This is a genomic window from Paraburkholderia unamae (genome assembly GCF_003096875.1).
GTDB classification, from domain to species: domain Bacteria; phylum Pseudomonadota; class Gammaproteobacteria; order Burkholderiales; family Burkholderiaceae; genus Paraburkholderia; species Paraburkholderia unamae.
Genome location: NZ_QEOB01000021.1, coordinates 1 through 115,029, shown reverse-complemented (window position 1 = coordinate 115,029; position 115,029 = coordinate 1). Strand labels below are relative to the sequence as shown.

At 66.6% G+C, this 115,029-nt stretch carries 100 protein-coding genes and 2 pseudogenes (1 of these 102 only partly in view); 35 read left to right on the top strand and 67 right to left on the bottom strand.

Features of this window, described 5'->3' with window-relative positions; translation table 11 throughout:
* Positions 1–230, top strand: partial view of an HAD family hydrolase gene (locus C7402_RS34830; protein ID WP_112174705.1) — the 3' portion only. Its footprint begins 127 nt before the window's first position; the window shows 230 of its 357 coding nt (coding positions 128–357); the start codon falls outside the window, past its left edge; its stop codon occupies positions 228–230.
* 128 nt (positions 231–358) lie between these two features.
* On the opposite strand, the gene C7402_RS34825 is transcribed toward C7402_RS34830, so the two are convergent.
* Together C7402_RS34825 and C7402_RS34820 are read right to left on the bottom strand one after the other, a co-directional pair.
* A complete protein-coding gene (locus C7402_RS34825; RefSeq protein ID WP_116613801.1) occupies positions 359–2,092 on the bottom strand; it encodes a long-chain fatty acid--CoA ligase in 1,734 nt (577 codons plus the stop codon).
* 145 nt (positions 2,093–2,237) lie between these two features.
* Positions 2,238–3,011 (bottom strand): SDR family oxidoreductase, encoded by a 774-nt coding sequence (locus C7402_RS34820; protein ID WP_116613800.1) that lies wholly within the window; start codon positions 3,009–3,011, stop codon positions 2,238–2,240.
* A 384-nt stretch (positions 3,012–3,395) separates the two neighbouring features.
* Between C7402_RS34820 and C7402_RS34815 the strand changes: the two genes are divergently transcribed.
* From C7402_RS34815 to C7402_RS34795, 5 genes and pseudogenes are all read left to right on the top strand, one after another.
* Positions 3,396–4,523, top strand: a complete 1,128-nt coding sequence (locus tag C7402_RS34815) for a porin (RefSeq protein ID WP_224040229.1) — start codon at positions 3,396–3,398, stop codon at positions 4,521–4,523.
* Positions 4,524–4,734: 211 nt separating this feature from the next.
* Positions 4,735–6,144 carry a tetratricopeptide repeat protein gene (locus C7402_RS34810; RefSeq protein ID WP_116613799.1) on the top strand — a complete coding sequence of 470 codons (1,410 nt, stop codon included), beginning with the start codon at positions 4,735–4,737 and terminating at the stop codon, positions 6,142–6,144.
* A 377-nt stretch (positions 6,145–6,521) separates the two neighbouring features.
* Positions 6,522–7,739, top strand: coding sequence for an MFS transporter (locus C7402_RS34805; protein WP_112174710.1), 1,218 nt, complete (start codon positions 6,522–6,524; stop codon positions 7,737–7,739).
* A gap of 138 nt (positions 7,740–7,877) precedes the next feature.
* A pseudogene (locus C7402_RS34800) lies at positions 7,878–8,159 on the top strand (AMP-binding enzyme); the annotation flags it as partial.
* A gap of 87 nt (positions 8,160–8,246) precedes the next feature.
* Positions 8,247–9,194, top strand: coding sequence for a DUF1571 domain-containing protein (locus tag C7402_RS34795; protein ID WP_165842062.1), 948 nt, complete (start codon positions 8,247–8,249; stop codon positions 9,192–9,194).
* Here the strand turns inward: C7402_RS34795 and C7402_RS34790 are convergent.
* The 5 genes from C7402_RS34790 to C7402_RS34770 all read right to left on the bottom strand — a co-directional run bounded on the left by C7402_RS34790 (position 9,157) and on the right by C7402_RS34770 (position 12,954).
* Complete coding sequence (locus C7402_RS34790; protein WP_133254610.1) at positions 9,157–9,504, bottom strand: hypothetical protein; 348 nt, start codon at positions 9,502–9,504, stop codon at positions 9,157–9,159. The genes C7402_RS34795 and C7402_RS34790 overlap by 38 nt on opposite strands.
* Positions 9,505–9,675: 171 nt before the next feature.
* A complete protein-coding gene (locus C7402_RS34785) occupies positions 9,676–11,277 on the bottom strand; it encodes an FAD-binding oxidoreductase (protein ID WP_116613831.1) in 1,602 nt (533 codons plus the stop codon).
* 70 nt (positions 11,278–11,347) lie between these two features.
* Entirely contained in the window at positions 11,348–12,208 is an 861-nt protein-coding gene (locus C7402_RS34780; protein ID WP_208949056.1) for an anti-sigma factor family protein, read from the bottom strand.
* Positions 12,205–12,756 (bottom strand): sigma-70 family RNA polymerase sigma factor, encoded by a 552-nt coding sequence (locus C7402_RS34775; RefSeq protein ID WP_425273818.1) that lies wholly within the window; start codon positions 12,754–12,756, stop codon positions 12,205–12,207. Before C7402_RS34775 ends, C7402_RS34780 begins: the two co-directional genes overlap by 4 nt.
* A 12-nt stretch (positions 12,757–12,768) precedes the next feature.
* Positions 12,769–12,954 carry a hypothetical protein gene (locus C7402_RS34770; protein WP_133254609.1) on the bottom strand — a complete coding sequence of 62 codons (186 nt, stop codon included), beginning with the start codon at positions 12,952–12,954 and terminating at the stop codon, positions 12,769–12,771.
* Between the two features lie 669 nt (positions 12,955–13,623).
* Here C7402_RS34770 and hfq point away from each other — a divergent pair.
* Both hfq and C7402_RS34760 read left to right on the top strand, forming a co-directional pair.
* On the top strand, positions 13,624–14,100 hold the full coding sequence (gene hfq / locus C7402_RS34765) for an RNA chaperone Hfq (RefSeq protein ID WP_116613795.1): 477 nt from the start codon (positions 13,624–13,626) through the stop codon (positions 14,098–14,100).
* Between the two features lie 194 nt (positions 14,101–14,294).
* Entirely contained in the window at positions 14,295–14,483 is a 189-nt protein-coding gene (locus C7402_RS34760; RefSeq protein ID WP_116613794.1) for a hypothetical protein, read from the top strand.
* Between the two features lie 130 nt (positions 14,484–14,613).
* Here the strand turns inward: C7402_RS34760 and C7402_RS34755 are convergent, their stop codons facing one another.
* Positions 14,614–15,348 (bottom strand): DUF2968 domain-containing protein, encoded by a 735-nt coding sequence (locus C7402_RS34755; protein WP_116613793.1) that lies wholly within the window; start codon positions 15,346–15,348, stop codon positions 14,614–14,616.
* Positions 15,349–15,688: 340 nt separating this feature from the next.
* Here C7402_RS34755 and C7402_RS34750 point away from each other — a divergent pair, with 340 nt between their 5' ends.
* A complete protein-coding gene (locus C7402_RS34750; RefSeq protein WP_224038509.1) occupies positions 15,689–16,153 on the top strand; it encodes a DUF2147 domain-containing protein in 465 nt (154 codons plus the stop codon).
* Positions 16,154–16,284: 131 nt separating this feature from the next.
* Here the strand turns inward: C7402_RS34750 and C7402_RS34745 are convergent, their stop codons facing one another.
* From C7402_RS34745 to typA, 6 genes are all read right to left on the bottom strand, one after another.
* On the bottom strand, positions 16,285–16,740 hold the full coding sequence (locus C7402_RS34745; protein WP_165842061.1) for a transposase: 456 nt from the start codon (positions 16,738–16,740) through the stop codon (positions 16,285–16,287).
* A gap of 165 nt (positions 16,741–16,905) precedes the next feature.
* A complete protein-coding gene (zapE, locus tag C7402_RS34740; RefSeq protein ID WP_112174720.1) occupies positions 16,906–18,003 on the bottom strand; it encodes a cell division protein ZapE in 1,098 nt (365 codons plus the stop codon).
* Between the two features lie 118 nt (positions 18,004–18,121).
* On the bottom strand, positions 18,122–19,552 hold the full coding sequence (gene lpdA, locus C7402_RS34735; protein WP_112174721.1) for a dihydrolipoyl dehydrogenase: 1,431 nt from the start codon (positions 19,550–19,552) through the stop codon (positions 18,122–18,124).
* Between the two features lie 113 nt (positions 19,553–19,665).
* A complete protein-coding gene (odhB, locus tag C7402_RS34730; RefSeq protein WP_116613791.1) occupies positions 19,666–20,937 on the bottom strand; it encodes a 2-oxoglutarate dehydrogenase complex dihydrolipoyllysine-residue succinyltransferase in 1,272 nt (423 codons plus the stop codon).
* Between the two features lie 106 nt (positions 20,938–21,043).
* The gene (locus tag C7402_RS34725) at positions 21,044–23,908 is read right to left on the bottom strand and encodes a 2-oxoglutarate dehydrogenase E1 component (RefSeq protein ID WP_112174723.1); all 2,865 of its coding nucleotides are present in this window, start codon (positions 23,906–23,908) and stop codon (positions 21,044–21,046) included.
* Between the two features lie 339 nt (positions 23,909–24,247).
* The gene (typA, locus tag C7402_RS34720) at positions 24,248–26,074 is read right to left on the bottom strand and encodes a translational GTPase TypA (protein ID WP_116613790.1); all 1,827 of its coding nucleotides are present in this window, start codon (positions 26,072–26,074) and stop codon (positions 24,248–24,250) included.
* Between the two features lie 525 nt (positions 26,075–26,599).
* Here typA and C7402_RS34715 point away from each other — a divergent pair.
* From C7402_RS34715 to C7402_RS34700, 4 genes are all read left to right on the top strand, one after another.
* Entirely contained in the window at positions 26,600–27,103 is a 504-nt protein-coding gene (locus C7402_RS34715) for a MarR family winged helix-turn-helix transcriptional regulator (protein ID WP_112174725.1), read from the top strand.
* A gap of 89 nt (positions 27,104–27,192) precedes the next feature.
* Positions 27,193–28,782: an efflux transporter outer membrane subunit gene (locus C7402_RS34710; RefSeq protein ID WP_116613789.1), complete on the top strand. Its 1,590-nt coding sequence runs from the start codon at positions 27,193–27,195 to the stop codon at positions 28,780–28,782.
* 63 nt (positions 28,783–28,845) lie between these two features.
* Entirely contained in the window at positions 28,846–30,114 is a 1,269-nt protein-coding gene (locus C7402_RS34705; RefSeq protein WP_116613788.1) for an EmrA/EmrK family multidrug efflux transporter periplasmic adaptor subunit, read from the top strand.
* Positions 30,115–30,293: 179 nt separating this feature from the next.
* A complete protein-coding gene (locus tag C7402_RS34700; protein WP_112174728.1) occupies positions 30,294–31,862 on the top strand; it encodes a DHA2 family efflux MFS transporter permease subunit in 1,569 nt (522 codons plus the stop codon).
* 111 nt (positions 31,863–31,973) lie between these two features.
* Here the strand turns inward: C7402_RS34700 and truB are convergent, their stop codons facing one another.
* From truB to C7402_RS34655, 9 genes are all read right to left on the bottom strand, one after another.
* Entirely contained in the window at positions 31,974–32,942 is a 969-nt protein-coding gene (gene truB, locus C7402_RS34695) for a tRNA pseudouridine(55) synthase TruB (RefSeq protein ID WP_116613787.1), read from the bottom strand.
* Positions 32,943–32,950: 8 nt separating this feature from the next.
* Entirely contained in the window at positions 32,951–33,316 is a 366-nt protein-coding gene (rbfA, locus tag C7402_RS34690; RefSeq protein ID WP_112174730.1) for a 30S ribosome-binding factor RbfA, read from the bottom strand.
* Positions 33,317–33,496: 180 nt separating this feature from the next.
* Complete coding sequence (gene infB, locus C7402_RS34685) at positions 33,497–36,454, bottom strand: translation initiation factor IF-2 (protein ID WP_112174731.1); 2,958 nt, start codon at positions 36,452–36,454, stop codon at positions 33,497–33,499.
* Between the two features lie 155 nt (positions 36,455–36,609).
* Positions 36,610–38,085, bottom strand: a complete 1,476-nt coding sequence (gene nusA / locus C7402_RS34680) for a transcription termination factor NusA (protein WP_116613786.1) — start codon at positions 38,083–38,085, stop codon at positions 36,610–36,612.
* Positions 38,082–38,540: a ribosome maturation factor RimP gene (rimP, locus tag C7402_RS34675; RefSeq protein ID WP_112174795.1), complete on the bottom strand. Its 459-nt coding sequence runs from the start codon at positions 38,538–38,540 to the stop codon at positions 38,082–38,084. Before rimP ends, nusA begins: the two co-directional genes overlap by 4 nt.
* Before the next feature lie 512 nt (positions 38,541–39,052).
* Complete coding sequence (rluB, locus tag C7402_RS34670) at positions 39,053–40,900, bottom strand: 23S rRNA pseudouridine(2605) synthase RluB (RefSeq protein ID WP_116613785.1); 1,848 nt, start codon at positions 40,898–40,900, stop codon at positions 39,053–39,055.
* Positions 40,901–40,962: 62 nt separating this feature from the next.
* Entirely contained in the window at positions 40,963–41,943 is a 981-nt protein-coding gene (gene scpB, locus C7402_RS34665; RefSeq protein WP_116613784.1) for an SMC-Scp complex subunit ScpB, read from the bottom strand.
* 382 nt (positions 41,944–42,325) lie between these two features.
* On the bottom strand, positions 42,326–43,525 hold the full coding sequence (locus C7402_RS34660; RefSeq protein WP_116613783.1) for a pyridoxal phosphate-dependent aminotransferase: 1,200 nt from the start codon (positions 43,523–43,525) through the stop codon (positions 42,326–42,328).
* A 109-nt stretch (positions 43,526–43,634) separates the two neighbouring features.
* Entirely contained in the window at positions 43,635–44,537 is a 903-nt protein-coding gene (locus tag C7402_RS34655) for a LysR family transcriptional regulator (RefSeq protein WP_116613782.1), read from the bottom strand.
* Between the two features lie 425 nt (positions 44,538–44,962).
* Here C7402_RS34655 and C7402_RS34650 point away from each other — a divergent pair.
* A pseudogene (locus tag C7402_RS34650) lies at positions 44,963–45,358 on the top strand (transposase); the annotation flags it as partial.
* 433 nt (positions 45,359–45,791) lie between these two features.
* Positions 45,792–46,079, top strand: coding sequence for a hypothetical protein (locus C7402_RS46525; RefSeq protein WP_133254608.1), 288 nt, complete (start codon positions 45,792–45,794; stop codon positions 46,077–46,079).
* A gap of 324 nt (positions 46,080–46,403) precedes the next feature.
* Here the strand turns inward: C7402_RS46525 and C7402_RS34640 are convergent, their stop codons facing one another.
* Positions 46,404–46,718: a hypothetical protein gene (locus C7402_RS34640; RefSeq protein WP_069267881.1), complete on the bottom strand. Its 315-nt coding sequence runs from the start codon at positions 46,716–46,718 to the stop codon at positions 46,404–46,406.
* 349 nt (positions 46,719–47,067) lie between these two features.
* Here C7402_RS34640 and C7402_RS34635 point away from each other — a divergent pair, with 349 nt between their 5' ends.
* The 4 genes from C7402_RS34635 (at position 47,068) to C7402_RS34620 (ending at position 50,257) form a co-directional block, all read left to right on the top strand.
* Positions 47,068–47,763 (top strand): YdcF family protein, encoded by a 696-nt coding sequence (locus C7402_RS34635; RefSeq protein ID WP_116613780.1) that lies wholly within the window; start codon positions 47,068–47,070, stop codon positions 47,761–47,763.
* Between the two features lie 159 nt (positions 47,764–47,922).
* A complete protein-coding gene (locus C7402_RS34630; protein ID WP_112174739.1) occupies positions 47,923–48,159 on the top strand; it encodes a hypothetical protein in 237 nt (78 codons plus the stop codon).
* A 281-nt stretch (positions 48,160–48,440) separates the two neighbouring features.
* Positions 48,441–48,701, top strand: a complete 261-nt coding sequence (locus tag C7402_RS34625) for a DNA-binding protein (protein ID WP_112174740.1) — start codon at positions 48,441–48,443, stop codon at positions 48,699–48,701.
* 239 nt (positions 48,702–48,940) lie between these two features.
* Complete coding sequence (locus tag C7402_RS34620) at positions 48,941–50,257, top strand: sensor domain-containing phosphodiesterase (RefSeq protein ID WP_116613779.1); 1,317 nt, start codon at positions 48,941–48,943, stop codon at positions 50,255–50,257.
* Between the two features lie 6 nt (positions 50,258–50,263).
* Here C7402_RS34620 and arfB read toward each other — a convergent pair whose 3' ends face one another.
* Positions 50,264–50,668, bottom strand: coding sequence for an alternative ribosome rescue aminoacyl-tRNA hydrolase ArfB (arfB, locus tag C7402_RS34615; protein ID WP_112174742.1), 405 nt, complete (start codon positions 50,666–50,668; stop codon positions 50,264–50,266).
* Between the two features lie 202 nt (positions 50,669–50,870).
* On the opposite strand from arfB, the gene C7402_RS34610 reads away from it, so the two are divergent.
* Positions 50,871–51,524, top strand: a complete 654-nt coding sequence (locus C7402_RS34610; protein ID WP_112174743.1) for a VC0807 family protein — start codon at positions 50,871–50,873, stop codon at positions 51,522–51,524.
* A gap of 110 nt (positions 51,525–51,634) precedes the next feature.
* Positions 51,635–54,145 (top strand): FUSC family protein, encoded by a 2,511-nt coding sequence (locus C7402_RS34605; RefSeq protein ID WP_116613778.1) that lies wholly within the window; start codon positions 51,635–51,637, stop codon positions 54,143–54,145.
* A gap of 24 nt (positions 54,146–54,169) precedes the next feature.
* On the opposite strand, the gene C7402_RS34600 is transcribed toward C7402_RS34605, so the two are convergent.
* Together C7402_RS34600 and C7402_RS34595 are read right to left on the bottom strand one after the other, a co-directional pair.
* Positions 54,170–54,382, bottom strand: a complete 213-nt coding sequence (locus C7402_RS34600) for a hypothetical protein (RefSeq protein ID WP_116613777.1) — start codon at positions 54,380–54,382, stop codon at positions 54,170–54,172.
* 139 nt (positions 54,383–54,521) lie between these two features.
* Complete coding sequence (locus tag C7402_RS34595; protein ID WP_116613776.1) at positions 54,522–54,983, bottom strand: Lrp/AsnC family transcriptional regulator; 462 nt, start codon at positions 54,981–54,983, stop codon at positions 54,522–54,524.
* A gap of 125 nt (positions 54,984–55,108) precedes the next feature.
* On the opposite strand from C7402_RS34595, the gene C7402_RS34590 reads away from it, so the two are divergent.
* A complete protein-coding gene (locus C7402_RS34590) occupies positions 55,109–55,723 on the top strand; it encodes a cysteine dioxygenase family protein (RefSeq protein ID WP_116613775.1) in 615 nt (204 codons plus the stop codon).
* 27 nt (positions 55,724–55,750) lie between these two features.
* Here C7402_RS34590 and C7402_RS34585 read toward each other — a convergent pair whose 3' ends face one another.
* The 4 genes from C7402_RS34585 to C7402_RS34570 are packed head-to-tail and all read right to left on the bottom strand — an operon-like array spanning position 55,751 to position 60,509.
* Positions 55,751–57,115 (bottom strand): MFS transporter, encoded by a 1,365-nt coding sequence (locus C7402_RS34585; protein ID WP_165842060.1) that lies wholly within the window; start codon positions 57,113–57,115, stop codon positions 55,751–55,753.
* 54 nt (positions 57,116–57,169) lie between these two features.
* Positions 57,170–58,270, bottom strand: a complete 1,101-nt coding sequence (locus tag C7402_RS34580; RefSeq protein ID WP_244315006.1) for an NAD(P)H-dependent flavin oxidoreductase — start codon at positions 58,268–58,270, stop codon at positions 57,170–57,172.
* A gap of 31 nt (positions 58,271–58,301) precedes the next feature.
* Positions 58,302–59,492, bottom strand: a complete 1,191-nt coding sequence (locus tag C7402_RS34575) for an acyl-CoA dehydrogenase family protein (RefSeq protein WP_116613774.1) — start codon at positions 59,490–59,492, stop codon at positions 58,302–58,304.
* A 42-nt stretch (positions 59,493–59,534) separates the two neighbouring features.
* Positions 59,535–60,509, bottom strand: a complete 975-nt coding sequence (locus tag C7402_RS34570; protein ID WP_116613773.1) for an IclR family transcriptional regulator — start codon at positions 60,507–60,509, stop codon at positions 59,535–59,537.
* A gap of 177 nt (positions 60,510–60,686) precedes the next feature.
* On the opposite strand from C7402_RS34570, the gene C7402_RS34565 reads away from it, so the two are divergent.
* Positions 60,687–61,910 carry a CaiB/BaiF CoA transferase family protein gene (locus C7402_RS34565; RefSeq protein ID WP_116613772.1) on the top strand — a complete coding sequence of 408 codons (1,224 nt, stop codon included), beginning with the start codon at positions 60,687–60,689 and terminating at the stop codon, positions 61,908–61,910.
* An 80-nt stretch (positions 61,911–61,990) separates the two neighbouring features.
* On the opposite strand, the gene C7402_RS34560 is transcribed toward C7402_RS34565, so the two are convergent.
* The 7 genes from C7402_RS34560 to C7402_RS34530 form a co-directional block, all read right to left on the bottom strand.
* Positions 61,991–63,232, bottom strand: a complete 1,242-nt coding sequence (locus tag C7402_RS34560; RefSeq protein ID WP_116613771.1) for an acyl-CoA dehydrogenase family protein — start codon at positions 63,230–63,232, stop codon at positions 61,991–61,993.
* A 26-nt stretch (positions 63,233–63,258) separates the two neighbouring features.
* Entirely contained in the window at positions 63,259–64,293 is a 1,035-nt protein-coding gene (locus C7402_RS34555; protein WP_165842059.1) for an acrylyl-CoA reductase family protein, read from the bottom strand.
* Between the two features lie 123 nt (positions 64,294–64,416).
* Positions 64,417–66,879, bottom strand: a complete 2,463-nt coding sequence (locus C7402_RS34550; protein WP_116613827.1) for a mechanosensitive ion channel domain-containing protein — start codon at positions 66,877–66,879, stop codon at positions 64,417–64,419.
* A 204-nt stretch (positions 66,880–67,083) separates the two neighbouring features.
* Positions 67,084–67,728 carry an NAD(P)-dependent oxidoreductase gene (locus tag C7402_RS34545; protein ID WP_112174754.1) on the bottom strand — a complete coding sequence of 215 codons (645 nt, stop codon included), beginning with the start codon at positions 67,726–67,728 and terminating at the stop codon, positions 67,084–67,086.
* 106 nt (positions 67,729–67,834) lie between these two features.
* Positions 67,835–68,290 (bottom strand): Rrf2 family transcriptional regulator, encoded by a 456-nt coding sequence (locus tag C7402_RS34540; protein ID WP_112174755.1) that lies wholly within the window; start codon positions 68,288–68,290, stop codon positions 67,835–67,837.
* A gap of 119 nt (positions 68,291–68,409) precedes the next feature.
* The gene (locus tag C7402_RS34535) at positions 68,410–68,874 is read right to left on the bottom strand and encodes a BCAL1086 family glycoprotein (RefSeq protein ID WP_112174756.1); all 465 of its coding nucleotides are present in this window, start codon (positions 68,872–68,874) and stop codon (positions 68,410–68,412) included.
* A 2-nt stretch (positions 68,875–68,876) separates the two neighbouring features.
* Positions 68,877–69,413 (bottom strand): GNAT family N-acetyltransferase, encoded by a 537-nt coding sequence (locus C7402_RS34530; protein ID WP_116613769.1) that lies wholly within the window; start codon positions 69,411–69,413, stop codon positions 68,877–68,879.
* Positions 69,414–69,471: 58 nt separating this feature from the next.
* Here C7402_RS34530 and C7402_RS34525 point away from each other — a divergent pair, with 58 nt between their 5' ends.
* A complete protein-coding gene (locus tag C7402_RS34525) occupies positions 69,472–70,053 on the top strand; it encodes a DJ-1/PfpI family protein (RefSeq protein WP_116613768.1) in 582 nt (193 codons plus the stop codon).
* Between the two features lie 149 nt (positions 70,054–70,202).
* Complete coding sequence (locus C7402_RS34520) at positions 70,203–70,532, top strand: hypothetical protein (RefSeq protein ID WP_112174759.1); 330 nt, start codon at positions 70,203–70,205, stop codon at positions 70,530–70,532.
* A 28-nt stretch (positions 70,533–70,560) separates the two neighbouring features.
* Here the strand turns inward: C7402_RS34520 and C7402_RS34515 are convergent, their stop codons facing one another.
* Complete coding sequence (locus C7402_RS34515; RefSeq protein ID WP_116613767.1) at positions 70,561–72,345, bottom strand: sensor histidine kinase; 1,785 nt, start codon at positions 72,343–72,345, stop codon at positions 70,561–70,563.
* A gap of 466 nt (positions 72,346–72,811) precedes the next feature.
* Between C7402_RS34515 and C7402_RS34510 the strand changes: the two genes are divergently transcribed.
* Complete coding sequence (locus tag C7402_RS34510) at positions 72,812–74,014, top strand: ammonium transporter (protein WP_116613766.1); 1,203 nt, start codon at positions 72,812–72,814, stop codon at positions 74,012–74,014.
* Positions 74,015–74,071: 57 nt separating this feature from the next.
* Here the strand turns inward: C7402_RS34510 and C7402_RS34505 are convergent, their stop codons facing one another.
* Together C7402_RS34505 and C7402_RS34500 are read right to left on the bottom strand one after the other, a co-directional pair.
* Positions 74,072–74,821, bottom strand: coding sequence for an SDR family oxidoreductase (locus tag C7402_RS34505; protein WP_112174762.1), 750 nt, complete (start codon positions 74,819–74,821; stop codon positions 74,072–74,074).
* A gap of 123 nt (positions 74,822–74,944) precedes the next feature.
* On the bottom strand, positions 74,945–75,862 hold the full coding sequence (locus tag C7402_RS34500; RefSeq protein WP_116613765.1) for a LysR family transcriptional regulator: 918 nt from the start codon (positions 75,860–75,862) through the stop codon (positions 74,945–74,947).
* A 585-nt stretch (positions 75,863–76,447) separates the two neighbouring features.
* On the opposite strand from C7402_RS34500, the gene C7402_RS34495 reads away from it, so the two are divergent.
* The 4 genes from C7402_RS34495 to C7402_RS34480 all read left to right on the top strand — a co-directional run bounded on the left by C7402_RS34495 (position 76,448) and on the right by C7402_RS34480 (position 85,588).
* The gene (locus C7402_RS34495; RefSeq protein ID WP_116613764.1) at positions 76,448–77,284 is read left to right on the top strand and encodes an IclR family transcriptional regulator; all 837 of its coding nucleotides are present in this window, start codon (positions 76,448–76,450) and stop codon (positions 77,282–77,284) included.
* Between the two features lie 503 nt (positions 77,285–77,787).
* Complete coding sequence (locus C7402_RS34490) at positions 77,788–79,161, top strand: MdtA/MuxA family multidrug efflux RND transporter periplasmic adaptor subunit (protein ID WP_116613763.1); 1,374 nt, start codon at positions 77,788–77,790, stop codon at positions 79,159–79,161.
* A 6-nt stretch (positions 79,162–79,167) separates the two neighbouring features.
* Positions 79,168–82,284 carry an MdtB/MuxB family multidrug efflux RND transporter permease subunit gene (locus tag C7402_RS34485; protein WP_116613762.1) on the top strand — a complete coding sequence of 1,039 codons (3,117 nt, stop codon included), beginning with the start codon at positions 79,168–79,170 and terminating at the stop codon, positions 82,282–82,284.
* A 4-nt stretch (positions 82,285–82,288) separates the two neighbouring features.
* On the top strand, positions 82,289–85,588 hold the full coding sequence (locus tag C7402_RS34480; RefSeq protein WP_116613761.1) for an efflux RND transporter permease subunit: 3,300 nt from the start codon (positions 82,289–82,291) through the stop codon (positions 85,586–85,588).
* 43 nt (positions 85,589–85,631) lie between these two features.
* Here C7402_RS34480 and C7402_RS34475 read toward each other — a convergent pair whose 3' ends face one another.
* The 7 genes from C7402_RS34475 to C7402_RS34445 all read right to left on the bottom strand — a co-directional run bounded on the left by C7402_RS34475 (position 85,632) and on the right by C7402_RS34445 (position 90,622).
* Positions 85,632–86,303 carry a nucleotidyl transferase AbiEii/AbiGii toxin family protein gene (locus tag C7402_RS34475; RefSeq protein ID WP_112174768.1) on the bottom strand — a complete coding sequence of 224 codons (672 nt, stop codon included), beginning with the start codon at positions 86,301–86,303 and terminating at the stop codon, positions 85,632–85,634.
* Entirely contained in the window at positions 86,300–86,779 is a 480-nt protein-coding gene (locus C7402_RS34470; RefSeq protein WP_116613826.1) for a helix-turn-helix transcriptional regulator, read from the bottom strand. The genes C7402_RS34475 and C7402_RS34470 overlap by 4 nt, the downstream gene beginning before the upstream one ends.
* A gap of 90 nt (positions 86,780–86,869) precedes the next feature.
* Complete coding sequence (locus C7402_RS34465) at positions 86,870–87,115, bottom strand: hypothetical protein (protein ID WP_224038639.1); 246 nt, start codon at positions 87,113–87,115, stop codon at positions 86,870–86,872.
* A gap of 40 nt (positions 87,116–87,155) precedes the next feature.
* Positions 87,156–87,698 (bottom strand): outer membrane protein assembly factor BamE domain-containing protein, encoded by a 543-nt coding sequence (gene bamE, locus C7402_RS34460; RefSeq protein WP_116613760.1) that lies wholly within the window; start codon positions 87,696–87,698, stop codon positions 87,156–87,158.
* 203 nt (positions 87,699–87,901) lie between these two features.
* A complete protein-coding gene (locus C7402_RS34455; RefSeq protein ID WP_116613759.1) occupies positions 87,902–88,369 on the bottom strand; it encodes a hypothetical protein in 468 nt (155 codons plus the stop codon).
* A gap of 243 nt (positions 88,370–88,612) precedes the next feature.
* Complete coding sequence (locus tag C7402_RS34450) at positions 88,613–89,176, bottom strand: peroxiredoxin (protein ID WP_116613758.1); 564 nt, start codon at positions 89,174–89,176, stop codon at positions 88,613–88,615.
* Between the two features lie 129 nt (positions 89,177–89,305).
* Entirely contained in the window at positions 89,306–90,622 is a 1,317-nt protein-coding gene (locus C7402_RS34445; protein WP_244315005.1) for an EAL and HDOD domain-containing protein, read from the bottom strand.
* 483 nt (positions 90,623–91,105) lie between these two features.
* Here C7402_RS34445 and C7402_RS34440 point away from each other — a divergent pair, with 483 nt between their 5' ends.
* Together C7402_RS34440 and C7402_RS34435 are read left to right on the top strand one after the other, a co-directional pair.
* Positions 91,106–93,028: a putative bifunctional diguanylate cyclase/phosphodiesterase gene (locus C7402_RS34440; RefSeq protein ID WP_116613756.1), complete on the top strand. Its 1,923-nt coding sequence runs from the start codon at positions 91,106–91,108 to the stop codon at positions 93,026–93,028.
* A 48-nt stretch (positions 93,029–93,076) separates the two neighbouring features.
* Positions 93,077–94,519 carry an HDOD domain-containing protein gene (locus C7402_RS34435; RefSeq protein ID WP_116613825.1) on the top strand — a complete coding sequence of 481 codons (1,443 nt, stop codon included), beginning with the start codon at positions 93,077–93,079 and terminating at the stop codon, positions 94,517–94,519.
* Positions 94,520–94,605: 86 nt separating this feature from the next.
* Here the strand turns inward: C7402_RS34435 and C7402_RS34430 are convergent, their stop codons facing one another.
* The 15 genes from C7402_RS34430 to C7402_RS34365 all read right to left on the bottom strand — a co-directional run bounded on the left by C7402_RS34430 (position 94,606) and on the right by C7402_RS34365 (position 109,494).
* Positions 94,606–95,988 (bottom strand): EAL and HDOD domain-containing protein, encoded by a 1,383-nt coding sequence (locus C7402_RS34430; protein WP_425273817.1) that lies wholly within the window; start codon positions 95,986–95,988, stop codon positions 94,606–94,608.
* A gap of 325 nt (positions 95,989–96,313) precedes the next feature.
* Positions 96,314–97,105 carry an ABC transporter substrate-binding protein gene (locus C7402_RS34425; RefSeq protein WP_112174774.1) on the bottom strand — a complete coding sequence of 264 codons (792 nt, stop codon included), beginning with the start codon at positions 97,103–97,105 and terminating at the stop codon, positions 96,314–96,316.
* Positions 97,106–97,353: 248 nt separating this feature from the next.
* A complete protein-coding gene (gene astE, locus C7402_RS34420) occupies positions 97,354–98,406 on the bottom strand; it encodes a succinylglutamate desuccinylase (protein ID WP_116613755.1) in 1,053 nt (350 codons plus the stop codon).
* Positions 98,390–99,730, bottom strand: coding sequence for an N-succinylarginine dihydrolase (astB, locus tag C7402_RS34415; RefSeq protein ID WP_116613754.1), 1,341 nt, complete (start codon positions 99,728–99,730; stop codon positions 98,390–98,392). The genes astE and astB overlap by 17 nt, the downstream gene beginning before the upstream one ends.
* Before the next feature lie 9 nt (positions 99,731–99,739).
* Positions 99,740–101,203, bottom strand: a complete 1,464-nt coding sequence (gene astD / locus C7402_RS34410) for a succinylglutamate-semialdehyde dehydrogenase (protein ID WP_112174777.1) — start codon at positions 101,201–101,203, stop codon at positions 99,740–99,742.
* A gap of 2 nt (positions 101,204–101,205) precedes the next feature.
* The gene (gene astA, locus C7402_RS34405; RefSeq protein WP_116613753.1) at positions 101,206–102,240 is read right to left on the bottom strand and encodes an arginine N-succinyltransferase; all 1,035 of its coding nucleotides are present in this window, start codon (positions 102,238–102,240) and stop codon (positions 101,206–101,208) included.
* A complete protein-coding gene (gene aruF / locus C7402_RS34400; RefSeq protein ID WP_112174779.1) occupies positions 102,237–103,316 on the bottom strand; it encodes an arginine/ornithine succinyltransferase subunit alpha in 1,080 nt (359 codons plus the stop codon). Before aruF ends, astA begins: the two co-directional genes overlap by 4 nt.
* Positions 103,317–103,368: 52 nt before the next feature.
* Complete coding sequence (locus tag C7402_RS34395) at positions 103,369–104,586, bottom strand: aspartate aminotransferase family protein (RefSeq protein ID WP_112174780.1); 1,218 nt, start codon at positions 104,584–104,586, stop codon at positions 103,369–103,371.
* 29 nt (positions 104,587–104,615) lie between these two features.
* On the bottom strand, positions 104,616–104,828 hold the full coding sequence (locus C7402_RS46520; protein WP_133254607.1) for a hypothetical protein: 213 nt from the start codon (positions 104,826–104,828) through the stop codon (positions 104,616–104,618).
* Positions 104,829–104,834: 6 nt separating this feature from the next.
* A complete protein-coding gene (locus C7402_RS34390) occupies positions 104,835–105,806 on the bottom strand; it encodes a GlxA family transcriptional regulator (protein WP_224038654.1) in 972 nt (323 codons plus the stop codon).
* Positions 105,807–105,967: 161 nt separating this feature from the next.
* Complete coding sequence (locus C7402_RS34385) at positions 105,968–106,759, bottom strand: ABC transporter ATP-binding protein (protein WP_372460326.1); 792 nt, start codon at positions 106,757–106,759, stop codon at positions 105,968–105,970.
* Positions 106,760–106,781: 22 nt separating this feature from the next.
* On the bottom strand, positions 106,782–107,495 hold the full coding sequence (locus C7402_RS34380) for an ABC transporter permease (protein WP_112174783.1): 714 nt from the start codon (positions 107,493–107,495) through the stop codon (positions 106,782–106,784).
* 13 nt (positions 107,496–107,508) lie between these two features.
* Positions 107,509–108,198, bottom strand: a complete 690-nt coding sequence (locus C7402_RS34375) for an ABC transporter permease (RefSeq protein WP_112174784.1) — start codon at positions 108,196–108,198, stop codon at positions 107,509–107,511.
* A 314-nt stretch (positions 108,199–108,512) separates the two neighbouring features.
* On the bottom strand, positions 108,513–109,265 hold the full coding sequence (locus C7402_RS34370; protein WP_112174785.1) for a CbtA family protein: 753 nt from the start codon (positions 109,263–109,265) through the stop codon (positions 108,513–108,515).
* A 13-nt stretch (positions 109,266–109,278) separates the two neighbouring features.
* Positions 109,279–109,494, bottom strand: a complete 216-nt coding sequence (locus tag C7402_RS34365; protein WP_116613752.1) for a CbtB domain-containing protein — start codon at positions 109,492–109,494, stop codon at positions 109,279–109,281.
* A 264-nt stretch (positions 109,495–109,758) separates the two neighbouring features.
* Here C7402_RS34365 and C7402_RS34360 point away from each other — a divergent pair, with 264 nt between their 5' ends.
* The 3 genes from C7402_RS34360 (at position 109,759) to C7402_RS34350 (ending at position 111,211) form a co-directional block, all read left to right on the top strand.
* The gene (locus C7402_RS34360) at positions 109,759–110,382 is read left to right on the top strand and encodes a histidine phosphatase family protein (protein ID WP_116613751.1); all 624 of its coding nucleotides are present in this window, start codon (positions 109,759–109,761) and stop codon (positions 110,380–110,382) included.
* A gap of 139 nt (positions 110,383–110,521) precedes the next feature.
* Positions 110,522–110,866: an AbrB/MazE/SpoVT family DNA-binding domain-containing protein gene (locus C7402_RS34355; protein ID WP_244315004.1), complete on the top strand. Its 345-nt coding sequence runs from the start codon at positions 110,522–110,524 to the stop codon at positions 110,864–110,866.
* A gap of 6 nt (positions 110,867–110,872) precedes the next feature.
* Positions 110,873–111,211 (top strand): type II toxin-antitoxin system PemK/MazF family toxin, encoded by a 339-nt coding sequence (locus tag C7402_RS34350; RefSeq protein WP_116613750.1) that lies wholly within the window; start codon positions 110,873–110,875, stop codon positions 111,209–111,211.
* Between the two features lie 19 nt (positions 111,212–111,230).
* Here the strand turns inward: C7402_RS34350 and C7402_RS34345 are convergent, their stop codons facing one another.
* The 4 genes from C7402_RS34345 to hpnK all read right to left on the bottom strand — a co-directional run bounded on the left by C7402_RS34345 (position 111,231) and on the right by hpnK (position 114,943).
* Positions 111,231–112,256, bottom strand: a complete 1,026-nt coding sequence (locus C7402_RS34345) for a patatin-like phospholipase family protein (protein WP_112174788.1) — start codon at positions 112,254–112,256, stop codon at positions 111,231–111,233.
* A gap of 25 nt (positions 112,257–112,281) precedes the next feature.
* Positions 112,282–112,863 carry an outer membrane protein assembly factor BamE gene (locus C7402_RS34340; RefSeq protein ID WP_244315003.1) on the bottom strand — a complete coding sequence of 194 codons (582 nt, stop codon included), beginning with the start codon at positions 112,861–112,863 and terminating at the stop codon, positions 112,282–112,284.
* An 83-nt stretch (positions 112,864–112,946) separates the two neighbouring features.
* Positions 112,947–114,047 carry a lysylphosphatidylglycerol synthase domain-containing protein gene (locus tag C7402_RS34335; RefSeq protein WP_116613749.1) on the bottom strand — a complete coding sequence of 367 codons (1,101 nt, stop codon included), beginning with the start codon at positions 114,045–114,047 and terminating at the stop codon, positions 112,947–112,949.
* Positions 114,044–114,943: a hopanoid biosynthesis-associated protein HpnK gene (hpnK, locus tag C7402_RS34330; RefSeq protein WP_116613748.1), complete on the bottom strand. Its 900-nt coding sequence runs from the start codon at positions 114,941–114,943 to the stop codon at positions 114,044–114,046. The genes C7402_RS34335 and hpnK overlap by 4 nt, the downstream gene beginning before the upstream one ends.
* Positions 114,944–115,029 lie beyond the last annotated feature (86 nt).

Genomic DNA, 115,029 nt, shown 5'->3' with positions numbered 1-115,029 from the left:
TCGCAGGCGAGAGCGCGCGCATCGCAGCCTATATCGAGGCGCATCATCCGCATCTGCTGAAGGCCTACAGCATGGCGTTTTTGTGCGAGGCGATTCTCGAGCGCAAGAACGCGCAGTCGCCAGGAGAGTGGCCGTTGGCGCAGCCCGCCGCGCGCGGTGCAGCGCAGGCATGGCCGGTCATGGAGCAGGATTGGCGCGAAGGTGGATTGCCCGCGCTCGCGGGCGCCTGAGTCGAATGCGCTTTATTACGCTCGACCAGGCGGCTCGACGAGGCATCAGGAAGGCTTGATGACGAAACCCGTCTGGATGCGTGCGCGCCGGCGCACCATCCAGACGGGCGGGATATCGAAGGAGTTGCTCAGGCGTTGCCGCGCGCCTCGGCCTCGTCTTCCTGGAGCTTGCGCCAGAGAATCTTGCCGCTGCCCGACTTCGGCAGCGACTCGACGAACTGCACGATGCGCGGCGCCTTGTACGCGGCCATGTTGTCGTGCGCCCAGGCCATGATGTCGTCCTCGTTCACGCTGCCCACCTGCTTCGGGTCGAGCACGACCACGGCCTTCACGGTTTCGCCGCGCCGCGCGTCCTGCGTGCCGATGATGCACACCTCATTGATCGCCGGGTGGCGGTACATGAGCGCTTCGACCTCGGCGGGCCAGACCTTGTAGCCCGATGCGTTGATCATGCGTTTGAGGCGGTCGGTCATGAAGTAGTAGCCTTCCGCGTCGCGGCGCACGAGGTCGCCCGTGCGCAAGAAGCGCTTGCCGTCACGCTCGACAAACGCCTCGCGCGTCGCCTCGGGGTTGCGCCAGTAGCCCTGCATCACCTGCGGCGCGTGCATGATCAATTCGCCCGATTCGCCTTCGGCCACCTCTTCCAGCGTGATCGGATCGACCACGCGCGAATCGACATCGAACACCGGAATGCCGAGACACTGCGCCTTCGGGCGTTGCGGCGGATTGATATGCGTGCCCGCCATGGTCTCGGACATGCCATAGCCCTCGACGAAATCGAGTCCGGTCAGGTCCTTGAGCTTTTTCACCACCGCGTCGGGCATGGTCGCGCCGCCGCCGCGCATCCATGCGAGGCTCGACAGGTCGTATTCGTGAATGCGCGGGTTCGAGATGAAGTCCACGACCATCGTCGAGATCGCCTGCCAGCCGTTGATGCGGTAATGCTCGATAGCGCGCGCCGCGGCGTCGCGGTCCCAGCGCGGCAGCAGCACCACGGTCGAGCCGTTGTAGATCGGGCTGTTCATGCCGCCCTGCATGCCGGTCACGTGAAAGAGCGGCAATACCGAAAGTTGTACGGCGTCCTGATTACTGCCGAACCAGTTGCAGCCGCCCACGGCCGTGGCCATCACGCTGCGATGCGTGTGCATGCAGCCCTTGGGCTTGCCCGTCGTGCCCGAGGTGTACGGCATCACGCAGAGGTCGTCGGCGCCCGCGCTCAACGGGCCGGGTACGCGGCGCGCGTCGAGCACGTCGGCCCAATGCGCGACGCCCGGGCCGTCCACCGACCGCGGCGCGCTCACGAATTCCGGCGGCGGCGCATACGGCTCGCACTTCAGATAGTCGCTATAGGTCGCGACGAGCAAGTGCTTCAGGCCCTCACCCTCGTCTTCGTTCACGAGCGGCGCGATGCGCGGGTAAAGATCCTGCGCGACAAAGGCCGTGGTCGCGCCGCTGTCCTCCACGTAGTGCGCCAGTTCCTCGGTGAGGTTCATTGGATTGACCGGCACGACCACGGCGTTGGCGCGCAGGATGCCGTAGTACGCAATCACCCACTGCGGGCTGTTCTGCATATAGAGCAGCACGCGGTCGCCGGCCTTCACGCCGCAATCCTGTTGCAGATAACCGGCCACGCGCTCCGCCTCGTCCTTGAACTGCGCGAACGTGACGGGCGTGTCGTAGAAGATGATGAACGGCTTGTCGGGATAGCGCGCCGCCGATACCTCGGCGTTGTAGAAGAGGTTCGTATGCGGAATGCTCAGATGCGGCGAGAGATGCGAGGGCCAATGCGGCGAGGCCGGAATCACAGACGACGATGGCGAAGCGGAACGATGAGCGGAAAGCGTCGGGGCGGACGTGGGCATGGCGGGCTCCGTCGAGCGAGTCTCGTGAGGAACGCGGCGGCCAGCCCCCCTCGGGCAACCGGCCGCGCGCACCGTGGAATCAGTGCAGACCGAATCGATGCGCACTGCCCGCCAGCGGTTCGGGCGGGCAGTGCGCGAGGCGAAATCAGACGACGCTCGCGCCGCCGTCGACGGCCAGATACTGGCCCGTGACATGGCGCGCCGCCTGGCTCGCGAGGAACACCACGGCGCCCTTCAGGTCATCGTCGTCGCCGAGGCGATGCAGCGGCGTGTGATCGATCACCGCCTGCCCCATCTTGTCGAGCAGACCGGCCGACATCTTCGAGGGAAAAAAACCGGGGCAGATCGCGTTCACGTTGATGTTGTACTTGCCCCATTCGGCGGCAAGCGCCCGCGTGAAATTGATGGCCGCCGCCTTCGAGGTGTTGTACGCGATGGCCTGCATCGCGCCGAGCGAGCCCTTCAGCCCCGCGATGGAGGCGACGTTGATGATCTTGCCGCGCTGGCGCGGGATCATGCTGCGCTTGCCCACCTCGCGCGCGAGAAAGAACGGTGCGTTCACGTTCAGGTTCATGACTTTGTGCCAGGCCTCGTCGGGATAGTCCTCGGCGGGCGCGCCCCACGTGGCGCCCGCGTTGTTCACGAGAATGTCGATCTGCCCGCGCGCCCCCAGCACCTCGCTTACGAGCGCGGCCGCGGCCTCGGGGCGTTGCAGATCGCTCACGATCGTCGTGACCTCGATGCCCGCCGACTGTAGATGGCTGGCCGCCTGCGCCAGTTCGTCGGCCTTGCGCGCGGTGATCACGACATGGCAGCCCATTTCGCCCAGCGCCTGCGCCATTTGCAGGCCGAGCCCGCGCGACCCGCCGGTGACGAGCGCGACCTGCCCGCCCAGTTCGAACAATTCCCTGACCCGCATGCTTTCGTCTCCTTGATGTCTTCCGGCCCGCCGAGGTTCCGCAGTGCGGAACTCGATGAATTGCGAATGATTCTAGCGAGGCTCTCCAGCGAGGTAAATAAGGAAAAGCACGATCGTTCATTAAATAATATTTTGTGCTTTCCGGTGTGGTTCCCGCTCGGGCGGAGCGTGTCGCGCACCACGCGCGGGGCCGACTGCTTGCGCGCACAACCTTTCCAGATCGTTGCAATCGCACGACAGTCAACGTTTTCACCCATGCGGCGAGCGTCTATCATCGGCCCCCCGCCCAACATCCACTGGCGCGGCGCACAACAAAATGCGGGCCCCGGCACCCCGGCGGTCCGACGGACTTACAACACGCAGCAGATGAAACAGGATTACACCGTGAGACACACCCAGATCGCTTCGGCCGTTGGCGGCCTCGCGCTGGCGCTGGCCTGCCAGCACAGCTTCGCTCAAAGTTCGGTCACGCTGTACGGCGTCGCGGACGTCGGCATTCGCTACCTGACGAACGCCAACGCGAACAACGACGGCAAGGTTTTCATGACCAACGGCGCCGTCACCAACAGCCGTATCGGCCTGCGCGGCACGGAAGACCTGGGCGGCGGCCTGAAGGCGATCTTCGATCTGGAAAGCGGCATCGACCTGCAAAGCGGCGGCTTCTCGGACAGCCACCGCATGTTCAACCGCAACGCGTACGTCGGGCTTGCCAGCCAGTACGGCACGCTCACGCTCGGCCGCCAGAAGTCGCCGCTGTTCGACCAGCTCGCCGACACCTACGATCCCCTCACGGTCGGCAACTACCTCGAAAACGCGTGGCTGCCCGTGGCGCTCGGCGCCGGCCTCTACGCCGACAACGCGGTCAAGTACAACGGCACGTTCGGCGGCCTGAACGTCGAGGCCATGTACTCGTTCGGCACGAACTACGCGTCGACCGGCGCGGGCGGCTTCTCGGGCAATATTCCGGGCCACCTCGGCGCGGGCAACATGTACGGCTTCACGGCGTCGTACAAGGCCGGCCCCGTCAGCATCATGGCGGGCGTGCAGCAGAACAGCGACAACTCGAACAACAAGCAGACCATCTATAACGCGAACGTCGTCTACGCGTTCAGCTCGGCCAAGGTCTATGTCGGCTACCTGCGCTCGCAGGACGACACCGGCTTCGTCGACACCCTGCTCGCGCAGCAAGGCTACTCGACCACCAACACGCCGAAGAACACCAACCGCATCGACGACGGCCCGTTCGCCGGCTTCACGTGGCAAGTGACGGGCCCGCTCGCGATCACGGGCGCGTTCTACTACGACCACATGCGCAACGCGACCACGGTCGACGGCTCGCTCGGCAGCGGCAATCGCTACGCGATCGTCGGCCTCGCCGAATACGCGCTCTCCAAGCGCACCGAAGTCTACGGCACGGTCGACTTCAACAAGGTCAACGGCGCGGCGACGGCGGAACTGCCGGGCCGCAGCAACCAGACCGGCATTTCGATCGGCCTGCGCAACATCTTCTGATAGCGACGGCACCGGCCTGTCTGCCGACCGCCTGAGCGGCGGCGCTGCGCAACACGCGCGGCGCCGCCGTTTTTCATTGCAGCTACTGTTCCGACATCGGACCCCGACAGCATCACCCTCGCAGACATCTCAGAATTGTCTGATTCCCCTGTGCGAACGCATCGATAGAATTTTTTGTGTCACTCCGAATCATTCTTCGCCGGTTCGCTCCATGTCCCAATCCCCCGAACAATGGCTCCTCGAAGCCTTCACGGCGCACGCGCGCGCGCCCGAATATGTCGATCCGCTCTCGCAAATCTGTCATGGGCTCGTGAATGCGCGCCGCGACGAGCAAATGCTGCCCTGGGCCGACAAAGGGCTCGCGCTCGACCCGCTCCACCGCAGTTTCGTGCATGCGCGCGCCCGCGCCTTGCGTCTCCAGGGCCGCCACGCCGAGGCCGCCGCCACCTGGATCGCACACCAGGCGTTGCCGTGGTCGCCGCTCTTTTGCGAGGCCCGTATCGGGCGCGACCTTTACCTGAGCGGCGAAACCGGGCGCGCCATCGAGTACCTCGAAGCGGCATTGCGCGACCACCCGGCCGATCGCTCGCGCGACGCGCAAAAAGCCCGCAAGTGGCTGGCCGAAGCGTTGCTCAGCCTGGGCGACCTGCGCGGCTTCATCCCCTGGCTCGCGCGCAATCACGGCGACAGCGGCAGCTACCGTCATGCCGAGGTGCCGATGTGGAGCGGCCAGCGCGATCTGCGCGGCGAGCGCGTGCTCGTCACGCACCAGATGGGCTACGGCGACCAGTTCCTGCTGTTCGCGAGCGTGCGCCAGTGGCTCGACGCGGGCGCCGAGATCATGCTCACCTGCGATCATGCGATTCACGACCTCGTTCAGGCCTCCTTGCCCGAATGCACCGTGCTGGGCGTGACACGCCCGCTCACGGTGGGCGCGCCCTTGCCGCACGACGCACTCGAAGGCGTCACGTCATTCGCGCCGACCTTGCAAGCCACGCTGCTTCATCTGCCGCTGCTCGCCGCCGACGACTCGCCGCGCCCGCAGCCCTACTTCGGCGCGTTCCTTCGTGCGCCTGAGGCGGCGCGCGAGCGCGCCCGCGCATGGTCGCAGGCGCTGCGCGCGCGCGAATCCGGCAAGCGGCTCGTCGGACTCTTCTGGGACTGCGTTCAACGCCACTCCAGGGAAATCGGCGCGAAGGAGCGTTGCTGGGCCGGCTTGCGCAGCGTGCCGCTCGCGCAGGTCGAACGTCTCACCACCGACACCGCCCTCACGCGCGAAGTCCATTTCGTGAGCCTGCACCATCCCGCCGCGGAGCTTGTGCATGGCACGCCGCGCGGCGCTCTGGGCCATTACGGCCCCGGCATCGCCAGCTTTGCCGACACGGCGGCCTGCATCGAACAGCTTGACGCCGTCGTGAGCGTGGATGCCGTTGCCGCGAACCTGAGCGCGATGCTGGGCAAACCGACCGCCGTGCTCGTCAATGCCACCGGCGAATGGCGTTGGGGCCATACCGGCGCCGGCACGCCATGGATGAGCGAGGCAACGGTTCTGCGTCAGGCACAAATGGGCGAGTGGCACGACGTCATCTCGCGCGCCATCGGTTGGCTGCTGCGACGCTAGCGCCCCGCCTTTTCCTGCACTATTCCGGAGTGCAAACAAGCGGGCTTTCTAGCCTGCTCGTTTGCATTCTTCCATTGGGCCCATTCAATCGCTTCAATTACCTCAACCGCTTATTCACCTTCACTTTAATTACATTTAAATTACAATTAAAACAAAAAGCTTTCGCTCATAACCTGATTCTCCAGGGATTACTAGCGGTTCCAGTCAACATGCATGCAAATGTTTAATGCCGGGCGTACACTGGCGCGAGGCCCAATGCGGGGGGGCCGATCCGCCACACAACGCAATGCCGGCATATGCATGTGATCGCAACAAGCCTTCGGCCGCGATCGACAGGAGACATGGCATTGCACCGGTTTCAAAGGAGAACAATCAACATGAGCTGGACGCGGGAACAGAAGAACGTCACGATCGCGGCGTATCTGGGATGGACGCTCGATGCATTCGATTTCTTTCTGATGGTTTTCGTTCTGAAAGACATTGCCACCGAATTCAACACCAAAATCCCGGCAGTGGCTTTTGCCATTACGTTGACGCTCGCCATGCGTCCGCTAGGCGCGCTGATATTCGGCCGACTTGCCGACAAATATGGCCGCCGTCCCACGCTGATGGTCAACATCGCGTGCTATTCGCTGCTCGAACTGCTCACCGGCTTCTCGCCCAACCTCGCCACCTTCATCGTCCTGCGCGCGCTCTTTGGCGTCGCGATGGGCGGCGAATGGGGCGTGGGCTCCGCGCTCACGATGGAAACCATTCCGCCCAAGTCGCGCGGCATCGTTTCCGGCCTGTTGCAGGCGGGTTATCCGAGCGGCTATCTGCTCGCCTCGATCGTGTTCGGCGTGCTGTATCAGTACATCGGCTGGCGCGGCATGTTCTTCATCGGCGTGCTGCCCGCGTTGCTCGTGCTCTACGTGCGTGCGCACGTGCCCGAGTCGCCGGCCTTCAAGGAAATGGAAAAGCGCGCGCGCCCGACCCTGCTCAGCACGCTCAAGCACAACTGGAAGCTCTCGCTGTACGCAATCGTGCTGATGACGGCGTTCAACTTCTTCTCGCACGGCACGCAGGACCTGTATCCGACCTTCCTGCGCGAGCAGCATCACTTCGATCCGCATACGGTCTCGATCATCACCATCGTGCTCAATATCGGCGCGATCGTGGGCGGTCTCTTCTTTGGTCAGGTTTCCGAAAAGATCGGCCGCCGCAAGGCGATCTTCATCGCCGCGCTGATCGCGCTGCCCGTGCTGCCGCTGTGGGCGTTCTCGCAAGGCCCGGTGCTGCTCGCGCTCGGCGCGTTCCTCATGCAGATTTCCGTGCAGGGCGCGTGGGGCGTGATCCCCGTGCACCTCAACGAAATCTCACCTGACGAAGTGCGCGCGACGTTCCCGGGCCTCGTCTATCAGCTCGGCAATCTGTTCGCTTCGGTGAACGCCACGCTCCAGGCATCGCTTGCCGAAACGCACAACCAGAACTACTCGATGGCGATGGCGATTGTCGCCGGCACGGTGGCCATCGTGATCGCCGTGCTGATCCCGTTCAGCCGCGAGCGTCGCGGTATCGACATGACGCAGACCGCCAAACAGGTGACAAACGTCTGAGGTGTCGAACGTGTGAGTCATAAGAGGCCGTGCCGGGTTCGCCCGCACGGCCTTTTTTTGCGCTTGTTGCCGCGTTTGCTGTACCGGGTAAGCCACCCTGGCCGGCGCGCGCGGCGCGTTGCATGATCGCAGTGCATGATGCAAGACGTGGGCGTAAAGCCCGGCGTGCGCGAAGTGGCGGCGATCGGCGTGCCCGATCCGGTGCAGGGCGAACGCGCGAAGGTGTTCGTCGTGCGGCGCGATCGCGCGCTCACGGAAGCGGCGCTGATCCAGTTCTGCCGCCAGCAGCTCACGGGCTACAAAGTGCCGCGCCTCGTGGCATTTCGCGAGTCGCTGCCGCAATCGAACATCAGCAAGATCCTGCGCCGCGCATTGCGCGACGAAGAATTGGCCGCGGCGGGGAAGAAAACGCAGGCGTGAAACGTTGATGCGTTGATGCGGTGCAGGCGGCGCGCCTCGCGCGCACCGGCCGCCCGTCAACATCGACGCATCGTGGAGGGCCCGTCGATGCAGTCTCGACCGACACCTGTTGCGCTGCGCCGCTGCGGTGCGTGGCGCTTGAGTGGACATTCGACCGGAGCTTCGATCAGGCGCTTCATCACACGCTCTCTCCTGCTTTTCGTTTTACCAAGCGTTTGCCTCGCGAGCGCGAACGGCGCAACGCCCGAGGCCGCGACGCCGCCAGCGCGCGTCGGCGCCCTCGCCCCCGACGCGCAGGTGCGCTGGCTTCAGCGCGCCGCGCGCGACGACACGCTCGAACGGCTCGGCGACGCGCAGCTCGTCGCGCTGTTCGCCTCGCTCGATGCGCGCACGCTCGAGCGCTATATCGCAGCGGGACCGAACGGCTACGCCGACTGCGAATTTACGATGCGCCACCGCGAGCGCATCGACGGACGCTGGCCCGCGCAAGCCGATCATCTGCTCGTGCGCCTCGCGCACGATCCGCTGCGCCTCTACGCGCGCTGGCTGCCCGACGGCGCGCACGCGGGCCAGGAGGTGCTCTACGACGCCACACACCGGGGCGACGCCATGTACGGACACATGGGCGGCCTGCTCGGCGCGGTGTCGATGTGGACCGCGCTCGACGGCGCGTTCGCGCGCACGCAATCGCACCATCGGCTCACCGAGCTCGGCACCGAGGCGATCGCGCGGCGCTTTCTCGAAGACTATCCGCGGCTCGCCGATGCGGGCGCGGCGCGGCCCACACGCATCACCATCGAAACGCGCGACGGCGTGCGCGTCGTCGCCTTCACGTGGGAGGTGCCGGCGGGCGCGCGCGACCTGCCCGCCAGCCGCGAGACGCTCGGCCTCGACTTGCGCCATGCATGGTTTCGCACCGTGCAGTCGTACGACAGCGAAGGCCGGCTCACCGAGGACGTCGTAATCGAACGCATCGAGCCCAAAGCGTTCGACGCGCTCACGTTCGACGCGCGCAATCCGGACTATCGCTTTTAGCCGCGCACAGCCGCCCGAAGCCGGCAAAGTCGATCAACGTCACACGCTGCGCGGCGGCGAGGCGCGCGAGCACGAACCGGTCCGAAGGACGCAGCGCGCCGACCACGACAGCGCCCGGCGGGAGCCGCCACGCGAGGCCCGCATGCCAGAGGCGGCCGATGTCGTCGTTGACGGCGAGATGGTTTGCACGGTCGACCGGATCGCTGACCGAGCCCGCGAGCGAAAGCGCGACGCAGCCCACGCGCGCCGCCTCGCGGACGAGCGAGCGGCCTTGCGCCAGCGTCGGATCGAACACCGCGATGTTCGCCATATTCGCCGTATTCCACATCCCATTTGCGTGCGGTGTGGCTGCGACAAACGCCTGCGGAAACGCGTGCGCCTGACACGCCGCGCCCAGCGCCATCGCGCCCGCGTCGCGGAGAAAAGCTCGCCGGTCCATCGCGTCCTCCCGCAGTCCTCGTGCAGTCGTCCCGCCCATCCGTCAGGTGTAACCGCGTTGCGCGCGCCACGCCGCGGGCCACACGCCTTGCTTGCCCGGCGAAAGCACGCCCTGCGGATCGAGCGCGTCTTTCACCGTCTGCGCGAGACGCAGCAGCGCGCCGTCGTTGAAGCCGTACTGCGCGGCGGCGTAATCCATGTAGACGAGATGCGAGCGGTACACACCGTAGCCGGCCGCGCCCGCATCGCTCATCAGCGCGCGCAGCAGGTCGCCCGCACGCGCGGCATCGTCGCGGCGAGTGCGCGCGAAAATCGCCGCGAACACGTGATGCAGATGGCGCCCCGCCGCCGTGAAGCCACCGTAGTAATCGAAGCCGTATTCGGCCGCGCGCGCCTTCACGAGCGCGTACTGACGCAGCGCGTCGCGGCCGTCGGCCGGACACAACGGCGAAAAGTCCACGTGAGCGCCCTCGCCCTCCCCGCCTTCTTCGCCGAGCCAGTCGAGCATGCGAAAGGCGCTCATGGCCGGAATGCCCGCGAGATTGCGGTCGCCGCCGCCTTGTGGCTCGTCGCCCTGTGCGTAACGTCGCGCCGCGAAACTGACGCCGGGCACCGCGCCGAACGCCCGCTCGACCATGACGCGCTGCACGTCGATCACCTCGGGCGCGCCATACAGCGCGTAGTGCAAGTTCCAGCGCCCTACGCCCAGATCGCGCTGCATCGCGGCAACGGCAGGCTCGGGCATCGGCCCATCGCCCCCGTACCAGCGCGCGCGCGGCGCGATGCTCGCCGCGCGCCGGATCACGCCTTCGATCACCGCGTGTTGGGCAAGCGTGCCGTCGAGCTGAAGCACACGCAGCGTATCGACGATCACGCCGAGATCGTCCTCGCGCGCGAACTGGATCTCGCCGATCACGAAGGCCTGCGGCGCGGGCATCAGCCAGAGCCCCATCTTCGTGACGACGCCGTAGTTCGATTGCATGAAAAGCGCATCGAACGAGGGACCGTAACCGGGCTTGTAAAGCTGCCAGGCGGTGCCGTTCTCGATGGCGCCCATGCCGGTGCGCACGACATCGCCGTTGGCGAGCACGACTTCCATGCCGCACTGCGCCGCCGCGTGGTCGCCATAGGACGTGGAGCCGAAGCCGCGTTCGAGCGTGTTGCCGACCACGCTGCCCCAGCCGGCCGCGGGCGGATCGACCCACAGGCGCAAGTGCTGCTCGCGCAGGTGCGCGTGCAGGTCGAAGTAGCTCACGCCGGGCTCGACGCGCGCCCACGCGAGCCGCTCGTCCACTTCGAGAATGCGGTTCATGCGTTGCAGGTCGAGCACGACCGAGCCCGCGAGACGTGGCGCGGCGCCGCCATAGGCGAAGTTGCGGCCCGTGGAGACGGTCCAGAGCGGCACGCGCGTTTCATTGGCGACGCGCAGGATTGCGCGGATCTCCTCGACGCCCGCGGGGAGGATCGCGGCCGACGGTGCGAACGCATGCGAATCGGCGAGCGGAACGAACGGGTCGAAATACGGTCCGAGCGACGCGCCACCACGGCACACGTTCGGCGCGCCGACAATGCTCTCGAACGCGGCGAGCGCACGCTCGAAGCGGGCCTCGTCGATACCGGGCGGCAAGGGGCGCGCGGCGTTCATCGGCGCGCTCCGCCAACGGAACGGATAATCGATGCGAAGCACGCGACGAGCATGACGTCCCCCTCGCCGCTCACCACTGCCCGGGCTTGCCGCCCAGCGCACCACACACGTCGAACGCGATCTCGCGCAGCTTCGGCTCGGTCTGTGGGCCCGAGAGCGCGTAGCCCGTGCGATCGGTGCTCCAGTAGAACGTGCGGCGGTTGCCGTCGCGCAGGAGCCGCACGGCATCGCGGTCCGCGCGCGAGCTGCCCACGTAGAGCGTGAGGCGCTCGCCCGCGTCGTTCTCGTACATGAATTGCGCGGCAGGCCCCCGATTGCCGGGCAGCAGACGGCCGCCCACCAATGCGTAGCCGTACTCCGCCAGCGACGGCGCGGTGAGCGGCTTGCCGAGCCGTTTCGAGAGCCACGCGATCAGATGCGCTTCGTCGGCCGCGCCCACTTCGACGGGATGGCGCTGCTCCGGCGAATAGACCGCGTAGGCCACGTCGGCGCGGCGCGCGAAGGCTTCGGGAGACTCGGACGTTTCGATGCGCGCGATCACGCCCGGCGCGAGATCCGGCGCGAGCCGGGGCGCAAGCGCCATCACGGCCGCCGTGAGCCCCGCGCCCACGCACACCCAGGCCGCCGCGACGCCCGCGCGCCACCACCACGGCGCTCGCGCCCGCAGTACCAGCACGGCGGGCGCGGCATCGTGGGCATTGGGCGCATCGGGCCCGGCGCGCTCGCCCGCGCACAAGGCCTGGAGCGCGGCCTTTTGCGCCCGATAGGCGGCGACGCGCGCCGCCGCCTGCGTGTCGGCCGCAAGGCGCGCCTCCAGCGCCGCACGGTCGCCCGGCGGCAATTCTCCGTCGACGAAAGCACCCAGCATCGAAATCGCCTCTTCCTGCGGCGTCGCGCCTTCGTGCTCGTGGCCGAGATCGTCGTCGTTCATCGCATCGTCCCCACCACCCTGAGCGACGCCGTGTGTTTTGCGCCGTCCTGCGCCGGCCCTGTATCGAGCAGCGCGCGCAGATGTTCGCGCGCCCGCGAAAGGCGCGACATCACCGTACCCGGCGGCACGCCGAGCACTGCCGACGCCTCGCCGTAACTCAACTCCTCCACGCACACGAGCAGCAGCACCTCGCGCTGCGCCGCGGGCAACACGTAGAGCGCGCGTTGCAGGTCACGCAGCACGAGGCCGTCCACCTCGCCGTGCGGCGCTTCGAGCGCGCGCCACGGCGCCGCTTCGTCGTCGACGGCGATCTCGCGGCGTCCGCGCAACTGGTCGATATAGAGATGCCGCAGGATCGTGAACAGCCATGCGCGCAAGTTGCTTTGCGGGCGAAAGGACGTCCAGCGCGAGAGAGCGCGCTCGGCGGCGTCCTGCATGAGATCGTCGGCCCAGGCGGCATCGCCGGTCAACGCGCGCGCATAGCGGCGCATGGGCGCAAGCTGCGCCACGACCTGCGCTTCGAATTCGGGCGACGGATGGCGCAACACGCCGCGCGCCGCTCAGTAGCCGCCGCCGCTTGCCGAACCGCTCGAGCCGCTTGATCCGCTCGACGACCCGCCCGAGTTCATGTCGCTGCACGCGGCAAGCCCGGCTCCCGATATCCCGGCCAGCGCCGCACACATGAGACATGCAAGAAACATGCGAAACCGCTTCATGATCGCCTCCACCGGGGTTGCGTCGGGCATGCGGCCCATTTGCCTGGGAGAGCTTGAGAAACGACGGCCGCGCGCCGCACCGGCGCGCGCTCCCGAGGCAGGGTCGATATCGTGTTAAACGTCGCTGAGGGCGTGCTTATTCCGTGCAAGCGGAGATTTCGCAGGCGCGAACGGACCGCACGGCAACGGTGCGCATTGCGTTGCGCGCCGTTACGCAACGTTGCATGCCGCCACGTGCGCCGCCGCACGGAACGCAATGCGCACGAACCGTGAAAATCATCCGACGATGATCAAGGCGCCTGGCACTCGAATCCGTTGAGCATGCTGCGTCTTCATGAACTACGCTGTCTGAATAGGCAGATGAGCAGGCAAATCAGTGGGCAAATGGGCAGGCGGATGTGCGGCGTTATGTCACGATGTCACACGCGGCACAATCGTTGATCGTCGCCGCGCGCGCCCTTGAAAATGCCGTCGCCGCGTAGCGAAACCTGTCATCGGGACGCGCCCGCTTTGCGGCGGCCAACGACAAGGGACGCAACGCTGCATTTTTCGTGAATCTGCGGCTGCGGCCGCCAGCCGGTATAGTTGTGCAGTAAGCTTACTCCCCTGCACGCGCGCTTCGCCGACACAAGGTAGAATCGCGGCGAGCAAACGTTTCCAACTGATTGCGGCATTGCGCCGCCTGGCCAAATCTAGTCCATGCCTTCCGCAGAATCGCACCCGCAAAACGACTTCATGAACGCCGCGCGAAAGGAAAGAAAGCGCGTCGAAATTTATCTGGTCAACGGCATTCGCCTGACCGGATGCATCGAGTCGTTCGATCAGTACCTGGTGATGCTGCGCACGCCCGTCGGCCTGCAAGGCATCTACAAGCGCGCCATCTCCACTATCCAGCTCGACACCGGCACCCGTCCGGGTCCGCGCCCCGGCGGCGCTCGCAGCTCGCACGGCGAGCATACGACCCGCGGCCCTCACGGCAGCCATGGCGGCCACGGTCCGCGCGAGCAAAGAGAGCCGCGTGAACCCCGTGAACCGCGCGAGAACTGGTCGGCGCCGTCCGGCGGCGACCGCCCGGCTCAAGACGGCCCGGTCGTCGTCACGCGCCGCCGCCGGCTGTATGGCGCCGTGAACAATGGCGGCAACGGCAACGGCGGCGAAGGCTCCGGCAACAGCTAAGCCTGCGCGCCCACTGGCGCGCTAACAGTCGCCACCGGCCGGGTTTCAACAGAATGGGCGCGCCTCGGCGCGCCCGCTTGCTTGCGCGCGGCGCAAGCGCTTTCGCCTCCTCCCCGCCTGCGCAAGCTCCTTGCCATCATGGTTCCGGCCTTTGCGTTATTCTGAGTGTGACGCATCTCGCTACGGAGACCACCATGAGCGCTTCCAAGCCGAAGACCCCGCAACCCTCGCAGGACGATCCGCTCGACGAGGCCCTCGAAGAAACCTTCCCGGCAAGCGACCCCGTCGCCATCGATCCGAAGCCGGCCGACTCGCAGCCCAAACCGCAATCCCCCGACAAATCCCACAAAGGGCACGACAGCCATCGTCACAGCAAGCACTGAGCACCGGACGCGCGCGTTGGCGCGCTGCGTTGCTCACGGAAATCGCCCATGAAAAAAAGGCGGTGCGTCCTGATGAACGCTCCGCCTTTTTGTTTGACTCTTTGCACCCTCGCGCCGACAGCAAGACCGATCAGCGGATCGGCAAGCCGCCTTCCACCTGCTGCTGAAGCTCGCGCACCTGGCGCTGCACCGTGCGCAGCTGCGCCTGGGCCGCCGACTTCTGGGCCTGAAGCGAATTGGCCTGATCGCGGGTCTGCTTCTGCTGGTCGGCGACGAGCGCCTGCTGCTCGCGTGCCACGGCCAGATCGGCCTGGAGCCGGTTCGCGTGGTCCTGGGTGAGCGCGATCATGCGGTCGGTGAACGCCTTCTGCGCCTCGAGGCGCGTGCGGCGGATCTCCACTTCGGCAAGTTGCGCGGTCTTCTGCGCGAAGTCGCGATAGACCCCTTCGGCGCGCGTCTCGTCGCTCGTCTTGATCACGCGCCAGAACGTCTTGTTCTGGAACAGCGTGACGTAGTACGTCATTTCCTTGCCGTAGAACAGCAGGCTCGCCCCATATGAGCCGTTGTAGGTCGTGCGCAGATCGCTGAGTTCCGAATTGCGCAGCATCTGCTGCAACTCGGCCACGTTGCCCGCCGCATTCTGCTTCGCTTCCTCGGGCGTGAGCGTGGTTGCCTGGCTCGCGGCCTGCACCTGCGCAGGTGCCGCTGCCTGCTCGTCCTGCGCCACCGGCGCGCCGCTGGTTTGCGCCACGGGCGCTGCTGTTGCTGAATTGTCAGGTGGCGTCTGTGCGCAACCCGTACCCATTCCCCCGATCAACACCAGTGCGGCCAAGGCGATGCGACGCACTCTCCACTTGTAGTCCATGTAGTAACCTGCTTTGAACAGTTCTAATTTTTACAAATCGGCACAATTATTACTCACTTTCACGGATTTCGGGATCCTCGTCGAAAATTTGGCGCTTGCGTATCTTTTCCTACAACACTTTGCGGGAATTTCCGAAGAATTGCGCCGTGTCCTTGCGTCTCCAGCCGTTTTGATCCAGCGCGGCAAGCAGGCGGCTGCGCGCACAGATGCGCCCGCTCAAACTAGAGTTCCTACTCTCAAACGCACACGGTGCTTTCCAGTATCCTGCCCTGACCCTCGGCGCACCACACGCGCCGCGCGGGCTGTATCGACATCACAAACGACATCAGTGGAGGAAGACATGAACCGATTCATGGGTCGCGCCGCGCGCCATTTCGCGCTGGCGAGCGCCCTGCTGTGCGGCGCCCTCGCCGCACATGCGCAAACGGACTCGCCGGTGGGCGTCTGGCAGACCATCGACGACCATACCGGCCAACCGAAGGCGCTCGTGCAGATCAGCGCGGACGCCAACGGCGAGCTGAGCGGCAAGGTCATCAAGGGGCTAAGCGCCAACGATCAGCCTGAGCGCCGCTGCACGGCGTGCACCGACTCGCGCAAGGATCAGTTGATCCTCGGCATGACGATCATCGACAGCATGAAGAAGACCAGCGAAGGCTGGGATGGCGGCCACATTCTCGACCCCGAGAACGGCAAGGTGTACCGCTGCAAGATGCACACCGAGGACGGCGGCCAGAAACTCGTGGTGCGCGGCTATATGGGCATTTCGCTGCTCGGCCGTTCGCAGACCTGGGTGCGTCAGCAGTGAGACCGGTGGGATCCGTGGCGTGAATGGCCCGCAAGCCGGTGCGCAAACCGGCAAGGGACCCTGAGAGACGAAGCGTGTACGGATGAATGCGAGGCGCGACGCGTCACCACGCGCCGTGCCTCGCGGCGGCATTACGCCGTATGGCGATACACCGAGCGATAGTTGAACGGATGCAACGGCGAGGCCGCCGGCGCAGTCGGCACGAACGGAGAATTGCGGGGCACGTTGCGCGCCGCCTCCTGACGACGTGCGGCCTTTTCGTCACGGGTCGCGTGGCGGCGCATGCGCGTTTCAATGGTGTCGCACAATGTCTCGCCCTCTTCGCCGAAAAGCTCGCCCATCACGCGCTTGAGCACGCCTTCGTCGTGCCAGGCCTTGAAACGCCGATGGCAGGTTTGATACGACGGGTAGCGGCGCGGCATGGCCGACCAGGTCGCCCCGCTATACATGACCCACAGTACGCCGTTGAGTACCGAGCGCGTGTTGGCGAGCGGGCGGCCGCGCAATTCGGTGCGCGGGCGCAGTTCGGGCAGGAGCAGCATCACGCGCTGCCATTCGTCGTCGGTAATATCGCGATGCGGAGTCATGGAAGGTCCTTTGTCAGAAGCTGTACTGACAAACGATATCCACTCGCCCCCGCCGTCCATATCAGACGAGTCCGAATCTTGAAAAAGGTGCGGCAACGCTTTATTGCGACAGGCGCATCGCAACGGATGCGCCCTGGCTGCCCACCTCAATTGCGTTTTTTACAGTCAGGTCAGGGCCGTATCGACGATACGACGCGGCGTTTCGAGATATTCCTTCGACTGCATTTCGACGATGCGCGACACCGTGCGCGTGAACTCGTTGGCCATCGGGCCTTCCACATAAAGCTCCTCCGGCGGCACCGCGGCCGACATCAGCAGCTTGACCTTGTGGTCGTAGAACACGTCGATGAGCCAGGTGAAGCGGCGCGCTTCGGACTGCATGCGCGGCGTCATCTGCGGCACGCCGGAGAGGATCACGGCGTGGAAGCGGCTTGCCAGTTCCAGGTAGTCGTTCTGCGAGCGCGGCCCGCCGCACAGCGTGGCGAAATCGAACCACACGACGCCATCGGCCTTGCGCAACGCCTTGAGTTCGCGCTTCTCGATGCGCAGCAACGGGCTTTCGTCGGGCACCGCGGCCAGCTCCGCGAACGAGTGACGCAGCGCCTTGTCCGCCGCCGCGCCCAGCGGTGTGTGATAGACCTCGACCTGCGCGAGCGTGCGCTGCCGGTAGTCGATGCCCGCATCGACGTTCAGCACGTCGAGCTTGCTCTTGAGCAACTCGATGGCGGGCAGCATGCGGTCGCGATGCAAGCCGTCGGGATAAAGCAGATCGGGATCGTAGTTGGACGTCATTACGAACTGCACGCCGTTCTTGAACAGACCGTCCAGCAGGCGATAGAGGATCATCGCGTCGGCGATATCCGAGACGTGGAATTCGTCGAAGCAGATCAGGCGATAGCGCTTCGCAATGCGGCGCGCGAGTTCGTCGAGCGGATCGGCCGTGCCCTTGAGCTCTTCGAGCTCACGGTGCACCTCGCGCATGAATTCGTGAAAGTGCAAACGCGTCTTGCGCTGTAGCGGCACGACGGCATAGAAGCTGTCCATGAGGAAGCTCTTGCCGCGCCCCACGCCGCCCCACATGTAGACGCCGCGCGGCAGATCCGGATGGTTGATGAGCTTCCAGAACGCATTCGAGCGGCGCGACTTGTATGCAGCCCATTCGTCGTAGCACCGTTGCAGCCGGTCGATCGCGACACGTTGCGCCGTATCGGGCTTGTATCCCCGTTTCTGCAATTCGTTTTCGTAGTATTCGGTGACGTTCATTTTCTGGGCCGCAAATGAGGAAAGGCGGGAGGGCTAAAGCCCACCCGCCTCCGTACGTGATGCAAGGTACTTCGAGGCCAGGCGGTCGTCGATAAAACGGCCGCCCTGCCTCTCGCGCTTACATGTTGAGTGCGCGCTTGTCAGTGGCGAGTGCAGCTTCGCGCATGACTTCGGACAGCGACGGGTGCGGATGGCAGATGCGGCCGATATCTTCGGCGGCGGCCTTGAATTCCATCGCCACCACGGCTTCCGCGATCAGGTCCGATGCGTTGGCCGAGATGATGTGCACGCCCAGCAGCTCGTCGGTCTTGGCGTCGGCGATCATCTTCACAAAGCCGTCGGCCTTGTTGATGCCGAGCGCACGGCCGTTCGCCATGAACGGGAACTGGCCCGTCTTGATGTCGCGGCCTTCGGCCTTGAGCTGCTGTTCCGTCTTGCCGACCCATGCGATTTCCGGTTCGGTGTAGATCACCCACGGAATGCAGTTGTAGTCGATGTGCGGCTTCTGGCCGTCGATGATTTCGGCAACCAGCACGCCTTCGTCTTCGGCCTTGTGCGCGAGCATCGGGCCACGCACCACGTCACCGATCGCGTACACGTTCGGCACCGCCGTTGCGCAATGGTCATCGATGTCGATAAAGCCGCGCTCGTTGGCCTTCAGGCCGATCGCTTCGAGACCGAGGTTGTCGGTATTCGGCACGCGGCCAACCGACACGATCAGGCGGTCGGCTTCGAGCACTTGCGCGTTGCCGTCCTTGTCCGTGTAGTTGATCGTGACGTTGTTGTCGGTGGCCTTCACTTCGCCCACCTTCACGCCGACGTGAATGTCGAGACCCTGCTTCTTGAAGAGCTTCGCAGCTTCCTTCGAGAGCGCCTGGTCAGCGGCGCCGAGGAATTCCGGCAGCGCTTCGAGCACGGTCACTTCCGCGCCCAGACGGCGCCACACCGAACCCAGTTCCAGACCGATCACGCCCGCGCCGATCACGGCCAGCTTCTTCGGCACGGTGTCGAACGAGAGTGCGCCTTCGTTGTCGGCGATGATCTTGTTGTCGACCGGCATGCCCGGCAGATGGCGCGCCTTCGAGCCCGTCGCAATGATGACGTTCTTCGCCGTCACGACTTCGGTTTCGCCTTCGCCGCTCACTTCGATCTGCACGCCGGCGTCGTTCTTGCCGGTGAACTTGCCGTGGCCCTTGAGCCACGTGATCTTGTTCTTGCGGAACAGGAACTCGATACCCTTCGTCATCTTCTCGACGATGGCTTCCTTGCGGCCGAGCATCTTCGTAACGTCGATGCTCACGTCGCCCACGCTGATGCCGTGGTCGGCCAGGTGGTGCTGGGCGTTCTCGAACTCTTCCGACGAAGCGAGCAGCGCCTTCGACGGAATGCAGCCCACGTTCAGGCAGGTGCCGCCGAGCTTCAGCGCGCCGGCCGGGTTCTTCCACTTTTCGATACACGCAACCGACTTGCCGAGCTGCGCGGCGCGGATCGCCGCGATATAGCCGCCGGGGCCGGCGCCGATCACGACGACGTCAAATTCTTTGGACATGGTCATCCTTTCGATACGTGAGCGCGGCGCGCGGACCCCGGCTTCCGGAGTCCGCGCGCGCAGCGCTCAGTGTGAGACTGGATGCGCGAGCGAGGCTCGCGCTACAACGCGTTTTACAGATCGAGCAGCAGGCGAGCCGGATCTTCCAGCGCGTCCTTCATCGCGACCAGCGACAGGACGGCTTCGCGGCCGTCGATGATGCGGTGGTCGTACGACATCGCGAGGTAGTTCATCGGACGGATGACGATCTGGCCGTTCTCCACCACGGCGCGTTCCTTGGTCGCGTGCACGCCCAGGATCGCCGACTGCGGCGGGTTGATGATCGGGGTCGACAGCATCGAGCCGAACACGCCGCCGTTCGAGATCGAGAACGTACCACCCGTCATTTCTTCGATCGAGAGCTTGCCGTCCTTGGCCTTCTGGCCGAATTCGGCGATCTTCTTCTCGATGTCGGCGAGGCTCATCTGGTCTGCGTTACGCAGGATGGGCACCACCAGACCGCGCGGCGAGCCGACAGCGATACCGATGTCGAAGTAGCCGTGGTAGACGATGTCGTTGCCGTCGATCGACGCGTTGACGAGCGGGAACTTCTTCAGCGCGTGAACCGCCGCCTTCACGAAGAACGACATGAAGCCGAGCTTCACGCCATGTTCCTTCTCGAACTTGTCCTTGTACTTGTTGCGCAGGTCCATGACCGGCGCCATGTTCACTTCGTTGAACGTCGTGAGGATGGCGTTGGTTTGCTGCGACTCGAGCAGACGCTCGGCGATACGCGCGCGCAGACGCGACATCGGCACGCGCTGCTCCGGACGGTCGTTGAGCCAGTTCGCAGCCGAAGCCGGTGCGCTGACTTGCGGCAGCGACGGCTTGGCGGCAGCAGCCGACTTCGCAGCCGGTGCGGCTGCGGGAGCGGCCTTCGGTGCGCCTGCGCCGAGCACGTCCTGCTTCGTGATGCGGCCGTCGCGGCCCGTGCCGGCGACGTCGCCGCCCGACAGACCCTTCTCCGCCATCAGCTTGGTCGCTGCGGGCGATGCCACATTGCTGCTTGCCGTCGATGCGGCGGCGGCAGCGGCCGGTGCGGCTGCGGGAGCCGCGGCAGCAGCCGGAGCGGCGGCGGCGGGAGCCGCAGCGGCGCCAGCCTTGGCTTCCGTGTCGATCTTCGCGATCAACTGCTCGCTCGTGACGGTTGCGCCGTCGCCCACCAGGATCTCGGCCATCACGCCGGCTGACGGCGCGGGCACTTCGAGCACAACCTTATCGGTTTCGATCTCGATGACGACTTCGTCCTGGGCAACAGCTTCGCCCGGCTTCTTCTTCCACTGGAGCATCGTGCCTTCCGACACCGACTCCGAAAACTGCGGGACCTTGACTTCTACGATAGCCATGTGATTTTCCTGAATACTTTATCGGGGACTTCCCCGTAAGACGAACCGGGTCGCGCACGTGAGCGCGGGAAAGCACAAGGCTTTCCCGGTTCGGTTGCTCTAGTGCTTACTTCGCGACCTGCGCGCCCTTCAGGCGGCCGAACGCACCTTCGATCAGCGCCTTCTGCTGCTCGTAGTGCTTCGCGTAGTAGCCGACGGCCGGCGAGGCGGAAGCAGGACGGCCGCTGTACGCGAGCTTCATGCCTTCCTTCATGCCTTCCTTCAGGTGGTGCTCGATGTAGAACCACGGGCCTTGATTCTGCGGCTCGTCCTGCACCCACACCACTTCGGTCGCGTTGTCGTACTTCTTCAGCTCCGCTTCGAACTGCTTGTGCGCGAACGGATAGAGCTGTTCGATACGGATGATCGCGACGTCGTTCGCCTTTGCTTCGCGGCGGTGTGCGACGAGGTCGAAGTACACGCGGCCCGAGCAGGCGACCACGCGCTTGACCTTCTTCGCGTCGATCGACTCGTCCACTTCACCGATGACCGGCTGGAACGTGCCCTTCGCGAGTTCGGACAGGTCCGACACGGCTTCCTTGTGACGCAGCAGCGACTTCGGCGTGAAGATGATGAGCGGCTTGCGGAACAGGCGGATCATCTGGCGACGCAGCACGTGGAAGATCTGAGCCGGCGTGGTCGGCTGAACGACCTGCATGTTGTGCTCGGCGCACAGTTGCAGGAAACGCTCGATACGTGCCGACGAGTGCTCCGGACCCTGACCTTCATAGCCGTGCGGCAGCAGCATCGTGAGACCCGACACGCGGCCCCACTTCACTTCGCCCGACGAGATGAACTGGTCGATCACGACCTGCGCACCGTTGACGAAGTCGCCGAACTGGCCTTCCCACGCGACGAGCGTGTTCGGCTCGGCGGTCGAGTAGCCGTATTCGAAGCCGAGCACGGCCTCTTCCGACAGCACCGAGTCGATCACCGTGAACTGCGCCTGGTTCTCGCCGATGTTTTGCAGCGGCACGTACGTGCCGTCGTCCCAACGCTCGCGGTTCTGGTCGTGCAAAACGGCGTGACGGTGCGTGAACGTGCCACGGCCCGAATCCTGGCCCGTCAGGCGAACAGCGTAGCCCGAAGCGACCAGCGACGCGAACGCGAGGTGCTCGCCCATGCCCCAGTCGAGCTTCGCTTCACCCTTGCCCATCGCGCGGCGGTCGTTGATGACGCGCTCGACCAGCGGGTGAACCTTGAAGTTCTCAGGGACCGTGGTGATGCGCTCAGCCAGACGCTTGAGTTCGGCGAGCGGCACGGCCGTGTCGGCGGCGTCGGTCCACTTGCGGTTCAGGAACGGAACCCAGTCCACCGCGTACTTGCTCTTGTAGTTCGAGAGCACGGGGTCGACCGTGTGGTGGCCTTCGTCCATCGCGGCGCGGTAGGCCTTGACGTAGTTGTCACCGTCTTCAGCCGTGATCACGCCCTGCTGCACGAGCTTCTCGGCGTACAGCGCACGGGTGCCCGGGTGCTTCGCGATCGTCTTGTACATGAGCGGCTGCGTGACCGCCGGCGTGTCCTGCTCGTTGTGGCCGAGCTTGCGGAAGCAGATGATGTCGACCACGACATCCTTGTGGAACTGCGTGCGGAAGTCGACTGCCAGCTGGATAGCCAGCACGACCGCTTCCGGATCGTCGCCGTTCACGTGCAGCACCGGCGCTTCGATCATCTTGACCACGTCGGTACAGTAGAGCGTCGAGCGCGCATCGCGCGGGTCCGACGTCGTGAAGCCGATCTGGTTGTTGATGACGATGTGCAGCGTGCCGTGCGTGCCGTAACCGCGCGTTTGCGCGAGGTTCAGCGTTTCCATCACGACGCCCTGGCCTGCGAAGGCGGCGTCGCCGTGGATCTGCACCGGCAGCACTTGCAGGCCGTTGTCGTCGCCGCGGCGATCCATACGGGCCTTCGCCGAACCTTCGACCACCGGGTTGACGATTTCGAGGTGCGACGGGTTGAACGCGAGCGACAGGTGGACCGGGCCGCCTTCGGTTGCGACGTCCGACGAGAAGCCCTTGTGGTACTTCACGTCGCCTGCCGGCAGGTCGTCGACGTGCTTGCCTTCGAATTCGGCAAACAGGTCAGCCGGCATCTTGCCGAGCGTGTTGACCAGCACGTTCAGACGGCCGCGGTGGGCCATGCCGATGACGATTTCCTGCACGCCCTTCGCGCCTGCGTGACGGACGACTTCGTCCATCGCGGCGATGAAGGACTCGCCGCCTTCGAGCGAGAAGCGCTTCTGGCCGACGTACTTGGTGTGCAGGAAGCGCTCGAGACCTTCAGCAGCCGTCAGGCGCTGGAGGATGTGCTTCTTCTTGTCGTTCGCGAAATTCGGCGTCGAGCGGATCGACTCGAGGCGTTCCTTCCACCAGCGCTTTTGTTCCGGATCGCTGATGTACATGTACTCGGCGCCGATCGTGCCGCAGTACGTGTCGCGCAGGGCCTTGACGATCTCGCGCAGCGACGCGCGCTCGAAACCGAAATACAGGTTCGTGGCGCTGAACGTCTGGTCCATATCGGCTTCAGTGAAGTCGTAGAACGCAGGTTCGAGTTCGGGGATAGGCGGGCGCTCGCGACGCTTGAGCGGATCCAGGTTCGCCCATTGCGAGCCGAGGAATCGATACGCGCCAATCAGGGACTGAACGTAGACTTGCTTGCGCGCCGTGGCGAGGTCTTCGCCGCCGCCGCGCGGAACAAAGGCGTTAGCCTTCGCGCGTTGAGCGAAGGATTCGACGATCGGCCCGTGGGCGATGTCGTTGTCGGCAGTGCCACTCGACGACGGCACGTTTTGCAGTGCGTCGAAGTATTCACGCCATGTGTCCGGAACGGACGCGGGGTTGTCAAGATATGCTTCGTATAGCTCTTCGACATACGGAGCATTGCCGCCGAACAAATAGGAGTTCAGCTGGAACTGCTTCATCGTTTCCGACATTTACGCTCACCTTTCTTCGAGTTTCTCGAGAAATAGCGGGTTACTCAACCTTCCGCGCCACGGCCTGACCGTTTAGCGGATTGCGAATCAAGTCTGCTTGGAAGGACCTAAATCATGCATCCGCGGAGTATAGCGCATATGCGCATCTCACCACAGGTTGCAATGCGACCGAACACCACGCTGGAAGCCCTTTCATATGGGCTTTTGCGGCGTTCGCAACACTCTCTTCCTGCACCGCAATGCAATCCCCGCCAGACGCAAAAAAGCCGCCCGTAAAGCGGCGGCTTTCCTGTGAGTCCGTTTGCATTGCAGTGCGGAAAAAAGCGATACGACTGCTAATTACTCGGCAGCGCCTTCGCGGCTTGCGCGACGACGCTCATGCTCTTTCAGATGACGCTTGCGCAGGCGGATCGACTGCGGCGTGACTTCCACGAGTTCGTCGTCGTCGATGAATTCGACTGCGTATTCGAGCGACATCTGGATCGGCGGAACGAGACGCACAGCTTCGTCGGTGCCCGAGGCGCGCACGTTGGTGAGCTGCTTGCCCTTGATCGGGTTCACGACGAGGTCGTTGTCGCGGCTATGGATGCCGATGATCATGCCTTCATACAGCGCGTCGCCCGGCTTCACGAACATGCGGCCGCGGTCTTGCAGCTTCCACAGCGCGTAGGCGACGGCAGCGCCGTCGTCCTGCGAGATCAGCACGCCGTTGCGGCGCTCGCCGAGCGTACCGTCCTTGACCGGACCGTAAGCGTCGAACACGTGACTCATCAGGCCCGTGCCACGCGTGAGCGTCATGAACTCGCCCTGGAAGCCGATCAGGCCACGTGCCGGGATGCGGTACTCGAGACGCGTGCGGCCACGGCCGTCCGACGCCATGTCGAGCATTTCGCCCTTACGGCGGCCCAGTTCTTCCATCACGCCGCCCTGGTGGCCGTCTTCGACGTCCACGGTCAGCATTTCGTACGGCTCCTGCTTCACGCCGTCGACTTCGTGCAGCACGACGCGCGGACGCGACACGGCCAGCTCGTAGCCTTCACGGCGCATGTTTTCGATCAGGATGGTCAAGTGCAGTTCGCCGCGGCCCGACACTTCGAACGTGGTTTCGTCGCCCGTGTCCTTCACGCGCAGCGCGACGTTGTGGTTCAGCTCCTTCGTCAGACGGTCGCGGATCTGGCGGCTCGTCACGAACTTGCCTTCCTTGCCGGCGAGCGGCGAGGAGTTCACGAGGAAGTTCATCGTGAGCGTCGGCTCGTCCACCGTGATCATCGGCAGCGCTTCGGGGTTGTCCACCGCGCAGATGGTCGCGCCGATACCGATGTCTTCGATACCGTTGATCAGCACGATGTCGCCGGCTTCAGCCGCTTCGACCTGCACGCGCTCCAGGCCGCTGAACGCCAGCACCTGGTTGATCTTGCGGTTCATGACCTGGCCTTCCGGGCCAAAGCGCAGCGCCACCGGTTGACCCGGCTTGATACGGCCACGCTTGATACGGCCCACGCCGATACGGCCAACATACGCCGAGTAGTCGAGCGAGGTGATCTGGAGCTGGAGGCCACCTTCCGGATCAGCGTCGCGAACCGGCACGTGTTCCAGCACGGCGTCGAACAGGGGACGCATGTCGCCGTCGCGCGCATCCGGCGACAGCGAAGCGTAGCCGTTCAGGCCCGAAGCGTAGACCACCGGGAAATCGAGCTGTTCTTCGGTCGCACCGAGCTTGTCGAACAGGTCGAACGTCTGGTTGATCACCCAGTCGATACGCGCGCCCGGACGGTCGATCTTGTTGACGACGACGATCGGCTTGAGGCCGAGCGCCAGCGCCTTCTTGGTCACGAAGCGCGTTTGCGGCATCGGGCCTTCGACGGCGTCGACCAGCAGCAGCACCGAGTCGACCATCGACAGCACGCGCTCCACTTCACCGCCGAAGTCGGCGTGGCCCGGGGTGTCGACGATGTTGATGTGGGTGCCTTCGTACTCGACCGCGCAGTTCTTCGAAAGAATCGTGATACCACGCTCTTTTTCGATGTCGTTCGAGTCCATCACGCGCTCGGCGACCTGCTGGTTGTCACGGAACGTGGCGGTCTGACGGAGGAGCTGGTCGACGAGCGTGGTCTTGCCGTGGTCGACGTGGGCAATGATGGCGATATTGCGAAGGGCGCGGGACATAGGAACCTGGGTACAGTTGAGTGCGCCGCGCATGCCCTGCTGGCAGGCCCGGCAAGGACACGCGGCAGCCGCTCCAATCCGCTTTTGCCCGGCTTCAGGCCTGCTTTCAGCCTGCTTCCGGCGAATCAGTTCAGCATCGCTGCGATGACGCACTTTTGGGAACCTGAAAGTATAGCACGCGCAGATGAAATGATCCTGCGCAAATCAGGGGCCACCCTGGATGGGTACGATCGACGCATGCGGCACGGCGGGTGCAAGCGACCGGGTTGCAGCCCGAATCTCCACGCTTGACGCCGCTCAGCCAGATCGGCCGACGACACACCCCGGCGCAGCCCGGTCGGCGTAATCTAAGAAAAATCTTGGTTCAGCGCGCCGCACACCGCGCATTTTCTCATGCGCTCCCGGCCCGGATTAAGCCCCTGCCCTGCAAAGGTTTCTCGGCAAAGACAGAATAAAGCTTGCCGCGTCAATTAACCGCCCCTATAATCCCTGCCTGGTCAACCATTGCAGTCGCAGCAGAATCTCATGACGGATCCGACTCCCACGCCCCCGCCCGAAGTCCGCGATTACGACCTCGGCGAGAGCGTCGGCTACCTGATTTCGCGGGTGAAATCGACGATGTCGAACATGGTCACCCAGCGCGCCGTCGCCGAACTCGGCGTGACGAGCCAGCAGGCCAGCATCCTTTTCATGGTGGCAAGCGGCAAGTGCCTGCTCGCGGCGGAACTGGCGCGCGAGTACGGGATCGACGCGAGCGCGGTCACGCGCCTCGTCGACCGGCTCGAAAAACGCGGCCTCCTCCAGCGCGTGCGCAGCTCCGAGGACCGCCGCGCGGTGCACCTCGCGCTCACGCCCGAAGGCCTCGCCATCGCGGCACGCATGCCCGCGATCTTCCGCAGCGTCACGGAGCATCTGTCCACCGGCTTCACGCCGGAGGAAGTCGGGTTCCTGAAGAGCATGTTGCGGCGGATTCTCGCGAATAGCTGCGAAGCTAACCAGAACGCGAACCCGAATCCGCCCGCGAATTGATGACGGGGCAAGCAAATTTGAAAACAAGAGACAAGAAAATAGCTGCATCGTCCAGTATCACATCACCTTCTCACGCATCGAGACGAGCAATGACTTCCCAAACCGAGTTTGCGCCAGTTCCGGCCGTGCGGGCATTGTCCGGCCGGGCGGCGGTCGCCGCCGCGGTCGCGGCGCTCGCCCTTTCGGGTTGCGCGAACTACATCGGCATCAAGAGCGACAAGACCATCGACCAGCCGCAGCAGTTCGAGACGTCGCAGAGCATTCCGGAGCAAGGCGGCCAGTGGCCGACGCTCGACTGGGCGAGCCAGTTCGGCGACCCGCAACTGCCGAAGCTGATCGACGAAGCGCTCGAAGGCAGCCCGAGCATCGCCCAGGCGCAGGCGCGCATCGCCAAGGCGTCGTCGTACATCGAAACCTCGAAGTCGGCGCTCTATCCGAAGGCCAACCTGAGCTACTCCTGGACGCGCGAGCTGTATTCGGAAAACGCGCTCTTCCCGCCCCCGTACGGCGGCAGCTGGTATAGCGAGAACAACGTGCTCGCGAGCGCCTCCTGGGATCTGGACCTTTGGGGCAAGAACCGTCAGCGCCTCGCGCAAGCCGTTTCCTCGCAGCGCGCCGCGCTCGCCGACATGCAGCAGGCGCGCGTGACGCTCGCCTCCTCGGTCGCACGCACCTATAACCAGCTCGCCCAGCTCTACGCGTTGCGCGACATCGCGGTGCACGAGATCGACAACCGCAAGACCATCGGCGCGATCACGAACGGCCGCGTGGTGGCGGGCCTCGACACCAACGTCGAGAAACAGACGGCGAACGGCAACATCGCGACGAGCCAGGCCAACCTCTCGCAGATCGACGGCCAGATCGAGTCCGTGCGCTACCAGCTGGGCGCGTTGCTCGGCAAGGGTCCGGACCGCGGCCTGCAAATCGCGCAGCCGGTGCTCAACCCGGTTGCGAACGTGGCGCTGCCCAACAACCTGCCCGCCGACCTCGTGGCGCGCCGCCCCGACATCGTCGCCGCGCGCTGGCAGGTGGAAGCCGCCATGCACGACGTGAAGGAAGCGAAGGCCGAGTTCTATCCCGACGTGAACCTCGCGGCCGGTTTCGGCTTCGATGCGTTCGGCTGGGGCAAATTCCTCAACTTCACGAGCCGCCAGATGAACATCGGGCCGGCCGTGCATCTGCCGCTCTTCGACGCCGGCGCCCTGCGCGCGCAGTTGAAGGGCCGCTATGCCGACTTCGAGCTCGACGTGGCGAACTACAACCAGACGCTCATCGGCGCGTTCCAGGATGTGGCGACGGGCGTTTCGTCGATCCGCTCGGCGGACAAACAGCTCGTCGACGCCCAGCGTGCGCTCGACGCGTCGACCAATGCCTGGCAGCTCGCCGTGATCCGCTACAAGGCGGGTCTGTCCGAGCAGCTTCAGGTGCTCAACGCCGACCAGAACCGCCTCGCGGCGGAGCAAACGGTGACGAACCTGAAGGCGCAGCGCCGCGACCAGCAGATGGCGCTCATCAAGTCGCTTGGCGGCGGCTTCGAAGCGCAAGCCGCGGACATCACGCCGCCCGCCGACGTCGGCAGCGAAGCCGGTAGCCAGGCACGCGGCCAGAGCGACGTGAACGGCGCGCCGTGGCGCGGCACACGCGCGCCGGCGCAGAGCGCGTCGACTGCGGCGAACTGAGCGCCTGGCGGCACACACATCAAAAACTGAACGAACAGCACGCAAGCATCCGGAGATCCTTCCATGAGCACCCCCCAGCAACCGGCGGCCAATCAGCAGCCGAACGCGAACAGCGGCAAGCGCAAGCGCATGATGACGCTGCTTGTCCTCGTGATCGTGATTGCAGCCATTGCCTACGGCCTCTACTACTTCCTCGTCGCACGCTTCACGGAAAGCACCGACGACGCCTACGTGAACGGCAACGTCGTGCAGATCACGCCGCAGGTCACCGGCACGGTGATCGCGCTGAAAGCGGACGACACGCAAACCGTGAATGTGGGCGACCCGCTCGTGCTGCTCGACCCGGCCGACGCGCGCGTCACGCTCGAGCAGACTGAGGCGCAACTCGCGCAAACGGTGCGTCAGGTGCGCGGCCTTTTCGCCGACGACAGCCAGTACGAAGCACAAGTCGCCCAGCGTCAGTCCGACCTCTCGCGCGCGCAGGACGACCTGCGCCGCCGCATGCAGGTCGCGCAAACGGGCGCCGTCTCGCAGGAAGAAATCTCGCACGCCCGCGACGCCGTGCGCAGCGCCGAAGCCGCGCTCGAAGCCTCACAGCAGCAACTCGCCGCGAACCGCGCGCTGACCGCGAACACGACCATCGCCAATCACCCGAACGTGGAAGCCGCCGCCGCGAAGGTGCGCGACGCCTATCTGGCGAACGCCCGCAACACGCTGCCCGCGCCGGTCACGGGCTACGTGGCCAAGCGCTCGGTGCAGGTTGGCCAGCGCGTCTCGCCGGGCAATCCGCTCATGTCGGTGGTGCCGCTGAACTCGCTGTGGATCGACGCCAACTTCAAGGAAGTGCAACTGAAGCACATGCGCATTGGCCAGCCGGTCGAGATGACGGCCGACGTGTATGGCTCGTCCGTGGTCTATCACGGCAAGGTGGTGGGCTTCTCGGCGGGTACGGGCTCGGCCTTCTCGCTGTTGCCCGCGCAGAACGCCACGGGTAACTGGATCAAGGTGGTGCAGCGCCTGCCAGTGCGTATCTCGCTCGATCCGGAAGACCTCCTGAAGCACCCGCTGCGCATCGGCCTGTCGATGCAGGTGGACGTGAACATCCGCAACGACTCGGGCACGCAGCTCGGCAACGCGCAGAACACCGTGTACGAGACCGACGTGTTCGCCAAGTACGGCGCGGAAGCCGACGCGGAAATCGCACGCATCATCGCCGAGAACGCCGGCCCGAGCGCGCACAAGGCAGCCAGCAACGCGGCGAGCGGCGCTACCGCAAACGCGCAGACGTCGCCGGCGAGCGCGCACGCCGCCAAGGCTGGCGCAAAAGGCTGATTGCGAAGCCAATTTCGCGCCAACCACGCGCCAACTTTGCGTTGAGTTAGCGTCGCGTCGGCGTGAACAGCGCTCCGCTATTGCACTGATCCCTCGCTGACTCGCGAAGGCGCGGGCTGATCATCGTCAGCCCGCGCCTTCGTCGTGCGGCGCGAGGCAAGTCAACCACCAAGGACTCCATGGCAGCAGCACAACAACCCGTAGTCCACCCACCGCTCAAGGGCGCGCAACTCGTGATCGGCACCATCGCGGTGTCGCTCGCGGTGTTCATGAACGTGCTCGACACCTCGATCGCGAACGTCTCGATCCCGTCGATCTCGGGCGACCTCGGCGTGGCGTCGGACCAGGGCACCTGGGTCATTACCTCGTTCGCGGTGGCCAACGCCATCTCGGTGCCGCTCACCGGCTGGCTCACCGAGCGCATCGGCCAGGTGCGCCTCTTCATGGCGTCGATCATCCTGTTCGTGATCTCGTCGTGGCTGTGCGGCCTCGCGCCCACGCTGCCCTTCCTGCTCGCCTCGCGCGTGCTGCAAGGCGCCGTGGCCGGCCCGATGATCCCGCTCTCGCAAACGCTGCTGCTCGCGAGCTACCCGCGCGCGAAGGCGCCCATGGCGCTCTCGATGTGGTCGATGACCACGCTCATCGCGCCGGTGGCGGGTCCGATTCTCGGCGGCTGGATCTCCGACAACATCTCGTGGCCGTGGATCTTCTACGTGAACATCCCCGTGGGCATCGCCGCGGCGCTCGCCACGTGGGCGATCTTCCGCAACCGCGATTCGGTCGTGAAGAAGGCGCCGATCGACGGCGTGGGCCTCGCGCTCCTCATCATCTGGGTCGGCTCGCTTCAGGTGATGCTCGACAAGGGCAAGGACCTCGACTGGTTCTCGTCCACCACGATCGTCGTGCTCGCGCTCACGGCCGTGGTCGCGTTTGCGTTCTTCGTGGTGTGGGAGTTGACCGCCGATCACCCCGTGGTCGATCTGTCGCTGTTCGCCCGGCGCAATTTCACGGGAGCGACGATCGCGCTCTCGGTGGGCTACGGGCTCTACTTCGGCAATCTCGTGCTGCTGCCGCTATGGCTGCAAACCACGCTCGGCTATACGGCGACCGACGCGGGCATCGTGATGGCGCCCGTGGGCGTCTTCGCGATCATGCTCTCGCCGATCACGGGCAAGATCCTGCCGCGCACCGACCCGCGCTATATCGCGACGACGGCCTTCATCGTGTTCGCACTGTGCTTCTGGATGCGCTCGCAATACACCACGGGCGTGGACACCTGGGCACTCACGCTGCCGACGCTCATTCAGGGCATCGGCATGGCGGGCCTCTTCATTCCGCTCGTGTCGATCACGCTCTCTGGCTTGCCGGGGCATCGGATTCCGGCGGCCTCGGGCCTGTCGAACTTCGTGCGGATCATGTGCGGCGGCATCGGCACCTCGATCTTCGAAACCGCGTGGGATCACCGCACGACGTTCCACCACGCGCGCCTGACCGAAGTGGCGACGCCGACCAACCCGGTGTTCAACCAGTCGATGCAGCAGTTCCAGAACGGCGTGGGGCTCGATCCATCGCAGGCGCACGGCCTGTTCGACCGGATGCTCTCGCAGCAGGCGGCGCAGCTCGGCGTGAACGACCTGTTCTGGATTTCGTCGATGATCTTCATCGTGCTGATCACGCTCATCTGGATCACGCGGCCCGAGCGGGCTGGTGGTGCCGATGCAGGCGCGGCGGCATCGGCGGCGCATTGAGGCTCGCGCATTGAAGCGACAGACACCGCCAACAAGCCAATAATAAAAAAGGCACGCCCGGTTTTCACCGGCGTGCCTTTTTTTCGCTGCGTGCGCGGCGTAGCGCTTCGCTCAGACCGCGCCGCTCACCACCAGCCGCTCGGGCGCGAGCACGCCGTTTGCGGCCTTCGCCACGCCGAGCAAGCGCCCGCCTTCGTCATACACACGCACACGTTCGGCCGCCTCGCAGACCGCACGGTCCAGCACGAGCTCGTTGAGGGGCAAACGCTGACCATGCGTGAACCGGCGTGCGGATTCCGCGTCGAGCGTCACGCTGGGAAACGTCGAGAGCAACGCATCGACGGGGCGCAGCCACGCGTCGCGCGCCGGCTCGTCGGCGGCGGTGAGCGCGTCGAGCGTCACCGCATGGTCGAGCGTGAGCGCGCCCACGCCCGTGCGCCGCAACATCACGAGATGCGCGCCGCAGCCAAGCGCCTCGCCGATATCCTCGGCGAGCGTGCGGATGTACGTGCCCTTGCTGCACGTCACGCGGAACGTCACCTCGGGAACGGCAGGCAGCGCGCAGCCGATCATCTCTAGCGCGAGGATCGTCACCTGGCGCCCTTCGCGCTCGACCGTCTGGCCCGCGCGCGCGTATTCGTAGAGCGGCTTGCCGTCGCGCTTGAGCGCCGAATACATCGGCGGCACCTGCACGATCTCGCCGACGAATTGCGCCATCGCTTCGCGCACCGCGGCTTCGTCGCACGCGACGTCGCGCGTTTCGATCGCCTCGCCTTCGGCGTCGCCGGTGGCGGTGCGAATGCCGAGGCGCATGGTCGCCTCATAGGTCTTGTCGGCTTCGAGCAGATCCTGCGAAAACTTGGTCGCTTCGCCGAAGCACAGCGGCAGCAGACCCGACGCCAGCGGATCGAGCGTGCCCGTGTGCCCCGCCTTCTTCACGCGGTAAAGACGCTTCGCGCGAATCAGCGCGTCGTTGCTGGACAGGCCAACGGGCTTGTCCAGCAGGAGCACGCCGTCCAGCAGGCGGCGCGGGATCTTCGGACGCGGCTCGCCTTGATGCTTTTTCGATGATGCCGTCATTGCCCGCGTCAGTCGTCCTTCGCGCGGGTGGCGTTCGCCTCGTCGATCAGGCGCGACATCTCGACGCCCCGCTCGATCGACTGGTCGTAATGGAAGTGCAGCGTCGGCACGGTGTGGATGTGCAGGCGCTTGAAAAGCTGGTTGTGCAGGTGCCCGGCCGCGTGGTTGAGCGCTTCCTGCGTGGCTTTCGGGTCGCCCGTGAGCGTCGTGAAATAGACCTTCGCGTGGGCGTAGTCGGGCGTGAGCTCCACGCTCTGGATCGTCACGAGACCGATGCGCGGATCCTTCACTTCGCGCATCAGCTCGGACAGATCGCGCTGGATCTGATCGGCGATCTGCACGTTGCGATTCGGAGAAGTACGTTTTTTCGGCATGATGGTTCCACCTCTTTATCTACGAGGCATACAGGCGGCGTTGCGTCCATGAAGGCGCACACGGCCGCGCAAAAAACAAAACGGGCGGGGCCGGCCAGTGCCCGCCCCGCCCGTTATCGGGAAATCCCGCGAATCGCTCCGCGAGCGGCCGGTGACGGCCTGCCCGCGGGCGCCGCCGTATTACAGCGTACGCGCGACTTCGGTGATCTCGAACACTTCGAACTGATCGCCTTCGACGATGTCGCTGAAGTTCTTGATCGACATACCGCACTCGAAGCCTTGCTTGACTTCCTTGACGTCGTCCTTGAAGCGCTTGAGCGAGTCGAGTTCGCCGGTATGGATGACCACGTTGTTGCGGATCACGCGCACCGACGACGAACGCTTGACGAAACCGTCCGTGACCATACAACCCGCGATCAGGCCGACCTTCGGCACGCGGATCACCTGGCGCACTTCCGCCATACCCGTGACCGTCTCGCGCTTCTCCGGCGCCAGCATGCCCGACATCGCCGCCTTCACCTCATCCACAGCGTCATAGATGATGTTGTAGTAGCGGATGTCGATGCCGTTCGCCTCGGCCACCTTACGCGCCTGTGCATCCGCACGCGTATTGAAGCCGATGATGACCGCCTTCGAAGCCGTTGCCAGGTTGACGTCCGACTCGCTGATCGCACCGACCGCGCTGTGCACGATCTGCACGCGCACTTCGCTGGTCGACAGTTTGACCAGCGATTGCACCAGCGCTTCCTGCGAACCCTGCACGTCGGCCTTGACGATGAGCGGCAGGTTCTGCACTTCGCCTTCGCCCATTTGCTCGAGCATGTTTTCGAGCTTCGCGGCCTGCTGCTTCGCGAGCTTGACGTCGCGGAACTTGCCTTGACGGAACATCGCGATTTCGCGCGCCTTGCGCTCGTCCGGCAGCACGATGACTTCTTCGCCCGCGCCCGGCACTTCCGACAGACCCTGGATTTCGACCGGGATCGACGGCCCCGCTTCCTTCGTGGGCTTGCCCGTTTCGTCGAGCATGGCGCGCACGCGGCCGTAGGCGCTACCGGCCAGCACGACGTCGCCACGGTTCAGCGTACCCGACTGGACGAGGATCGTTGCAACCGGCCCCTTACCCTTGTCGAGCTTCGCTTCGATGACGATGCCCTTGGCCGGCGCTTCGACCGGTGCCTTCAGTTCCAGCACTTCGGCTTGCAGCAGCACGTTTTCGAGCAGATCGTCGATGCCCGCGCCCGTTTTTGCCGACACCGGGACGAACGGCGAGTCGCCGCCGTACTCTTCCGGCACGACGCCTTCCGCGACGAGCTCCTGCTTGACGCGATCGAGGTTCGCATCCGGCTTGTCGATCTTGTTGATCGCCACGACGAGCGGCACGCCCGCAGCCTTCGCGTGCGAGATCGCTTCCTTCGTCTGCGGCATCACGCCGTCGTCGGCCGCGACCACCAGAATGACGATGTCGGTTGCCTTCGCACCGCGAGCACGCATGGCCGTGAAGGCCTCGTGACCCGGCGTGTCGAGGAACGTGATGACGCCACGCGGCGTTTCGACGTGGTAAGCGCCGATGTGCTGCGTAATGCCGCCCGCTTCGCCCGCTGCGACCTTGGCGCGGCGGATGTAGTCGAGCAGCGAGGTCTTGCCGTGGTCGACGTGACCCATGACGGTGACGACCGGCGGACGCGGCAGTTGCTCGGCGTCCGTGGCCGTGGCCTGGCCTTCGACCAGCAGCGCTTCCGGATCGTCGAGCTTCGCGGCAACCGCACGGTGGCCGAGTTCCTCGACGATGATCATCGCCGTTTCCTGGTCGAGCATCTGGTTGATGGTGACCATCTGGCCCATCTTCATCATCACCTTGATGACTTCCGACGCCTTCACGGACATCTTGTGGGCGAGGTCGGCCACGGTGATGGTTTCCGGCACGTGCACTTCACGCACGATCGGCTCGGTCGGCGCCTGGAACGTCGAAGCGTCCTGGTGACGGCCACGGCCCTTCGGGCCGCCGCGCCAGCCGCGGTCCACACCGCCCGACGAATCGCCGCGCGTCTTGATGCCGCGGCGCTTCGCTGCGTCGTCCTGCCAGCCGCCCTTGCCTGCGCCCGGCTTCTTGTTGCGGTCGCCCGCGCCCGCACCCGGCGCGCTCGTCGAGGGCGCGGCCGTCGTGGCGGGCTTCTTCGCACCGGCGCCTGCACCGCCTGCCGGACGCGCTGCCGCGCCTTCCGGACGGGCCGGCTTGTGCAGCGTGCCCTTGGCTTCGGCGGCCTTGGGCGGCTCGACCGGCTTGGGCGGCTCGGGCGCCTTCACCTGCGCCTTGCGCGGCGTGTTCATCATCTCGCGGATCGCACGCGCTTCGGCCTCGGCGGCCGCGCGGCGGCGAGCGATCTCGTCCTGTTCCTTTTGCGCCTTCTCGGCGGCTTCGCGTGCGGCGACCTCGGCCTTCTGGGCCGCTTCGCGCTGCGCGGCGCGCTCGGCGGCGGCGCGCTGCTCGTCTTGCTGATCCTGCTGTTGCTTCACTTCCTTGGCCTGCTCTTCGGCGTTGCGCTGCGCGGCCACGGCCTGGGCGGCCAGTTCGCGAGCGGCGGCTTCGGCCGCTACCTTCTTCTTCGCTGCTTCTTCCTCGGCGCGGCGGCGCTCGGCTTCGGCAGCCTCTTCGCGCGCACGGCGCTCGGACTCTTCACGCGCCAGAAGATCCTGGCGCTCCTTGAGCTCCTGAGCCTGACGCTCCAGCAACTCCGCCTCGCGGCGTGCTTCTTCCTCGCGGCGCTGCAATTCCGCCTCTTCGGCGGCCACTGCTGCGTCGGCGGCATGATTCGATGCGTCCGCCTCACCGGCGGACTCGTCGCGGCGGACGAACGTGCGCTTCTTGCGCACCTCGACCTGAATGGTGCGTGCCTTACCCGTCGAATCGGACTGCTTGATTTCCGACGTATGCCGTTTCGTCAGCGTGATCTTGCGCTTGTCTGCATCAGTCGAGCCGTGAGACTTGCGCAAGTGATCGAGCAGACGCGCCTTGTCGGTTTCCGACAAAGCGTCGCTCTCGCTCGCTTTCGTCACACCCGCCGCCTGCAGCTGCTCGAGCAGCACGCCGGCAGGCATTTTCAGTTCCGCGGCAAATTGGGCTACGTTGTTACTCGCCATTCATTCCTCTTAATGCAAGGACCGATTCCTTGCGGTTGACATCGGGTCATGCGGCCTTAGGCGCCTCGCGTCCTGCAAGGCTCCGCCGCGTTCAGTTCAGTGGGTCATGGTCGCTTCCTGCTCGTCGCGCCCTGATGCAGTTTCCCGTTACCGGGTCACTGGAACCAGTGCTCACGTGCCTTCATGATCAACGCCTTGGCGGCGTCCTCTTCCATTCCCGTCATTTCGACCAGCTCGTCCACGGCCAGCTCGGCGAGCTCGTCGCGGGTGTGAACTTCATGCTGCGCCAGTTTCGCGAGCAGGTCCGGGTCGATGCCGTCCAGACTCTTCAGGTCCAGGGCGGCGCTTTCCACCTTCTCCTCGTTCGCGATGGCTTGCGTAAGCAGCGCATCGCGCGCGCGGTTGCGCAGTTCGTGCACGGTGTCTTCGTCGAACGCCTCGATTTCCAGCATTTCGTTGAGCGGCACGTAGGCGATCTCTTCGAGGCTCGTGAAGCCTTCGTCGATCAGGATGTCGGCGACTTCTTCGTCCACGTCGAGGCGCGCCATGAACAGGTCGCGCAGCACCGTGCGCTCCTGGTTCTGCTTCTGCGCGGATTCGTCCGGCGTCATGATGTTGATCTGCCAGCCGGTCAGTTCGCTGGCCAGACGCACGTTCTGGCCGCTACGGCCGATCGCGACCGCGAGTTCGCTCTCGTCGACCACGACGTCCATCGAGTGCTTCTCTTCGTCGACGACGATCGACTGCACGGCAGCCGGCGCGAGCGCGCCGATCACGAACTGGGCGGGATCCTCCGACCATAGCACGATGTCGACGTTTTCGCCACCGAGCTCGTTGCGCACGGCCTGCACGCGCGAACCGCGAATGCCGACACAGGTGCCGATCGGGTCGATGCGCTTGTCATAAGCCACCACGCCGATCTTGGCGCGCACGCCGGGGTCGCGGGCCGCCGCCTTGATCTCCAGAAGGCCCTGTTCGATTTCGGGCACTTCCATCTCGAACAGCTTCATCAGGAACTCGGGCGCCGTGCGCGAGAGTTCGATCTGCGGGCCGCGCGCGGTGCGGTCGACCTTGCCGATCCAGGCGCGCACGCGGTCGCCCACGCGCAGGTTTTCCTTCGGAATCAACTGGTCGCGGCGCAGCAGCGCTTCCACACGGCCGGATTCGACGATGAAGTTGCCCTTGTCCATGCGCTTGACCGTGCCGGTCATGATGCTTTCGCCGCGCTCGAGGAAGTCGTTCAGGATCTGCTCGCGCTCGGCATCGCGCACCTTTTGCAGGATGACCTGCTTGGCGGCCTGCGCGCCGATACGGCCGAACTCGACCGACGGCACCGGCTGCTCGACGAAACTGTCGATCTGCGCCTCGGGGTCTTGCTCGCGTGCTTCGAACAGCAGGATTTCCTGGTCCGGCTCCTGCAAGCCCGCCTCGTCCGGCACGACGCGCCAGCGGCGGAACGTTTCGTGCTCGCCGCTTTCGCGGTCGATATGCACGCGGATATCCGCATCTTCGTCGAAGAGTTTCTTGGAGGCCGACGCAAGCGCCGCTTCAAGGGCGGCGAACACCACGTCCTTGTCGACATTCTTCTCGCGTGCCAGCGCATCCACCAGCATCAACACTTCGCGACTCATTGTTTGCGGCTCCTAAAGTCAACTTTGGGGACAAGGCGTGCTTTATCGATGTCCGCGAGCGTGAAATCAAGCATCGCGGGCCCCGCCTTCCCTTCGAATTCCAGACCGATGGTCTCGCCTTCGGGAGCATGCACGATGCCCCGGTACGATTTCCGTCCGTCCAATGGCTTTTTCAACGTGATTACCGCCTCGCAGCCTGCGAAGCGTTCGAAGTCCGCCAGTTTTTTCAGCGGACGGTCGAGACCGGGCGACGAGACCTCGAGTCGCTCATAGTCGATGTTCTCGACCGTCAGAACGTGCTGCAGCTGACGCGTGACCTTCTCGCAGTCCTCGATCGCGATCCCCGCGGGCTGATCGATGAAAATGGTCAGCATGCCGCGCCCGGTGCGCTCGAGGTCGACCAGCTCGTAACCGAGTCCGGTGACCGTGGTTTCAATCAGTTCCGTCAGTTGCACAATGCCCACTCCAGATGTTCTGCGCAGCGGGCCGGCAACTTCCTTAGCTTTATTTCTTGCTTCGCCAGGGATTCGCGGGCCGCGCGCCAGGTGAGCGCGCGCGCTTCTCACCTACCTGCCCCACGATGACGAACGACCCAGCCGATTGATTGGCGGCCCCAGAATTGACAATGCCGAGCGTCAAACGTCGGCATATTTCGGGATCCCTGGCGGGATTCCATCATCCCTACCGGGATTCCATTTGGGGCGGACCAAAAAAAAATGGGCGAAACGCCCATCCTCTCACTTAGCCAGGTGGTCGCACCTGGGGCGCGTATTACAGCGCAGATAAAACAGCCGCACGCCCAGCGACTCCGTGATTCTAGCCTTTTTTGGCCACTTACGCAAATCGCCCGGCAAGCCCGGACAGCCTTTTGCGGCTGTTTGCGGACTAACCGGGGCGATTTTCAGGCGTTTTTCGCGCGTGATGCGCTTGCGAGCGCAGCGGCCTTGCGGCTGCGCGTCGCGCCTCGTCAATGACCGCGCGTGCGATTGCGCGGCGTGCCGCGCTGACCGCCGCGACTGTTGCCCCCGGCGTTGCCGCCGGCGCGATTGCCGCTGGCGTTGTTGCCGGGGCCGCCGCGGCGGTTGCCGTTGGGGTTGGCGTTAGCGTTGCCGCCTGCGCGCTTGCCGGCGCCCTGCGCACGGTTGCCGTCCACGTCGCGGCCGCCCGCGCGGTTGCCGCCGCGAGCGCCGAAGCCTTGACCCGCGCCGAAGCCCGAGCCCGCCCCGGCGCCGCCGCCGAAACCACCGGCTGCGCCGCGCCGGCCCTGGCCCTGACGCGGCTGGTTCATCGCGCCGTGCGAGCTGAGCACCGGCTCGCGGTTGATGAAGCCCATCGACGTCTGCATCGGATCGGGCTGACGGCGCTCCTGCTCCTTGCCGCGTCCGCTGCCCTTCTCCTCGCTCGGCGCCTTCAGACCGACCGCCGCCATCAGGCTGCGGACCTCGTTGTCTTCGAGCTCTTCCCAGCGGCCGCGCTTCAGACCCTTGGGCAGTGCGATCGGGCCGTGACGCGTGCGGATCAGGCGGCTCACCATCAGGCCGGCCGCCTCGAACATGCGGCGCACTTCACGGTTGCGGCCTTCGGCCAGCGCGACGTGATACCAGTGATTCGTGCCCTCGCCGCCGCCGTCGCGGATGCGCAGGAAGTTTGCCGGACCGTCTTCAAGCTCGACGCCCTTGAGCAGCTTCTGGCGATTGCCCTCCGTGAGCTCGCCCACCACGCGCACCGCGTACTCGCGCTCCACGCTGTAACGCGGGTGCATGAAGCGGTTTGCCAGGTCGCCCGAGGTCGTGAGCATCAGCAGACCTTCGGTGTTGAAGTCGAGGCGGCCGACGGCCAGCCATTTCGCCGTTTTCATGGGCGGCAGGCGATCGAACACGGAAGGACGCCCTTCCGGATCGGCATGGCTCACGATCTCGCCGGTCGGCTTGTGATAGATCAGCACGCGCGGCGGCTTGTTTTGCAGCTTGCGCTTGATCGGCTTGCCATTCACGCGGACCTGGTCGGTCGGCAGGATGCGCTGGCCGATGTGGGCGGGCTCGCCGTTCACCGAGACGCGCCCGGCGATGATCAGCTCTTCCATATCGCGGCGCGAACCCATGCCGGCGTCCGCGAGCACCTTGTGCAGCTTCGGCGCGTCGTCGTCCGGGCTCAGCACGCGCTTGGGCTGCTGGGCGCGGCCACCACGGCGCAGCATCGGCGCGTGCACGCCCGAGCCGGCGCCATTGTCGGCGTCGAATGCGGGCGAAGTGACGTAAAGGAACAGATCGTCCTGATTGCCCGGATTCGCCGGATTGGCCTCGCCTGCAACAACGGCGGCCTGCTGACCTTCCCCGCGACCCCGGCCCTTCTGGCCCTTTTGGCCCTTTTGGCCCTTCTGGCGGTTGCCCGCGCCCTGCTGGCGCTCACCGCGATTTTCGCCTTGGCGTTCGCCTTGCCGCTCGCCTTGATTGGCGCCACCGTCCGCATTCTGGCGGCGCGGCTTCTTCGCGCCCGCGTCCTTGCGCGGTGCGCGCGCCGGCGCGCCGTCCTGCGGCGCTTGCGTCGCGGCGGGGGCTGCGGACGCTTCCGCACCCTCGGCGGGCACGCCTTCGCCGGACTTTGCCTTGGCGCCCGCGCGGCGGCGCGCGATCAGGCTGCGCGGCCCGCGGCGCAGGCCGCGGCGCGGACGCTCTTCGCCTTCGCCGCCCTGGGCTTCGGCGCCGGGCGCGTTGCCTTCGGCCTGCGAGGCGCGCGAGTCGTCGTCGCGTGCGGACGACGTGCGGCGCGCGGATTCGGACGCATCGGTCGAATCGGTGTCGTGGATATCAGTCAAAACAACCTCAAAATGTCAGGTTGCGCGCCCGCTTGCGGGGCGCGTCAAAAATGCTTGTTGCTTCAGATGCCGCGGCGAGCGGCTTCGTCGTCCGTCGTCGAGACGGGGTCGTCCTGCGCCGCGTCGCGGCGGTCTTCGTGTTCTGCGCCGGCCGCATCAGGTTCATGCGCGGCTGCCTGCGCGTGAGCGTCCGGGGTGGCCCCTTGCTCCGCGAGGTGTGCATCGTGTTGCGCGGCGGTTTCGGCGACGCTTGCTACTGCGTTCACTTCGTCCGCTTCGTCCGGCTCGCCTGCTTCTTGCGCTGCATGTGCGGCGTATGCGCCCGGCGCCTCGTTCGTCTCGCTGGCGAGCGGCCCGGCGGCTTCGTCCTGCTGTGCGGACACCGGCGCATCTTCCGCGCCCGGCGCTCCGGCCTGGGTCGCCACTTCCGTCCCGGCCGTCTCGGGCGGACCGTCCGCCACGAATTGCGCCGCGGCGCTATCGGGAAACTCGATGGCGTGCTGCGCGAGCAATTGCTCGCCAAGCTGATTCGACGGATCGTCGAGCGACGGAAGTTCGTCGAGCGACTTCAGGCCGAGATCATCGAGGAACTGCCGGGTCGTCGCATAGAGCGCCGGGCGGCCCGGCACGTCGCGATGACCGATCACTTCGATCCAGTTGCGGTCTTCGAGCTGCTTGACGACCTGCGTGTTGACCGTGACGCCGCGAATTTCCTCGATGTCGCCGCGCGTGACCGGCTGCCGGTACGCGATGATCGCAAGCGTTTCGAGGACCGCGCGCGAATAGCGCGGCGGCTTTTCGGGGTGCAACCGGTCGAGGTACGTCCGCATGGCCGGCTTGCTCTGAAAGCGCCAGCCCGACGCGAGCCCCACCAGCTCGACGCCGCGCCCGGACCATTGGTGCCGCAGGTCTTCGAGCAGGTTACGGACCGTGTCGGCCGAGATGTCGTCGGCAAACAGTTTGCGCAGTTCGCCGATCTTCAGCGGCTCCTGCGTGCAGATCAATGCAGTCTCGAGGACGATTTTCGCCTCTTGGGTATTCATGCAGCCAGGTCAGACCCTAAGTAAGGTAAATCAGGTTCAAGGAACCGGATCAGACAGACGAAAGACGATATGGAACTGGAGACGCGCTCGCCCGATTCTGATCGGTCATATTGATGGGAGCACGCACCGGGGGGCCGCTAAACGACGCACAAGCAGGCAAAGTGCCAGACCCAGCCGGAGGGAGCCGCGAATTTCCCGCAGGGAATCGCTAGACTGAGCGCCATATTACGCAAAAACGCCGGGTGCGTAAAGACGCTTTCCAGCACGTAAGGCCACGTTTTACCGCGACCTCCCCGCCAGGCGCGCCGCGCCTTCGCGGTGCGCGCGCAGCAGCCGTGCACCACCTCGATGCGCGTCGATGCACGGCGCATTCACCGCACGCTCAGCGTGCTCCAACCGCCTCCAGGTAGCGCGCGAGACGCTCGACGCCCGCGTCGAGCCGCGCCGGATCGCACGCATAGCACCAGCGCACGAAGCCCTCGCCCTGCGGCCCGAACGCGCTGCCAGGCGCAAGCCCGAGGCCCGCGTCGCGCACCAGCGCCTTGCACAGCTCGAGACTGTTCTGCGCGCCCGGCAGGCGGAAAAACAGGTACATGGCGCCATGCGGCACTTTCACGTCGACGCCGGGCAACCTGGCGAGCGCGGCCGCGAGATGGTCGCGCGAGGCGCGCAGATCGGCGACGAGCTCACGCGTGAAAGTCTCGCCGTGCTCCACCGCCGCGATGCCGGCTTGCTGCACGAACGACGGCGCACACGAGGTGTTGTACTCGACCAGCTTGCCGAGGTCGTCGGTCAAGGTGGGCGGCACGACCATCCAGCCGAGCCGCCAGCCGGTCATGAGCCAGGCTTTCGAGAACGAATTGACGCATATCAATCGTTCTTCGCGCGACGCGATATCAAGGAACGAAGGCGCCGTGCGCTCTCCGGCGTCACCGTAGTAGAGGCGTTCGTACACCTCGTCGGCGACGATCCAGATGCCGTGGCGACGGCAGTGTTCGAGCACCGCGCGCTGCTCGTCGCGCGTCATCACCCAGCCGGTCGGGTTATTCGGCGAGTTGATCATCAGCAGGCGCGTCTCGGGCGTGAGCGCCGCCAGCAGCCGGTCGAGGTCGAGCGTCCAGCCGCGCTCGCCGTAGCTGAGCGAAACGGTTTCGACCGCCGCGCCAAGAATCTTCGGAATCTCGACCAGGTTCGGCCACAGCGGCGTTACCGCCACGGCGCGGTCGCCCGCGCCGACCACGAGCTGCGCGGCAAGCATCAGCGCGTTCACCCCGGCGCTCGTCACCGCGATGTTGTCCACCGGCGTAGCGCCGTGCAACGCGCTCACGTAACGCGAAAGCGCTTCGCGCAGCGGTGCGATGCCCAGGTTGTGCGTGTAGAACGTGTCGCCGCGGCCAAGCGCCTCGGCGGCCGCCTCGCGGATGAACGGCGGTGTCACGCGGTCGGACTCACCGAACCAGAACGGCAGCACGTCGGGCACGCCAAAACCGGCATTCGCCACTTCGCGGATCTGCGAGGAGCGCAGCGCACGCACCGCTTCACGCGGCAGGGAGACGGAGGACGACGGATCGAGATCGCTCATCGGAATTTCCGGATCACACACATTGTGGGAAAACGTGAAGTGTAGCGCGCGGCCCGGCGTAACGAGGGCCAGTTCCGCAAGTAACGGCGCGCTGGGCTCGGGGCCGCATTCAGGGCTGCGCCCCGGACTGGCCGGAGCGTTGCCGGATCAGCGACCAGACCGCCTCGGCCGCGGGCGAGAGCGAGCGGTCGCGCCTGCGCACGAGCTCGACGGTGCGCTCGGCGCGCGGCACGAGCGGGCGCGCGAGCAACGACGCGCCGGCCGGCACGGGTAGCGCAAGCCACGGCAGCACGCTGATGCCCACGCCCGCCTCGACGAGACCGAACACGGTGGCCGGATGCCCCAGCTCCTGCACCACGGGTGCGTGCACGCCCTGCTCGCTCATGACGGCGTCGATGAGCGGGCGGCTGCCCGAGGCGTAGTCGAGCATCACGAGCCGCTCGCCGTCGAGTTCCTTCCACGACACCTCCTGGCTCATCGCAAGCGCGTGGTCGCCGCGCACGACCACGCAGAACGAATCGGTGGTCAGGCACTGCGTTTCGAGATCCTCCGCCGCAAAGGGCCCGATGATCACGCCGAAGTCGACCTCGCCCGAGCGGGTCTTGCGCACGACATCGCTCTGCACGTCGTCGCGCAGCCCGAGCGTGATATAGGGAAACTGGCGTCCGCACGCGGCCACGACTTCCGGCATCAGGCGGCACGCGACCGTCGGGCTCGCCGCCACGACCACGCGGCCGCGCCGCTGCTCGCCGATCTCGCGAATCTCGCGCAGCGCGTCGTCGAGATCGTTGAGCAGGCGCGGAATGCTCGCGATCAGGTTCGCCCCGACATCGGTGAGCTGCACCTCCCGCGTGGTCCTGTCCACGAGCTTGACGCCAATCTCGGTCTCCAGCTCGCGCACGCAGCGGCTCACCGCCGACTGCGTGAGGCCGATTTCGTCTCCCGCCCGGCTAAAGCTCTGAAGCCGGGCAACCTCGATGAACACCCGCAATTGCCGCAGCGTCACATTCATCCACTTCCCTCATGAATCATCCATTTTCATGCGATTTTATGCCGGATACCCATCGTTACGGGTAGAGGAATCGCACGGCCCATTGTTCGCCGCAATGCAGCAATAAGGCGCAAACGCACGCCGGACGGGCCTCTTTGCACAAGATTGGTGATTCTCCCGATTTTCTCGGCAAGTGTTTTCGAGTCTTATACGCCCCTGGCAATCTCCCGCGCGGGCTTGGCGCCACGCGGCTTCAAGACGAGAACGTACGTGCTGGCACGGTTTTCGCATTAAGGCACGCACAGGTTCGATGGACGTACCGGCAGCAAGTAGCCCGGTTCGATCCAGCCGGGCCCGCCTGGTACTCCGGCATCCGGTCGGGAGTACATGAAGAGTGCGCAGCGCGGGGCAGCGCACCGGAGATAGCTTCGCTGAGGTGAAACATGATGCTGTTCGACGATTTGAGAGACAACGAATGGGCGCTGGTCGAGGCATTGTTCTGTGCTGAACCGGCACGGAGCGAGCGGCGCGGACGGCCTCGCGTCGAAGCGCGTGCTGTGGTCAACGCGGTGCTCTGGGTGCTGTCGACGGGTGAAGGCTGGTCCAAGCTGCCGGGCCGCTATCCCTCGCCGCCGACCTGCCGCCGCCGTTTCGACGAGTGGCAGGCGGACGGCACGCTTGCGGAGATCGTCAAGCGACTGGGCTCGAACGGGCGCGAGATTTCGCTGCGCGGCCGTATCGGCGCGACGGCCACCAAGCCGCCCGCTCCGCCGAGCCGCGATCGCCTGCGCGGCGCATTCTGGACCAATCCGGAATCGTGGCGCGCGCCGGTCAAGATGGCCTGAGCACGCGCTTGAATCGTTACCCGCCGGGCGCCTCGTGCGCCCGGCGCGTTATCTGGCCACCGATCGGGCTGGCGATTGTGCCGACGGCAGTCGGCGGGTCCGCCAGTCCGCTTTGTGGTTCTCACGGCAACGCCCTTTCGCCCCCATTTTCCCCACCCCGCCATTTCCGGCGCCGCGGGTCGCCCCTTGCGTCTCTCTTGCGACTTCAGGCATCGGGTTTACCCGCCTGATTGATTACCTGCCTGATTACCTGATTGGCTGCTGAGCGGCCACCTGAGCCCTGATCGCCGCCGCATCGCTGCGCGCGCAACGATCGCGCGCGCCCGTGCGATACATCTATTTACGAATATTTACAGCATGCTTTCGCGCGCAACGTTAGCTTAGGAGCATGTCCATTAACGTCAAGAATCTGGATTGACGGGAAGCCGCCATGAAATCCATGAACCTGCACATTCGGGGCATCATGGTTTCGCTGTTAGCCCTCGCCCTCTTCACGCCCACGGCGTCGTTCGTGTCGTTGAGTGCCTCGGCCCAGCCGCCGCGCGCCTCTGTACCGAACTGGTCGATCTCCCGCACCGGCGCCCATGCGTGGCCGCCTGCCGCGCCGGGCGAAGAGGCCGGCAACCGGCCCGTGCCGCGTGGAGACCTGCGTGGCGATATTGCCGACAACGCGCGCCGCAGCGCGCCGCCACGGCAGGAGCCGCCACAGCGCCGTTGAAGCGGCCGCAGCGAAATCACTGAAGCACTGCTGAGCGCGTAGCCCCGATCCCGATGCCATGCCGACTCAGCATATACCCTGCCCCTGGGAACCACCTCGCGTTGCGGGCGGTCTACCCTTAGCCATTAAGCACAGCGTGGCAGCAGTAATTCCGGTAAGCCCGTATCTTTCGATGCGGGCTTTTTTTTGAGCGACAACGAGGTGGGAGAATACGGGAAGGGAGCGGGAAGTCTCGGGACAGCCCGGACAAAACAGATGGCTCGGCCGCACGGTGATCGAACGGCAGTCGGACAGCGATCAAACCACAGTGGAGGTGCGGTCGAATTACTGGCTCGCCTCGAGACCGGACTGCGGCACGCGCTCGGCCACGTAGTCGGCCACGCGGTGAGCGCTCCACTGCACCGTGCGCTCGTCGCGGGCAAGACGCGCGAACTCCGCACGCCCGCGATCGGTAAGCACCGCGATGTCGACCGGAGCATGAAAACCCGGCGCCGGCGCAACCGTGCGCTGCCGGACGATATCCATCATGCCGAGATCGCGCAAATACTGGAACACCTCTGGACGACGCGCCCACGGGACCTGCCGATACTGCACCCGCCGCAGCGCTTCGAGTACTGCTTCGTTGGAATACGTGGTCATCTCACTTCTTTCTTAAAATGCAGTCCTGCGATCATCAAGCCCGATTCGAGCCAGACCGGAGCCAGTCCAGCCCCGTCGCGAACCGGCTTCGGCGCAAGTGCCACGGGCTGCGACATCGTGCCCTCGCGTCTCCTCACGGGCGCATGCGCCCTGTCCGTACACTGCGCGGCGGCAGGGACTGCGGTTATCCGGGCCCCCGTGAAAGCGGATTCGCCGCCTTCCGCACGGCCAGCGCCACGCCACGCTCGCGGCGCAAAGGGCGGTTGGACGCACATCTTCCCGAAAACAATACGTTACCTCATCCAAATTGATTCTAATCGTTTTGTTTGCGCTATTTATTGCGCTAGCCATGCTGTGGCGCAGCGCTCGCTGGCGTGTCGCCGCCTGCGCGGTGCTCGTCTTCTGGCTCCTCGCCTCGGGCTGGCTGTCCGGGCTGCTGCTCGATTTCGCACAACCCGAGATGTATCGCACTCCCTACGATCAGGCGACGATTGGCCCGGCGAGCTTTGGGCCGCGTACCGCCATCATCCTGCTGGGCGGGGGCACCGACGATCGCAACGGGCAACTGGTGCCCAGGCGCGACGTTTATGCGCGCATCGCGCTCGCTGCCTCGCTGCACGCGCAATGCGCCCGAGCGAAGGGCGTGTGCCGGGTGATCGTGAGCGGCGGCAATCCGCAACACCACGCGAGCGCGGAAGCCGACAACTATGCGCCCTACCTGCTGCGCGCCGGCGTGCCGCGCGCCGATCTCGTCCTCGAGAACCAGAGCCTCACGACCTGGCAAAACGCCCGCAACGTCACCCCCATCGTGAGCGCCGAGGACGCCGACACGCTCCTGCTCGTGACCTCCTCGTACCATATGCGACGCGCGATGCTCGATTTCCGGCGCTTCGACATGAAGCCGCTGCCCGCGGTCGCGAGCGTGCGCCGGGTCGAGCGCGGCCTGTTGCCACGCGCGGCCAATCTCGAATCCGCCGAAACCGCGCTCCACGAATTGATTGGGATTGCGCAGTTTTATGTCTATCGGATGATTGGCTGGTTCTAGGGTGACCGATATGCCACACCAGATGTAACCAGATGTAACTCCTGCGCGGACGCCTTACGCGATGTCATCTGGGGCGAGTATTTGCTCGTTAGAATGACATGTCCATCCTGCTTGGACAGGTACCGGCTGGGTCCATAAACCACTCCTTCGGAGGTAGCGATGAAAAAAGTGTCCCTCGCAGTCCTGATTTCGCTTTCCGCGCTGACGGGCGCCGCGTATGCGCAGTCGGACAACGGCATCACGATGAGCACCGATCCGGCAAGGGCTGACGACGTCCTGCAACGCGCGCAAGCCCTGCAACAGCGCCAGGACGCGACCCCGCAACCGGCGGCACCCGCCATGCACCACAAGTCGGGCCATTCGTCGCACCACAAGAAGCCCGCGCAGTCCCAGTAAGCGCGCGGGTCGCGCCGCCCGCCGCACGCGGGCTGCACTTCCCGAAAATACGAAGCCGATGCCGGTCGTCCCGTCGTCGGCTTTTTTGTTGGCGATTTCCCGTTGGCCCTGCTGGTTGCCGCCTTCGTTTGCGCTCCGGCTGCCGTCCCGATGTTCGCAGCGGCCTCCCACGGCCGTGCGGGCGCGGTATGCTAAAGTCGCGCACCTCGAATCCGACCCGCCGGGACAGCCCCGGCCGGGCCAGGCCCAACCCCTGTGCGCGCCACGCGCGGAGATACACAATGAGCAACATCCAGCTCGACATCGAATGGACCGAAGCGGCTTCCCGCAAGATCGAAAAACTGATGCCGCGCGGCGGCAATCAGGACGCCTATCTCGCACTGCCCCCCATCGAGTGCCTGCCGATGGAAGGCGACGTGCTGTTCCTCGGCCCGGCCGGCAAGCAACAGCCGTTCATCGTCGCGGAACGTCAGTACCATCATGAAGGCGATGCCGACTGGACCATCATCCTGATCCTCGACGTACCCGGCACGGCGCACTGAGCGACACAGGGCAAAACACCAGGCAGACCGCGCACAACACGGCGCGACAGACCGGTCGACGCACGCGGCGCATCAGGCACGCCGCGTGCGCGCACAATTTTCCGATAGTCCGTACACTTGACGGCAAGACCTACCGCCGCCGGGCGGGCGTCTGCGACACACGGCACACGCCCGGCGCAGTCCACGGGGCCCACCGGTCCCAGCAGGCCAACGCACCGCGCCCCCGCGCGACCCAAGCCATGTCGAACGATACGTCGAACGCAAAGGCGACTCCGGCCACCAGCCTGCTCGCCCAGTTGCAGCCGCGCGCCGGCGGCTGGGGCGCGCAGTGGCGTGGTTGTGCGCTCGGCAGCGCGTTCCAGCCCGTGCTTTCGATCACGCATCAGCGCGTAGTGGGCTATGAGGCGCTCCTGCGCGTGACCGACGCCACAGGCCACGCCGTCGCCCCGCCCGATCTGTTCGCCAGCGCCGACGGCGCCGAGGCGCAACAACTCGATGAACTCGCCCGCTGCCTGCACCTCGCGAACTTCGTCGAGCAAGGCATCGACACCGGCTGGATCTTCCTGAACACGCTGCCGCGCAGCGCGCGCGCCGCAGACCCCGCGCAGGCGGCCATCGACGGCCTGTGCCGGCATTTCGACTTCCCGCACGAGCGCGTGGTGATCGAGGTGCTCGAGCAGCGCGGCGGCGACGAGCACAGCTCCTTCGTCGACGAACGCCCGTCCGCGGGCGGGCGCGACTTTCTCGTTGCGCTCGACGACTTCGGCGCCGGCTTCTCCAATTTCGATCGCGTCTGGCGCTACCGCCCGGACATCGTCAAGCTCGACCGCTCGCTCGTCACGCGCGCGGCGAGCGGCGAGAACCATGTGGCCTTCATCGCGGAACTCATCTCGATCCTGCATCACGCGGGCACGATGGTGCTGGCCGAAGGCGTCGAGACCGAAGCGCAATTGATGGTGCTGATGCAGGCCGACGTCGATCTCGTGCAGGGGTTCTGGTTCGGCGAGCCGCAGGCCTCGGTGCGCGAGGCGGGCGCCGCCGCGCCCGCGCTCGCGCAGTCGATGTGGCAACGCTTCGCGCAGTACCAGCGCAGCACGGAGATCATCGAGCAGATCAACTTCGGCGCGCTCTCGCACACCATGTTGGTCGGCGCACGCGTGCTCACCGGCGGCGGCACGCTCGAAGCGGCCGCCGCGGCGATTTTCGGCGACGGCGGCAGTCACGCGCAGCGCGTATTCGCCGCCGACGAGCATGGCGAGCAGCACGCGCCCTCGATCGCGGCGCCAGGCGTCGGGCCGCCCGCGCGCCTCGCGCCCTTCTACCCCGACACCGACAGCAACTGGTCGCGCCGCGAATATTTCCGGCGCGCGCTCGCCGCGCCCGGACGCGTGGCGGTGATGGGACCACACTACTCGCTCAACGACGGCGAGCTCTGCTACACGGCCGCCATCGCCCTCGACTTCGGCGGAGCGACACATGTGCTGTGCGCGGACTTTCCGCCCGAGCACGGGCCGCGCGAGCGGCCGTCGCGTCAGCAAAACGGCCGGCGCGCCTGACGCGGTTCACTCGGCGATGCGCCGCCGCCCGGCCTTCACGTCGCTGTGCCGGGCTTTCGCGTCGAGGCGTCGCTGCTTCGAGGCGCGCGTCGGGCGGGTCGCCACGCGCGCCTTGCGCGTGACGCTCACGCTGTCGACCAGTTCTTCGAGCCGCGCGAGCGCGGCCACGCGGTTCTGGTCCTGGGTGCGGTATTCCTGCGACTTGATGACAACGATGCCCTCGCGCGAGATACGCCGGTCGGCGAGCGCAAGCAGGCGCATCTTCAGCACCTCGGGCAGCGACGAGGCGCGGATGTCGAAGCGCAGATGAATCGCGCTCGACACCTTGTTGACGTTCTGGCCGCCCGCGCCCTGGGCGCGCACGGCAACGAGTTCGATTTCCTGCAACGGGATAGCGGCGCGGTGGGTCATAAGCGAAAGGAAGCCAGGCGGACAAGCCACGCGGCAGTGTCGCACAGCGCCGCGCGCGCGGCGAGCCGGGCGCAGTGAAGATGGCAGGTACGCGAAATGCATCAAACGAGACAACCCGCCGCGCTGTGGGTTTGCCGCCGCACGGCGCATGAACCATAATCCGGACATCCTCCCGGTTGAACCCTTCAGGAGCACGCAACCGATGAAGCTGCGTCCTGCATTCGTCGCCGAACTGGCGGTCAACCTGCTGCTTCCCTGGGTCGCTTACCGTCTCGCCCAACCGCATTGGGGCGAGCTTGGCGGCCTCATCGCCTCCGCCGTTCCGCCGCTTGCCTGGAGCATCGTCGAGCTGGTGCGCTTTCGGCGTGTCGACGCGCTTTCGGCCGTCATTCTGCTCGGCATCGCGCTCTCGCTGCTCGCCATGGCGTTCGGCGGCAGCACACGCGTGCTGCTGATGCGCGAGAGCCTCGCCGCGGGCGCGATCGGCGTGACTTTCCTGTGCTCGCTGCTGGGCAAGCGGCCGCTCGTGTTCTATCTCACGCGCGCCACGGTCGCGCGCGAAACGCGCGAGGGCGTCGCGCGGCTCGAACTGCTCTGGGCCGACAACCCCAGTTTCGCCGCCGCCATGCGGCTGCTCACGCTCGTGTGGGGCGTGGGCTTGTGCGCCGACTCGGCGCTGCGCACCTGGCTTGCCGCCACCTGGCCGATCGAGCGCTTTCTCGTCGTCTCGCCCATCATCGGCTACGGCGTGTTCGGCGGCCTGATGGCGTGGACCTTCTGGTATCGCACGCGCATGCGCCGCATACGCGGCACGCATGGCCTGCTCGGCGACGCCAGCACGCTCAGCGTCGATTGACGCGCGCGGGAAAGCCCGCATGCAACGACGGTCAGATCGTGCCCGAAATCAGTTAGACTCAGCGCCACAGTCCGCGGCGTACCGTCCGCTCTCGAACTTCCCGGCAGTCGATGCGCTACTCCGTAGAAATCAGGAAATTCCTCTATAGCCAGTACTTTTACGGCGGCCTGCGCATCGCGATCGGCATCTCGCTTCCCGCCGTCCTCTGCCTGTTCGTGTTCCACCAGAGCGAGCTCGGTTTCACCATCTCGACCGGCGCGCTCGGCGCCTGCGTGGTCGACATGCCGGGGCCGCTCAAGTACAAGCGCAACGAGATGCTCGCGTGCAGCGCGATCGGTTTTCTCTCCGCTTACGCCACCGGCCTCGCCACCTTCAGTCCGATCGCATTGTGGGCCACCGTCGTCCCGCTCACCTTCGTGCTTTCGCTGATCGTGGTCTACGGCAACCGCTGGCCGCAGATCAGCTTCGCCACCCTCTTCATGATGGTGATGACGCTCGAAGAGCATTTCACACCGCACCTCGCGCTCGTCAATGCGCTGTGGATCCTGCTGGGCGGTCTCTGGTACACGGCGTGGTCCACGCTCGTCAGCCAGTTCATGATCAACCGCATCGAGCAGCAGGCGCTCGCCGAAAGCGTGTTCGCGTGCGCCGACTATCTGCTCGCGCGCGCGCAGTTCTTCGACCTCGACAACGATCTCGACGAGTGCTACCGCAACCTGGTCGCGAAACAGATCGCGGCGGTCGAGCGCCAGGACGCCGCGCGCGACATCGTGCTGCGCAACCTGCCCAAGCTCAGGGCGGGCAAGATCGATGCGCGCCGCGCCATGCACTTCAACCTGTTCATCAACACCGTCGACCTGCACGAACTGTTCGTGGGCGCGCACACCGACTATCCGCTCGTGCGCAACACCTTCGGCGGCTCGGACCTGCTCGTGTTCTATCGCGACCTGATCCGCAAGGCCGCCGCCGATCTCGAAGACATCGGCCTCGCGGTGTTGCAGAACGAAGCGCCGCGCGCGAGCGTGAACGTGAAGGCCGAACTGCGCGCCATCGAGTACGAACTCGAACAACTGAAAAAGCGCGACCTGGCCGCCACCGACCCGGAAGCTTACGCGGCGATCTCGGCATCGTTCCGGCGTATCTGGAGCGCCACCCGACTGATCGACCGCATGCGCCGCAGCCTCGCGAGCGAAGTGCCGACCACCGAGACCGAGCTGCGCATCGACGAGGCGCTCGCGCGCTTCGTGACGAACCGCCGCGTGCCCTACCTGCAAATCTTCTCGAACCTCACGATGGCCTCGCCGAGCTTTCGCCACGCCCTGCGCGTGACGATCGCCGTGGCGGTGGGCTTCTGGCTCGGGCGCCTGTTGCCGCTCACGAACGCCTACTGGATCGTGATGACGAGCATCATCATTCTGAAGCCCGGCTATTCGCTCACGCGCCAGCGCAACGCGCAGCGTATTGTCGGCACGCTGATCGGCTGCATCGCGAGCATTGCGTTGATCCTGCTCGTGAAGCAGCCGCTCGTCCTGCTCGTCTCGATGTTCGCGGCGATGGTGATGAGTTATAGCCTGCTGCTCTTCAACTACACGGCGAGCGTGGTGTTCACCTCGGCCTATGTGCTGCTGATGTTCCATCTGCTCGCGCCCGGCAGCATGCGCATCATCGGCGAGCGCGCGATCGACACGGTGGTGGGCTGCATGATCGCCATCGCCGCGAGCCATCTGTTCCCCTACTGGGAATACCGGCTGATGGGCAAGCTCGTGCACGACATGATCGCCGCGACACGCAGCTATCTGGAGGCGAGTTGGTGGTGGAGCGGCCGCACCAGCGCGCCGCAGCCCGTGTTCGCGGGCGCCGGAGCGGGCGCGATGGCGGGCGCAGGCAGCGCGGCGAACCTCCTCCCGGGCGAGATGACAGGTGCGGTGCAGAGCAGCATGGCGAGCGCCTCGGCGAATGCGGCGAGCGTGGTGGACGAGCCGGCCGTCGCGCTCGCGGAGGTCGCGCTCGCTGACGGCGCAGGGGCCATGGCACTCGACGACTCGCCGCCGATGGGTGCCGCAGGTGCCACAAGTACGAAAAGCGCGGCCCAGGCCACGCAGAGCGCAAGCGCCGCCGCGCCTTCGCTCGCGCGCGATTTCCGCTACCGGCTCGCGCGCAAGAACGTGCACGTGGCATTCGCGAACCTGGGCCAGGCGTTCCAGCGCATGATGCTCGAACCGAAGGCCGCGCAGAAGTTCGTGCCCGAGCTCAACGACCTGCTCGTGCGCAGCCACGTGCTCGCCTCGCAGATCACGGCCACGGCGCCGCTATTGCGCAGCACCGCGCGCCCCGACCAGCCCGCGATCAAACTCGATGCGCTCGAACGCGCCCTCTCGTGCGTGCGCGAAAACCTCGTCGCCGCCGAAGCGGGCACGCCCTCGCCCGCCGATCAGATCGACATCACGAAGCAGCTCACGCGCGAGCTCGATACGATGGTGGTGGAAGCCGAGCGCACGCTCGGCGCAGCGGCGGAGCTCGCCCAGGAGCTCAAGCTGCTCGCGCATCAATGCAAGCAGATGATTGCGGCGTCGTGGCTCATCCGCAAGGACGCGAGCATCATCCGGCTACCGGACGAATAAGGCGCGCCGCTTCATTGCGCCGCGTCACTGCGTGGCGTTGCCGGCCTGCGAAGCGGCCGTGCTTGCGGTCGCGGTGGCGCTCGCCGCAGCATTGCCTGCGCTCGCGCCAACCGTCTCCTCGTACTCCCGCTTGCTCTTCAACGCGTTGAACAGGACCGTGCCGATCACGAACAGCACCACCACGACAATCAGCACGGCGACGCCAAACGTGGGGTTCTTCTTGCGCGGTTCATTCATCGGTCGTGCCCAGCCTCGAAGAAAGAGGTAAGAGGAACGGGCATTCTACGCGGCGACGCCTTGCAGACGGCTTGCGCCCCGGTCGGCCGCGTGGCCATGCGGCATAGGCGCTGACGTGCCTATACGTCACTACGCGCCACTACGCACCACCGCGCACCGGCAGCGCCGTCGAATACTTGAGCTGCTCCATGGCGAAGCTCGAGCTCACGTCGAAGAGCGGCACGGTGCGAATCAGTTGCTTGTAGACGCGGTCGTAGTCGTCGATATCGGAGACGACGACCCGCAGCAGGTAGTCGGTCTCGCCGCTCATGCGATACGCCTCCACGATCTCGGGAATGTCCTGCACCGCGCGCGTGAAGGTCTGCGCCCACGCCTCGGTGTGCTGGTTCGTGCGCACCGCGACGAACACCGTCATCCCCACGCCCAGCTTGCGCGCGTCGCACAGCGCGACCTGCGCGCGGATCACGCCGGTCTCCTTCAGGCGCTGCACGCGCTTCCAGCACGGCGTTTGCGAGAGATTGACGCGCTGCGCCAATTCGGCCACCGGCATGGTTGCGTCCTGTTGCAGCAGCTCCACCAGCTTTCTGTCGATGAGATCCATTTTCGCATTCCCCGATGTGTAGAAATTTATTCTACACGAAGCGGAAATGGGAAAAGAATATGAAAACACTTTCTCGGTGCGAACAGCTATAAATTCTTCTATGCAAACCGGGAGAAGAAAACGCCATGAACGCCCCCGCCGAACTCGCCCTGCTCGCCGCCGTCCATACGGCGGAGCAACATGCCGCGGCCGTTGCGCGCCTGTGCGCCGCGCTCGACGCTGCCTTCGAGGCCTGCTCAACGCCGCACGACCCGTCGCGCTGCGCCCGCTTCGCGCGCGGTGTGCGTGAAGCGCTCGCGCACGCGCTCGCCGACCCGGCACTCGTCACGCCCGCCCAACGCGAAGGCGCCACCGACACCTACCGGCGCCATCTGATCGCCACCGACGGCCGCGGCCGCTACACGGTCGCCGCGCTCGTCTGGCAACCGGGCAACGCCAGCCCGATCCACGCGCATCACACCTGGTGTGGTTACGCCGTGCTCGACGGCACGCTGACCGAAACGCTCTACGCCTGGGACCAAGCGCGCCAGGGCGCGAGCGTCGTACGCTCGCATGCGCGCGCAGGCGGCGCGGTGGCCTTCGGCGGACCCGGGCGCGCGAATATCCACCGGCTCGCCAACGGCAGCGACAAGGAGGCCGTGTCGCTGCACATCTACGGCGTGCCGGGCGAGCGCATCTCCACGCACGTCAACGACGTGCTGCCGCTCGCGCAGGAAAGCGCCGAAGCGGCGGCGCGCTGAAAGACATCGCGGCACGCGCGCCACGGGTCAGCGCTGCCGCCCGAGATCCATCGAAGACGCGATAGCCCGCTGCTGGGCGCCTTCGTCCACCGAAGCCTGCGCCGCGTCTCGCCGGGCTGCGTCGAGAATGCGCTGGCGCGATTGCTCCGGGTTCAGCAGCACGAGGCCGAGCGCCCCGCTCACGAGCAGCAACGCCCCCACCACGATGAAACCGTGCTCGTAGCCGAGCGCCGGGTTGCCCTGATTGGCCTGCACGATGCCGCCCATCAGCGCGGGGGCGATCAGCCCGGCCAGCGTGCCGATCGAGCTGTTGATGCCGAGCAGCGCGCCGCGCTGCCTCACCGAGACGATGTCGCTGATCATCAGTGGTCCGAACGAAAACACGAGTTGGCTCAGCGCGCCGCCAATCGCGAGGCAAGCGACCTTGAGCGCGGGGCTGAGGCCGCTCGACGTCGCGAGAAAGAGTACGCCGCCGAGCATGGCGAACCCGCTCACCAGCACGCCGCGCGCAAGACGCGAACTCACGCCCTTGCGAATGAGCCGCTGCGAGACCCACGCGAGCAACAGCGTGACCGGAATGAACGAACCGACGATGGTCGAGAAGAGCCAGCCCGTCACGATGGGCGCAAAGCCCAGGCCCAGGCGCAGATACACGGGGAACCACGTGAACGCGAGCGAAATGACCGCGTACTCCACGAAATAGATGAACAGCACACCCATGAACGTGCGGTTGAGCAGCAGGTGGCGATAGGCGATGATTTCGCCCGCGCCGTCATGAGGCACGCCCGCCGCATGGCTTGCGGCGCCCACCGGCCCGTCGCGCCCGATCACGAGCCACAGCGCCGTCCACACGAGGCCGACGATGCCCAGCGCGAGAAACGCCATGTGCCAGTCGTACCGCACGATGAGGTACGAGAGGATCGGCCCGGCGAGCATGAGGCCCGCGCTCGCGCCCTGCTGCACGATGGTGTTCGGCACGTTGCGCCGCGCGTTGTCGAACCACTTGTAGCAGGCGTGCTGCGCGAGCGGGAACGCGGGCCCTTCGCCCAGGCCGAGCAGCACGCGCGAGGCGATGAGCACCGGCAAGGTCACGCTCGCCGCGACGAGCGGAAACTGGACCGCGCTCCAGATCACCGCGAGCAGCACGAGCAGCCACTTGCTCTGCACGCGGTTGGCGACGAAGCCAAAGCCGATGCCCGAGAGCGAGAACAGCAGAAAGAAGCTGCTGCCCACCAGCCCGAACTCGCGCGGGCTCAGGTTCAGGTCGCGCATCATCGGCACGGCCGCGAGGCCGAACACGGCCTTGTCGGCGAAGTTGATCACCATGAACAGAAACAGCATGGCTACGATCAGCCACGCGCGTATCGATCCGCTTGCTGCCTTTGCATCCATTGTCGTCTCCATGTCGTTTTGTGTTCGTCGGTTTGCGTCTGCGGGCTTGCCTGTCTACCGCGCGGACAGCGTCGTTTCGAGCGCGGCCAGCGCAGCGTTCGCCTGCGCCACGAGTGTCGCCATCTGCACCGCGACGGTTGTGGGCGCATCGATCGCGAAGACGCTCTGCCCCGCCGCCTCGTAAATCAGATCCGCGCGGTCGTACTCGTGCATCGCGCTGAAGTCGGCGCCCGTGAGCGCCTGCTGCTGCGGCATGGGCAGCGGCGCGGGCGCGCCGCTCGCCTGCCATGCGTCGATCCACGCGCTGCGCACCACGCGGCACGGCTTGCCGCTGTGCGCGCGCGTGACGAGCGTGTCGTCGCTGTTCGCCTCGACGAGTTTTTTCAGCAGCGCGGGCGGCGTATGGTTCTCGAGCGCGCCCAGCCACAGCGTGCCGAGCCACGCGCCCTGCGCGCCCATGGCGAGCGACGCCGCCACCTGCGCGCCGGTGCCGATGCCGCCCGCCGCCAGCACGGGCCGCCCGGCCGCCGCCGCGACGATCTGCGGCACGAGCGAGAAGGTGCCGATCGGCCCGGTATGACCGCCCGCGTCCGCGCCCTGGGCCACGAGCGCATCGACGCCGAGCGCGAGCGCCTTGTGCGCGTGGCGCGGCGAGCCGACGAGCGAGATCGTGTACTTGCCCGCGGCTTTCGCGCGCGCGATCAGCTCGGGACGAATGCCGATCGCCGTTGCCACGGCGCGCGCGTTCGAGGCGAGCACGGCTTCGCTCTGCGCGTCGAACAGGGCCTCGCTGCGCACCTGGGTCGTAAAGAAACTCGGGCGCGTGGGCGCGGCAAGACCGAAGCGCTCGCGCAATCCTTCGACGAATTCGACGTGCCCCGCCGGCAGCGCCTCGCGCACGCCGCCGATGTCGGCATGCCGCGGCACACCGGCGGGCAGCATGAGGTCGATGCCGTACGGCTTGCCCGCGAGCCGCTTTTCGATCGCGGCGATGATCGGCGCGATGTCCTCGGGCATCTCGCGCGCGAGACCGAGCACGCCGAAGCCGCCCGCCTCGGCAAGCGCCACGATCACGTCGGGCGCATGCGAAAAGCCGAAGATCGGGTAGCGCACGCCGAGCTCGCGGCAAATGGCAGTGGGGCCGAGCTGCATCATGAGGTCTCCTGGGGTCTCGCTCGTTGCGCGCTTACTCGGCGCTCTGGTGCAACTGGTGATGGCGCGCGTCGTGCAGCGGCGCGCGCAACGTGAGCTTCGCGATATTCAGTTCGTGGATCTGCGTGGTGCCCTCGTAGAGGCGGAACAAGCGCACATCGCGATAGAGGCGCTCCACGGGGTTGTCGGCGATATAACCGCCACCGCCATAGACCTGCACCGCGCGATCGGCCACCCGTCCGCACATTTCCGAAGCAAAGAGCTTGCACATCGAGGCGGACATCGTCACGTCCTCGCCGCGGTCGCGGGCACGCGCCGTCTCCAGCACGAGCGCGCGCGCCGCATGAATGTCGGTATTGCTCTGCGCGATCAATTGCTGCATGAGCTGGAACTCGGCGATGGCCTTGCCGAACTGCTCGCGCGATTTCGCGCGCGCCAGCATCTCGTCGAGCAGACGGATCGCCGGGCCCACGCACAGCCCCGCGAGATTGATGCGCTGCTTGTTGAGCGCCTTCATCGCGCTCCTGAAGCCGCGTCCCGGCTCGCCGCCAAGCAGCGCGGTCGCGCTCACCCGGCAGCCTTGCAGATGCACCTCGCCCACCGGCGAACCACGCTGCCCCATCATGCGATACGCGCTCGACGTGGAGAGGCCCGGCGTGCCGCGTTCGATCAGGAAGGCCGATACGCCGCTCGCGCCCGGATCGTTCGGGTCGGTGCGCGCGAACACGGTGAACAGGTCGGCGATCGGCGCATTTGTGATGTAGCGCTTGCTGCCGTCCAGCACGTAGTGGTCGCCTTCGCGGCGCGCGGTGGTGGTGAGCGCCGTGGCGTCGGAACCCGCTGCGGGCTCGGTCAGCGCGAAGCAGCCCGTGATCTCGCCGCTCGCGAGGCGCGGCAGGTAGCGGCGCTTTTGTTCTTCGGTGCCGTCCGCGATCAGCGCCTCCGAGCCAATGCCCGTGTTGCCGCCAAAGCGCGCGCGGAAGGTCGGCGCGGCCTGCGAGACCACCATGTTCACGCACGCCAGTTCCTCGGTCGTGAGGCCCGCGCCGCCGTACGCCTCGGGAATGCTGTGGCCGAACAGGCCAAGCTCGCGCATGCGCGCGACGAGCGGCTCGGGCAGCACGTCGGTGCGATCGATTTCCGCTTCGAGCGGAATGCACTCGTCCTGCACGAAACGGTAGAGCTGGGTGAGCAGGCGGTTAAGGCGTGCGGCGTCGCGAATCATGGTTTCTCCAGTTTCTGTTGCTTCGGTTGTTTCTGTGGGTTATCAGGGCCCCGCCGCCGGGCTCGCGTCGTGCATGTCGCTCATGTCGCTCACCTCGGTCATGCCGCACGCGCGCTCGATGCGCAGCGCCGCTTCGAGCAGGAGCGGCGCGACCGTGCGCTCGATCCAGTCGTCGGCGAGACGGCGGCTCACGATCGTGCAGTTCAGCGCGATGCGCTCCTCGTCGGGCGGCTGGCGCACCGGCACCGCGATGGCGTGAATGTCGCGGATCCAGTCGCCGCGGCTCAGCGTGAAGCCGCGCCCGGCGAAGGCGGCGCAGTCGGCTTCCCAGAGCGGCATGTCGGCGGCGTAGCGCTCGGGGTCGTTCAGGCGCAGCCGGTTCAGCACGGCCTGGCGCTCCTTCGCGCTCTCCCCGATCAGCAGCGCCCGCCCGATCGAGGTGGCGAGCAGCGGCCGCGTGCTGCCGATGTCGGGCTGCGCGCTGTTGTCGCGTCCCGGCCGGCAGGTATCGACATACACCACGTTGAGCCGGTCGCGCATGCCGAGATTCACGGAGCAGCGCGTTTCGCGTGCGAGCTTCTCCATGTAGGGCCGCGCGATCTGGCGGATCTGCATGGCGGCGAGCATCGGGTAGCCAAGCGTGAGCACGCCCGCGCCAAGCCGGTAGCGCTGGTACTTCTCGCTGCGGTTCAGGTAGCCGAGCAGCGTCAGCGTGTAGGTGAGCCGCGAGATGGTGGCCTTGGGCAGCCCGGTGCGGTCGGCCAGTTCGCGGTTGCCGAGCATCGGCTCGGCTGGCGTGAACGCGCGCAGGACCTGCAAGCCGCGCGCGAGGTTGATGGCGAACTGGCGGTCGGTCGAATCGGCGTCGGGCGGCGCGGGCAAAAGCGGCTCGCCGATGCGCCCGGCGCGCGCCCGCTCCACGCCTTGCGTGGCGTCGGCGGCTTCGGTTGCCCCGCGCCGCGCCGCGCCAGTACGCGCGGCGCTTTTCCCGGTGACGGATGAAGTGGGCGTTTGCATCTGCGTGGCTGGGCGTCGAGGCCTTTTGGGAATGGACGAACTCATGGTCGATAAACGCCTTTGGGTGGTCAAGAAAATCAGCATAGTGTTTCGCTCTGCGGTACGCCAGTTGAGCCTGGACGCCGCTCTCGCCTACTGTTGCTGGCAGACAAACTTCTTCTGGCACGAGGAGACACGATGGTCACGCCCCCCCTCACCGACACCCCGCCGGCCGGCCCGCTCGCGGGCGTGCGCATTCTCGACCTGTCCACCGTGGTGGCGGGCCCGTTCGGCGCGACGCTATGCGCCGATCTCGGCGCCGAGGTGACGAAGATCGAGTTGCCCGACGGCAGCGACGCGCTGCGCAAGCTGCAACCCGTGAAGGACGATCTTTCGCTCTACTGGAAGGTGACGAACCGCGGCAAGCGCGGCATCACGCTCGACGTGCGCAAGGCCGAGGGCCGCGCGCTGCTGCTGCGGCTCGCGGCGCAGGCCGACGTGCTCGTCGAGAACTTTCGCGCGGGCAAGCTGGAGGAATGGGGGCTCGATTTCGACACGCTGCACGCGGTGAATCCGCGCCTCGTCGTGCTGCGGCTCACGGGTTTCGGGCAGACCGGCCCGTACCGCCAGCGCGGCGGCTTCGCGCGCATCTTCGAGGCGATGAGCGGCCTCACGCAGCTCACCGGCGAGCCGAACGGCGCGCCGCTGCACATGAACTTTCCGATGGGCGACACGGTGGCGGGCCTGTTCGCCGCGTTCTCGATCGCGGCCGAGATGGTGCGCATGCGCTCGGACCCGGATGCGCGCGGCGTGGAGATCGATCTTTCGGCAACCGAAGCGCTCTTTCGCATGCTGGAGCCGCTCGCGGTGGAGCGCGAACAGCTCGGGCTCGTGCGCGGCCATCACGGCAACCGCGCGACCTACACCGCACCGTCGAACATGTATCGCAGCGCCGACGGCGTGATGTTCTCGCTCGTCGCCTCGTCGCAACCGATCTTCCGGCGGCTGTGCGCGGCGCTCGAACACAACGACGTGCCCGACGACCCGCGTTTCGCCGACAACGTGAACCGCGTGGCCAACGCGCAGGCGCTCGACGCGCTGCTCGAAAGCGCCTTCGCCGCGCTGCCGTTCGCGCGGCTCACCGCGCGCCTCACCGAAGCCGGCGTGCCGCACACGAAGATCTACACGATCGACGACATCGCCGCCGATCCGCATTTCATCGCGCGCGAAACGATCATCCGCCTGCCCGATCCCGACCTGGGCTCGGTGCCCGCGCCCTGCGTGGTGCCGCGCGTGAAGGGACGGCCCGCCGCCGTGCCGCGCAGCGGGCCCGCGCTCGGCGAGCATAACGAGGCGGTGTACGGCGCGCTGGGGCTGGGCGAGCAGGCGCTCGAACGACTGCGGCGCGATAAGGTGATTTGAGCGTGAATTGAGGGCGAACCGAAGGTGAACCGCGCGCCGCGAATAAAGCGGCGCGCAGCTTTCGTCAGAGGTTCATTCGCTTAGTAGTCCGTGGTGAGTTTGCCGGGCGCGAGGCATGGATGCCGCTCGATCGACGCCTCGCCTGCCCGTCTCACGGCGTCGCGCCCGATCACCGTGCGATGCACTTCGCTCGACCCCTCGCCGATCTGGTTGAGCTTCGCATCGCGGAAGAAGCGCTCCAGCGGAAATGCCTTCAGATACCCGCGCCCGCCCGCAAGTTGCAAGGCGTCGGTGCACACCTTCATGCCGAGGTCGGTGGCGTGCATCTTGGCCATCGAAGCCTGCACGGCCGCATCGGCGTCGCCGCGATCGTAGCTCGCCGCTGCGGCGTCCACGAGCGCGCGCGAAGCTTCGATCTGCGTGATGGCGTCGGCGAGCATCCACTGCACGCCCTGATGCGCGCCGAGCGCCTTGCCGAACACGTCGCGCTCGCAGCAATAGGCCGCGGCGATCTCCACGGCGCCCATCGCGCGGCCAAGGGCCATCGAGGCGTGGCCAAGGCGCGCGCGCACCAGCGCATCCTGCGCGAGCGCGAAGCCCTCGCCTTCGGCGCCCAGACGCCAGCGCGCGTCCACCGCCACGCGATCGAACGCCAGTTCCGCGATCGGCACACCGAACCAGCCGAGCTTGTCCACGGCCGGCCCCGCCGTGAGGCCAGGCGCGTCGCGTGAAATGAGCAGCGCGACGAAGGGATCGTCCTCGCTTGCGCTCGCCCCTTCGTCCACGCAGCGCGCGACGACCACGTACCAGTCGGCGACATTCGCGCGCGTGATGAACTTCTTGCGCCCGCTCACGCGATAGCCCGCGCGCGTGCGCTCGGCGCGCGTCGCGAGCGCGCGCACGTCGGACCCGGCGCCCGGCTCCGTCAACGCGAACGCCGCTTGAATGCGGCCTTCGCAAAGCGCGGGCAAAAGCTGATCCTGCACGGCGTCGGATGCGCCCGCAACGATCGCGCGGCACGACAAGTCCGCGCCCGTCGCGAGCGAAGCCGCCGCGCTGCATACGCGGCCCAGCTCCTCGATCAGACGGATGCGCAAACGCTGACGCGCCTCGCTGCCGCCGAAGCGGCGCGGAAACGCCGTCGCGATGATCCGATGCTCGACGAGCAGCGCAAACGTGTCGGCGGCAAACACGTCCTCGCGCGCCACGGCTTCGGCATGCGGGCCGATCGTCTCGCGGCATAGGCTGCGCGTGGTCTCAAGCAAGGCGAGTTCGTCCGCTTCCAGGGCGTGCAGGAAGCGCTCGCTGAAGAGGCGAGTCATCGGGTTGTCTCCTTGGGTTCGGCATTTCAGTCGAAACGGATCACCGCGCGGCCGCGCGTTTGTCCGCGCACTTGACGCTCGCAGTGTTCGGGCACGTCTTCCAGACGAATCGTGGTGGCAAAGCGTTCGAGCCCGCGCGGACGCCAGACGCCTGCCATGCGCGCCCACACCTCGCGGCGCAGCGGCATCGGCGGGTTGGCGTTGATGCCGAGCAGTTGCACGCCGCGCAGAATAAAGGGCAGCACGCTGCCGTCGAAGGTATTGCCGCCCGCATTGCCGAACGCGGCAATCGGCGCGCCCTCGCGCATGGTCGAGGCGAGCCACGCGAGCGTCTCGCCGCCCACCGAGTCAAGCGCACCGGCCCAACGCGCGGAGCGCAGCGGCTTGCCTGGCGGCTCGATCGCGCTGCGCGGCAACACCGTCGCAGCGCCGATGGCTTGCAGCCACGCAGCGGCGTCGGCTTTTCCCGTGATGGCGACGACCTCGTAACCCGCCGCAGCGAGCATGGCGATGCCGAGGCTCGCCACGCCGCCCGTCGCGCCCGTCACGACAACGGGCCCCGCGCCCGGCGTGAGCCCGTTGTGCTCCATGCGATGGAGCGCGAGCGCGGCCGTGAAGCCGGCCACGCCCAGCGTGGCGGCGCAGAAGAAATCGAGCCCGTCGGGCAGCGGCATGACCCAGTCGGCGTTCGCGCGCACGCGGCTCGCGAAGCCGCCGTCGTGCTCGACGCCGATGCCGAAACCGTGCACGGCGACGGCGTCGCCGGGACGGAAGCGCACATCTGCGGAACGCTCCACGGTGCCATACGCCTCGATGCCCGCGATGCACGGCAAGCGCCGCATGATCGGCGCGCGCCCGGTTACGGCGAGCGCGTCCTTGTAGTTGACGGCGCTATGAACGGTGCGGATCACGACTTCGCCGGGACCAGGCGCAGCGTCCGCATCGTGGGGGAGATCGACGAGAACGCCGCGTACGGGCGACTGCGCGCGCTCGTTGGCGTTGTCATTGGCGTCGTCAGCTTCGAGCTTGTCTACGCGAATCGCGCGCAAGGGGGATGTCACGGCCTCGCCTCCGGCAATTGAATATTTGCCGGCCATGTTCGCACAGGCCTTTACGGCCTCGAACAGAATGCCGTGATTGTTTCGCTCTGCAAAACGGGAGGGCGAAGGCCCGGCCGCGCGCGCTCAGCCGCGTCCGCCTGCGGTGGGAATCTGTGGCGGCGCGCCTTCGGGTCCGGCGGTCGGCGGCGGCGCGGGCCGAGGCTCGTGAGAGGCGTCTCCGCTCGCGCGCGCCTGGCCATGCGCCGCTTGCGGCCCATGGGTTGCATCGTGCCGCGCCGCGACGTCGCCGCTGTGCGACGACATGTGCACCTGCATCTGCGGCACCGGCATGTCGATACCGGCTTCGTCCATGTGGCGCTTCAGGCGTGCGTTGAACGCGCGCGCCACGCTCCATTGCTGCAACGGCCGCGTCTTGATCTGCCCTTTCACGACCATCCAGTTCGGGTCGAACCGGTCGAGCCCCCACACCTCCACGGGCCCAAGTATCTCGCGGCGGTAACGGAAGTCGGCCACCAGCTCTGCGCCCGTCTCGCGAATCATGCGCGTGACCGTGTCGAGATCGACCGAAAACGGCACGCGCACCTCGAACACGGCGAACGCGAAATCGCGCGACAGGTTCTTCACGATCTTGATCTGCGAAAACGGGATCGCGTGAATCGCGCCCTGCCCGTCGCGCAGCCGCACGGTGCGGATCGACAGGTGCTCCACGGTGCCCGCATGGCCGTTGTCGATGTCGATCCAGTCGCCCACCGAAATGGTCTCCTCGATGATGATGAAGAGGCCCGTGATGAGGTCGGCCACGAGCGACTGCGCGCCAAAGCCGATAGCCAGGCCGATCACGCCCGCGCCCGCGAGCAGCGGCGTCACGTTGATGCCGAGATTCGCGGCGGTGACGATGCCCGTGATGGTGAGAATCGTCACGAGCACCGCATTGCGCACGAGCGGCAGCATGGTGCGCGCCCGTGTGCTGGGCGCGCGGCCCTTGGTGCGCGGGCCGCTCGGATTGAGCGCTTCGAGTATCGCCGTGTCGAGCACGATCCACACGAGCCACGCGAGAAACACGGTGGTGACGATCGCGAAGATGGCGTGGGCGATGCCGCGCGCGGCCACGTTCGCTTCGATGATGGCCGCGAGCGAAATGTCCCACAGGCGCGCGCACGACTCGAAATACGCGAACCAGATGAACACCACGAGCAGCGTGCCCGCGAAGCGCAGCAGCCGCCGCAGATACGGCGAGCGCCGCCGCACGCGCGCGGGGTCCGGACGCGTGATGCGCAGCACGACCGCCGAAAGGAAGAACGCGAGCACGAGCAGGAGCGCGGAGACCACGGAAATCTGCAACACGTCGTCGCGGCTGCCGATGCCGCCAAACGTCGCGACGATCGAAGCGACGGCGAGCAGCAGCATGGGCAGTTGCCAGAGCGAGGCGAGCACGTCGAAGACTTCGGTGAGCGCCTTGTGGCCTTGGCGCAGCGTATAGCTGCGGTTGCGGATAAGGTGCGCGACCGGCCGCCGGAACCCGATGGCGAACACGACCGTGAGCACGGCGGCCGCCATGTTCGCCGCCGTGCTCACCAGCGCGGCCAGGTTCACGCCCAGTTGGTGCGCGACCTCGAAGTTGGTCGCCGCATCGCCGAGCGCGGCCAGCACGCCGATGGCGAACAGCAGCCGGCGCGAGCGCACGATCAGCACGCGCACGGCCACCCGGCGGTGCCCCGAGCCGAACAGCGAAAACATGATGAGACAGATCGACGAGAACACCGCGCCCGCGACGATCGCATAGGCGATCACGAGCGCCAGCGTGCGCCCGAGCGCCTCGGGCATCGAGCGCTCGACCACGAGCGCGCCGACGAACGCCACGATCCAGGGCGCCGCGCGATGCACGACGAAGATGAGCAGGTCGGTGGTGCGCGGATTGGGCCGCAGCCCCGTTTCGACATCGAAGCGCCTGAGCAGGCGCCGCTCGAGCCAGCGCAGCGCCGCCGCGCATGCGCCCCAGCCCGCCAGCATGGCGATCAGGTCGAATACGATGCGGCCGACGCTTTCCCCTTCGCCGCCCGAGGCAATCATGTAAAGCTCGTTGCCGGCCGCGCTGAAGCGCCCCGCCCAGTAGTGAAGAGGGCTGCGGCCGCGGCGCGCGTCCGCCTCGATCGAGGCAAGGCCCGAGGCGATCGCGCCGAGCAGCCCCGACGTCCCCGCCACGCCCGATGCGGGCGCGGGCGCGACGTTCTGCGAGGCGCTGCGCAGTTTCTTGAGCTGGTTGAGAAGCGCGGTGCGCTGGCGCTCGTTGTCGAGCGTCGCGATCACGCTGTCGAGCGCGCGCGTGAACTCGGCCTGGCTTGCCGGCGACGGCGCCGATGCCGCTTCGGCCGCCGACGCGCCCGAGGCCGTCGCCGGCGCACCGGTAATGATGCTCTTGAGCACCGGCAGCACGGGCGCCGTGGCGCCCTGCGCGGCGGCCGTCATCGGCGCGCCCAGCCCCGCCGCGAGCCATGCGAGGAGCATGAGCGCGCGCACGAAAAGGGGCAGAAGGCGCGCCGGCGCGGCGCGGGAAACACGTGCACGATCCGCCGGCTCGCCGCGCATGCACGGCGGCCCGGCGCCCGCGCCATCGCGTCCGATGCTGGGATTCATGGCGGAGGGGCTAAAACAGGACGTTCCAGTTTAGCCGCACTCCGCCCGGGCACGCCTCGCGCGTGCGTAACAGTTTGTCAGCGGTCGTGTTGGCGCGTGAACGTGTCCCTCGACGGGCCGCCCATGAATCCGCCCGACCAACGCTTCACTAGCGCCTCAGTAAGCCACGGTGGCGATCTGGCGAATGAAGCGGCCCTGCTCCAGTTCGTCCACGAAGGCGATCGCGTAGTCCTCGGCCGAAATGCGGCTTTCACCCTTCGCGTCGGCGATCAGCGTGGCCGCGCCGGTGCGGAACGCGCCCGTGCGCTCGCCGGGGGCGATGATCGCGGCCGGCGCGAAGAAGGTCCAGTCGATGTCGGCCACAGTGCGGTAGTAGCCGAACGCGTCGCGGTGCGCGAGGGCGATCGGCTTGTAGGCGTCGGGGAAGCCTTCCGTGTCGACGAGTTGCTTGCCAGGCGCCACTTCGAGCGAACCCGCGCCGCCCACCACCACGAGGCGCTTGAGGCCCGCCGCGCGCACGCCTTCCACGAGCGCGCGGCTCGCGATCAGCAGGTCGGCGAGCTTGTCCTTCGGCGGCGCGTAGGCGCTCGCGACCACGTCGTGGCCCTGCACCGCAGCGCCAATGCTCGCGGCGTCGAGCAAATCGGCCTTCGCCGCGTGAACGTTGGGCGCAGCCGCCACACGCTCGGGCTGGCGCACCAGCGCGCTCACCTGGTGACCGCGCCGTGCGGCTTCGGCCGCAATGCGCGAACCGACCATACCCGTTGCGCCAAAGAGGGCGATTTTCAGCGTCTTGCTCATGGACTGACTCCTGTCTTTCGTGTTTATGTAACCAACTAAGTTACATTTAAGGGGCAAAAAAACGGGGCGATGCCCCGCTGTTGAATCTTCCGATTGCGCGCGCCGCTCATGCACGCCGCGCCCGCGCGCGCTCCAGCTTGCGCTCGCTGCGCGTCATGTCGTCGACCACGTCGGCGAGCGTGCGCGTGGCGAGCGACGCCTCCATCGCGCGCTGCGCGTCGTCGATCACCCCGCGCAGCGTCTGCTGGATATGCCGCCCGACCATGCAGGCCGGGTTCGGCTCCTCGCGGTGCATGGCGAACAACTGCGCGTCGTCCACCGCCCGATAGGCATCGAGCAGCGTGATCGCCTGCGGTTCGCGCGCCAGCAGCGCCCCGCCGCCCGCGCCGAGTTGCGATGTGGTCAGGCCCGCATTGGCAAGCATCGACAGCAAACGGCGGATGAGCGCGGGATTCGTGTTCACGCTGCCCGCGATGATCTCCGACGACAGCGGCACGCCCTCACGCTGCGCCAGCAGCGCGAGCACGTGAACCGCGAATGCGAAACGGCTGCTCGTATTCACGACGAACCTGCCACGTTCGAGCGGCGCACCAGCGCGCCAAAAAGTGTAACCATGATAATTACATTAATCCGTAGCGTCAACCCATCGGGCCTGGACACGCGCCGCGCCCCGGCACGGCCTTACTTTGAAGCATCCGAAGCCGGCGCCGATGCGGCCGCCGCCGCGTTGCTCGCCCAACGCTGCAACGAATGCCCGGCGCTCGTGAGGCCCGTACCGGTGGCCGCGGCGGCCTGCCCGAGCAAGGCCTGCGCCGTGCTCGCGGCGCCGTGCAGTTGCCCCTGGGCCGCGGAAGCCAGTTCGGCCGTGGACGCGCTCGCCGCCTGGCCCTGCGAGGCGGCCGAATCGAGCTTCTGCTGCGCCGCACCGAGTTGCTGGTTCACGAAGCTCGCCGCCTTGTCGAGCGTTTGCGCGGCCTGGCTCGCAGCCTGGTTCGCGACGGCCTGCGTGGCCTGCTTCACGGCGTCGGCGGACTGCTTGCCGAGGTCGGGTGCGGAAGCGTCCTGCTTGTTGCAGCCGGCCGTGAGCGCCACGCACACGAGAAGCGGCGCGAAACCCAGCCTTGTCGTCGATACCTTCAAAAACATGGTCATCCTGAGAAGTTCACCGCGTGGAGCGGCTTGCATAGGTGAAAACGCGGCAATGATACGCCGTCGCGCCAGACCCATTCTGACGAAATCAGCGAAAACCCCGCGCGCTCGAAAACGGGCCGCGACAACGCGCTCGCATCCACGCTCAACACGCTCGCCCGCGACTCGCGCGCGAGCGCTTCGAGCCGCGCCACCAGCGCCGTGGCGAGCCCGCGGCGCGACCAGGCCGGCGCCACATACAGCATCTCCACGTGATCGCGCGGAAAGAGCTGGCCGAACGCCACGGCAGCGCCGTCGCAGTGTGCGACCAGTGTCACGCCGCGCGCCAGTCGCGCCTCGAAACCGGCGAGATCGTCGGCGGCCGCGGCCCAGGCCGCACGCTGCGCCGCGTCATAGTGCGAAGCCGCCAGCGTGGTGACGGACGCGCGAAACAAGGCGGCCAGCGCAGGCGCGTCGCGCCCCGCCGCATAGCGGCGCCAGTCGATGGAAACCGGCGCGCGACCGCTGCCGGAATGCGTTGCAAAATCGTCAAACATGTTGAGGTAGACTCCGTGAGCGCACGATCTGTTCCACCGTCCCCTCTGGAGATCAACGATGGCCGTCAAGAAGATCCTGTTTCTCACCGGCGACTTTGCCGAAGACTACGAAACGATGGTGCCTTTCCAGGCGTTGCAGGCCGTCGGCCATCATGTCGACGCCGTGTGCCCCGGCAAAAAGGCCGGTGAGCGCGTGAAGACTGCCATCCACGACTTCGAGGGCGACCAGACCTACACGGAAAAGCCGGGCCATCAGTTCACGCTCAACGCAACCTTCGACGAAATCGACGCCGCCGGCTACGACGCGCTGGCCATCGCGGGCGGCCGCGCGCCGGAATACCTGCGCCTGAATCCGAAGGTCATCGAGCTGGTGCGCCATTTCGCCCAGGCGAACAAGCCCATCGCGGCAATTTGTCATGCCGCACAACTGCTCGCCGCCGCCGAGGTGATCCGCGGCAAGCGCATCTCGGCCTATCCGGCCTGCGCGCCCGAAGTGCGACTCGCGGGCGGCGAATACGCCGACATCGCCATCGACAGCGCCGTGACGGACGCGCCCTTCGTGACCGCGCCGGCATGGCCTGCGCACCCCGAATGGCTGCGCCAGTTCCTCGCGCTGCTCGGCACGCGCATCGAGCCGTAAGCACCCGATCGTCGACTCGCTCATCGCTCGCCGTGCGCACCGGTCCTGCACACGACATGGTGCGAGCCGACTTGCGATTCGGACTGGTCTGATTTCACCGCACGCCGCCACTGGCCAGAATGAGCGCCAGTTATTCGGAGTGCGAGTCGATGAATCTAACAGACTGGTTAGTGATACTCGCGATCGCCCTGGCGGCGATCGCTTTTTTTTGTTCGCGTAACGGGCGCAAGGGCAGCTTGACCGACCGCGCGCGCCACGCGCATGGCACGCGTCTGCTCGTGCAGGCCACGCTGGCCTTGTGGGCGGCCCTGCTCGTGCTCGAGCGCTGCTTCGCCGGGTCCGTCAGCGTGCCGTTCGGGCTCGGCGCGAGTCCTCGCGTCGCGCTGGCCGTGGCGCTCGCGCTCGCAGCCGTGGGCGGCATCTGGTCGTTTCGCGCAAGCCGCCTGCTCAAGGCGCGCCGTATCTTCGGCGCCTGCTGAGCGCACGGCTATATCACATGCAATATGACTAGGCGCCCGCGGGCGGGCGCAAAACCGTTCCCGCTTCCGTGCCTGGCTGCGTGCCCGCCTGCGAACGCGTCTCGGTTCGCTCGCCGGCTTTCGCATTCGCACCGCCGGCGCCGTCTGCGGCGGTGCTGCTCGCCTCCCGCTCCGCGCGTTCGAGCGCACTGATGATCTGCTCGGCGTCGCCGGGCGCCGGCGGCGCGACCGCCAGCGCGTCGGGCAACGACAGATAGAACGTCGTCCCCTCACTTTCCACCGACTCCACCCAGACGCGCCCGCCGTGCCGCTCGACCACGCGCCGCACGAGCGCGAGCCCGATGCCCTCGCCCGGCGCGACATTGCCGTGCATGCGCGCGAACGCCTGAAAGAGGCGCGGCAGCCCCACTTCGGGAATACCGAGTCCGTTGTCGCGCACATAGAAAATCTGTAGCGACTCGACGCCCGGCGGCGCACTCGCCGTGCCGATCTCCACGCGCCCTTCACGCTCCGGATCGAGATAGTTGAGCGCGTTGCCGATCAGGTTCGCAAACACCTGTTCGAGCGCCGTCGGATCGCCCCACACATCGGGCAGCACCTGCACGCTCACCTGCGCGCCGCGCGCGCGAATCGAAGCGTGCATCGCATCGACCACACGCTGCACGAGTTCGCGCACGCCCACGCGCTGGCGCCGGTACTCCACGCGCCCCACGCGCGCGAGGCGCAACAGTGCGTCGATGATGTGGGACGCGCGCAGCACGGCCGTCTGGAGATAACGCAGCGCCTCGCCAATGTCCTCGTTGATGGTTCGCTCGATGCGCTCGCGCACCTCGGGCGCCAGCGAGGACTTCGCCACGCGCTCGCGCAAGTCGTTGCACGCGTGATCGAGTTCGCGCGAAAAACCCTGGAGGTTCACGAGCGGCGCGCGCAGATCGTGCGACACGCCGTGGATGAACATCTCGTTTTCCTGAGTCTGCTGGCGCAGATTTTCGTTGATGCGCGCGAGCTGGTCGGCACGCCGCGCGAGGTCGGCCTGAAAACCGAGACGCAGGCGTTCGGCCTCGATCAGCCGCTGGCTGATCTGATGCAGCGTGAGGTCGAGTTCGGCGATTTCGTCGTTGCCCGCCGTGAGCGGCGCGAGCGGCTCGTTCGCGGCGAGCCGGTTCGCGTTGTCGGTGAGCGCGTCGAGCCGCCCGCGCACGCCGCGCGTGAACAGCCAAACGGCCAGCGCCACCAGCACGATCGACCCGATCACGGCCGCCATCACGAGCGTTTGCTGCTGGGCGCGCGCCGCCTCGGCGGCGCTCACGCGCATCACGTCGAGGCGGCGCTCCTCGGTCTGGAACGAAACGATCTGCGCGCGCACGCGGTCGAGCACGTCGGCGCCTGTGAGCGCGCGAAAGCGCTCGGCCAGGTCGGCGCGACGTCCCGAGCGCAGCAGGTCCTGCATGCGATCCGACCACTGGCGATAGTTCTGCACCGCCTGGCGGATCTGCACTGCGCGCTCGACCTGGGACGGATTATCGGAGACGAGATCCACGAGCCGGTCGATGCGGCGATCCACGTCCATCCACAACGAAACGGGCGTCACATAACGCGTGTCGTCGGCCGCCACCGCGCCGCGCAGTTGCACCGACTCCACCAGCACCGGTTCGAGTACGCGCGACGCCTGGGCCAGCACGGACTGGCTGTGCTGGCCCCAGCGCTCGGCGGCCTCGGCGTCGGCCTCGGTCTTCACGATGGCCGACAGCAGGATCAGTTCGAATACGGCGGGAATCGCGATCAGCAGAAGCCCTTTTGTCGTGAGACGCATTGCTTGGCGGGTTCGGGGCGACCGGACGCGCGTGAGGTGGCGATGCGGCCATTATGTCGGCGTTTGCGCCCTATGTGTGCCCTGCTGCGGCTCGATCGGGCAGGCGGCGGCATGGTGTGGAATTCGCACAACGCGAGGGTCCGCGCCACGCCACGCACTTGCCCAACAGAAGTTTTCGAATAGCCGACAACACCTTGATAAAGAAAGGAAATTCGAATTTATCGCCCTATTCTGGCGCGCCATTTCCCCACCTTTGCGCGCACGCCCAGAAAGAGTGCCGCGCCGTGGTGCATGTGAGACGTGGCCGGGCACCAGGTTTGCAGACCTCGCACGGCACTTTTTCCCGCTTCGGTGCACGTCCGCACCGGCTTAACGCGTTTTCTTACGCTCGTTCACCAGTTTGGCGCTGAAGCTGGCCCGCATCTTGCTGACTATGCGCCCATTTTGGGCAAACTGGGCAAGCCAGATGGACAATCTCAAGACCGGCACTGACACGCTGTTTCTGCTGCTCGGCGCAGCCATGGTGCTCGCCATGCACGCGGGGTTCGCGTTTCTCGAACTCGGCACCGTGCGCAAGAAGAACCAGGTCAACGCGCTCGTGAAGATCCTCGTCGATTTTTCGATTTCGACGATCGCGTACTTCTTCATCGGCTATACGCTCGCCTACGGCGTGCAGTTCTTCTCGCACGCCGACGTGCTCGCCGAGCACAACGGCTACTCGCTCGTGCGCTTCTTCTTCCTGCTCACCTTCGCGGCGGCCATTCCGGCCATCGTGTCGGGCGGGATTGCGGAGCGCTCGAAATTCAATCCGCAACTGTTCGCAACCTTCGTGATCGTCGGTTTCATCTACCCGTTTTTCGAGGGCATGGTATGGAACAACCGCCTCGGTTTCGAAGATGCGATGACGCACGTGTTCGGCGTACCGTTCCATGACTTCGCGGGCTCCGTGGTCGTGCACGCGTTTGGCGGCTGGATCGCATTGCCGGCCGTGCTGCTGCTCGGACCGCGCCACGGCCGCTATACGCGCGACGGCCGCATTGCCGCGCATCCCCCCTCGAACATCCCGTTTCTCGCACTGGGTGCGTGGGTGCTCGCGGTGGGCTGGTTCGGCTTTAACGTGATGAGCGCGCAGACCATCGACAAGATCAGCGGCCTCGTCGCCGTCAACTCGCTCATGGCGATGGTGGGCGGCACGCTCGCGGCCTGGTTCGCGGGCCGCAACGACCCGGGCTTCACCTACAACGGGCCGCTCGCGGGGCTCGTGGCCGTGTGCGCGGGATCGGACATCATGCATCCGCTCGGCGCACTCGTGACGGGGGCGGTCGCCGGCGCACTGTTCGTCTCTATGTTCACCTGCGTGCAGAACCGCTGGCGCATCGACGACGTGCTCGGCGTGTGGCCGCTGCACGGGCTGTGCGGCGCATGGGGCGGGATTGCGGCCGGCATTTTCGGCCAGCACTGGCTTGGCGGGATCGGCGGCGTGTCGCTCGGCGCGCAGATCGTCGGCACGCTCGCGGGCATCGTGATCGCCTTCCTCGGCGGCCTGCTGGTGTACGGCCTGCTGCGCAAGTTCGTGGGCTTGCGCATCGATCAGGAACAGGAGTTCAACGGCACCGATCTGTCGATCCACAAGATCACGGCCACGCCCGAGCGCGAAACGGTCTCCTGACGCTGCATCCACGCGGGCGGCGCCCTGCCGCCCGCGCTGCCCGACATCAGCGGCCCATCAAAGCTGGCCCATTCCGCCGGCAACGATCACTTCGGTGCCGATCATGAAAGCCGACTCCGCCGCGCTCAGATGCAGCACCGTCGAGGCGATTTCCTCCACGGTCGCGAAGCGCTTGAGCGGCACCAGCGCGCGGATCGATTCCTCGGCCGCCGCAAGCGCGGCGGCATCCATGCCGAACTTGTTGTAGAGCGGCGTCTTCACGGGCCCGGGGCTCACCACGTTCACGCGAATGCCGCGCGGCAGCAGTTCGGCCGAGAGCGTCTTGGCGAACGAAATCAGCGCGGCCTTGCTCGCCGCGTAGACCGACGACGTCGGCATGCCGATATGCGCGTTGATCGAGCCGTTGAGCACGATGGCCGCGCCATCGTTGAGCACCGGCAGGAGCGCCTGAATCTGGAAGTACGCGCCCTTCACGTTGGTGTCGAAGGTGACGTCCCAGAGCGCTTCGTCCACTTGCTCGAACGGCGCGAGCTTCGCCACGCCCGCGTTGATGAATACGGCGTCGAGGCGCAGGCCCGCGTCGCGCACGGCGGCGGCCAGTTCGCGCGCGCCGGTGATCGAGGCGGCGTCGTTGCGCCAGGCGTGCGAGTTCGGGCCGAGTGCTGCGCGAGCGGCTTCGAGCCCGGCTTCGTCGCGGCCCGTGACGATGACATGCGCGCCTTCGGCCGCATAGGCTTGCGCGGCCGCGAGGCCAATGCCGCTGGTGCCGCCGGTGACGAGGACAGTTTTGTTTGCAAAGCGGTTCATGACGTTTCTCCTTGAAGGGGTGGGTCCGAACTGCGACCGTGACGCTATGGTGCCGCGAGCGGCCTCGTCTGCCGTGCGATGACCCTGGCGCAAACGTTCGAAAGCATCGAACGTCGTGGCGCGTCAGCCCGTGACCGCGATGCCTTCCACAAGACGTTTCGCCAGCCGCGGTTCGCGCAGCCGGTCGAGCCACCATTGCTGCGCCCGCCCCGGCTGTTCCCCGCGCCACGCCACGTAAAGCACGTTGGGCTCGCGCGCGGCCACCGTGGGCTTCTCGACCAGTTCGCCGCGCTCGATCAGCTTCGCGGCGCGCAGGCGCGGCACCCAGCCCACGCCCAGGCCGTCTCGCTGCGCGAGGATCTTGGCGCGCATCGACGGCACCGCCAGCACGTCCTGACCGCCCAGCAGCCCGTAGGCGCGCCCCGGCGCGAGACGCGCCGAGTCGCCGACCGCCACGCCGCGCTCGGCAAGCATACGCTCGCGCGAGAGCGGCGCATTTTCGCGCGCAAGCCGGTGGCGCGGCGACACCGCGAACACCCACTCCATCACGCCCAGCTCGAACCAGTGAAGGCCGTCGATCGCGGGCGGCTCGTTGGTCGCACCGATGATCAGATCGGCGCGCCCGTCGCGCAGCGCCTCCCACGTGCCCGAGAGCACCTCGTGCGTGAAGCGCAGCCGGACGCCGGACTGCAAGGCGTCGAAGTCGCGAATCAGCGGCATCAGCAGTTCGAATTCGAGAATCTCGTCGGTGACGATCCACAGGCGGTCTTCCCACCCGTTCGCGATCTGCCGCACGCGCTGCGTCATGCGTGCGACGTCCTGCATCAGACGTCCCGCTTCCTCGGCAAGCAGATGCCCGGCCGGCGTGAGTTGCAGGCGATAGCGCCGGCGGTCGAAGAGCAGCGCGTCGAAGCGCGCTTCGAGTTGCCGTGCGGCGTGCGACACCGTGGAAGGCGCCTTGTTCAGGCGCACGGCGGCACGCGTGAGGCTACCGGTTTCGCGAATCGCGTCGAGCAAGGCGAGTTCGTCTTCGGAAAGCATGTGCCACTCCATCGAACGGGTATGGTGCGATGGTACGGCAGTTGCGAAGACTGGAGCGTTCGAAGCGCGAGCGTGGCGAAAGCCACCGACGCTGCGTGAAAAAGCAGGCAAAAAAAAGCGCCACGCTTGCACGTGGCGCCTTGAAAAGTTCTAGCCATTCCGAGGGCCGTGCTAGAACCTGAGAGACGATATTCGGCTGGCGAGCGCCGCACTGCCGGGAGCATTACCGGGGAAACCACCGGAAAAATATGCGTAATGCATAGTTCCGGGCATATTAAAACCCCGCAAGTTATACGGGGTTAAGCGGCGTTTCAGCACTTTACCGAAATGAGATTCCATTTTTTACCTGCATGCTGACTAAGTCAAGCAAAATCTCGCCAAAATACGCGAATCATCAAGCATCTCGCATCCATTACAATCGCTTGCCGATATGTGCCCCAATTTTGGGAATGCGATATCGATCACACGCAAAAACTCGCGCCATGTAACACCTGCCCGCCAAGTCTGGCGTTGCCAGAAAGTAACCGGCACGAAACCTACGCAGAACCAGAATCTGAAATCCTGTTTCGGAAAAATCCTTCGCCGATGACCAACCCACCCGAACCGAGCGGCAACAACGAAGCGCCCCGCGAAAAAGACGGCGCCGCCGACGAAGTCACCGCGCTCGCGCGTGGCCTCGCCGTCCTGCGCTGTGTCGCGGCCGCCGACGCGCCGCTGAGCAATCGCGAGCTGACCGAACTGACGGGCATTCCGAAGCCCACGCTGTCGCGCCTCACGGGCACACTCGTGAGCACCGGCTTTCTCGCGCGGCTGCCCGACAGCGAGCGCTTCGTGCTCACCTCGTCGGTGCTGGAGCTCTCCAACGGATTCCTGCGCAACTCCGACATCCGCAGCCGCGCGCGGCCGTTCCTCACCCAGCTTGCCGAACGCACCGCCCTCTCGGTGCACCTCACGGTGCGCGACCGCCTCGATATGGTGGTGATCGACGCGATCCGCCCCCGTACGGCGGTGCTCGTCACGCGCCTCGAAGTCGGCTCGCGCATCGACATGGCGCGCACCGCGGTGGGCCGCGCCTATCTCTCCGCGCTCCACCCCGATGCGCGCACCGAACTCACCGCAGCGCTGCGGGCCTCGACCGGCAACGACTGGGGGTTCGTCGGCAGCCGGCTTGACGCCGCGATCTCCGAGACCTCGGCACAGGGCTACGGGCTCGCGATCGGCGAGTGGTACGACGGCCTGAACGCCATCGCCACCGCGTTCGCCGGACCCAATGGCGAGATCTACGCGATCAACTGCGGCGGCGCCGCGCAGCAATGCCCGCGCGAATGGCTCGTCGCCCACGTCGTGCCGCTGATGCGCGAATGCGTCGCGCGCGTCGTCGAGGAAATCGGCGGCGCGCAGCGCCTGCCCATCGGATCCTGAGCGCCCACCGCCCCTTCGCCTTACAGAAAACCATCAGCAGGTGTAACGACCGTAACGTCCTGAAAGAAACGCCGCTGGACTGTAACGGAGGGGGCAACGTAGCATCATGCTTTTTGGCGGCAAGGGCCGTCAGGGCTCGCCTGCGCGAAACCGGGCCTGGAGCAGGCCCAGGGCGCAATCGCACGCGGCTCGCGCCGAGGCTGCCGGCTCGGCGCCTGCATGGCACACCGTGCGAACGGACGGGACGCACGGCTCACCTGGCCGCGCCCGCAGCGTCCGGTGCGCCTGTTGCGCCCACACGCCAGCCAGCCGCACACCGCCCGTGACCCCATGGCGCGGCCCCGGCCAGCCCGCCACGGCGCCTGACATCAAGCTTGCGCGCCATCCACGTAGCATCGGCGCTCGTGCGGCGCGAGTGCGCCGCCCCGTGCGTGCGCCTCGCCGCCCGCGACACATAATCCGCTCACACGAGAGCCCACGAGAACCCGTTACCGACCTGACCGATGGATCAACAAGAAAAGCGCCCGGATTCCTCCCGTAGAGATACGAAGCCGCAGTCCCCCGCTCCGGTCGCCGCCAGGCGCGGCAAGGGCAAGTTCATCGCGCTCGGCGTCGTGATCGTGATCGCCGGCATCGTGCTGGCACGCTGGCAACCGTGGAACAAGGCGCTTTCGGGCGGCAACGCAGCACCGGCGGCCGGTGCGCGCATGCGCCACGGCGGCCCGGGCGCGATGGCCAACATGCCCCAGCCGGTGAGCGTGGCCACGGCGAAGGCCGGCGACATGCCCATCGTCATCACCGCGCTCGGCACGGTCACGCCGCTCGCAGACATCACGGTGCGCACGCAACTTTCCGGCACGCTCCAGAACGTATACTTCCAGGAAGGCCAGATGGTGAACAAGGGCGACGTGCTCGCCCAGATCGACCCGCGCCCGTACCAGATCTCGCTCGCCAACGCCGAAGGCCAGCTCGCGCGCGACCAGGCGCTGCTCGCCACCGCCCGCCTCGACCTCAAGCGCTACCAGACGCTGCTCTCGCAGGACTCGATCGCGAGCCAGCAGGTCGACACCCAGGCGTCGCTCGTCAAGCAGTACGAGGGCACCGTCAAGTCCGATCAGGCCAACGTCGACACCTACAAGCTCGACCTCACCTACGCGCGCATCACCGCGCCCGTGTCGGGCCGCGTGGGCCTGCGCCAGGTCGATCCGGGCAACTACGTGACGCCGGGCGACACCAACGGCCTTGTCGTGCTCACGCAGCTCGAACCGATCAGCGTGATCTTCACGACCTCGGAGGACAACCTGCCCTCCATCATGAAACAGTTGCGCGCGGGCACGAAGATGTCGGTCACGGCCTACGACCGCAGCAACACCACGATGCTGGAAGGCGGGTCGCTCCAGACCATCGACAACCAGATCGACACCACGACCGGCACCGTCAAACTGCGCGCGAGCTTCACGAACCACGAGCAGATGCTCTTCCCGAACCAGTTCGTCAACGCGCGCCTGCTCGTCGATACGCTCCACAACGCCGTGATCGTGCCCACTTCGGCCGTCCTCAACGGCTCGCAAGGGCAGTACGTCTATGTCGCGAAACCCGACAACACCGTGACCGTGCGGCTCGTGAAGGTCGGCCCCGTGGACGCCGAGCGCACCAGCATCGCCTCGGGACTCGCCGTGGGCGAGCGCGTGGTGACCGACGGCTCGGACCGCCTGCGCGAAGGCGCGAAGATCACGATTCCCGCCGAGCATCCTCAGCACGCGAAGGGGGCATCGGGAGCATCGGGCGCATCCGGTGCGAAGGGCGCATCGTGGGCCGGCGCCGCCTCGGGCGCGCATCATGGCCGCCGCCACGCCTCGCAGACGCAAGCCCAGTAAGCCAGCATGAATCCATCCCGCGCCTTTATCCTGCGGCCGGTCGGCACGGCGCTGCTCATGGCGGCGATCATGCTGGTCGGTCTCGTCGCGCTGCGCTTCCTGCCGCTCTCCGCCCTGCCTGAAGTCGACTACCCGACCATCCAGGTGCAGACCTTCTATCCGGGCGCGAGCCCGGATGTGATGACGTCCTCGGTCACGGCGCCGCTTGAGCGCCAGTTCGGGCAGATGCCGTCGCTCAACCAGATGTCGTCGCAAAGCTCGGCGGGCTCCTCGGTCATCACCTTGCAGTTCAGCCTCGACCTGCCGCTCGACGTGGCCGAGCAGGAAGTGCAGGCCGCCATCAACGCGGCCGGCAACCTGCTGCCCTCGGACCTGCCCGCGCCGCCGATCTACGCGAAGGTGAACCCCGCCGACGCGCCGATCCTCACGCTCGCGATCACCTCGAAAACGCTGCCGCTCACGCAGATCCAGGATCTCGCCGATACGCGCCTCGCGCAGAAAATCTCGCAAGTGGCGGGCGTGGGCCTCGTGAGCCTGTCGGGCGGCCAGCGCCCCGCCGTGCGCATTCAGGCGAATCCGCGCGCGCTCGCGGCCTACGGCCTGAATCTGGACGACCTGCGCACGAGCATCTCGAACCTGAACGTCAACACGCCGAAGGGCAACTTCGATGGCCCCACGCGCGCTTACACGATCAACGCGAACGACCAGTTGACCGACGCCGACGCGTACAAGGACGCCGTGATCGCGTACCGCAACGGCCGCCCCGTCATGCTCACGGATGTCGCGAACATCGTGCAGGGCGCGGAGAACACCAAGCTCGGCGCGTGGGCGGACGGCACGCCCGCGATCATCCTGAACGTGCAGCGCCAGCCGGGCGCGAACGTGATCCAGGTGGTCGACAACATCAAGGCGATCTTGCCGCAGTTGCAGGAATCGCTGCCCTCCTCGCTCGACGTGCAGATCGTCACCGACCGCACCACCACGATCCGCGCCTCGGTGCGCGACGTGCAGTTCGAGCTGCTGATGTCGGTGGTGCTCGTGGTGCTCGTGATGTACCTGTTCCTCGCGAACATCTACGCCACGATCATCCCCAGCCTGTCCGTGCCGCTCTCGCTCATCGGCACGCTCGCGGTCATGTACCTGTGCGGCTTCTCGCTCGACAACCTCTCGCTCATGGCGCTCACCATCGCGACAGGCTTCGTGGTGGACGACGCCATCGTCATGATCGAGAACATCGCGCGCTATGTCGAGGATGGCGAAACGCCGCTCGAAGCGGCCTTGAAGGGCTCGAAACAGATCGGCTTCACCATCATCTCGCTCACGGTGTCGCTCATCGCGGTGCTGATTCCGCTGCTCTTCATGGGCGACGTGGTGGGCCGCCTCTTTCACGAATTCGCCATCACGCTCGCGGTGACGATCGTGATCTCGGCCGTGGTCTCGCTCACGCTCGTGCCGATGATGTGCGCGAAGATGCTGCGCCACACGCCGCCGCCCGAAAGCCACCGCTTCGAGGCGCGCGTGCACGCGTTCTTCGATTACATCATTGGCCGCTATGGCGTGGCGCTCGAATGGGTGCTCGAGCGCCAGCGCCTCACGATGATCGTGTTCCTTATCACGCTCGCGCTCACCGGCTTTCTTTACGTGGTCGTGCCCAAGGGCTTCTTCCCCGTGCAGGACACGGGCGTGATCCAGGCCATCACGCAGATGCCGCAGTCGGTGTCCTATGCGTCGATGGCCGAACGCCAGCAGGCGCTCGCCGCGGAGATCCTCAAGAACGAGAACGTCGAAAGCCTCACGTCGTTCATCGGCGTGGATGGCACCAACATCACGCTCAACAGCGGGCGCATGCTCATCGACCTGAAGCCGCGCGACGACCGCAGCGAAACGGCGAGCGAGATCATTCGCGACCTGCAAAAGAGCGTGGCCCACGTGCCGGGCGCGACGCTCTACATGCAGCCGGTGCAGGACCTGACGATCGACTCGACGGTCAGCCCCACGCAATACCAGTTCATGCTGACCACGCCGAACATCCAGGACTTCACGACCTGGGTGCCCAAGCTCGTGCAGCGTTTGCAGCAGCTGCCCGAACTCGCCGATGTCGCGACCGATCTCCAGGACCAGGGCAGCTCCGTGTTCATCGAGATCGACCGCGCGAGCGCGGCGCGCTACGGCATCACGCCCGCAACGGTGGACAACGCGCTTTACGACGCCTACGGCCAGCGCATCATCTCGACGATTTTCACGCAGTCGAACCAGTACCGTGTGATTCTCGAAGCCGACCCGGTGCTCCAGCACTACACCGATGCGCTGAACTCGATCTACCTGCCCTCCTCGACTTCGACCACGGGCCAGGTGCCGCTTTCCGCCATCGCGAAGTTCCACGAACGCCCCTCGCCGCTGCTCGTCTCGCATCTCTCGCAGTTCCCGGCCACGACGGTGTCGTTCAACCTGGCTGCGGGCTCGTCGCTCGGCGCGGCGGTGAAGGCGATCCAGCAGGCGGAGAAAGACATCGGCTTGCCGGGCTCGTTCCAGACGCGCTTCCAGGGCGCGGCGCTCGCGTTCCAGGCGTCGCTCTCCAACGAGCTGTTCCTGATCCTCGCGGCCATCGTCACGATGTATATCGTGCTCGGCGTGCTGTACGAGAGCTTCGTGCATCCCATCACGATTCTCTCCACGCTGCCTTCGGCCGGGATCGGCGCGCTGCTCGCGCTCATCATGACCGGACACGATCTCGACATCATCGGCATCATCGGCATCGTGCTGCTGATCGGCATCGTGAAGAAGAACGCCATCATGATGATCGACTTCGCGCTCGAAGCCGAACGCCAGGAAGGCAAGCCGCCGCGCGAGGCGATCTACCAGGCGTGTCTCTTGCGTTTTCGTCCGATCATGATGACGACGATGGCGGCGCTGCTCGGCGCGCTGCCGCTGATGCTCGGCACCGGCGCGGGCAGCGAGCTGCGCCGGCCGCTCGGCATCGCGATCGCGGGCGGCCTGATCGTGAGCCAGGCGCTCACGCTCTTCACGACGCCTGTGATCTATCTCGCGTTCGATTCGCTGGCGCAGCGCTTGCGGCAACGCTTTGGCGGCGGCGCATCCGGCGCCTCGTCCACGGAGCGCTGACGCGATGAATCTCTCGCGCCCGTTCATCTCGCGCCCTGTCGCCACCACGCTGCTCGCCGTCGGCATCGCGCTGGCCGGCCTCTTCGCGTTCACGAAGCTGCCGGTCGCACCGCTGCCGCAAGTGGACTTCCCGACCATCTCCGTGCAGGCCACCTTGCCGGGCGCGAGCCCGGAAACCGTGGCGACCAGCGTGGCGAGCCCGCTGGAGCGGCACCTGGGGTCGATCGCCGACGTGAGCGAGATGACCTCGCAAAGCTCCGTGGGCAGCACGCGCATCACGTTGCAGTTCGGCCTGAACCGCGACATCGACGGCGCCGCGCGCGACGTGCAGGCGGCGATCAACGCCGCGCGCGCCGACTTGCCGACGAGCCTGCGGCAGAACCCGACCTACCACAAGGTCAATCCCGCCGACGCGCCGATTCTGATTCTCGCGCTCACCTCGCCCACGCTGTCGGCGGGCCAGCTCTACGACTCGGCGGCCACGGTGCTGCAACAGTCGCTCTCGCAGGTGGACGGCGTGGGCGAAGTCGACGTGAGCGGCTCGGCGAACCCGGCCGTGCGCGTCGAGCTGGAACCGCACGCGCTCTTTCACTACGGCATCGGCCTGGAAGACGTGCGCGCGGCGCTCGCCTCGGCCAATGCGAACAGCCCGAAGGGCGACATCGAGTTCGGCCCGCAGCGCTTCCAGCTCTATACCAACGACCAGGCGAGCAAGGCGAGCCAGTACAAGGATCTCGTGATCGCGTACCGCAACGGCGCGGGCGTGAAGCTCTCGGACGTGGGCGAAGTGGTCGATTCGGTGGAGGACCTGCGCAACATCGGTCTCGCCAACGGCAAGCGTTCGGTGCTCGTGATCCTTTACCGCCAGCCGGGCGCGAACATCATCGAGACGGTGGACCGCGTGATCGCGATGCTGCCGCAGTTGAAAGCGTCGCTGCCGGCCGACGTCGAAGTGATCCCCACCTCCGACCGCTCCGTCACGATCCGCTCGTCGCTCAAGGACACCGAGCACACGCTCATCATCGCCGTGGCGCTCGTGGTGATGGTGGTGTTCCTGTTCCTGCGCAACTGGCGCGCGACGCTCATCCCGAGCGTGGCCGTGCCCATCTCGATCATCGGCACCTTCGCGGCCATGTATCTGATGGGCTTCTCGCTCGACAACCTCTCGCTCATGGCGCTCACCATCGCGACGGGCTTCGTCGTGGACGACGCCATCGTCGTGCTGGAAAACATCTCGCGGCATATCGAAAACGGCGTGCCGCGCATGAAGGCGGCCCTGCTCGGCGCGCGCGAAGTGGGCTTCACGGTGCTCTCGATCAGCGTGTCGCTCGTCGCCGTGTTCCTGCCCATTTTGCTGATGGGCGGCATTGTCGGACGCCTGTTCCGCGAGTTCGCGCTCACGCTTTCGCTCGCCATTGCGGTGTCGCTCGCTGTTTCGCTCACGCTCACGCCGATGATGTGCTCGCGCCTGCTCGAAGAGGCGCACGAGAAGAAGGAAGAAGGCCGTTTCGCGCAGTGGCTCGAACGCGGCTTCATGCGCATGCAGGGCGGCTACGAGCGCACGCTCGGCTGGGCGCTCGCGCATCCGTTCATCATCCTGCTCACGCTCGTCGCGACCATCGCGCTGAACGTCGCGCTCTACGTGGTCGTGCCCAAGGGCTTCTTCCCGCAACAGGACACGGGGCGCCTGATCGGCGGCATCCAGGCCGACCAGGCCACCTCGTTCCAGGCGATGAAGGTGAAGTTCGCCGAGATGATGCGTATTGTCCAGGCGAACCCGGCCGTCGAATCGGTCGCGGGCTTTTCGGGCGGTCGCGCGACCAATGCCGGCTTCATGTTCGTCTCGCTCAAGCCCAAGAGCGAGCGCAAGCTTTCCGCCGATGAAGTGATCGCGCAACTGCGCGGGCCGCTCTCGAACGTGGCGGGCGCGCGCACCTTCCTGCAAGCGGTGCAGGACATCCGCGTGGGCGGCCGGCAGTCGAACGCGCAGTATCAGTTCACGCTGCTCGCCGACAACACCACCGACCTCTACAAGTGGGGGCCCAAGCTCACGGAAGCGCTCCAGGCGCGCCCCGAACTCACGGACGTGAATTCGGACCAGCAACAAGGCGGCCTGGAAGCGATGATCAACATCGACCGCGCGAGCGCCGCGCGGCTGAAAATCACGCCCTCGCAGATCGACAACACGCTTTACGACGCGTTCGGCCAGCGCCAGGTCTCGACGATCTACAACCCGCTCAACCAGTACCACGTGGTGATGGAAGTCGCGCCGAAGTACTGGCAGAGCCCGACCATGCTCAACGAAATCTGGGTGAGCACCTCGGGCGGCACGGCGAGCGGCGCGCAGAGCACGAACGCGACGGCGGGCACCGTGACCGGGCCGACCACGGCTTCGACGGGCGGCACGGGCGCGACCACCGCGTCAAGCGCCGCGGCCATCGCGGCCGATTCCGCACGCAACCTCGCGACCAACTCGCTCGCGGCGAGCGGCAAATCGAGCGCCTCCTCGGGCGCGGCTGTGTCGACGTCGAAGGAAACGATGGTGCCGCTCTCGGCGATTGCTTCGTTCGGCCCCGGCACGACGCCGCTTTCGGTCAATCACCAGAGCCAGTTCGTCGCTTCGACGATCTCGTTCAACCTGCCGCCCGGCAAATCGCTCTCCGACGCCACCCAGGCGATCTACGACACGATGGGTCAGATCGGCATGCCCGCGACGATCCACGGCAGCTTCCAGGGCACGGCACAGGCATTCCAGCAGTCGCTCGACAACCAGCCGCTCCTGATTCTCGCGGCGCTCGCGGCGGTGTATATCGTGCTGGGCATTCTGTACGAGAGCTATATCCATCCGCTCACGATTCTCTCCACGCTGCCCTCGGCGGGCGTGGGCGCCCTGCTCGCGCTGCTGCTCTTCAAGACGGAGTTCAGCATCATCGCGTTGATCGGGGTGATTCTGCTGATCGGTATCGTGAAGAAGAACGCGATCATGATGGTGGACTTCGCGATTCAGGCGTCGCGCGAGGGCCTGAGTTCGCACGATGCGATCCGCCAGGCGTGTCTCCTGCGGTTCCGGCCGATCATGATGACGACCTGCGCGGCCCTGCTCGGCGCGCTGCCGCTCGCGTTCGGACGCGGCGAAGGCGCAGAGCTGCGCGCGCCGCTCGGCATTTCCATCGTGGGTGGGCTGATCGTGAGCCAGATGCTCACGCTGTATACGACGCCGGTGGTGTATCTGTATATGGACCGGCTGCGCGTGTGGTGGGATGCGAAACGCGGGCGCGGTGCGGCGGCGGCGACGGTGGAATAAGCGACACGCGTGAGCGTGCTCCGAATGCGGCTGAAGCGTGGCTTCAGCCGCTTTTTTTTGCGCTTATCGCGGTCAGAAATTCCCGCGCCAGGGCCGCACAGTGGTCAAATGACGGGGTATAGCCAAGCGTCTGGATATCGTTGAACCTCGCCGCAAGATACGCTCGACGCTCAACCAGAAGTCGCAGAAACGCGTCTCGATGCCGGACGAGGTACGCTCCCGCTGCGATCAACCCGTCCGGGTCCTTTTCTATCACGAGGCTCAAATCGAACAGGTCGCGCGCCGCCGGGCGATCGCCTCGGTGCCACATCTTCTTGGCGACGATCTCCGCTGCGGTCTCGACCCTTACCGTCTCGCCCATCAGCAGCCACTCGTCGTAGCCTGGTTCGGTCAAATTCTGCGACACGACGAAGTCGATTTCGCCTTCGGGTAGGAGCAGCTTCACAAATCCGGCGTGTTCCTCGTAGTCGTTCGTGATGTCGGACGCCGCCTCGCTGATGCGCGGATTGACGTAGCCGAGGTACTGCGGATTCGGAACGAAGATATCGATGTCCCGGCTCATGCGGTGGCCGTAACGCAACATGAGCACCGTGCCGCCGCCAAAGGTCCAGAACGGCGTGGCCGTGCCGTGTACACGGATCTCATCGATCAGCGTAAGCGCATGCCGGAAAAGACTCCGCCACTCGCCGCCGGGCAACGGCGAAGGCGCGCTCATACCCAGACTTCCCGGTACAGGTGCAGATCCTTTGACCAGGCCGCGAGATTCTTCCAGATCGTTCTGGGTGGCGTGCCCGAGCTTCTAGACACTTCCTCCACCGCCTTGACGACAACGGGCACGGGCACTTCGTCGAGGATCGTGGAGATCTGCGACTCACAACCCTCAGGAATCCTGCCGGTCGCAAGCGCCCTGGCAAGCGCTCGCTCCGTGAGATGCCCTTTGTAGCTGACGTTCGCACTCACCGTCGCCTTGTAGAGCCCTCTTTGCTCCGGCCGGGGCGCGGCCGCCAGTTCGAGACCCAGCACGCCCAGCAAGCCAATGAGCTTGTTCGCGCCCAGGTCCTTGACCTTACCGGCCTCGAGCTGATTGATCGTGACGCGTGACAGGCCGGCGAGCTTCGCCAGTTGCGCCTGCGTGAGATCGAGCTCGGCGCGCCGCTGTGCAATAGCCTGGCCAATTTCGTAGAGTTGCATGAGGATCTCCACCGCGCCGCCTGGCGGCCCTTGAATGTAAAGTATATTTTACATCAAGCTAGTCAGCCCGGCAGCGGCGTCATGGCGATCTCACGCCCGCCGCATATGCGCGGGCAAACACCGCACCATCACGTGCAACAGCAGCGGCACGATGATCCCGTCGTCCACCACGCCCGCCAGCGGCATCGCGATATTGAACGGGTCGAGCGCATAGAGCGCGACCAGCGCCGTGGCGGGCACGAGCCACACCGGGCGCTCCGGCTGGCGCAGCGCGTGCCACAGCACGCGCGCATCGCCCTTCACCACGTTCCACAGCAACGCAATACGTTTCATCATCGGTTCCCTCCTCGCGACTCGCACCCCGGGCGCGCCGGCCTCAATGCTGCTCGTGGCCCGGCGCGTCCGAACGCGACGTCCTGATCACGAGCCCGTCCGGTGAAAAATGGGCGTTGAACATGCCGTCGCCGGCCACGCCGCCTTCGGCCCAATGCCAGCTCCAGACTTCCTCGTGGCTCAGCGCATAGTTTGCCACCGTCGCCGGCTTGCCGAGCAGGCGTCTCACTTCGTCCTGCGTCATGCCCGGCGCGACCTGCGCGATGTTCTGCGCGGTCAGCGCCTGCGTCATCGCGACGAGCTTGCCGTCCGCGTCGAAGTCGAGCATCCACGTGGTGAGGCCGTTCGGGCCGCGCGGGTATTCGAGGCGTTGCGAGCCGTCGTCGTCCTCCCACACCATCTCGGGCTTGCCCGCCTGGCGGCGCACGTCCTCGACGGTCGAAACGCCGATGCGCAGGCCGCCGAAGGCCATCGAATCGGGCTTGATCGCATTGACCGCGTCAGCGACCTTTTGCTGGTCGCAGGCGCCAAGCAGGGCGGCGCTCGCAGCGGCGAGCACGAGTGCGAGGCAAAGTTTTCGTGACATGAATAAATACAGAAGTGAAACGTGCGGTTGGCGTGCGCAATTGGCATGCGCGACGGCGAATGGCGAAGGAGTATGCCATCTGACATGGGCGCGACCGCCGCGTTCCTGGGCACACGCCACCGGTTCGGCCAATTGGCCTGCGCAAGGGTTGTGCTCGCGCAAACGCCGGTCGTTTGATGCCGCCCCGGCGCCCGCCACGACCGTCACAGATTCTGTGCGATCGCCAGCGTGAAAATGCGCGCCCAGCGCTTCGCCTCGCGCTCGTTTTGCATCGGCAACTGCCAGAGCGGGCGCTTCGGGTCAGCCACGCGCAACGCGACGTGCCAGCCGTCGGCATCGCGCCCCGGTTGCGCGCCTCGCAGGTCCGCGAAGATGTACGCGCCGTGCGCGCCGCCCTGCGTCACTTCGCACAAGCGTTTGCCCGCCGCGAGCCGGGCCTCGCCCCACGCCCCCGCCACACGGTGTGTCCACTCGCCTTCGCCGCGCAGGTTGGGCGCGATATCGCGGCGGCGGCGCCACCACCAGGCCACGAGCGCGACGAACAGCGCCGCGGCCAGCACGGCCGCGCCCACGGCGACGCCCAGGCCGAACTGCGCGGCGATGGCGTTAAAGGACCAGTACGCGCCATAGACGAGCGCGGCGAACGCAAAAAGGATGACAAGAATCGGCATGCGGCTATTCCGTGCGGGGCCAAGTGACGAAAGCAGTGACGAAGGGCGAGGGGTCGGCAGGCCAGGCGGGGCGTGCCAGGACGAAACGCGGGAGCGGGAGCGGGAGCGGGAGCGAGGCGGATTTGACGCGGAATCGAAACGGAATCGAAGCTGAATCGAAGCTGAACCGAAGCGGACCGCGGCCAGGCTCGCGCAAGCGGCGGACCTGGCCTTCATGACGCTCGTGATGCGTGTTCGCGACGCTTATTGCTGCGGATGCTGCGCGGCCCATTCCTTCACGGCACGCAGCGTGTTCTCGACGTGCTGGTCGGGCGACAGGCTCGTGTATTCATAGATGACCTTGCCGTCGGGCGCGATCACATACGAAATGCGATTGGCCATCGATTCGTGCATCGGCATCGAGGCGTCGTACGACTTGATGATCTTCGAGTCCTGATCGGCCGCCACGGGGAACTTGCTGCGGCACTCGCTCACCGAGAACTTCGTGAGCGTGTCGATGTTGTCGTGCGACACGCCGATCACGGTCGCGCCGTACTTCTTGTATTCATCCACGGCCTCGGCGAATTCGTGCGCTTCGATCGTGCAGCCTTTCGTGAACGCCGCCGGATAGAAGTACACCACCACCGGCCCCTTCTTCAGCTCGGAGGCGAGCGAATAGGTATAGGTCTTGCCGCCAAGCGAGGCCTGGGTCGTGAAGTCGGGCGCCGGATCGCCCGGTTTGAGCGTTGCCTGCGCGGACAGGCTGAAGAGCGCGAGACCGGCGCATACGAGCGCCGCGGCCCCCGCCGCAATGAACCTCGGTTTCATATCGGATGTCCTGGAGTTGAATCACCACGCCGGCGCGAGCATCGTGGCCGCGCGTCCGGCGATGCCCGTATTGGACCACACTCTGCCCGTGCCCGCAGAGCAGCGCCCGGAACGATTTACAAGCGCCTTTCAGCCTTCCGCGTAGGCCGTGAACCACGCGCCGGCCCACAGGTTCAGCTCGGCGAGCAACGGCGGCGTGAGCGCGGCGAAGATGCCGCCCGCCTCGCTCGCGTAGTGCTGTGCGCCGTCGTGGTCGCCGCGCTCGGCCGCCATCGCGATGTGCAGCAGCGTGCCCAGTTCGCCGCGATAGCCGTCCACGGCCTCCACGATCTCGCGCGCCAGGCCCAGGCGATCGAGCGTGTTGGCGGGGGTCGATCCCACCAGCACGTGCACGAGCGAGAAGATGCCGGTCATGAACGCGGCATCGGCGAAGTCGGGGTCCTGGGGCTTCAGGCTGCGCGCGGCAAGCTCCATGAAGTGCGAGCGCGTGCCGGCAAGCTGCACGAGCGGGTCCGAGCCCCACGGCAGGTCGCGTCCGCTCGCATAGAGCAGCAATTGCGCCCAACGCGCGATCTGGCGCGTGCCGGCCGCGAGCACCGCTTCGCGCAGCGAAGAGATGGGCCGACCCGGCGCGTAGGCGCTGGAATTGACCAGACGCAAAAGTTGCACGACGACGGCCGGGTGGCTGCGCAGCTCGCGCTCGAGCTCCGCCGTGCCCACGTCGTTGGCGACGAGCGCGAGCAGGCGCACGAGCGCCAGTCGCGAAGCGCGCACTTGCGGCGCGCGCAATACCTGCGGGCGCGCGAAGAAATACCCCTGGAACAACTCGAAGCCAAGCGACGATGCCAGCTCGAAGTCCTCGGCCGTCTCGACCTTCTCGGCGATCAGCGTCTTGCCGTAGGTGGCGAGCGTCGCGACGAGCGCGGGCAGCGCGGCGCGCTCGGTCTGCATCAGATCGACCTTGACGATGTCCGCGTAAGGCAACGCGCGCAGCAGGTTCTCCGTGACCTCGCACACGTCGTCGAACGCGATGCGGTAGCCGGCGCGGCGCAACTGCGCGAGACGCTCCAGCACGGCGGCGTCGAAGTGCACGTGCTCGAGCACCTCCAGCACGAAGCGGCCCGGCGGCAGCAGATGCACGATGTCGTCGAACAGCAGTTCGCGGCTGATGTTGACGTAGCCGTAGTGTCGCCCGAGCACGGCGGGCACGCCGAGCTGGCCGATGGTGCGCGTCATCACCTGGGCCGTGGCGAGTGCGTCATCGTCGACGTCCGCGCGGTTCTGCACGCCGCCGCGAAACAGCAGCTCGTAGGCGTTCAGCGCGCCGTTGCGATCGAGAATGGGCTGCCGGCCGAGATAGACGAACGGCTGCGCAGCGGCAGGGCTCGCCCCCGACGCCTTGGGCTGTGAACCAGGCTGTGAACCGGGCTGCGAACCAGGCGACAAAGCGGATGATGACCCGGGCTGCGGGCCGGGCTGTGAAGCTGACGACATAGTTGGCGCGGAACCAGGCGTGCCCTTGCCCCCATCGCCTGGTGCGGCCTCGCTTGCCGGCGCGCCGAACGCTGACGATGAATCGGACATGGCGAATAACTCGTGTTTGTAATGGCCTGCGATGCAGCCTGACCGCCCCTGCGGCCGGCAAGACGGGCGCTTCACGCGCGCAGACCCAATGCGCATGGCGAACGGCGTCTCGACCGGCGCCACTTTAACCGAATCCGGACGCCGCCGCAGTGCCTGCCGTCACGTTTCTGCGCCGGTTGTTTTTTCGCCTCGGCCGCTAAAGATTTTCGGCTTACGGTCGATAACTTGCTCTGATGGGCGGCTTCAGCCGGAGGTAAAATCCGGCCGCCGCGCCCCGCGCGTTCAGCGACGCGAGGGAGCGCAGCAGGCACGCCCGGGACAAACACAGGGTTGCCAGCGACAGACATGGAAGCGAACAGGATCACCGCGCCCCGCCAGGGCTGGTTGCGCACGGTCGTGGACCGGCTATGCGCACTTGCCGGGCTCAAAGGCGAAGCCGGCGACCCGCCCCTGTCCGCGCCGCGGCACGACAGGGGCGCCGCGCCGCTCGTGCCCGCCTCGCTTGCCGCCGCCGAACCCGACTATGCGGACGCCGTCTCGCTCTCGTTCGAGAACACCGCGGCCGCCGTGGACTTCCTCGCGCATGTGGACGCCCACCTGCACTTTCTCTACGTCTCCGACGCGAGCCTGCGCTTCGCCGGTTACCACCGCGAGTTCCTGCTCGGCGCAACGCTTGCCGACATCGTCGCGCCCGAGCATCACGAGCGCCTCTCGGCGCTGTTCGCGCGCGCCGCGCACAGCGGCGCCGTGGAGAAGGACACCATCGATCTCGTCAAGGCGCTCACCTACCCGCTCGCCGTCGAGCTGCGCGTGCAGCGCGCGCAATACGGCGAGACGGCGGGCTTCGCGGTGGCGGGCTTCGACGTCGCCGCCTGGCAAGGCACCGAGGCGGCGCTCACGCACGCGCTTCATCACGACCCGCTCACGGGCCTGCCCAACCAGACCGCGCTCGCCCCCGCGCTCCAGCGCGCCCAGGCCGACGCCGATCATTTCGGCGTGCCGGTGGCGCTGTTGCTGCTCGACCTCGACGACTACCAGCGCGTGAACCGCGCACTGGGTTACGACGCGGGCGACGAGCTGCTGCGCGAGACCGCGCGCCGCCTCTCGCATCTCGCGCTGCAAGGCGAGATGATCGCGCGCATCGGCAGCGACGAGTTCGCGATCCTCATCACGCCGCAACGGCACGCCGCGCCCGACGAAGTGCGCGCCGCCGCCGAGGCGCTGGGCCGGCGCCTGCTCACGTCGATCCTGCAACCGTACTCGTTTCGCAACCAGCCGGTGCATCTCTCGGCGAGCATCGGCATTGCGTTTCATCCGGACCAGCAGCCGGGCGCCGCCCCGGAAAGCGCAAACGGCGCGGCGAACGCCGAGACCACGCCGCTCATCCGCCGGGCGGATCAGGCGCTCCAGCAGGCCAAAGCCATTGGCGGCAACACGCTAACGTTACACGTGCCCGACGACGATCCGACCGACGCGCTGCGCCTGAAGCTCGAATCGGACCTTTACGACGGCGTGCGCAACGGCGAGTTCTCGCTGCACTTCCAGCCCATCACGAGCAGCGCGTCGCGCGGCGTGGTCGGCGTGGAAGCGCTGATCCGCTGGCAACATCCATTGCACGGGCTCGTGCCGCCCTCGACATTTATTCCCCTTGCGGAATCCGTCGGCCTGATTAATTATCTCGGCAACTGGGTTCTGAAGGCTGCCTGCATGCAACTGACCCAATGGGACGAGCAAGGCATCGCGCTACAGTACGTCGCGGTCAATGTCTCGCCCCAGCAGTTCCGCAATCCGCGCTTCAGGGAAAGCGTCGAGGAAGCTATCGAGCTCACCGGAGTCGATCCGCGCCGCCTCGTGTTCGAGATCACCGAGAGCCTGCTGATGCACGACCCGCAGCACGCGAAGACGCTGCTCGAGGAGCTCACGTCGCTCGGCATCCGCTTCGCGGTGGACGACTTCGGCACAGGTTATTCGAGCCTCGCTTACCTGCAACGCTTCCCGCTCTCGAAGCTGAAGATCGACCGCAGCTTCGTCGAAAACCTCATCACCTCGCGCAACGATCAGGCGATCGTGAACGCAGTGGTCGGGCTCGCCCGCACGCTCGATCTCGAACTGGTGGCCGAGGGCGTGGAAACGGAAGCGCAGCGCGAGCTGCTCACGAACATGGGTTGCGAGCATATCCAGGGATGGCTCGTCTGCAAGGCGCTGCCTTCGGAAGAATTGCAGCAGCGCTTCGTTTCGGGCGCATTGCATGTGCACGAGGTGCAATGATGCCGGCACCGCAAACAGCAGGGCTTTCGCGAAATTGACATGGTTCAGATGGTAAAGGCCGTCCTGCTCGACCGCTTATGGGCCCGCATGAATGAACGCGGCGACTTCCCCATGCTGTCGCAATCGCTGCGCACCACGGTCGCGGCGATGACGAACGACGACTACGATTTCAGCGCGCTCGTGAAGGTCGTGCTCTCGGATTTCGCGCTCACGCAAAAAGTGCTGCGGCTCGCGAATTCGGCCATGTACATGGCGTTCGGCGGCAACATCACGACCGTCACGCGCGCGCTGATGGTGCTCGGCATGGACGCCGTGGGCCACCTCGTCGTCGGCCTGAAGATCGTCGATCACTTCCATCACAGCGCGCCGCGCCGTATCGACGCCAAGCTCGAACTGAACCGCACGATGCTCTCGGGCTGCGTCGCGCGCAAGCTCACTGAAAACGGCGACCTGCGCGCGGGCGAAGAGGCCGTGGTCTGCACGCTCATGCGCCAGGTAGGCAAGCTGCTCGTGGTGTTCTATCTCGAACCCGAGTGGGACCAGATTCGCCGCGAGATCGAAGAAGGCGCGAGCGACGACGAGGCCTGCCTCGACGTGCTAGGCGTGACCTTCGAGGAACTGGGCATGGAGGCCGCCTCGCGCTGGCGCCTGCCCGACACGATTCGCGCGGGCATGGGCCAGTACGACCCCGCCGACAACGAATCGCGCCAGGTGCAGTGGCTGCGCGCCACCACCAACTATTCGACCGAAGTGGCGCGCGTGCTGACCACGACGGGCCTCTCCGACGAAATGCGCGAAACGCATATCGCCGAGCTTGCGCAACACTACGGCCGCGCGCTCTCGATCGACGCCGACGTGCTCGTGCAAATGAGCCTTGCGCTTGCGCGCGAGGAAGCCGAAGACGGCGTGATGCGCGAGATCGTCGAGTTGCGCGCCAACGCCGACGCCATCGCGCGTGAGGCGCTCGACCCCGAGGCGCGCATCGCGGCGGGCGTCGAGGACTTGCGCGCGCTGCCGCCTGAAAGCGCGCTCGGCACCGCGCTCACGCTCGCCACCGAAACCGTGCTCGCGGGTCTGGGCTTCGCGCGCTCCGTGGTGTTCGTGCGGCGCGGCGCAAACATGTTCGAAGCGCAGCACGGCTTCGGTCCGCATATGGGCGAAGTGTTGCCCAAGCTCTCGTTCTCCGCCGCGTTCCAGCCCGACGTGTTCCATCTCGCGATTGCGAACAAGGTGGGCATTTTCATCGAGAACGCGCGCGACGCGAAAATGCTCGCGCGTCTGCCGGCCTGGTATCGCGAGAGCTTCGAAGACGCGCGCGCATTCGTGCTGCTGCCCGTGGGCGCGGCCGGTGAATCGCCCGTGGCGCTCATGTATGGAGACTGGCTCGTGAGCCAGGAGCCGCGCCGCATCTCGCAGAAAGAGATGAGCGCGCTGAACGACCTCGCCCAGCAGCTCTCGCGCTTTTTCGCGCACACTCCGCAGACCGTCTGATCAGGCTAGCTGCTTAGGGTACCTGATCAGCCCGTCTGAGCAGCCCGGTGGCGCACCGTCGCGCCACCCTGCCCTTCGGTTCCGGCTCAGTCCTCGATGCGCTCCAGCCCTTCGTCCTCGGCATTGCGCCCGGACGTGCCCGCCCATTCCGCAGCCGCCAGCGAAAGCGCCGCGACCGTGGCCGCGTCGAGCGGCGCAAGCTCCTGACACAGTGCATCCACGCGCGCCCAGTCCGCGCGTTCTAGCGCCTCGGACAGATCCAGCAAACGCCCGAGCACGCCCTCACGCTTCACGATGGCCGTGCGGATCGGCCGCGCGAGCGTGAGCACTTCGAGCGTGCCTTCGAGCGAGCCGCCGAACACCGCCTCGACAAACGAGAACACGCCCACGAGGAACGCCGCGTCTTCCTCTTCGAGATGCGCCTTGGCCAGTTGCGTCACGGCGACTTCCATGAAGCGCGCGCGCGTGGCCACGAGTTGCAGCAGCGGATCGTCCTCGGCGGCGATCTTGCGGCCGTCCGCGTAGAGCAGCAGTTGCGTCCAGCGCGCGATGGCGTTGGTGCCGGTGGCGTTGATCGCCTCGCGCAGCGTCGTCACCTTGCGCCCGATGTTCATGCTGCCCGAGTTGGCAAGGCGCATGAGATGCATCACGAGCACGGGATTGAGTTTGAGCTCCGCTTCGAGCTGCGCGACAGTGGGTTCGGCGGCAAGCAGATGAAGCAGATTCAAAAGCGCCTGGCGCGGCGCGCTGGAGCGCCGCGCGCCGCCGTGCGGCTTCGCGAAGTAATAGCCCTGGAAACGGTCGAAACCGAGGTCGTGCGCGCGCTGATAGTCTTCCTGCGTCTCGACGCCCATGGCGACGAGCAGCTTGCCCGCCGACTTCATCACGCTCGCGAATTTGGGCAGCAGCGCGGGCGCGATCTCGCGGATGTCGATCTTGATGGCGTCCACATACGGCAGCAGCTTCGCAAACGACTCGTCCGCCTTCGACACGTGGTCGAGCGCGAAGCGGTAGCGGCGCCGGTGCAGCGCAATGAGCCGCGCGATGAGTTCCGGGTCCGCGCCGATATCCACCGGCAGTTCGAGCATCACGCGCTCGGCGCTCACGCGCTGCAAGGCGTCGTCAAAGAGCGCATCGCGCGTCATGTCGAGCCACGCCGGATGCCCCGCCAGCGCGGCGCGCAAGGCGGGCGCGCTGAACGCGCCGATCAGCGCCGAGCCGGTGGCGGAAGGTTTGGGCGGCATGCCGGCGGCGATATCTTTCGCGGCGGCTTCGGCCTCGCGTTCGATATCGGCGGCCTCGCGCCTGTCGATGAGGCGCGGCAGCGTCTCGAACGCACAGAGCAAGCCTTCCCGGTCCAGCATGGGCAGGCGGGCGAAGTACACATCGATGGGCGGGCCGGCCTGTTCCGGCGACGCGTCGCCCGCGACTCCTGACATTTGCAGCCGGTCTGCGGCGTTCAAGCTCATGGGATCCCCCGCGCGGCGTCGCGTTCGTGGCGACGCCCTGGTCCTTGTCTCTTGGCATGCCGCAACCGTTTGCGCAAACGCCGGCCGCGGCTCGTTCTGCGGTCGATTTTATCCTGGCCGGTAAGACTCTGAAATGAAGATCGCGTCGATTCAGCGGATTTTTCGCGGGTTTTTCGAGCTTCCGTCCGGCTTACACAGCGTCGCGCGGCACGACCGGCTCGATACTTGATATGGAATCCGAATCAAATGACTCAAAACAAGACCGACCGGCCGGACATCATCCGGCCGGCCGGCCATCGCGCTTACGGTAATACAGGCCGCGCGATTACTTGAGCACGACCTTCACGTCGAAGTACTTCGCGGCGATGCGATCGAGCGTGCCGTCGGCCTTGAGGTCCTTGAGCGCACCGTTGAGCGCGGCCTTGAGCGCCGCGTCGTTCTTGCGCAGGCCGTAGCCCACGCCTTCGCCGAGCAGTTTGGCGTCCACGACCTGCGGGCCCGCGAACGCGAAGCCCGCGCCCTGCGGCTTGTTCAGGAAGCCCTTCGAAGCGGCTTCGGCGTCCTGGAACGAGGCGTCGAGGCGGCCCGCAACGAGGTCCGCGTAGATCTGGTCCTGGGTCTGGTACGGCACGACGTCGACGCCCGCGGGCGCCCACTTCGCCTTCGCGTAGGTTTCCTGGATCGTGCCCTGGAGCACGCCCACGTGCTTGCCCTTGAGCGACTCGGGCGTGGGCAGCAGCGGGCTGCCCTTCTTCGCGATCATCTGGTTCGGAATCGCGTAGATCGGGTCGGTGAAGTCGATGGCCTGGCGGCGCTGGTCCGTGATCGACATGTCCGAGTTGATCGCATTGAACTTGCGCGCCTGGAGCGCCGGAATCAGGCCGTCGAACGAGTTCTCCACCCACACGCACTTCGCCTTGAGCTTCGCGCAAACGGCGTTACCCACGTCGATATCGAAGCCTTGCAGCTCACCCGCGGGCGTCTTCGATTCGAACGGCGCGTACGACGCCTCCAGGCCGAAGCGGACTTCCTTGATATCGGCTGCATGCGCGGCGCCGGCCGTCATGGCGGCTGCGCAGAATGCGAGCGTTGCCAGCTTGTTCCAGTTCATCTTCATCAGTGTCTCGTTCCAGTCAGATAAGTGGCGCCGGCAGGGACCGGTCAGGCAAATCGACGGGCTGCGGGCGCCGGCACAGGATCGCTGCGCCAAAATCACGGCTCAATCGCAGGCACCCGGTTTGGTGCGCCGCAACATGCGCGCGGGCGGCATTGTACCGCGCGCGCACGCGAGCCTCCGCGCGTAGCCTGCGGCCGGCGCGGGGCGCTGAACATGCAATTGGGTGTCGTGGATGCGCAAGCGCGCGCTCAGGCGAGCGCGGCGAGCGTCTCCCGGGTGGTGTCGACGACGAGCAGGCCCGCGCGCAAACCGGGCTTCACGCCCGGATTCGGAAACACGATGCGCTCCTCGTCGTGCTCCACGACATAGCGGTACGCGCCGTCCTCGGCCAGCACCTCGCCGCGCGCGAAGGGCGTGAAGTTGGGCACATCGGCGGCGACGTGGAGCTTGAGCGCATCGCTTTGCTTTGTGATCTGGCCGATCACCGTGAAGACGCGCGGCATCGGCGCGGTATCGAGCGAAGGCGTCTCGCCCGCCACGAGGCGGCGCACGGCGGCATCCGCGCTCGCGAAGCGCGCGAGGTCGTTCTGGCCGAAAGGCCGCACCTTGCCCAGTTCGAGCGTGCAGGCAAGCGCGCCGCACGTTTCGGCCGCAAACGACGACAAGGTGGGGCCCTTCTCCGTGTGAATCAGCACGGCCGCGATGCGTGCGTCGGCGAGCCATTCGAGCATGGCGCGTGAGGGCCGCTCGCCCGTATGCGGCAGCAGCGCGAACTGCTCGAACGCGGACGCGCGAATCGCCGTATGCATGTCGAGATGCCAGCGCGCCAGCGGCGCCTGCCCGGCGCGCGCGAAAAAGCGCTCCACCATCGCTTCGAGCGCGACGGCGCGCGGCGCTTCGCGGCTTTGCGGCACGCGGGCATGGCGGCCGCCGAACAGGCGATTGAGATCGTCGTCGAGATAGCGCTCGCCCGCGCGCATCGCGCCCGCGTTGCCGAGCACCACGAGCACCCGGCAGGCGAGCGGCGCGCGGCCCGCCGCGAGGTCGGCCACGAGTTGCGAGAGCAATTCGATCGGCGCGGTCTCGTCGCCGTGCACGCCCGCCGAGAGCAGCACGCTGCGCGTGGCAGCGTCCCCATGCGCCGGTTCGAGTTCGAGCACGCCCTCGTCATGCCACTGCCAGCGCACGCCGCTCGCGCATTCGCCGCGCGCCTCGCCGGGCGTCGCGGGGCGCTCGCCCGCGAGCGTGTAGCCGAGAAAATCCGCAAGCGGCGTGACGGGCGTATCAGCGCTGGAAGTCATAGAGCGATCCGAGCCCGAGAATCTGCGTCAGCTCGTCGAGCGCCGTGCGCGACTCGACGAGCAGCGCCGGATCGGTGAGATCCTGCGGCGCGAGCCGGTCGCGATAGTGCCGTTCGATCCAGCCGTCGAGGCGCGTGAAGAGCGCGTCGTTCATCCACACGCCCGGCGCCGTCGCGGCGCGCTCCTCGTCGGTGAGCGCGACACGCAAGCGCAGGCACGCAGGGCCGCCGCCGTTCTTCATGCTCTCGCGCAGATCGAACACGAGCACCTCGTCGATGGGCCCGCTGCTCGCCACCAGTTCGTCAAGATAGATTGCCACGTGCGGATTCTCGCAGCACTCCTGCGGCACGACGAGAATCTGCGTGCCGTCGGCGCGGCTCAGCAACTGGCTGTTGAACAGATACGACGAGACCGCGTCCGCCACGCTCACGCGCGCCTCGGGCACTTCGATCACATGAAACGGCGCGTCGTGGGCCGCGAGCTTCGTGCGCAGTTCGTCGTACACCGCCTTCTGCTCGACGAACGCGCGCTCGTGACAGAACAGCGTGCTGCGGTTGCCCACTGCGATCACGTCGTTGTGGAACACGCCCGCGTCGATCACATCGGGGTTCTGCTGCGCGAACACCGTGCCTGCGTCGCTCAGGCCGTGGCGCTGCGCAATCGCGCGGCTCGCCTCGAAAGTCTGCCGCGCGGGGTAGCGCTTCGGCTCCGGCCCGCGGCGATATTCGCTGCGCCCGTAGACGAAGAACTCCACGCCGCGCTCGCCGTACTGCGCGCAAAAACGCGTGTGGTTTGCCGCCCCCTCATCGCCGAGCGCGGGCGTGCCGGGCAGCGCGTCGTGCACCATGAAGTGCGCCGGGTCCGCGAACACCGTGCCGAGCGTGCGGCGCGTGGCCTCGTGCTCGATCGCGCGATGCAGCTTGCTGCAAAGGTTCGCGGGCGTGAAATGCACGCGCCGGTTCGGCGTGTCGGCCGAGGGGCTCACCGTGGCCGCGTTCGCGGTCCACATGGCCGAAGCCGAGCTTGCCGCGGCGAGCAGTTCGGGCGCCTCCTTCGCGGCGCGCGCAATCGCTTCGGCATCCTTACCGCCGAAACCCAGTTCGCGCAGCAAGCGAATGGACGGGCGCTCCTGCGGCGGCAGCACGCCCTGCGCAAAGCCGAGATCGGCGAGCCGCTTCATCTTGCGCAGGCCCTGCTGCGCGGCGGCGCGCGGGTTGGCCACGGACTTCTCGTTGCTTTGCGAGGCGACGTTGCCGAACGACAGCCCGGCGTAGTTATGCGTGGGGCCGACGAGTCCGTCGAAGTTGGCTTCAAGGGTTTGCATCGTCGTTCCTTAGAAGTGGAGGCCCGGCGAAAGGCTCGCGGGCATCTGCAATTGCGCGCTTTCCACCGAGGCCATCGGGTAGGCGCAGTAATCGGCTGCGTAATACGCGCTCGGCCGGTGATTGCCCGAACGCCCCGAGCCGCCGAACGGCGCACCGCTCGACGCGCCGTTGGTCGGCCGGTTCCAGTTCACCACGCCCGCGCGAATCTCGCGCGTGAAGCGCTGCCACAGCGCTTCGTCGTCGGCGAGCAGACCCGCCGAGAGGCCGAAGGCCGTGTTGTTGGCCTGCGCGATGGCGTCGTCGAAGCCCGCGTAGCGGGTGATCTGCACGAGCGGCCCAAAGTGCTCCTCATCCGGCAGATCGGCCACACCGGTCACGTCGAGGATTGCGGGAGTCACGAAACCGAGCGCCGCATCGCGTTGCGCCATCGGCAGCAAGGTGCGTGCGCCGCGCGCTTGCAACTGCGCCTGCGCGGCCACGAGCTTGGCCGCCGCGCGCGCCGAAATCACGGCGCCCATGAACGGTTGCGGCTCGGCGTCGTACTCGCCCACCGTGATGCGCGAACTCACTTCGACGAAGCGCGCGAGAAAGCGCTCGCCGAATGCGTCCGAGGGCACCAGCATGCGGCGCGCGCAGGTGCAGCGCTGTCCCGCCGAGAGAAACGCCGACTGGATCGCGTGATGCACGGCCGCGTCGATGTCCTCGACCTGCGCGACCACGAGCGGATTGTTGCCGCCCATCTCCAGTGCCAGCACGATCTCGGGCCGCCCGCCGAACTGGCGGTGCAGCAGCGTGCCCGTGTCGGAGCTGCCCGTGAAGAAGAGGCCGTCGATCTGCCGGTGATTGGCGAGCGCGACACCCGTGTCGCGCTCGCCCTGCACGAGGTTCAGCACGCCCGCGGGCAAGCCCGCTTCGTGCCATAACTCGACCGTTGCGCGCGCAACGTCAGGCGCAAGCTCGGATGGCTTGAACACCACGGCATTGCCCGCGATCAGCGCGGGCACGATATGGCCGTTGGGCAAATGGCCCGGAAAGTTATACGGCCCGAACACGGCGACGACGCCATGCGGGCGATGGCGCAGCACCGCCTCGCCATCGGCCATCGGCGCACGCTTTTCGCCGGTGCGCTCGCCGTATGCCGTGATCGAGATGGCGACCTTCGCGGCCATCGAAGCCGCTTCGGTGCGCGCTTCCCAGAGCGGCTTGCCCGTCTCGCGGCCGATAGCCTGGGCGAGCATTTCCTTCTTTTCGGTGACGAGCGCGGCGAAGCGCTTGACGATTTCGCAGCGCGTTTCGAGCGGCGTTTGCGACCACTCGGCGAATGCGCGGCGCGCGGCGTTGACCGCGCGATCGACATCGCTTTCGCTTGCAGCATGGCCGCTCCACACCGTCTTGCCGGTGCCGGGATTGCGCGAGGCGAACGCGTGGCCCGAAGCCGCGCCCCATTGCCCATCGATGTAAAGCTCGTTCATGGTCATCCTTTGTGTTGCTGCGGAGCGGGGCCGAGCACGCGCACCAGCTCGCCCGCCGCGACGTTGAGCGACGCCGCCTCCTGGGCGCTCAGCGTGAGCACGCCGTCGTGCACGACGCCCGGCGCGAAGCCCACGCGAAAATCGCCGAGCGACGTGTTCGAGACGAGCGAGCGCACGCCCGCCTCTGCTTGCGCCGCGCCGATCTCGACCGGCACCAGCACGCTGTCGCGCACCGTGCGCAGGTCGCCGACATGGCATTCGAGCACCGGACCCGCGTCGAAGATATCGACGTGATTCTCGTAGCGCAGCCCCTCGGCTTCGAGCATGCGGCGCGCGGGAATGGTATCGGCATGCGTGAGACCCACACAGGCCTGCGCCTCCTCGGGCAGCAGTTCGACGTACACCGGGTAGCGCGGCATCAGTTCCGCGAGAAACGACTTGCGACCGTGCGAACTGAGATAGTCGGCGGCGTTGAAATCGATCTGATAGAAGTGCGAACCGACGGCGCGCCAGAACGGCGACGTGCCCTCCGAATCGAAATGGCCGCGCAGTTCCGCGCACAGGCGTTCGGGAAAGCGCTCGCGAAACTGCGCGATGAACATGAAGCGCGAGCGCGAAAGCAGGCTGCCCATGCCGCCCGTACGGTAACGCGGCGAGAGAAAGAGCGAGCAGACCTCGGCATAGCCCGTGAGATCGTGCGAGATGTTGAGCGCGCGCATGCGCGTCCAGATGCCCAGTTCCTGGCTCGCGTGCACCACCGTGCTCACGCGATAGTTGTAGAACGGCTGCTCCAGCCCCACCGCCGTTTCGATGCCGCACACGCCGGCCACGTCGCCCGTCTCGCTGTCTTCCATCACGAAGAAGTAACCGGCTTCGCGCGGCGCGGCCTCGCCCGCCAGCGTGCGCCGCGTGCGCTCGATGCGCGCCTTGAGCGCCTCGCGGTCCGGCTTGAAGGTGGTGAGGCCGGGGCCCGTTTCCTGAGCGAGCGCGACGAGCGCGTCCACGTCGCCCGTTTGCACGACGCGTACCACGATCATTGTGCGTCTCCCATGTAAGCATTTTCCGTTTGCGGGGTGGCGCGATAGAGCGGCGCGCAGCGCACCGGTTCGCCGTCCTGCACGCCGAGCGCGGCGCGCGCGGCGGCGTCGAGCGGCGCGATGATCCCGGCGCCCTTCTCGCTTTCGGGCAGGGTGGCAAGCACGCAGCGGAATTCGCCCGCGCGCTGGCTTGCGACCAGATACGCCGCGCCTTGCGCATTCGTTGCGAGCGCAACTTCACGCACCGTGCGCGTCTCGTTGCCGGCCACCGAAGCCGTGCGGTCCACTTGTGCGGTCAGCACCGGGCCCGCGTCGAAGATATCGACGTAGCGGTCCGGCTCGAAGCCCTCTTCCAGATGAATCTCGTAGGCGAGCAAGGCGCTCGGGTCCGGCTCGCCGAGCACGCGCTGCGCGGGTTCCGGCAAGAGCGGCACATAGAGCGGGTAAGCGGGCATCACCTCGGCGATGAAGGTACGGCTGCGCCCGCCCGAGGCCAGTTCGATGTCCTTGAAATCGCGTCCGAAGAACTTGCGCCCCACCGCTTCCCAGAACGGCGACGCGCCCGCGTCGTCGGTCACGCCGAGCAGCAGCGAAAACACCTCGGGCGTGAAGCGCCGGCGGTTCATCGCGACATACATCATGCGTGCGCGCGACATCAGGTGCGCGGCCGCCTCGCCGCGCAGCGCAGGCTCGATATAAAAGCCCGCGAGGCGGCTCTTGCCCGTGAGTTCGTGCGACATCGTGAGCGCGTGGATCTTGCGGTTCACGTGCAGCTCGCGCGAGGCGTGGATCAACGCGTCGTTGCGAAACGCGTAGAACGGCTCCGCGTAACCGGCCGCGGCCACGATGCTCGACGTGCCCACGAGCCGCCCGGTGGCGGAATCTTCGAGCACGAACAGGTAGAACTCCTCACCGGGGAAGTCCACCTCCGCCCGAAACGAATCCTCGGAAAGCGCGATACGCGCCTCGAGCGCCGCCCGGTCGTGCGGCAGCGAATGCAGCACCGGCTGCGCGGTGCGCGCCATCTGGGCGATCGCGTCGAGATCGGCCAGTCTGGCGGGGCGAACGAATAGCATCGTCGGTCCTGTGAGTGCGCTGGGGTTGCGGTTGAGCGAAAACGCGCGAATTTCAGCGCGTGCCGATGACGTCTTCGAAAGCCTGTTCGAGGCGCGCGAAGCCCTCGTTCAAATCGGCTTCCGGAATGATGAGCGAGGGCGCGAAACGCAGCACATCCGGCCCGGCGATCAGCATCATCACGCCGCGGTTCGCGGCCGCCGCGTTGAAGTCTTTCGCGCGGCCCGCGAAGCGCGCATTGAGTTCCGCGCCGATCAGGAGGCCCTTGCCGCGCACTTCCTTGAACAGGTCGAAGCGCTCGTTGAGCTTCGCGAGCCTGGCGCGAATCGCTTCGCCGCGTGCACGCACGCCCGCCAGCAGCGCCGGATCGCTCACGAGTTCGACCACCTTGGCCGCGATCGCCGCGCCCAGCGGATTGCCGCCGTAGGTCGTACCGTGCACGCCCACCTTGAAGTGCGCGGCGATCGGCTCGGTGGTGAGCATCGCGCCGATCGGGAAGCCGTTGCCGAGCGCCTTGGCCGTGGTGAGGATGTCGGGCGTGACGCCCGTATCTTCGTACGCGTAGAAGTGGCCCGTGCGGCCCACGCCGGTTTGCACCTCGTCGAAAATCAGCAGCGCGCCGTGCGCGTCGCAGGCTTCGCGCAGCGCGCGCAGGAACGCGGGATCGGCGGGAATCACGCCGCCCTCGCCCTGCACCGGCTCGACGATCACGGCGCAGGTCTGCGCGCCGATCGCGCGCTTCGCCGCCTCGATGTCGTTGTACGGCAGATGCGTGATGCCGCCCGGCACCGGGCCGAAGCCTTCGGAGTACTTGGGCTGGCCGCCCACGCTCACGGTAAAGAACGTACGGCCGTGGAACGACTGCGCAAACGAGATGATTTCGAACTTGTCGGCGCCGTGGCGCTCGAACGCCACGCGGCGTGCGAGCTTGAGCGCCGCTTCGTTGGCCTCGGCGCCCGAGTTCGCGAAGAACGCGCGATCGGCAAAGGTGAGCGCTTCGAGCTTGCTCGCGAGGCGCAGCACCGGCTCGTTGGTGTAGCCGTTGCCGATGTGCCAGAGCTTGCCGCCCTGCTCGTGCAGCACGTGCAGCAACTCGGGGTTCGCGTGGCCGAGCGAGGTCACGGCGATGCCGCACGCAAAGTCGATGTAATCGCGGCCCTCGGTGTCCCACACGCGCGAGCCGACGCCGCGATCCGGCACGAACGGCGCGGGCGAGAAACACGGCACCATTACTTCGTCGAAGGTCTTGCGGCTCACAGTCTGGTCGTTCATGGCGATTCCTCTTTGGCTAAATGCGTAGCTCAGTGCGTATCGAATTCAGGGTCGGTGCCGCGCGGGCCCGAGTCCGCTTTCGGGCGAAAGCCTTCGCGGCGATTCGTGGCGATAACAGCCAGTGTAGGCAAGCCCGGAATAATCGTCTTGCGCAGGCGCGACGCGTTTTTTCGTGCGAAACGTAGCGAAACATCAAAAGCGGGCGTGCGGCATGCTGCGATCCGTCGCTCACCGCCCGCCACGCGCGCTCACTCCACTTCCGGCCGCTCGACGAGCGCGCCCGCGCGCGGCTCGGTGGCCGCCCCGCCGTGCTGGCGCTCGATCCAGTTGCGGCGATCCTCGCGCGGCGTCACGCCGAAGCGCTCGCGGTACGCGTTCGAAAAATGCGCCGCCGACGAAAACCCGCACGCGAGGCTGATCTGCACGACCGACTTGCTGGTGCGCTGCAACTGCGAGCGCGCCTTGGCGAGGCGCAGGCCTAGGTAATACTTCGACGGCATCGCGCCGAGATACTGGCGAAAGAGCCGCTCGAGCTGACGCCGCGACACGCCCACGAGATTCGCGATCTCGTCGGTGGTGAGCGGGTCTTCGATATTCGCTTCCATGAGCATCAGCGCGTCGTTCATGCGCGGATGGCGCTCGCCCGGCGCGGTCACATACGGGATGCGCTGGCGCTCGTCGCCGCTGCGCAATGTGCTCGCGCCAAGCGCGTCGGCGATGCGCTCGGCAAGCTCGGGTCCGTGATCGCGCCCGATCATCGCGAGCATGAAATCGAGCGTGGCCTGGCCGCCCGCGCAGGTCGCGCGGTCGCGGTCGATTTCGTAGATGTGCTGCGTGACGATGGTGCGCTCGAACTGCTCGGAGAACTGCTGGTACGTCTCCCAGTTCACGGCCACGCGGTAGCCCTGCAACTGCCCCGCCATCGCGAGCCACCAGATGCCGTGGTGAATGCCCGTGACGAGCGGCGTGCGCTGCCCCACGCGCGCGAGGCTCGCGAGGAAGAGCCGGTAGTCCGCGAACTGCTGGTAGCGCTCGGTCACGACGATGAGCCAGTCGGCCGACACCGCGTCGCCGAACGCGCAGTCGGCGGGCCATTGCGCGCCGCCCGCGAGCGGCACGGGGCGGCCGTTCCACGAGCACATCTGCCAGCGGTACAGCGCGCGGCCGTCGATCTCGTTGGCGAGATTGAGCGCGTCGACGATCGGGCCCACGCCCGACATCGAAACGGGCGGCAGCGCGACGATCGCCACCTGGGTCGTGCGGCCGGCGCGGGACGCAGGCGCCTGCCCGAGCGCCGCAGTGGCGGCGGGAGCGGAGGCGGAAAGGGAAACGGAGGAACGAACCATCGAGAGCGATAAACCGAAAGCGCGCGGGGCGCCGCTTACTTGAGGCTGCCCGAGAGGAACTGGCGCAGGCGCTCGCTCTTCGGCGCGCCAAGCACGTCGGTGGGCGCGCCCTCTTCCTCCGTGCGCCCCTGATGCAGGAACATCACGTGATTCGACACATTGCGCGCGAAGCCCATCTCGTGCGTGACGACGATCATCGTGCGGCCTTCCTCGGCGAGCTTTTGCATCACCTTGAGCACTTCGCCCACGAGTTCGGGGTCGAGCGCCGAAGTCGGCTCGTCGAACAGCATGACGTCGGGGTGCATGGCGAGCGCGCGCGCAATCGCCACGCGCTGCTGCTGGCCGCCCGAGAGATGCGAGGGATACTGCTTCTCCACACGGGGTGCCAGGCCCACTTTCTCCAGATACTGGCGCGCGCGCTCCTCGGCTTCCTTGCGCGGCACGCCGAGCACGTGCACGGGCGCTTCCATCACGTTCTCCAGCACATTCATGTGCGACCAGAGATTGAAGTGCTGGAACACCATGGCGAGCTTCGTGCGAATGCGCTGCAACTGCTTGTGGTCGGCCACGTCGAGGTCGCCGTTGCGGCCCGCCTTCGTGCGCACGGTCTCGCCGTCCACGACGATCTCGCCCGCGTTCGGCTTCTCGAGAAAATTGATGCAGCGCAGGAACGTGCTCTTGCCCGAGCCGCTCGCGCCGATGATGCTGATCACGTCGCCCTTCTTCGCGTCGAGCGAGACGCCCTTGAGCACCTCGTTGTCGCCGTAGCGCTTGTGGATGTCGCGCGCGACGAGCTTGCTGTCTGAGGATTGCGTCTGAGCCAAGATGGTCTCCAATGTTTCCGGTGAATCAGCGGGTGCGCACGGCGAGATGGCCGAGCCAGCGTTTTTCGGCGCGGCGGAACGCAGCCACCAGCACGAACGATACCGCACAGTAGATCAGCGCCGCGAGGCCGAACGACTCGAACGAGCGGTAGGTGGCCGAGTTGGCGTCGCGCGCGACCTTGAGGATGTCGGGCACCGTCGCCGTGAAGGCCACCGTGGTCGCGTGCAGCATCAGGATCACTTCGTTACTGTACAGCGGCAGTGCGCGGCGCAGCGCCGAAGGCAGGACCACGCGCCAGTACATCGTGAACGGGCTCATGCCGTAGGCGCGCGCGGCTTCCACTTCGCCGTGCGAGGTGGCGCGAATCGCGCCCGCGAAAATCTCCGTGGTGTAGGCGCAGGTGTTGAGCGCGAACGCAAGAATCGCGCAGTTCAGGCCGCTGCGAAAGAACGCGTCGAGCAGCGGCTCCGAGCGGATGAACGCGAGACTGTACACGCCCGTGTAAATGAGCAGCAACTGCACGTAGAGCGGCGTGCCGCGAAACACATAGGTGTAAAAGCGCACCGGCAGCGAGACCCAGCGGCGGCTCGATACGCGCGCTACCGCCAGCGGCACCGCGCACACGAAGCCGAAGGCGACGGAGATCACGAGCAGCCACAGCGTCATCGCGAGGCCCGAAACATGCTCGCCGTCCCAGTAGAGGAACGCGCGGCCGAATTGCTGGATGATTTCGTTCATGGCGGCCTTGGCCTCACAGTTGCGCGTGACGCACGCCCACCGAATAGCGGCGTTCGAGCCAGATGAGCGCGAAGTTCGAGATGGTGGTGATCGCGAGGTAGATGAGCGCCGCGATCACGAGGAAGAAGAACAGGTTGAAGGTGCTGCGGCCCGCGTCCTGGGCGGCCTTCACGACATCGGCGAGACCGATGATCGACACGAGCGCCGTCGCCTTCACGAGCACCTGCCAGTTGTTGCCGATGCCGGGCAGCGCAAAACGCATCATCTGCGGAAACAGGATGCGGGCGAACACACGTGCCCCGCTCATGCCGTAGGCGTGGCCCGCTTCGAGCTGGCCGCGCGGCACGGCGAGAAACGCGCCGCGAAAGGTTTCGGTGAAGTACGCGCCGTAGATGAAGCCGAGCGTGATGACGCCGGCCACGAACGGGTCGATGTCGATCTGCGCCATGCCGAGCGCGTCGGTGGCCTCGTTCACGCCGATCTGGATGCTGTAGAACAGCAGCAGCATCAGCACGAGGTCGGGCACGGAGCGGATCAGCGTCGTATAGGCGGTCGCCACGGCCGCGAGCGGCCGGTTGAACGAGAGCTTCGCCGCCGCGCCCGCGAGTCCGAGCAGGACGGCCACGCCTAGCGAGAGCAGCGAAAGTTCGATGGTCTGGATCGTGCCGGCGAGAAGCACCGGGCCAAAGCCGTAGAGGAACACGCGCGTCTCCGGGTCAAGTCGTGTTGTCGGCGGCTTCGCGCGGCGCTTGCGGCGCCGCCGAAACCGGGTGAGTTGGCGCGGATCGTCTCAGTGCAAAATTGATCGTTCAAACCGGGGCGGCGCGGATATTGCAGTGCAGCATGGCAACACGATGCCCGGCCGCAGCCGCAATGGCCCGCACCGTTGTGGCCGCGATGGATTTGAAAGGCAAAAAAAACGCCCCGGCAAGCGGGGCGTTTTCGCAAGTTTCGGGTCGCTTTTGCGATAGGCGCGCGGCGCGCGCCCAGCGGCCCGGCAGGCGCTCAGGCAGGCACTCAGGCAGCGCGCGTCTGTGCGCCGCGCGCGCCGCCCGCGCGGGCGTTCGCGCCCACGAGGCGCTCGGCGAGCGCACCGAAAAGCAGCCCGATGGTGGTCCAGAGAATCACCTGCATGCCGATCGATACGGCGCGGAATTTCCACAGCAGCACGGCCGGGAACCCGGCGGGCACCTCGTTGATCGTCGGCAGGGCGAGCTGGATCGCGCCGATCACGACGACGAACAGCACGAGCGCCGCGATCGACGCGTTCCATACGCCAAGCCTCGGCACGAAGGCGGCGCGCACCTTCAGCGAGAACACCGACACAGCGATGGAGATCGCGATCATCAGGAAGAAGAGCCCGGTGCGATAGCCGATGGTCTCCGGATCGCCGACCGAGGGCGGGTTCGCCGGGTACTTGATGTTCGGCACCAGATAGATCGCGACGAAGGCCGCCAGCGCGAGCCAGGCGGACAGTGCGCGCGGCGAAAGCCGCCCGGCGCGGCCATGCGCGAAAGCGAACACGAGCGCGAACAGCCCGCCGATCGATGCGCCATACACCATCACGCCCGTGAAGAGACCGTAGCTCGCCTGCGTCTCGCGGCTCACGATCTCGGGTTCGGGGGCCTCGCCCTTCGCGGCGTCGGCTTTCTCTTCGAAGGAGATCGCCTGATCGACCTGCGGCTCGCCTGCGATTTTCGCGAATCCGAACGTGAGGAGTCCCGCGGCGATGCCTGCAAGCATCCCGCGCACCAGCAACTTGCCTACCATGTTCGGCCCCCGGTCAGTGGCAGGGGAAGCCGAGCAGATGGCGGCCGTCGTGCACGAACTCGTGGACGTACATGCCCTGGAAGATCGCCGTCGCGCCCTGCTCCGCGCCAACGAAATACAGCGCGAGCAGCAGCATGAGGCCGCCGAAGATGGCCCACGGCAGGATTTCGCGCAGTGGAATGGGCGCCGGTGCAGCCGGTGCGTGCAGGGGCAATGAGGCTTGGGACATGTGGACTTCTCCTGGGGTTACGCGCCCCGATAGTCGTTGAAAAGACGGGTACACGACGCGCAGGTCTGACTCCCGTTGCGGCTTCGATGCGCATTGATGCGCGTTGATACTTTCGAGGGCAACCAGTTACAGTGGCGCGACCGCGCCGGACTTGCACCGGCTTCCGCGTGTCGTGAAGCCTGTATTCTACGCGCTGCGGCGGCCTCGCGAAGGCCGGATGCGAACCGCCGCGAAACACGGCAAAGCACGGAGTCAAGGAACACGATGCCAACGACGGTCTGGCTGGTCAGTCACGCGGCGAACGCCGCGATGCGCTCGGCAACGCTGCCCTGCGCGCAGCCCGAGGACGACGCCGGCGACTGCGCACTGGATGCCCGCGCGATCGAGGCGCTCGCCGCGTGGCGAGAGCGCTGGTACGCGCGCCTCGCCGCAACCGGCGACGAGGCGCCGCGCGTGCTGACGAGCCCCGCCGCGATCGCCCGTGCGAGCGCCCGGGCGGCCGGTTTCCCGGCGGCGGCGAGTTGCGAAGCGATACGGGAAGCCGCCTACGGCGCGTGGCAAGGCCGGCGCCTCACCGATATCGCGCGGGAAACGCCTGAAGCGCCCGAAGCGCTTGCGGCATGGACCCGCGATCCGGCCTTCAGGCCGCCCGGCGGCGGTGAATCGTTCGAAGACGTGCGCACGCGCGTGAGCGCATGGCTCGACGAACCGGGTGACTTCGAGGGCCACGTGATCGCCTTCACGCACGCGAGCGTGATACGCGCGGCGATCCTTCACGCGCTGGGCGCGCCGTCGGCGGGCTTTCGCTCGGTGGAGATCGCGCCGCTTGGCGTGACGGCGCTGCGCCGCGCATCGCACGGCTGGGTCTGGCGCGCGGCGCTCGACTGAAGCGGACCGGGCATTCCTTGATCTGCGCCCATAAGACGTCACGCGGGCATCAAGATACGCGTATCAACGCGTTGACACATCAAAATGCGAAGCCTAGCATCGAGGCTGTATCAACAACGTAGATACACCACGATCAGGTATGGACATCAAGCTCACTCCGTTGCTGGCCAAAAGGCTAGTTCAGTACGAGGACGAAATGGCGATACAAACCCTGAAGCGTTGGGGAAACAGCCTTGCGGTGCGCGTTCCGGCCAGCCTTGCGGCAAAGCTGGGACTCGCGGAAGGACAGGAAGTCGAGGTCGAAGTGGAAGACGGGTCGCTCACGGTTCGCCCGCATACGGCAATCCGGCGCTTCTCGCGCGAGCGCTATTTGCAGCAGTTGCGCGAGCGGAAGCTGGAAGCGCACACGCTCGTCGACTTTGGCCGGCCGCAGGGGACCGAAATCGGCGGACCCGATGACCCCACGCGTTTTGACCAATGGTAAGAACGCATGAGAAACGGCACACCGGACGCAGGCGATATTCTCTGGCTCAATGTCGGGCCGGGCGCGGGCAATGAGCAGGGCGGCTATCGCCCTGCCCTCGTGCTCACCGACGCCGAGTTCAACGAACTCACGAGCCGCTTCATCGGGCTGCCCATCACCAGCAGCATTCACGGATGGGAGTCCGAAATCCCGATCAGCGGCTTGAGCAAGCCGTGCGTCGCGATGGCCGACCAGATCACCACGCTATCCCTCGCGGGCAGGGTCTGGCGGCACAAAGGCGAAGCGGCGACGGCCGAGGAACTGGAGGCGGCGAAATTTGCCGTGGCCGGCATCCTGAATCTTTAGCCACGGCGCACCCCAGGCCCTAGTCCAGTCCCAACTGCGCCTTGATGGCGGGCAGCATGTACTGCACGGCTGCGCGCCCTTCCTCGATGGCGGGCCCGGCCCGGTGAAAGTCGAAAATCCCCATGCCGCCCAGGCGCGGCTGGATCAGCACGTCGGCGGGCTCGCCCGCCAGCCGGCTGCGCGTAATGCGCACCTGCATGATGTCGATGCTCTGCGCCACCGAGCTCAGCATGGAAGGCACGCGCGTGCTGGGCGGCGGCGCCACCCGCACGTCCGGTCCACCCGTCGCGCCCGGCCCCGCCGGTTGCAGCCAGCGCGGAAAACGCTTGCCGTTGCGGCGCATGAGCGGCTCCGGGGCGGCCTCGCCGTTCGCCGCGCCGTCGGCTGAAACGCCCGATGGCTCGGCCGGCGGCGGTTCGCTCACCTCCACGGGCAACTCGCGCGGCACCGTGTCGAGCGCGCCGCCCAGGTCCCGGCCATTGAGAATGTCGTGATTGAGGTCGATGGCGATAACCGTGTCGGCGCGCATCGCGCGCGCGGCGGACACCGGCACCGGATTGCTCAGGCCGCCGTCCACGAGCCACACGCCGTCATGCCAGATCGGCGTGAAGATGCCGGGAATCGCAATCGAGGCGCGCACCGCGTCCACCACGCCGCCCTCGCGCAACCAGACTTCGCGCCCGGTGTCGAGTTCGGTCGCGACCGCCGTGAACGGCAGACGCAGGTCATCGATCGAGCGGCCGTTGAACTGCTGCGCAAAGAGGTCGATCACCTTGCGCCCGCCCAGCAGGCCGCCTGACAAGCGCAAATCGAGCAGGCGCACCACGATTTGCCAGGTGAGCTTGCCCACCCAGTCTTCGAGCCAGTCGAGGTCGCCGTTCGCGTACACGGCGCCGACCAGCGCGCCGATCGAGGTGCCGCACACCACGTCGGGCTTGATGCCCGCTTCCTCCAGCGCGCGGATCGCGCCGATATGGGCCCAGCCGCGCGCGGCGCCCCCGCCGAGCACGAGTCCCACACGCCTGGGCCGTCGCCGTTGCATCATGCGCGCCTCCCAGCGTATCGAGCGGTCAGTGACCGCGAATGATGTCCGAGCGCGAGGTCGTCGTGACCCGCCCGTCCGGTCCGAAATGCACGTTGAAGTACGCTTCGGGCGTCACGCTCCCTTCCAGCCACTTCCAGCTCCACACCGTCTCCTTCTTCAAGCGGTAGCCGGCCACCTGCCCCGGCTTGCCCAGCAGACGCCGCACCTCGTCCTCGCTCATGCCGACGCGGATCTTCGCGAAGTTCTCCGCCGTGAGCGCCTGGGTGATGGCCACGAGCCGCCCGTTCGGGCCGATATCGACCATCCACGTCTTGAGCCCCTGCGGGCCGCGCGGATATTCGAGGCGGCGCGAGCCGTCGTCGAACACGCGCTCGGTTTCGGGCTTGCCCATTTGCTCGCGCACCTGATCGAGCGTGGAGACGCCGGGCGTGAGGCCCTTGAGCAGCAGCGCGTCGGGCTTCACCGAATCGAAGAACGCCTTGAACCCCTGCCGGATCGAATCGAACATGGCATCGAACTGGCGGTCGTCGCAGCCGGAAAGCGTGAACGCCGCCATGGCGGCGCACGCGAGCGCGAGCGAACGCGTGGATGAGAACGTGGGCAACATGTCCTTGCTAACGCATCAACATGGGCTTGCGTCGACGTGCGCGCCGAAATGGCGGCGCGCACCGACATACCCACAATGTACCGTCAATGGACCTGATCGTGCTGCGTGCCCCGCTTAGGCCCGCGCGGGCTTGCGCCGACGGTCGCGACGACGGGCAGTTTGGCGTCGCGCTGTGCGCCGGGCTGTGCACCCAACGGCGCCTCGCCTCGCACCGCACGACGCGTGCGAACAATCTCCGCCACCTGCCAGGAAATCAGCGCGAGCACGCCGAACACGACTTCGCGCATGCGCTTCACGAGCGCGAGCGAGAACGCCACTTCCTGGCTCACGCCAAAAAGCTGGGCCAGCAGCACCACGGCGACTTCCTGCACGCCGAGGCCGGCGGGCACCATGAAGGCCGCGTGGCGCACGGCCTGGGTGATGGCTTCGATGGCGAGCGCATCGCCCACCGTGACCGGATGACCGAGCAGCGCGAGCGCCCACCAGGTCTCGAAGGCCCCGAGCATATAGCCGCCGAGCTGCCAGAAGAACGCGCGGAACATGAGGCCGGTGCGCGACATCAGCGCGTCGAGGTCGGCGTCGAGCTGCTTGCCGTCGAGACCTTGCATAAGCGGGTTTTCGGTGCCGAGCAGGCGCGCGGCCCAGCGCTCGATCGCATGGAACACGCCGCCGCGCCGCACGAGGAACACCGCGAGCACGGGCAGCGGCGCCGAGAGCAGCAACGCGAGCGCGATCGTGACGATGGTGCGCAGCGACCCGCCGTCGCCGGTCGCCGCAACGATCAGCACGACGCCGAGCGCCGAGAACGCATATTGGACGGCGATCGTCACGAACACCTCGACGATCACCGAAGCCGTGACTTCGCTCGCATTGCGCACCTTCCAGCGCGCGAGACGAATGCCGACGAGCTCGCCCCCCACGCCCACCGCGGGCAGCAGCCGGTTCACGGCTTCGCGCACGGTCGCGGTCCACCAGAGGAACGTGAGCGGCGCGCGCTTGTCGAGCAAGAGGCGCCACGCCTGCGCGTCGAGCAGGAGCGGCAACGCGTGGAACGGCACGAGCCAAAGGAGCGCCGGACCCGCCGTGCCAATCACGCGCAGCACGTCGTGCGCGCCGTTGTGGACGACCAGACCGATCAGGATGGCGATCCCGAGCGGCAGGCCCAGCCATTGAAGCCACTTCATGACGCCTGCACCTCTGCGCCGCGTGATGCCGCAGGACCGGAGCCCGAAGCCGCTCCAAAGAACACGTCGGTGAAGCCGCCGTGGCGCACGCCCGCCTGCGCGAGCGCAGCGGCCACACGCGGTGAAACGAGCGCGCCGAATTCGTCGGCGTGGCGATAGGTCTGCATCGACGGCGTGATGGGCGCTTCACCCGCCTCGCCTGCGAGCGCCGGATGGCAGTAGATCTCGCCCACGCCGCGAGCGGGCAGATTCGCAAGCGCGTCGAGCACGGCGGCCTCGTCCATTGCGCCCGTCTTCGCGATGCCGACCACGTAGTCGTTGTGCGCCACGCCCGCGCGCGCCAAACGCGCGCGCACGAGCGCGAGCCACGGCCTGAGCGCCAGCGGCGCGCCCGCCTCCAGCGGCAGGCGCATCGCGCGCAACCCGTAGTCGCGTCCGATCGAGAGGATCAGCGCGAGCACAGTGGGATGCAGATGAAAATGCTTGTGCGTATTCACGTGATCGAGCGCGAGCCCGGTCGCCGCGAATGCTTCGAACTGCGCACGAATTTCCTTCGCCAGTTGCCGGCGCACGTGCGGCAGGAAGAAGAAACGCACGCCGTCGCGCACCATGTTGTCGCCGAAACGCCCTTGCTCGTTCACGAGCGCGGGAATCTGCGCGCACGGCAACATCGGCGCGCCGTCCGCCAGCACCAGATGCAGGCCCACGCGCAGGCCCGGCGTGCGGCGCGCGCGCGCCACGGCGTCTGCCGCGGCGGGCGCGGCCACCATCAGGCTCGCGCAGTCGAGCACGCCCTCGCGATGCGCGCGCTCCACCGCCGCATTGACCCGCTCGTGCAGGCCAAAGTCGTCGGCGGTGAAGATGAGCGCGCGGGCATCGCGGGACAAGCGGTCCATCATGCCTCGTGCGCGCGCAGGAAGCGGAAGAACTCCACGCCTTCGCGCAGACGCCGCTTCATCATGTCCCAGCTCATGAGCATCTC

Excerpts from the sequence above, each read along its gene's own strand:
- C7402_RS34390 (WP_224038654.1), bottom strand. The coding sequence starts at position 105,806 with ATGTCGGGCGTGGGCCCGATCGTCGACGCGCTCAATCTCGCCAACGAG.
- C7402_RS34770 (WP_133254609.1), bottom strand. The coding sequence starts at position 12,954 with ATGCCCGACGCAACCCCGGTGGAGGCGATCATGAAGCGGTTTCGCATG.
- C7402_RS34715 (WP_112174725.1), top strand. The coding sequence starts at position 26,600 with ATGACGGATCCGACTCCCACGCCCCCGCCCGAAGTCCGCGATTACGAC.
- C7402_RS34535 (WP_112174756.1), bottom strand. The coding sequence starts at position 68,874 with ATGTTTTTGAAGGTATCGACGACAAGGCTGGGTTTCGCGCCGCTTCTC.
- scpB (WP_116613784.1), bottom strand. The coding sequence starts at position 41,943 with ATGAATACCCAAGAGGCGAAAATCGTCCTCGAGACTGCATTGATCTGC.
- odhB (WP_116613791.1), bottom strand. The coding sequence starts at position 20,937 with ATGGCTATCGTAGAAGTCAAGGTCCCGCAGTTTTCGGAGTCGGTGTCG.
- zapE (WP_112174720.1), bottom strand. The coding sequence starts at position 18,003 with ATGAACGTCACCGAATACTACGAAAACGAATTGCAGAAACGGGGATAC.
- C7402_RS34760 (WP_116613794.1), top strand. The coding sequence starts at position 14,295 with ATGAGCGCTTCCAAGCCGAAGACCCCGCAACCCTCGCAGGACGATCCG.
- astE (WP_116613755.1), bottom strand. The coding sequence starts at position 98,406 with ATGACTTCCAGCGCTGATACGCCCGTCACGCCGCTTGCGGATTTTCTC.
- C7402_RS34505 (WP_112174762.1), bottom strand. The coding sequence starts at position 74,821 with ATGAACCGCTTTGCAAACAAAACTGTCCTCGTCACCGGCGGCACCAGC.
- C7402_RS34750 (WP_224038509.1), top strand. The coding sequence starts at position 15,689 with ATGAACCGATTCATGGGTCGCGCCGCGCGCCATTTCGCGCTGGCGAGC.
- C7402_RS34350 (WP_116613750.1), top strand. The coding sequence starts at position 110,873 with ATGAGAAACGGCACACCGGACGCAGGCGATATTCTCTGGCTCAATGTC.
- C7402_RS34395 (WP_112174780.1), bottom strand. The coding sequence starts at position 104,586 with ATGAACGACCAGACTGTGAGCCGCAAGACCTTCGACGAAGTAATGGTG.
- C7402_RS34485 (WP_116613762.1), top strand. The coding sequence starts at position 79,168 with ATGAATCCATCCCGCGCCTTTATCCTGCGGCCGGTCGGCACGGCGCTG.
- C7402_RS34825 (WP_116613801.1), bottom strand. The coding sequence starts at position 2,092 with ATGCCCACGTCCGCCCCGACGCTTTCCGCTCATCGTTCCGCTTCGCCA.
- C7402_RS34590 (WP_116613775.1), top strand. The coding sequence starts at position 55,109 with ATGAACGCCCCCGCCGAACTCGCCCTGCTCGCCGCCGTCCATACGGCG.
- C7402_RS46525 (WP_133254608.1), top strand. The coding sequence starts at position 45,792 with ATGAAATCCATGAACCTGCACATTCGGGGCATCATGGTTTCGCTGTTA.
- truB (WP_116613787.1), bottom strand. The coding sequence starts at position 32,942 with ATGACGGCATCATCGAAAAAGCATCAAGGCGAGCCGCGTCCGAAGATC.
- C7402_RS34780 (WP_208949056.1), bottom strand. The coding sequence starts at position 12,208 with ATGAACGACGACGATCTCGGCCACGAGCACGAAGGCGCGACGCCGCAG.
- C7402_RS34355 (WP_244315004.1), top strand. The coding sequence starts at position 110,522 with ATGGACATCAAGCTCACTCCGTTGCTGGCCAAAAGGCTAGTTCAGTAC.
- C7402_RS34595 (WP_116613776.1), bottom strand. The coding sequence starts at position 54,983 with ATGGATCTCATCGACAGAAAGCTGGTGGAGCTGCTGCAACAGGACGCA.
- nusA (WP_116613786.1), bottom strand. The coding sequence starts at position 38,085 with ATGAGTCGCGAAGTGTTGATGCTGGTGGATGCGCTGGCACGCGAGAAG.
- C7402_RS34440 (WP_116613756.1), top strand. The coding sequence starts at position 91,106 with ATGGAAGCGAACAGGATCACCGCGCCCCGCCAGGGCTGGTTGCGCACG.
- C7402_RS34630 (WP_112174739.1), top strand. The coding sequence starts at position 47,923 with ATGAAAAAAGTGTCCCTCGCAGTCCTGATTTCGCTTTCCGCGCTGACG.
- C7402_RS34745 (WP_165842061.1), bottom strand. The coding sequence starts at position 16,740 with ATGACTCCGCATCGCGATATTACCGACGACGAATGGCAGCGCGTGATG.
- C7402_RS34495 (WP_116613764.1), top strand. The coding sequence starts at position 76,448 with ATGACCAACCCACCCGAACCGAGCGGCAACAACGAAGCGCCCCGCGAA.
- C7402_RS34710 (WP_116613789.1), top strand. The coding sequence starts at position 27,193 with ATGACTTCCCAAACCGAGTTTGCGCCAGTTCCGGCCGTGCGGGCATTG.
- C7402_RS34435 (WP_116613825.1), top strand. The coding sequence starts at position 93,077 with ATGGTAAAGGCCGTCCTGCTCGACCGCTTATGGGCCCGCATGAATGAA.
- C7402_RS34465 (WP_224038639.1), bottom strand. The coding sequence starts at position 87,115 with ATGATGAAACGTATTGCGTTGCTGTGGAACGTGGTGAAGGGCGATGCG.
- C7402_RS34425 (WP_112174774.1), bottom strand. The coding sequence starts at position 97,105 with ATGAAGATGAACTGGAACAAGCTGGCAACGCTCGCATTCTGCGCAGCC.
- C7402_RS34705 (WP_116613788.1), top strand. The coding sequence starts at position 28,846 with ATGAGCACCCCCCAGCAACCGGCGGCCAATCAGCAGCCGAACGCGAAC.
- C7402_RS34610 (WP_112174743.1), top strand. The coding sequence starts at position 50,871 with ATGAAGCTGCGTCCTGCATTCGTCGCCGAACTGGCGGTCAACCTGCTG.
- aruF (WP_112174779.1), bottom strand. The coding sequence starts at position 103,316 with ATGCTATTCGTTCGCCCCGCCAGACTGGCCGATCTCGACGCGATCGCC.
- C7402_RS34455 (WP_116613759.1), bottom strand. The coding sequence starts at position 88,369 with ATGCCGATTCTTGTCATCCTTTTTGCGTTCGCCGCGCTCGTCTATGGC.
- astD (WP_112174777.1), bottom strand. The coding sequence starts at position 101,203 with ATGAACGAGCTTTACATCGATGGGCAATGGGGCGCGGCTTCGGGCCAC.
- C7402_RS34550 (WP_116613827.1), bottom strand. The coding sequence starts at position 66,879 with ATGCGCGGCGAGCCGGCGGATCGTGCACGTGTTTCCCGCGCCGCGCCG.
- C7402_RS34470 (WP_116613826.1), bottom strand. The coding sequence starts at position 86,779 with ATGCAACTCTACGAAATTGGCCAGGCTATTGCACAGCGGCGCGCCGAG.
- C7402_RS34790 (WP_133254610.1), bottom strand. The coding sequence starts at position 9,504 with ATGGCGAACATCGCGGTGTTCGATCCGACGCTGGCGCAAGGCCGCTCG.
- astA (WP_116613753.1), bottom strand. The coding sequence starts at position 102,240 with ATGATCGTGGTACGCGTCGTGCAAACGGGCGACGTGGACGCGCTCGTC.
- C7402_RS34640 (WP_069267881.1), bottom strand. The coding sequence starts at position 46,718 with ATGACCACGTATTCCAACGAAGCAGTACTCGAAGCGCTGCGGCGGGTG.
- C7402_RS34335 (WP_116613749.1), bottom strand. The coding sequence starts at position 114,047 with ATGAAGTGGCTTCAATGGCTGGGCCTGCCGCTCGGGATCGCCATCCTG.
- C7402_RS34605 (WP_116613778.1), top strand. The coding sequence starts at position 51,635 with ATGCGCTACTCCGTAGAAATCAGGAAATTCCTCTATAGCCAGTACTTT.
- C7402_RS34575 (WP_116613774.1), bottom strand. The coding sequence starts at position 59,492 with ATGATTCGCGACGCCGCACGCCTTAACCGCCTGCTCACCCAGCTCTAC.
- bamE (WP_116613760.1), bottom strand. The coding sequence starts at position 87,698 with ATGTCACGAAAACTTTGCCTCGCACTCGTGCTCGCCGCTGCGAGCGCC.
- C7402_RS34365 (WP_116613752.1), bottom strand. The coding sequence starts at position 109,494 with ATGTCCCAAGCCTCATTGCCCCTGCACGCACCGGCTGCACCGGCGCCC.
- C7402_RS34805 (WP_112174710.1), top strand. The coding sequence starts at position 6,522 with ATGAGCTGGACGCGGGAACAGAAGAACGTCACGATCGCGGCGTATCTG.
- C7402_RS34660 (WP_116613783.1), bottom strand. The coding sequence starts at position 43,525 with ATGAGCGATCTCGATCCGTCGTCCTCCGTCTCCCTGCCGCGTGAAGCG.
- C7402_RS34655 (WP_116613782.1), bottom strand. The coding sequence starts at position 44,537 with ATGAATGTGACGCTGCGGCAATTGCGGGTGTTCATCGAGGTTGCCCGG.
- C7402_RS34510 (WP_116613766.1), top strand. The coding sequence starts at position 72,812 with ATGGACAATCTCAAGACCGGCACTGACACGCTGTTTCTGCTGCTCGGC.
- hpnK (WP_116613748.1), bottom strand. The coding sequence starts at position 114,943 with ATGGACCGCTTGTCCCGCGATGCCCGCGCGCTCATCTTCACCGCCGAC.
- C7402_RS34585 (WP_165842060.1), bottom strand. The coding sequence starts at position 57,115 with ATGGATGCAAAGGCAGCAAGCGGATCGATACGCGCGTGGCTGATCGTA.
- hfq (WP_116613795.1), top strand. The coding sequence starts at position 13,624 with ATGCCTTCCGCAGAATCGCACCCGCAAAACGACTTCATGAACGCCGCG.
- C7402_RS34600 (WP_116613777.1), bottom strand. The coding sequence starts at position 54,382 with ATGAATGAACCGCGCAAGAAGAACCCCACGTTTGGCGTCGCCGTGCTG.
- C7402_RS34430 (WP_425273817.1), bottom strand. The coding sequence starts at position 95,988 with ATGAGCTTGAACGCCGCAGACCGGCTGCAAATGTCAGGAGTCGCGGGC.
- typA (WP_116613790.1), bottom strand. The coding sequence starts at position 26,074 with ATGTCCCGCGCCCTTCGCAATATCGCCATCATTGCCCACGTCGACCAC.
- C7402_RS34565 (WP_116613772.1), top strand. The coding sequence starts at position 60,687 with ATGGTCACGCCCCCCCTCACCGACACCCCGCCGGCCGGCCCGCTCGCG.
- C7402_RS34755 (WP_116613793.1), bottom strand. The coding sequence starts at position 15,348 with ATGGACTACAAGTGGAGAGTGCGTCGCATCGCCTTGGCCGCACTGGTG.
- C7402_RS34480 (WP_116613761.1), top strand. The coding sequence starts at position 82,289 with ATGAATCTCTCGCGCCCGTTCATCTCGCGCCCTGTCGCCACCACGCTG.
- C7402_RS34620 (WP_116613779.1), top strand. The coding sequence starts at position 48,941 with ATGTCGAACGATACGTCGAACGCAAAGGCGACTCCGGCCACCAGCCTG.
- C7402_RS34580 (WP_244315006.1), bottom strand. The coding sequence starts at position 58,270 with ATGATGCAGCTCGGCCCCACTGCCATTTGCCGCGAGCTCGGCGTGCGC.
- arfB (WP_112174742.1), bottom strand. The coding sequence starts at position 50,668 with ATGACCCACCGCGCCGCTATCCCGTTGCAGGAAATCGAACTCGTTGCC.
- rbfA (WP_112174730.1), bottom strand. The coding sequence starts at position 33,316 with ATGCCGAAAAAACGTACTTCTCCGAATCGCAACGTGCAGATCGCCGAT.
- C7402_RS34360 (WP_116613751.1), top strand. The coding sequence starts at position 109,759 with ATGCCAACGACGGTCTGGCTGGTCAGTCACGCGGCGAACGCCGCGATG.
- C7402_RS34795 (WP_165842062.1), top strand. The coding sequence starts at position 8,247 with ATGCAGTCTCGACCGACACCTGTTGCGCTGCGCCGCTGCGGTGCGTGG.
- C7402_RS34725 (WP_112174723.1), bottom strand. The coding sequence starts at position 23,908 with ATGTCGGAAACGATGAAGCAGTTCCAGCTGAACTCCTATTTGTTCGGC.
- C7402_RS34560 (WP_116613771.1), bottom strand. The coding sequence starts at position 63,232 with ATGACTCGCCTCTTCAGCGAGCGCTTCCTGCACGCCCTGGAAGCGGAC.
- C7402_RS34475 (WP_112174768.1), bottom strand. The coding sequence starts at position 86,303 with ATGAGCGCGCCTTCGCCGTTGCCCGGCGGCGAGTGGCGGAGTCTTTTC.
- C7402_RS34345 (WP_112174788.1), bottom strand. The coding sequence starts at position 112,256 with ATGATGCAACGGCGACGGCCCAGGCGTGTGGGACTCGTGCTCGGCGGG.
- C7402_RS34490 (WP_116613763.1), top strand. The coding sequence starts at position 77,788 with ATGGATCAACAAGAAAAGCGCCCGGATTCCTCCCGTAGAGATACGAAG.
- C7402_RS34450 (WP_116613758.1), bottom strand. The coding sequence starts at position 89,176 with ATGAAACCGAGGTTCATTGCGGCGGGGGCCGCGGCGCTCGTATGCGCC.
- C7402_RS34635 (WP_116613780.1), top strand. The coding sequence starts at position 47,068 with ATGCTGTGGCGCAGCGCTCGCTGGCGTGTCGCCGCCTGCGCGGTGCTC.
- C7402_RS34520 (WP_112174759.1), top strand. The coding sequence starts at position 70,203 with ATGAATCTAACAGACTGGTTAGTGATACTCGCGATCGCCCTGGCGGCG.
- C7402_RS34570 (WP_116613773.1), bottom strand. The coding sequence starts at position 60,509 with ATGCAAACGCCCACTTCATCCGTCACCGGGAAAAGCGCCGCGCGTACT.
- C7402_RS34525 (WP_116613768.1), top strand. The coding sequence starts at position 69,472 with ATGGCCGTCAAGAAGATCCTGTTTCTCACCGGCGACTTTGCCGAAGAC.
- C7402_RS34500 (WP_116613765.1), bottom strand. The coding sequence starts at position 75,862 with ATGCTTTCCGAAGACGAACTCGCCTTGCTCGACGCGATTCGCGAAACC.
- C7402_RS34530 (WP_116613769.1), bottom strand. The coding sequence starts at position 69,413 with ATGTTTGACGATTTTGCAACGCATTCCGGCAGCGGTCGCGCGCCGGTT.
- C7402_RS34340 (WP_244315003.1), bottom strand. The coding sequence starts at position 112,863 with ATGTTGCCCACGTTCTCATCCACGCGTTCGCTCGCGCTCGCGTGCGCC.
- C7402_RS34785 (WP_116613831.1), bottom strand. The coding sequence starts at position 11,277 with ATGAACGCCGCGCGCCCCTTGCCGCCCGGTATCGACGAGGCCCGCTTC.
- C7402_RS34820 (WP_116613800.1), bottom strand. The coding sequence starts at position 3,011 with ATGCGGGTCAGGGAATTGTTCGAACTGGGCGGGCAGGTCGCGCTCGTC.
- C7402_RS34370 (WP_112174785.1), bottom strand. The coding sequence starts at position 109,265 with ATGGTAGGCAAGTTGCTGGTGCGCGGGATGCTTGCAGGCATCGCCGCG.
- C7402_RS34380 (WP_112174783.1), bottom strand. The coding sequence starts at position 107,495 with ATGAACGAAATCATCCAGCAATTCGGCCGCGCGTTCCTCTACTGGGAC.
- C7402_RS34545 (WP_112174754.1), bottom strand. The coding sequence starts at position 67,728 with ATGAGCAAGACGCTGAAAATCGCCCTCTTTGGCGCAACGGGTATGGTC.
- astB (WP_116613754.1), bottom strand. The coding sequence starts at position 99,730 with ATGCAAACCCTTGAAGCCAACTTCGACGGACTCGTCGGCCCCACGCAT.
- C7402_RS34515 (WP_116613767.1), bottom strand. The coding sequence starts at position 72,345 with ATGCGTCTCACGACAAAAGGGCTTCTGCTGATCGCGATTCCCGCCGTA.
- infB (WP_112174731.1), bottom strand. The coding sequence starts at position 36,454 with ATGGCGAGTAACAACGTAGCCCAATTTGCCGCGGAACTGAAAATGCCT.
- C7402_RS34810 (WP_116613799.1), top strand. The coding sequence starts at position 4,735 with ATGTCCCAATCCCCCGAACAATGGCTCCTCGAAGCCTTCACGGCGCAC.
- C7402_RS34700 (WP_112174728.1), top strand. The coding sequence starts at position 30,294 with ATGGCAGCAGCACAACAACCCGTAGTCCACCCACCGCTCAAGGGCGCG.
- C7402_RS34625 (WP_112174740.1), top strand. The coding sequence starts at position 48,441 with ATGAGCAACATCCAGCTCGACATCGAATGGACCGAAGCGGCTTCCCGC.
- lpdA (WP_112174721.1), bottom strand. The coding sequence starts at position 19,552 with ATGTCCAAAGAATTTGACGTCGTCGTGATCGGCGCCGGCCCCGGCGGC.